Source organism: Pigmentiphaga sp. NML080357 (assembly GCF_002188465.1).
In the GTDB taxonomy this organism is placed as follows: domain Bacteria; phylum Pseudomonadota; class Gammaproteobacteria; order Burkholderiales; family Burkholderiaceae_B; genus Pigmentiphaga.
The window spans coordinates 1-113,952 of record NZ_NINW01000024.1 but is presented as its reverse complement, the minus strand read 5'-3'; the positions used below and the strand labels follow the sequence as shown (position 1 = coordinate 113,952).

Here is a 113,952-nt window from a genome sequence, read left to right as displayed (position 1 = left end):
GAGTGCCACCGACGCCGACATGCCGAAGGGCGCGATGTGCTCGAAATCGGCCATGGCGTCGTAAGGCAGCTGCTTGTAGAGACTGACGTTGGCGGCGTGCGTCGTATTGGTGCTCAGCTCCAGCGTGTAGCCGTCCGGAGCGGCGTCCTTGACGTAGCGGGTGCCGATAATGCCGTTGGCGCCGGCCCGGTTCTCGATGATGACCGGCTGCCTGGTCCGCTTCTGCAGGTATTCGCCGAAGACGCGTCCGACGATGTCGCTCGATCCTCCCGGCGCGAACGGCACGACGATCTTGACCAGCTTGTCGGGGTACGCGCCCTGGGCGAATGTCGCGGCCGGCATCGCCGCGCCCGCCGCCACTGCGGCGAACAGCCCTGCGAACCGCCGTACCCCGGGTAAGAACGACTTGAGCATGTCTGGTCTCCTCCTGAACGCTGCTCTGTGCGATGTCAGCTGTGCCGGGACGCGCCCTTGGCGGTCCGTCACGACAGTATAGGGAGGAGGACTGGCGTTAAAAACGCCGTTAGTTCCGTATCATGGAATTCTCAAGAGCGTTGTCGCGCCCGGATGCGCGTCCGTGTTCAAGCCGGCAGGTGCCGCGATCCCGACCCCCTGACGGCCAGCCGCCATTTTTCTTCCTGCTGTTCCTGCAGGCGGCCGCTTTCGTAGAGTCGCGTGATGAGGTCGGCTTCGTGCCGGAGCTTGTCGACCAGTCCGTGGAGATAAGCCCCTTTCATCCTTCCGGCCTCGGCCACCGCGCATAGCGAGGCAATGGGATAGCGCCGATCGTCGAAGACGGGAACCGCCACCCCGGCATTGCCCTTATAGGCGCGCATCGTGCGCCTGGCATAGCCATTGCGGCGAGTTTTCTCGATGGACCTGTCGATGTGCTCGAAGGTCAGCGTGTCCTCGGGATTGACCCGGCGCTGGTTGAAGGCGATGACCTCGGCGATCTCGCCCTGCGGCATGAACGCCAGCACGGCCAGGCTGAACGAACCGATCCCCAGCGGCCAGCGGTCGTTGACCTCGAGCAGCAGGGAACTCGTGTCCGCCGCAGCCACGTGCCGGTCGAGGCAGAGCATGTCATAGCCGCTGCGCACCCCGAGGTAGGCCGCGGCGCCGGTGGCGCCCGCCAGGCGCTCCAGCGAGGGCTTGGCCAGGGGTTTCAGGTCGAAGCAGCGCTGGACGGCGATGCCGAAGGCGAAGATGTCCGGCCCCAGTCGATAGTTGCGGGTCCCTCCGGGACGCTCCACCAGCCGCTCGTCCGCCATGGCGGCGAGCAGCCGGTGCACGGTAGCCTTGGGCAGGCCGGTCAAGGTGCTGATCTGCATCAGCGAGGCTCCCATGGAGCCGAAGGTGGACAGCGTGCGCAGCAACAGCGCGGCGCGAGCGGTGCTTTGCGCGCCTTCGGTACGGGAACCCGGATGGCCCAAGGCGTTCCTCCTTTCGATCGTTTACGCATATCGTCTCATGATATGGAATTCTGGTCGACATCCGGCGACTCATGGCGGCTCGCGCGTTGTTGCCCTTCTCCCGCAGTCCTACACTTCGTCGATCCACGACCAGGAGGCGAAAACCATGATTGGAAGTTCGGATCCGCGATGGACCGAAGGCTTTACGTCGCTGTCGAACACGCGGCTGCACTACGCGCACGCCGGCCAGGGCGATCCGCTCCTTCTGCTGCATAGCAACGGATGCTCGGCGTACGAGTTCCAGTTCGTCATCGAAGCGCTGGCCCGGCAGCATCGCGTCTACGCTATCGACCTGCCCGGCCAGGGCGACTCCGATCCCCTGACGGCGCACTGGACCTATCCCATGTACGCGCAGGCCGTGGTCGAGTTCATGGACCGGCACGACCTCTCCCGGGCGACCGTCCTGGGGACATCGATCGGCGGGGTCGTGTGCCTGGCCCTGGGGCAACACCATGCCGACCGCATGCGCGGGCTCTTGCTGGTCGAGACGCCCATCCGGGCGGCGCAGGCCTGGGCTGCGCGCTGGCTCGCTGTGGAAAGCAACTTCGCGCTTCCGGTGCAGCCCTTCGAGGCAGTCGCCTCGCGCATCCGCAACCTGACGCCGGAACTGCACCTGCGCTGGAACATCGACCGGAGCAAGGCCGGCGCGCATACCATGATGGACGCGATGTGGGCCGTGCGCGAGTACGACGCGCTCGCCGCCCTGGCGCAACTCGCGGTGCCGGCCTTCGCCCTCCTGGGATCGAACGGGCCGGTGGGGGACAGCAGGCAGGCGCTCGAGGCGAAACTGCCCGCAGGGCACATCGTGGTCATGGACAACTGCGGGCACTTCCCGATGATCGAAGAACCCGCCTCGTTCACCCAGCACGTCCAGCGCTTCATCGAGCGATTGTGAAAACCCGCCTCCAGGGATGCTAAAAAGGCATCATGGAGACAGCGCTGCACGGCATACGCGTCCTGGACCTCACCCACGTCCAGGCGGGACCGAGCGCGACCCAGCTGCTGGCCTGGCTGGGTGCGCAGGTCATCAAGATCGAGCCGCCCGAGGGAGACGTCACGCGGCGCCAGCTGCGGCATGCCGAAGACACGGACAGCCTGTACTTCGCCATGCTCAATTGCAACAAGCAGTCGGTGGTCATCGACCTGAAGACGTCCGCCGGCCGCGACGTGGCCCTGGAACTGGCCAAGCGCTGCGACATCCTGGTCGAGAATTTCGCCCCTGGCGTCATGGAACGGCTGGGCCTGGGGTGGGACACGCTTCATGCCGCGCACCCCGGCCTCATCCTCGGCTCGATCAAGGGATTCGGCAGCACCGGCCCGTATCGGGACCTCAAGGCCTACGAGAACATCGCCCAGGCGATGGGCGGGGCGATGAGCGTCACGGGCGGCCCGGATACCGGCCCCACCGTCAGCGGCGCCCAGGTCGGGGATTCGGGCACGGGGGTCCATCTGCTGGCCGGCCTCCTGGCCGCGCTGTACCAGCGGTCGCGCACCGGCAAGGGCCAGCGCGTCGAATGCGCGATGATGGACGCGGTCATGAACCTGTGCCGGGTCAAATGGCGCGATCATCAACGCCTGGCCACCGGCCCCTTGCCCGAATATCCCACGCCGGCCGAGGATCTCACTGCCGTTCCCCGCGCAGGCAATTACTCCGGCGGTGCGCTGCTGGGAAATGCGGTCCGCTGCAAGCCCGGGGGGCAGAACGATTATCTCTACATCGTCCTGCAGGATGCGTCATGGGAACCGCTGGCCCGCTTCATCGGCGGAGAGGAACTGGCCCGGCATCCGGACTATGCCTCGCCGCAGGCCCGGCGAGCCCATCAACAGGCGCTGTGGACCACGATCGAGTCGGTGACCCTGCGCCATGACAAGAGTGAGATGTTCGCAATCCTGACCGGCCTCGGCATCGCCTGCGGCCCGGTGCTCTCCACCGGGGACCTTGTGCGGGACTCCCACGTCAGGCACCGCGACATGTATGTGGAAATCGACGATCCCGAACGTGGCCGCTGGGCCAACGTCGGCATGCCGATCAAGCTGTCGGATTCCGCCGTGCCCGTCCGGCGCGCGCCTTACCTCGGCGAACACACCGACGCCGTGCTGCGCGACCTGGCCGGCCTGGACGACCCCGAGATCCAGGACCTGCGAGCAAGGGGAGCCATCCGCTAGCGGACCGGCTCCGGATATCTACTTTGGCGGCCCCCCGGTGGAATCCTGCCGTGTCGCTCCCCCGCCGCCGGGACCTTGTCCGCCGCCGGTAGTGGGCGCGCCGCCCTCGGTTCCCACGCCGGCTTCGCCTCCCGTGCCTCCCTGCTGCGTCCGCCGAAGCGGTCCGGAGGTTCCGCTGATGGCCTGCTGGCGCAACGCCCGCGCCTCGGCCGCCTGGGCAGCGGCACCGACGGGCACCGGCTGGCGCGAGAAGTACGCGGCCAGCGCGGCGATGTCTTCGCTGCTCAAGCGCTTGGCGATGATGCTCATCTGTCCCGAGGGATCGTTATTGCGGCTGCCGTTCTTGAATGCCTCGAGCGCGGCCGCCAGATAGCCGGCGTGCTGCCCGGCCAGCAGCGGATAGTCCGGCGCCTCGCCGACGCCGCCGGGACCGTGGCAGTTGGCGCAGCCCTGCACCATCAGCGTCTCGTCGCCCACCGTGGCTAGCGTGCGCCCGCGCTCGACATTGCCTGGCGCGTTGCCCGGCGCCTGGCCGCCGGATGCCGCTTCGGCGGGCGGCAGGCCGGCGTAGTAGACGGAGACCGCCGTGCGCTCTTCCGGACTCAGCGACTTGGCGATGGGCGACATGACCGGGTTGTCCCGGCCGCCCTGGGCATAGCTCAGGAGCTGCCGCGCCAGATACACCGACGACTGCCCCGCAAGACGGGGGAACCCGGCCGCCGCGTTGCCTTCTCCCTGCGCGCCGTGGCAGCTGGCGCAGGCGGCGACACCGCGCGCCGGAAACCCTTGCTGGGCCAGCGTGCGGCCGGCTTGCGCGCCGGTTGCCGGCGGATTGTTCTGCGCCTGCGCGGCGGCGGCCAGGCCGCACGCCGCGGCGAATCCGCCCACCCGCAAACAGGCAAATATCGATGGCTTCATGCGTGCACCAATGGCCCCGGGGAGCGAAGGTATTGTCTGACGATGGCATCGGCCGCCCAGTACGCCAGCGCCCCTACCGTGCCCGTGGGGTTGTACGAGGCGTTCTGCGGGAAGTTCGATGCGCCGATGACGAACAAATTGGGCAGGTCCCAGCTTTGCAGGTAGCGGTTGACCACGCTGGTGGAAGGATCGTCGCCCATGACGGTGCCTCCGGTGTTGTGCGTCGTCTGATACTGGGTAACCGTGTAGGGCCCCTTGCGCGGGCTGCCCACGACCTCCCGCCCGCCCATGGCCTTGCCGATCTCCAGCGCCCGCGCCGTCAGGTACTGGGACATCTTCAGGTCGTTTTCGTGGAAGTCGAAGGTCATCCGCAGCAGCGGCAGGCCCCATGCGTCCCGGTAAGTGGGATCGAGATCGAGATAGTTGCGCGTACAGGACACCGAGCTTCCATGGACGTTGAGCACGGCCGTGTGGTTGTAGTGCTTGATCACCGCCTTCTTCCAGTCCGAGCCCCAGGCCGGCGTGCCCGGCGGCGTCGGGTGGAATTCGATCGGCCGGCCATGGCTCATGACTTCGCCGATGTACGCGCCGCCCACGAAGCCGAGCGGCCCATGGTCGAAGTTGTCGCCGACGAAATCGGAGATGACCGTACCGCTCGCCCCGGACCGCATGAACGGATTGATGTTGATGTCCTGGCCGTAGAACACCTGGACGGCGCTCATGGTCTGGTAGGCGTAGTTGCGCCCCACCACCCCCTTGCCGGTCTGCGGGTCGTAGGGCGTCCCGATGCCGGACAAGAGCAGCATGCGCACGTTGTTGAGCGCGAACCCGCCGAGAATGACGAGATCCGCGGGCTGTTCGAACTCGCGCCCGGTTCCGTCCACGTATGTCGCGCCGGTCGCACGCTTGCCGGAGGCGTCCTTGTTGATGCGCAGCACCTGGCACCGCGTGCGCAACTCGAAGTTCTTGTCGTTGAGCAACACCGGCAGCAGGATGGTCTGCGGAGAGGACTTGGCGTAGTGCTCGCAGCCGTATCGTTCGCAGAAGCCGCAGAACATGCAGGTATTCAGGGTCATGCCCTCGGGATTGACGTAAGGCTGGCTCAGGTTCGCCGACGGCTGCGGATAAGGGTGGTGGCCCAGGCTCTCGGCCGCCTTGCGGAACATGGCGGAACCGTACGGTTCCTTCATGGGTGGCGTGGGATAGTCGCGGCTGCGGTTGTCCTCGAAGGGATTCCCGCCGGGAATCTTCCTGCCATTCAGATGTCCCGCCTTGCCGCTGATCCCGAGCAGGTATTCGAACCGGTCGTAGTAGGGCTCCAGGTCGGCCGCGCTCACGCCCCAGTCCTGGACCAGCAGGTCCCGCGCCATGAAGTTCGCGCCATAGCGCTCGGCCGTCAGGGTACGCATGCGCAGATCGCTGTCCTGGAAACGGTACGTCTGGCCGTTCCAATGGACAGCCGCGCCACCCAGCCCGGTGCCCGGCAGGAAACCTTCCCACCTGCGGATGGGCAGCGCGGTCTGGCCGGCATGGTTGCGAAAAGTCAGCGTTTCCTTGGTGTTGTCCTGCATCAGCGCCTTGCGCACCGAGTACCGCAGCTCATCGTGCATGTGCGGCCCTTGAAAGTCCGGTACCGTATGACGCGGCTCGCCGCGCTCCAGCCCCACCACCTTCAATCCCGCACGGGTAAGTTCGCGGCCCAGCATGGTTCCCACCAGTCCGACGCCGATGAGGACCGCATCCACGGGTTGCAGGCGAGTCGCCATGTCAGTTTCCTTTCTTGCCGGGAGCGCCGCCGGCCGCGCCCTGCCCGGCCCGAACGGCGTGAAGATGGATGACCCCGCGCCCGTTCTGCGCGAGGCTCATGGGCGGCCGGTCGAACGCCAGGCCATGCTGGTCCACGAGGTGGTAGTAGTTGGCGTAGGCGCCGGGAAAACCGATCATCTTCCACGACACCATGTCCTTGTTCCCGCCATACACCGGATCGCAGAAAAAACCCTCGATGGTGAGCGCCCACAAGGACTCGAAGAAAACCTCGGAAGGCACGCCGTCCAGGTCGCGCTTGCCTGCACGCATGGCTTCGAGGTAGGCGTCCTGCTGCTCGGGCGGCAGGCCCTCGAACTCCGGGGAACCGTAGCTGCGCCGCAGGTCCTCGCGCACCGCCTTCAGGCCATGACGGAACAGCTCTGCCGGCGTGAACGGCAGCTGGTAGCCCTGCTGGGGCGTACCGAGCTGCCAGGGGCCGCCGCGATACAGGCGCTCGCCGGCGCCCCATGCTCCGGCAAGCTGGTTATCGATATAGGCAGGCACGCCGGCCTCGATCGCGCCCGGGCCGGCTTCGTCCGCAGGTATCAGCCGCGCGACGGCTGCCTCCATGAAGGCAGCCTCGTCGGCATTGAAGAACAGGTACGGAGCCCGGCCGGAAGCCGCGGAGGGCGCGTGCGCATGCTGCTCGTGCGAGGCGGCGTGCGCCGCGTCCTGCCGGGCCTGCGCCGCGACGTCGCTGCCCGAGACCACCGCGGCGGCGCCCGCGGCCTTCAGGAACGTTCGACGAGATGCATCCATTCTTTTTCTCTCGCGATGAAGCGGCCGCGCCCTGGCCGGCACGGCCCGGGTTGATCTCTCTATTTGTCGGGTGCGCCCGCCAGGATCCAGTCCACCAGCGTCTTGACCTCGGCATCGTTGAGGCCGGCGTTCGGGGGCATGGGTACGGGTCCCCATACTCCGGAGCTGCCCTGCTTTATCTTGGTCGCCAGGTATTCGGGCGCCTTGGGGTCGTCCCGGTACTTGGCGGCCACGTCCTGGTAGGAAGGACCGACCAGCTTGGTGGCCGCCGCATGACAGGCGAGGCAGTTGTGCTGCTTGGCGAGCTGCTGCGGACTTGCAGGCGGAGCCTGGGCAACGGCACTGGCCGACGCCACACTCGCCGCCAAGGCGATGAAGAGGTATCTCACGCGGGCCCCCGATAAGGAAGAGAAAAACGGCGCGCCGGAACCGCGGCGCGGACCGTCCGGCCGTTCGCAAGACCCGTTCCCGCATGCCCCGGGGGCCAAGAACGCGATACCGGCGCCTATCCCGTGGTGGAGCACGCTTGCGGCATGACGTTTTTTTTACTTCCCGCGTGATCGTCTACTCATCCTCGCTCCGTCGCCGCTAGCGCGCGCTTGCTTGACCATCGCGCCTGCTGCATTCCTGGAGGGCTCGGGCACAGCCCTTGCATCGCCAAGGCGTCGAACCATCACGCGCGGGCCCGAGGAGAACAGCATGGACAGCCAGAAAGTCCCGCCAACGCTATGCGATCCGATCCTGATCGACGCGCTGCACGAGCGCACGCTCACGACGCCGGGATGGCCGCTGCAAACCGGCTACCAAGCCACGGATGCGCTCCTGGCCCACGTCCTGGACAACCACCGTTTCAACTCGTTGCTGTGGATGGAAGAAGACCAGGCGCGCCGCACCGACGTGCCGGACGCCGCGATCGCCGCCAACAAGCGGGCCATCGACCGCTACAACCAATGCCGGAACGATGCGGTCGAAGCCATGGACGACGTGATCCTGGAAGCGGTCTCGCGCCACTGTCCGGCGCCGTCCGAAGACGCGTGGGTCAACAGCGAGACAGCGGGGTCGCTGATCGACCGCCTGTCGATCGGCAGTCTGAAGGTCCACCACATGGCGAGGCAATGCCGCCGTCCCGACGCAGCGCCGGACCACCGGCAGCGCTGCGTCGCCAAGCTGGCTAGCCTCCGGGCGCAACGGGACCATCTTCGCCACTGCCTGCGGCTGTTGCTCGACGGCATGCGGACCGGGCGATGCACTTACCGGGCGCATCGCCAGTTCAAGATGTACAACGATCCCAGTCTCAACCCGTATCTTTACGGCACCGGCGCGCTGCAGGAGGCCTGACGATGACGCAGGTCGACGTGCTGATCCCCACCCGCGACCGCCCCGCCGCCCTCGCGGTTACCCTGTCGGCGTTGATCGGCCAGACGTTCGGCGACTTCCGGATCATGATCCTGGATCAGTCGGATGGCCAGGCGGGATTCGAGGCGGCTGAAGCGCAGGCCGTCATCCGTGTGCTGCGGGCGCGTGGACGCGAGGTCCTTGCCTCACGCAACCTTCCCCGGCGCGGCCTGGCCCAGCAGCGCCAAGCCCTGCTCGAGCAAGCCACCGCACCCTACGTCCTGTTTCTCGACGATGATGTCATCCTGGAACCCGGGGTACTCGATCGCATGGTCAACGCCCTGGCGCTGACACGATGCGGCTTCGTGGGAAGTGCGGTAATCGGCCTTTCCTATGCCAAGGACGTGCGTCCCCTGCAGCAACGGGTAGAGTTCTGGGAAGGAAACGCGGTCACGCCCGAGCGCGTCGTGCCCGGCTCGCCAGAGTGGGCGCGGCACCTCTTGCACAACGCGGCGAATCTTTGGCACGTCCAGAACGCACAGACCATTCCACCGGGCCGATGGCGCCTCTACAAGCTTGCCTGGGCAGGCGGCTGCGTGCTGTACGACCGGCTCAAGCTTATCGATTGCGGCGGTTTTTCCTTCTGGCGCGAGGTGCCGCCCGAACACTGCGGCGAGGACGTGCGCGCTCAGCTCGCGGTCATGGCTCGCCATGGTGGCTGCGGCATCATGCCTTCCGGCGCCTATCACCAGGAGTTGCCGACCACGGTGCCCAACAGGGAAGTCGACTTGCCGGTCTGGCGCGGGCTCGCGCCGCTCGGCGTAACGGCATCGGGCTGAGGCCGTGTCCGTTTCGTCGGCCGTCCCCGGAGTCGCGCGGATCGCCGTGCTGCGCGCCAATGCCATCGGCGATTTCGTGCTGACGCTGCCCGCCCTGGAAGCGGTGCGCAACGCCTACCCGCATGCGCATCTGGCATTGCTTGGCACCTCCTGGCACGCCTCCTTTCTTGCCGGACGGCCCGGCCCTGTCGACGAAACAATCTGCCTGCCGGCGATCCCGGGAGTGACAGCCCCCGCGAATGCCCCCCGCTGCGACCCCGCCGTGGCGCGTTTTCTCCATGACATGCGCGGCCGCCGATTCGACCTGGCCCTGCAACTGCACGGCGGCGGGGCCTATAGCAACCCGCTCGTGCTTGCGCTGGGCGCACGCGTAACGGCGGGATTCCGCGCGCCGGATGCCGCACCTCTCGACCGGAATTTTCCCTACATCCAGTCATCGGTGGATCTACACCCGCGCATCCATCTGCTGCTCGAATGCGCGGGCCTGGTCGGTGCGCGTGCCGTCCGCGCGGAACCGCGGATCTCGCTCACAGAGGCCGATGAGCGCGAACTGCAGGCACGGCTGCCCGACATCGGGGGTCGGCTGGCGGTGCTTCAGCCGGGCGCCCGCGACCCCCGGCGATGCTGGAGCGCCGCGCGGTTCGCCCAGGTCGGCGACGCCCTGGCGGCAAGCGGCATGCGCATACTCATTCATGGCGGCCCCGGAGAACAGGATCTCGCGCCAGGTACGGCAGACAATGCGCCGGCCCGCAATGGAAATCGCGGGGTTGCTGTCTCCCGGCGGCCTGTGCGCGTTGCTGGCCCGCTCGCAGATACTGGTCTCGAACGACACCGGCCCGGCCCACCTGGCGCGGGCCCTGGGCGTGCCCACGGTGACGATCTATTGGGTGGGCAACGTGCCGGCTTATGGTCCACCGTCGGTGCTGCGGCACCGCATCGCCGTTTCGTACCGCATCCACTGCCCGGTCTGCGGCGAGCACTGCATGGAGCACGACTGCGGCCATACCGCCTCGTTCGTCGACGACGTGAGCGCGGACGAGGTCATTACGCTTGCGCTGTCTCTGTGCGCCGCAGGGCCGGCGCCATCTCGAGCAAGGCCTCTGCCTGTTCCATGACCCGCCCTACGGTCGGCTTGTCCGATCCGCCCGCCACGCGATAAGGACCGTACGCCGGCGGCCCCCAGCGGACAGGATCGGTGGCGAAAAACACGACCACGCTCGGAACCCCCAGGGCGCTTGCCAGATGCGCCGCGCCGGTATCGTTGGAAACCAGCAGCCGGGCGTCCGCGATCAATGCCGCCAGCCCTCCCACGGATATGTCGCAGGCGGCGTTCCATGCGCGGGATCGCATATGGCGGGCGACCTCGAGCGCGATTGGCCGCTCCGAGGCCGAGCCGGTCAGCACCACGCGCAGCCCTCGAGCGGCGAGCGCATCGCCGACTGCCGCGAAATCGCGCGGCGCCCAGCGCTTGGCCGGATCCCTCGCTCCCGGATGCAGACAGGCATACGGCGCAGTCCGGCAATCGCCGAGCTCGGGGCGAGCATCCAGCTCGGCCCAGTCTTGCTCCATGAGCGGAAACTCGAGCCTGTCGTCGGCAGCGGAGAGGCCCAATCCCTGCTGCAGCAGGTAGAGATTGCGCTGGACCTCGTGCTTGCCGTGCGGGTAAGGCCACACCTGCACATGCGGATCGCCCTCGCAAACGCCTAGACCGAGCGTCGCGCAAGCACCCATGCGCCCGACGACAGTGTTGCTGGCCGGACCGCAGCCGTGCATCTGCAGGCACAGGTCGAAGCGTTGCGCGCGCATGCGCGCAAGAAACCCCTCGGGCTCCCCGGGCCCTGGAGCCGCCTCGGGCAAGCCGGGATAACCGGGAAAGGGGAAGAACCGGTCGAGGTAGCGCGCATAGCGCCGCTGGAAGGCCTCCGCCCACGGCAACCCGACCAAAGCGATGTCGGCATCGGGAAAACGGCGCCGCAGCGCCCGCAACGCCGGCACGGCACACAGCATGTCGCCCAGATTCAGGGCCCGGAAAACCGCAATGCGCTCGCGCATCGTTCAGCTCCTGCCGTAGGCGTCGCCATAGCGCACAATGTCGTCCTCGCCCAGGTAGGCGCCCGACTGCACCTCGATGACTTCGAGCGGTATCTTGCCCGGATTCTCCAGACTGTGAACCTCGCCCAGCGGGATGTAGGTGGACTGGTTCTCGGTCAGGAGATAATGCCTGCCGCCGCAACGCACGCGTGCCGTGCCGGACACGACCACCCAGTGTTCCGCGCGATGATGATGCATTTGCGTGGAAAGACTGGCGCCGGGTTTCACGGTGATGCGCTTGATCTGGTAGCGCGGCCCCTCGCAAAGGGAATCGTACGCGCCCCACGGCCGCTTCACTTCACGGTGATGCTCCAGTTCGCACCGATGCTGGCCGGCGAATTTCTCCACCAGCCTTTTCACTTCCTGCGCACGATTCTTGTGAGCGACAAGCACGGCGTCCGCAGTCTCGACCACGATGATGTCCTCCAGCCCGATGGAAGCCACCAGGCGGTGGGTCGAATGCACCAGGCAATTGTGCGTATCCTCGAGCAGCACGTCGCCGACTGCGGCATTGCCTTCGGCAGACTTGGGAACGGCGGCCCACACCGCGTCCCATGCGCCGACGTCGCTCCATGACACCGGCAACGGCACGACGGCGGCCCGGGCGGTGCCCTCCATGACCGCGTAGTCGAGAGAAATATCAGGACAAGCAGAAAATGCGCCGCGCGCCAGCCTGAACTGCGCGTCGTTGCCGTTGCCATCCGCCAAGGCCTGGCGTACCAGCGACAGCAACTCCGGCGCCCTCGCCTCGAACTCTCCAACGAGCACCGAAGCCTTGAAGACAAACATTCCGCTGTTCCAGTAATAGTTGCCGTCGCCCAGCAATTGGGCGGCGAGCGCAGGAGCCGGCTTCTCGACGAAACACCGGACCGGCCGGACTGTGCCATGCCCAGCCTCGCCATCGGCCTGAATGTATCCATAGCCCGCGGCCGGCCCGGTTGGCTCCACGCCGAACACCACGATCGCCCCTGCATCGGCGGCCTCGTGGGCCGCCGCGAAGCTTGCCTCCAAGGCATCGGAGTCGTCGATCAGTTGGTCCGACGGCATCACGAGCATGACCGGATCCTCGCCGTGCCGCATGGCCCGCAACGTGGCGGCGAGAATGGCCGGCGCGGTGTTGCGCTGGCATGGTTCCAGGATGACTTCGATATCCGGCATGCCCAGTTCACTGGCCTGCTCGTCGACAATGAAACGGTGGGCTTCATTGCAGACCAGCACCGGCGGATGCCCGCACGCGCGCCCCATGCGCAACAACGCGTGCTGCAGCAGACTGCGCTCATCGGTCAGGCGGATGAACTGCTTGGGCGCGAACTGGCGGGACAACGGCCATAGCCTCGAGCCGGATCCGCCGCACAGAATCACGCCGTGAAAATCGGATTGAATCATGAATGCCTCGGCAGGATGCCTGGCGGCGCCAGGCGCGGCGGCCCCAACGCAATTCCCATACCCATGGACCGGCGGTCGCGAAGGTAGCGCGTCCCCGGACGGCTAGGCTTCCACGTGCGGCCCAACGGACGGGCAAGACTTTCGACCGCCGAGCAACGACTTCCATGGGATAGGCACGCTGGTGAGTTGCCGGCATGTGCGCGGCGGGTACGGCGGTTGCTCGAGGAACGCGGACGGCGGCGCCCTGCCGTCCGGGAAACGCACATGCATGGGAGAAAGGCAATGGCCGAGACGACGACCGACCACCAGACCGTCCGCGAATGGGCCGAGCGCCACCAAGGCAAGCCCGCAGCCGTACGCAGCACCCACAAGGGAGGCGACGTCGGCATCGTGCGCATCATGTTCCCCGATGCGCCGAACTCGGAACACGATGCGCTGGTGGAAATCTCGTGGGACGAGTTCTTCGACGAGTTCGAAAAAAAGCAGCTGGCGCTCTTGTACGAACCCGACAGCATGTTCAGCAAGATGGTCAGCAGGGAAAACGCCGGGGGGCGCGGTCACTGAGCGGCCTGCGCGGCAGCCGCCCGGCCACGCGGCTCAGTGATGGCGCCAGTATCCCTGGAGGTCGTCGACCACCGGCATCGCCGCGAGCACGGCCAGCAGTACCGCCAGCGGCACGGTGGACACGAAGCCGAAATAGGAGAACGACAACGCCCCGCCCACACCCCCCACGAAGAACAGCCCCACCAGCATACCCAGCATCTTGAGCTTGCTGCGGTCGGCTCGGACGAAGTGCCCCGGCTCGGCCGCGGCAGACACGTTCCAATAGAACAGTTTGCCGAGCTCGATGCCGATGTCGGTCACCATTCCGGTCACGTGCGTGGTGCGGATCTCTGCTCGGGACATCTTGGTGATGATGGCGTTCTGCAGTCCCATGATGTAGCAGAGCAGCATGACCGTGGCCGGCACGGCCAGCCAGCGGAACTGCTCGAGGTTGCCGCCCAGCAGCCCGAAACACAGCAGCAGCAAGCCCTCTAGGAGCAGCGGCAGCGCGAACTCGCTGGCCAGCCGCGAACGTCGCCCGAAATTGATCAGCATGGCCGAGGTGGCCGCGCCCAGCACGAAGGATAGCAGCGCGGCCATTCCCTGCAGGAAGACGGCAACGGCGCCCAGGGCCAGGTGATCGGCCATCGACGACAGGATGCCGGACATGTGCGAGGTGTACTGCTGCACTGCCAGGAAACCGCCGGCGTTGACCGCGCCGGCGACGAAAGCCAGGTAGTAGGCAAGATGGCGGTTGGCCTGGGGGCTGCGCTCGACGGAAGTCAGCCTGCGTAGGTAGAACAGGGGCATGGTGAGGTGTTCCGATACGCCGGCACGATGCCACCATGGTTCATGCCGGACGGCTTGCCAAGCATAGAACTTTTCCGGCCGCCACGGACGAGTTCGCCGCGGCCGGCGCGCTTCGGCGCGGGCCCGCCTCAGGCGGACCGGCCCTTGGCGGCTTTCTTCGGCGCCTCGCCGCGCGGCGAGGCATCCCTGCCCAGCAACAGGTCGGCGCCGCTCATCCGCTCCATCCACGACAGGGCGTCGGCATACGACAGGAAATGGCGCAGGTATTCCGGCGCCACGTCATGCATCAGCATCAGCGATTGATGCACCAGATGCAGGGAGTTGAGCGGACCCGCATTCTCGGGCACGTTTTCCATTGCCTGCCTGAGCTCGCTGCCCACGCGCAGCCTGGCCCAGAGGTTCCTGAAATATTCCAGCACGTCCAGGTCGCCGCCGGCCTCGGCGGCCGCGCGGCTGGCGTCCAGGCGCGCCGCGAGTTCGGCCAGTCCGCCGCCGGATGACTGCCCCTGGTCGATCGCCGCGCCCTGCTCGCCTCCGTCCGCCAGGCCGCCGGCCTTCTCCACGTCCTGCTCGTACGCGGCAAGCAAGCGCGCCAGCCTTTCGTCCAGGATGCGCCGGGCTTCCCCGGTGTGGCCGGCCGCGCGCCGGGCCAATGCTTCGATGAAATGGAACCGCACCGGGTCGAGGCGATGCGCGCCCCGCTCGCGCCAGGCGTCCAGCATGGCCGCCGCGTCGGGTCCGTCCGGGCTATTCACGGGTTTGGGCGCCGGCATGAGAGGACCGGGGCATGGGCGCGATTTCCACGCGCCGGTTCCTGGAACGGCCCTCGGCGTCGGCGTTCGAGGCGACGGGCTGCTCGGAACCGAACGCCGCGGCAAACACCGACGACGAAGGAATGCCTTCGTCGATCAGGGCGCGCGTCACCGTCAGGGCGCGCTGGGCCGACAGCTCCCAGTTGTCGGCGAAGCGGCGGTTGCCTTCGCGTATCTGCCTGTCGTCGGTGAACCCGCTGACCATGATGATCTCGTCGCGGGCCTGGAGATAGGCGGCCAGCGGTCCGGCCAGGCTCTTGAGCAACTGCCGGCCCTCCGGCTGCAGGGCATCGGAGTTCAGGGCGAACAGGACGTTGCCGCTGATGCCGATACGCCCGTCGACCAGGGTCACCCGGCCAGCGGCCAGCGGTCCCGCCAGCGCATGTTCCAGCGCCTGCCGGCGCTGGGCCTCCACCTGCCGCCGCTTGACCTCTTCCTCCAGCTTGACCGACAGCTCCATCTGCGAGCCGATCACCCCTACGAGGATCAGCACGAAGGCCCCCAGCATCACCGACATCAGGTCGCCGAAGACGGCCCATACCGGCGAGGCCGGTTCCAGGTCGGATTCGATCTCGTTCGCCATTACGACGCGTCGCCCGCCGGCGCCCGTTGGACGTCGAGCTGCCGCAGCTCCTCGACGATCTGTTTCTGCGACATCATGCTCAGGTCGATCACGTCCTTGGCCTGGGCCACATAATAGGCAAGCTGCTCGTCGCTACGCGCAATGGCCTTGTCGAGCGCGCCCTCGATGCGCTGCAGGTGTTCCATGAGCTTGTCGTTGGATTCACTGAACAACTTGACGGCGTGGCCCAGGGCCTCGCCCAGGCTGGCCACCTCGGCGGCGCTGCCGGTAACGTGCGCCGCCACGGACTCCAGCCTGCCCGTCTCGGTGCCGACCCGTTCCGTAAAGCGCGCGCCCACGCGTTCGAGCATGTCCGCCGACGCGCCGACCAGCGCATCCACCGCCGCCCGCTGCTCGGTACTGGCATGGTTCACCGTGTCGAGCAGGCTGCCCACGGTTTGCAAAAGACGTTCGCGCTCTTCCAGCATGGCGTTGTCGCGCGCCATGCTGTCGGACAGCTTCTGCCGCAGCTCGGCAATGACCTCGGCCGCGGCACGCGGCGCTTCCGACGCCGTCTGCACCAGCCGCTCGATCTCGGCAATGGTGCCGCGGGCATAGGCCTGGGTCTCGGAGGAAATGTCGCCGGCAGCGCGCGCCAGCGTCTCGCAGACTTCCTGCTGCTGGCTGGCGATCCGCGCGCCGGCCTCCTGCCATTCGCGCTGGAGCGATCCGGCCATGGTCTCGAGGGCTCGCGTCCATTCCGCTTGCCGCGCCTCGTCGCGCGACGCCAGTTCGGTCCGCAGGTCGCCATGCGCCTGTCCCACGGTATCCAGCAACGAGACGGCATGCCGCTCGAACGTCGCCGCCGCACCTGCCAGCGCCTGCCGCGTGTCCTCCGACACTTGCCCGCTCACGTGCGCGTGCCGCTCGAGCGCCTCGTTCCAGGCGCCCGACACGCTTTGGACCGCGGTGTCTAGCTGGCCCGCCACGCTCTCGACCAGGTTCGCCGAACGCTGCTCGAAGGTCGCGGCGAAGCGATCGAACGATGTCCGCATCTCGCCCGCCAGGGCCTCGCTCGCCCGCCGATGTTCGCCCAGCGCCGTATTCCATGCGTCCGAGACCATGCCGGCCGTGGTGTCCAGGCGGGCGGCGATGCCTTCCAGCAGGCTGGACGATCGTTGTTCGAAACTTTGCGCGAACCGGTCGAAGGAAGCGCGGACGTCGCCGGCCAGCGCCTCGCTGGTGTGCTGGTGGCCGGCCAGCGCCGCGTTCCACGCTTCGGACACCGCTCCCGCCATGCTCTCCAGGCGCGCGGAGATGCCCTCCACCATGCCGGCCGAGCGCTGCTCGAAAGTTTCCGCGAACCGGTCGAACGCGGTGCGCAGGTCTTGCGAAAGCGCCTCGCTTGCGCGCTGGTGCCCGGCGAGCGCCGTCCCCCAATTCTCCGAAACCTTGTCCACGGTGGATTCCAGGCGGGCCGCCACGCCGTCGACCAGGCTGGCCGACTTCTGTTCGAACGTCTGGGCAAACCCCTCGAGGGTCGCGCGCAGGTCGCCGGCCAGCGACTGGCTGGCCTGCCGGTGCTCGCCCAGCGCGGCGCCCCAGGTATCGGCCACCGTGGCCGTGCTGGCCTCGATACGGCTGGACAGCGCATCCAACTGCCGCTGCACCGCTTCGGTAACGGTCTCGTGCAGCGCGGCCGTCTCGCGGGCCAGGCCCGCCATCGCCGTCTCGACCGCCGGCTGGATCGTGGCGCCCGCCACCCGCGCGCTCTCGGCCAGGCTTTCCTTCAGGCACGCCTCGACCGATCCGGCCAGGCGGCGGTACTCGGCCTCGACCTTCCCGTGGAAGCTCTCCTGGCCTGCCGCCAGACGCTCGCCCAGTGCCTGGTTGTGCTGCGCCACCGCCTCGGTCATGGCCTGCAGCCGGTCCACCAGCGCCGGCATCATGTCGGCCTGCCGCTGCAGCAGCTTGAAGGACTCCTCGCGCTGGTGGGTCAGTGAATAAGGACGCAGCGCGGTCGCGATGCGTGTATCGAGCATCTGTCCGGCCTGCAGCCGCTCGCGACGGCACAGCGCGGCAAGCAGCCCCAGCATCGCCGAAGCGGCCACGCCTGCCACCGACGTGCCGAAGGCAAAGCCCAGTCCCTTGACGGGCGCCGCCAGCGACGCCCGAATGGCCGCGAGGTCCGTTGCGCTCTCCAGCGCCACGCCGGTCCCTCTCAAGGTGGCGACCATGCCCAGGAACGTGCCCAGCATTCCCAGCAGCACCAGCAGCCCCGCCAGATAGGGCGTCAGCGCCGGCGCCGGCAAGCCCACCCGCTCGCCCTCCACGCGCAGCCGCACGGCGTTGCGCAGCGAAGGATGCAGCCGCTCCAGGAAGGCGCCCAGGCTCGGCGGCGCGGCATCCAGGTCGGCCACCGCCTTCGCCAGGGAGACGGTCGCTTCGTGGAAGCGCCGCAGCTCCAGGCCGCCCAGCACATAGAACGCGGCAATGAGCAGGATCACCGCCAGCGCCAGCAGGTTCGAGCCGACATAGCCGATGCCGACCCAGGCCACGGCGGCCAGGCCCACGAAGAAAACGACAAAAGGAAGATATCTGCTCATCGAGGCTCGGTCAGCTCACGCGAAGGGCCGCGAGCAGCCCTTCGACCGGTTGTAGTCGGAAGTCCAGTTCGGCCAGCAGGACGCCTTGCATGTCCTTGCGGAACGCGTCCAGCCAGGCCGGGGAGGCAGCGGCGCCCGGCGCGGGCGGACCCGCGTCCGGCGTGGCGGCGGCCGCCCGCGCGGCTCGCCGCAGGCGCCCGAAATGCCCCTCCAGCAGCGAAGGCACCGAGGCCAGCAGGTTGCGCTCTTGCGTGCCCAGCACCCGCTCCATGACGGCATCGACCGCCGCCAGCCGGGCCATCTCGGGCGACGCCGCCGCCAGCATCGTCCGCAATCGCCCCCGCAGCCCGGCGATGGCCGTCTCCATCATCTGTTGCTTGGCCATGTAGCGCTGGCCATAGCGGGAGTAATCCTCGCCGGCGTCCACGTCGCCGGATACGGCCACATCGCGCCGGGTGTTGCTCCGCACAGGGCGAAGCACCCTGTCCTGCTCAATGGACTGGGCCAGTTCGGCTCGCACCCGGGCGCACTCTTCTTCGGCGCCATCGGCGGCCGGCGCGCAGGCCGAGGCTGTCTTGGCGCTGCCGCTCAGCACCGCGGACAAGGCGATGGCGTCGGTCCAGCCGAGCCAAAGGCTCAGCCGGTCGGCAAGCGCCTGCCGGGGAGTGGGAACGTGGACGTCCCCCAGGCGGGCAAGCAGACGGACGAAGGCCGGGCCGCTGGCACCTGTGGGCCGGGACATGTGCACCATGAAACCGGGTGGAAACAAAACCCGGGAGTTTACACGCCCGGCCGGCCCGGGCCGCAGGTACATAGGCGGGAATAAAAGTGGTTACATCTCGGTTACCGAAGCCCTTCGGGGCGCGCCTGCCGGCGCGCAATTCCTGGCGGCCCTAGCCCAGGTACTTCCTTCGGATCGACCCGACGTGCGCCTCCATGGTCCGCACGGCCCCTTCGCGGTCGCCGCGCCGGATACAGTCCAGCAGGTCCTCCAGCTCGGCCACGTTGGCGCGCTCGGCAGCGTCGACCTTGGGCCGGAACCACAGCAGCATGGAACGATCGAGCAACAGCGCCGCGAATTCCGCCAGGGTGCGGTTGCCGGCGGTGTCGTACAGGAGGTGGTGGAAACGCCGGTCGACCTCCATGCCGCCCTGGTGGTCCTTCTGGCGATAGCGCTCCCAGCCCGTGGCCACCAGCGCCTGCAACTGTTCGACGATTTCGGGCCGCATGTTGTCCACTGCCAGGCCCGTCAGGAACGGTTCCACCAGTTGCCGCGCCGCGATCAGTTCCAGGAAGCCATCCAGGGTTTCCGCCTTGACCAGCATGCCCTTGCGCGGCAGGATCTCCACCAGCCCTTCGCGGGCCAGCCGGTGGGTAGCAAGATGGACCGGGCTGCGGCCCAGCCCCAGCCGCTCGCACAACTGCGCGACGTTGATATGCTCGCCCGGCCGCAGTTCGTGCGACAAGATCAGCTTCTTGACCGCCACATAGGCCTGTTCGCCCAGCGACAACGCGGAAACATCATGGCCGGCGCCGTCGCCGGCAGGGGAACGCGAGGTCTTCGAGGGTCTAGGCATGCGGCATGTTCAAGCGAAGCGAGTGCGCCCGCGATTGTAGCCTCGCAGGCGCAGCACCTATTCCGGCTTGAGCCCCGCCTTGTCCACTGCGACGCGATACAGCGCCGACTGCTGCTGCAGGAAACGGGCGAAATCCGCCGGCGCCGACGGTCTGGCCTCCATGCCTTGCTGCTGCAAGGTTTTCTGCACCTCGGCATCCTGCAACGCTTGCGCAAACAGCTGATGCAGCCGCTCCACGCGATCGCCTTCGACCCCGGCCCGGGTGAGCAGCCCCATCCAGGTCTCGGACGCGAAGCCCGCTAGTCCCGCCTCGGCGAAGGTCGGCACCCCGGGCAGCGCGGCGGAACGTTGCGATCCCGATACCGCCAGGGCCTTGACCTTGCCCGCGGCAATATGCGGCGCAACCACGCCGACGTCGCCCAGCGTGGCGTCCACCTCGCCTGCCAGCACCGCCATCGTTGCCGGCGCCGATCCCTTGTAAGGCACGTGGAGCATGTCCACGCCGGCGCGCTGCTTGAACAGCTCGAAGCCCAGGTGCCCCGAGGACCCGTTGCCGAACGACGAAAAGCTGGCCTTGCCCTGCTGCGCCCGCGCCCAATCGATGAATCCCTTCAGGTCGTTCGCCGGTACCCGGGACGAGACCACCAGCACATGCGGGTTGGACGCCAGTTGCGTCACCGGCTGGAAGTCCTTGCGCGTGTCGTAGGGCAGGCTCTTGATCAGATAAGGATTGATGACGAAGCTGGCCGCCATCATGAAGAGCGTGTGGCCATCGGCGGGCTTGCCCAGCAGCGCCTGCGCGCCGATAACGGTACTGCCGCCGGGCCGGTTCTCGACGACCACGGCAACCCCCGCTTCCCTGCCCACCGCCTGCGCCAGCGATCTCGCCAGGGCATCGGACGAACCGCCGGCCGCGTACGGCACGATCAGCGTCAGCGGTTGCGAAGGAAACTTCTGCGCCGCGGCCGCCGCGGACACCAGGCACAAACCCAAACCGAGCATGAACTTCTTCATGGGGACTCCCTGAATGAGGCACAAGAGAAATCGGCACGCCGCGCGGCCGATGGGAAACCGATGACCATGGGCTTCAGCCCCCGGCTCCCAGCCTCGCCTGCCCCTGGATCTCGACCAGGATCTCGGGCTTGGCCAGGCCTTTGACTTCCACCAGCGCGCAGGCCGGGAAATCGCCTGAAAAGAACTCGCGGCGCGCGCGCCAGACCCCCTGGTTGCCCGCCATCCGGGTCACAAACACTGTCAGCGTAACCACGTCGTCGATCTGTCCGCCCGCTGCCTCCACCAGATGCTTGATCTTGGTGAAGATGATCCGTGCCTGCTCGTATTCGTCGCTGCCCTCGATAGTGGTGCCATCGTTCGCGCGCGAGGTCAGCCCCGACAGGTAGAGGGTGTCGCCCACTTGCAGGCAGTTCGACCAAAGGCCCGGCTCGGCCTCCGCGACGTGAGGGGAAAGAATGCGCTGCTTACGGGTCATGGGTGCTCCTTGCACTGTGAAATATTAGTAATATTTCACAATCATATCCATGATCCGGTCGCTTGGCCAGCGGCGCTCGGGGAACTAAGGCCGCGCCGGTGACCTGGATGCCGTTCCACGCGGCCCGGAGCGCAGACGGGAGAGATAAAAAATGATCGTTATTTGAAAATGCGCAAAGTTTTGAAATCGTTTTGCGGCATTATTGAGGGCTATGCCACTCACTTGGGGGCATCGGGGGCGATCGCGCAACGCCCCTCCTGGGCGAAGGGGGAGTTTTTGGTCTTGACTCACATCGGGGCGTTGCCATGGACGCGCTCTGTTCGATGGCTCGTACTGGCCGCGGCCGCCATGGCCCTGGTCTCGTGCACGACGGCGTTGCCCGGCGCCGGCCCATCCGCTCCTCCAAAGCTGGCGGACATAGGCGTCCATGACATGCGGGCCGAGTTCCTCCACGCCTTCTGCGCACGGCTACCCAGCGAATCCGATTGCGCGGACATTCTGCTGCGCCTGCCCGGGGAGCCGGCGCATGCGGCGACGGCACTACCGGCCGTGCGCCACGCCTCCGGGCCCGATCCGGCGGCCTCCCTGGCGCGCCGATACCGGCTTGCCTTCGTACCCGGGCTGCTCGCGGGTTGCGCGGGCTCCATGGTGATGCCGTTCGCGGACACGGCGGACACGCTGCGCGCCGCCGGCTTCGATGCCCGGATCCTGTCCATCGAAGGCCGCGGCTCAACCGAGCACAACGCCGACCTGATTGCGCGCCAGCTCGCGGATGCGGGCCCCGACCCCCGCCCCTGGATCGTCTTCGGCTATTCCAAGGGCCTGCCCGACGTGCTGGAAACGCTCGTCCGCCACCCCGAGGTCACCCGCGGCATCGCGGCGATCGTCAGCTACGCCGGCGCCGCGGGCGGCAGCCGGCTGGCGGACGACGCGGGGAATTGGTCCAAGGCACTGCTGGAACACGTCCCCCTGCCCGGCTGCGATCGCGGCGACGGCTCGAGCATCCAGGCGTTGCGCCGCGACGTCCGGCATGCATGGTGGCAGGCTCATCACGCGCAGCTGCGGCTGCCGTTCTACTCCATCGTCGCCGCGGCGAAGGCCGACCGCGTATCCCGGCCGCTGCAAAGCTCATACGCCAAGCTGTCGCGAACGGACGGGCTCAACGACGGCCAGCTTGCCGCGGCCGACGCCCTGGTGCCGGGCAGCAGGCTGTTGGGCTACGTCAATGCCGATCACTGGGCGGTGGCGATCCCACTGTCCCGGCAACTTCCCGTCATCGGCGCCTTGTTCGTCGACGAAGTGCCGCGGGCCGACCTCGTACTGGCCGCCGTGCAAGTCATCTCCCATCACGCCCCTACGACGCCATGAGCAAGTTCATTACCCTTGACGCCCGATGGACGAATCGCGCGGCGGCCGCCTCGCGTACCCTGTTTGCCGCGATCGCCGTGTCCCTGCTCTCTGCCTGCACCGGCCTGACCTCTTCCCCGGGAAGCGTGCCCGCCACGGTATCTATGGATCCGGACCAGGCGGAAAAGAGCTACCTGGACCGCGCGAACCGCCAGGCCCTGACACGCGATCGAGTCACCGTCAGCGTCGCGGCCCTGCGCGACGACGAGAGCGCCGCCAGCTTCGGATTGCCCATGGCCGAACGCGGCGTGCAGCCCGTCTGGGTCAAGATCGAGAACCGCAGCGCGCTGCCGTACTGGTTCATGCCGGCGTTCATGGACCGCGACTTCTACTCGGCCCGCGAAGCCGCCTACCTCTTTCATTCCGGCGCCGGCGGCGCATCGGCCGCGCAGATCGAACGCAAGCTGACCGAACGCCAGATCAAGGTCCATGTCGCGCCCGGCCAGACCGTAAGCGGCTTCGTCTACACGAACCTCACGCGGGGCATCAAGCTGATCAACGTCGAGCTGCTGGGCGCCCGCCACGTGCTGCGCTTCGACTTCGCCCGGGAACAGCCCGGAGGCAACTTCGACTACCAGACCGTCGATCCGGAGCGGCTCTACCAGCCGGAGCGCCGCAAGCGGGTCGATCTGAGTTCGCTCGGCGCCGAACTGGAGAAGCTTCCTTGCTGCACCACCAATGCCAAGGGCACCGAACAAGGCGATCCGCTCAACCTGGTGATGGTCGGATCCGAGCATGATGTGCTGGTGGCGCTGGTCCGCGCAGGCTGGGATTTCACCGAGACCATCAATGCGTCCAGCGTCAGCCGCATGATCGGCGTGTTCGCCTTCGGCGGCGCCTACCGCACCTCGCCGGTCAGCGCGCTGCATTTCGACGGCCGCCAGCAGGACTTCTCCATGCAGCGTGCGCGCGCCAGCATCTCGCAGCGCAACCATCTGCGTCTCTGGCTGACGCCGCTGCAGGTGGGCGATGCGCCCGTCTGGATCGGCCAGATCAGCCGCGACATCGGCGTGAAGGTCACCACCCACTCCCCCACGTTGACGACGCACGTGATCGACCCCGACGTGGACGAAGCGCGCGACTACCTGCTGCAGGACATGCTGATGACCAGCAACGTGGCGCGCTGGGGCTACGCGGCCGGCGTGGGCCAGGCCAGCCAGGACCGTCCCCGCACCAATTTGGCCGCGGATCCATACTTCACCGATGGCCGGCGGCTGGTGCTCTTCGTGGCGCAAAGCCCGCGCGCCATGCAGGACGCCGAGTTCGTCCAATGGCATCCGGACGACTGCGATCCCGCCAAGCCGCGCGAAGCACGGAGCCATTGCGCCAGGTGAGCGGCTGGCCCCTCTGCGGGTAGAAGGCCCCGTCTGCGGGGCCGTTTCCATAGCCAACTTGTTGCCCTTCTTGCCATGGAATAGAATTAATAACGATTCTCATTAATCTATCCTAGCGGATCGCAAGATGCCCGCCACCTCCCCGCGCGAGGACGCCCTCGCGAACCTCTACGCCCGCCACCACGGCTGGCTGCAGGGCTGGCTGCGCCGCCGGCTGGGGTGCCGCTTCGATGCGGCGGACATCGCCCACGACACCTTCGTGCGCGTGCTCAAGGCATGCAACGCGGCAGAGATTCGCGAACCGCGCGACTACCTCGCCACCATCGCCAAAGGCCTGGTGGTGGACTTCTACCGGCGCGCCGCGCTGGAACGGGCTTACCTCAAAGTGCTCGCCGCCCTGCCCGAGGCGCACCAGCCCTCGGCCGAGGAACGCGCCCTGGTCCTGGAAGCGCTGGCTCAGGTCGACGCGATGCTGTCGGGCCTGCCGGCCAAGGTCAGGCAGGCGTTCATCATGTCCCAGCTGGAAGGGCTTACCTATGCGGAGATCGCCGCACAGCTGAACGTGACCGTACGCACGGTCAACAACTACATGGTAAAGGCACTCGAGCGCTGCTACCTGGCCCTGGCGGCCCGGGAACGCCTCGCGCCATGAACCGCGCACGCCAGGCGCCCCCCGTGGCCGGCGACGATCCCGTCGGGCGCGAAGCCATCGCGCGCTTCGCCCTGCTCTGTTCCGGCGCCGCGACGCCTGCGGACCGTGAAGCCGTACGGCGCTGGCGCATGGAGCGGCCCGAGCACGAGCGGGCCTGGCAGCGGCTGGAGAGCTTGCGGCAAACGCTGTCCGCTCTGCCCCACGACGTCGCCGCTCCCACTCTGCGCGCCGCTTCGGCCCGGCGCCGCGCGGTGCTCAAGAGCGTGGCCGCGCTGGCGGGAACCGGCGTCCTGGCCTATGGCTCCCACCGCATTGTCCCCTGGCGCGAATGGATTGCCGACTACCGGACGCCCACCGGCGGCTTCGACGAAATCGCACTGGCAGACGGCACTCGCATCGCTTTGGATACCGCCAGCGCCATCGACGTGCGTTATACCGGCACGCAGCGCCTGGTCCGCCTGCTGGCCGGCCAGATCCTCATCGCCACGGCACCGCACAACGCCTCCGAAGCACGTCCCTTCACCGTCCTCACGGATGACGGCGCAGCACGGCCGCTGGGGACGCACTTCACCGCCAGGAAACTGGCGGCGGGGACACGCATCGCTGTCTATGAAGGCAAGGTGGAGCTGCAGCCCGTCCGCAGCAACCGCAGTCTAATCGTGCCCACCGGACAGGCCGCCACCTTCAGCGCCGCGGGACTGGGCACGCTGCGGCCGGCGGACGAATCGGCGCTGGCCTGGCGTGAAGGCAGTGTCGCCGCGCTCGACTGGCGGCTGGAAGACCTGCTGGCCGAACTGGGCCGCTACCGCTCGGGCTACCTGGGCTGCGATCCGGCCGTCGCCGATATCCGGGTCTCGGGAACCTATCCCGTGCGCGACACCGACAAGGCGCTGGCCGTGCTGGCGCAATCATTTCCGATACGCATGCGCACGATGAGCCGCTATTGGGTCCGCGTCGAACCTCGCTAGATTTTTTTCATCTTTTCGCCGCTCGTTCGGCCCTGGGGTATTGCAACCGACTCTTTGCCCGAGGACCCGTCCATGCCCGGCCGCCATCTTGCCCGCGCCAGTCACCATCATCGCGCCTCTTTCCTGCCTGTCTCGCTGACGCTGCTCGCCGCCACGCTGTGCGTCGCCCTGCCCCCGGCCACGGCGGCGCAGGCCGTCGGCGCGGCCGAGACGGTCCGCCAGTTCGACGTCCCGGCCGGGCCGCTGGCGTCGGCGCTGAACCGCTACGCTACGCAGGCGCAGGTCGCCCTTTCCTTCAGCAGCCAACAGACCCAGGACCGCACCTCGCCCGGCGTGCACGGCGCCTACACCACCGCCGAGGGCTTTAGGCGCCTGCTCCAGGGCACCGGCCTCATGGCGGTGCGCAGCGGCGATGGCATGTACACCCTGCAGGCCGACCCGTCGCCCCAGGCGGCCGCGCAGCCCGCCGTCCTGCCTACCATCGCCGTCACGGCCGCCACCGCCAGCGGACCGTTCGGCGCCGAGCAAGGCTATATCGCGCGAGACAGCCTGGGCGCCACCAAGACGCTCTCGTCGCTGCGCGAAACGCCGCAATCGGTATCCGTCGTCACCCGCCAGCAGATGGAGGACCAGGGCGCGCAGACCATCTCGCAAACCTTGCGCTACACCGCCGGCGTCGTCCCCGAAGCCCGCCCCGGCCGCTACGACTATCCCAACATCCGCGGCTTCGGCACGCCCGGCGGCGCCGACGCCAACTTCATCGGCCTCATGGACGGCCTGCGCCTGCCCAAGGGCGTCTACTACATCGCGCCCTCCATCGACCCCTACATGCTCGAGCGCGTCGAGATCCTGCGCGGCCCGGCATCCGTGCTCTACGGCAGCGTCAACCCCGGCGGCGCGGTCAACCTCGTCAGCAGGCGCCCCACCACCGACACCACGCGCGAACTCGAGCTGCAATACGGCAGCTTCGACCGCAAGCAGCTCGCAGCCGACTTCGGCGGCGCGCTGAACGAAAGCGGCACCCTCTCCTACCGCCTCACCGGCGTGGCGCGCGACACCGGGACCCAGCTCGACTACGCCAAGGAAAAGCGTTTCTCGATCTCGCCCGCCATCAGCTGGAAACCGGACGCCGACACGCGTTTCACCCTGCTCGCCAACCTCCAGCACGACCCCGCCGCCGGCGCCTTCACCTACCTGCCCGCGCGCGGCACCGTCCATCCCTCTCCCTGGGGCCGCCTGCCCACCCGCTTCTACGAAGACGACCCCGGCTTCTCCCGCTCGGACCGCAAGCAGGCCTCCGTCGGCTACGAGTTCGAGCATCGCGTCGACGACACCTGGACCCTGAGGCAGAACCTGCGGTACATGCACGCCAAGTACGACTACCGCTCCGTCTTCCAGATGGGCTGGGACGGCGACCTTCCCCTGCTCAATCGCATGACCATCGACTCGCGCGAAAGCCTGGACGGCATCGCCATCGACAACCAGGCACAAGCCGCCTTCCAGGCCGGCGCATTCCGCCATACCGTCCTTACCGGTCTGGACTACCGCCACAACCGCGCCGACGCCCGACTGGGCTACGGCGCCGTGCCGCCGCTGAACGTGCTGGACCCGGTCTACCACCAGGCCATCGACCTGCCGGTCTACGACAACATCAGCAAACAAACCATGCGGCAACTGGGCCTGTATGCCCAGGACCAGATCCGCGTCGGCCGCTGGGCGGCGCTGATCGGCGTGCGCCACGACTGGACCAAGGCAGGCACCGACTCCGGCGCCCTGTCCTCCGGCGTCATCTCCCACACCCCGCAACGAGACGAAGCCACCAGCGTGCGCGCCGGCCTCGTCTACCTGTTCGACAACGGCATCGCGCCCTACGCCAACTACGCCACCTCGTTCGAACCCGTGCTGGGCACCGACTTCCACGGCCAGCCCTTCAAGCCCACCAAAGGCCGGCAATACGAGGCCGGCGTGAAGTACCAGCCCAACGGATTGAAGAGCTTCGTCACCGCGTCGGTCTTCGACATCACGCAGACCAACGTCAAGACCGCCGACCCCGATCCCGCCCACCCGTTCGCCAGCATCCAGACCGGCGAAGTGCGTTCGCGCGGACTCGAGCTGGAGGGCAAGCTCTCGCTGTCATCAAATCTTGCGCTGATGGCTTCGTATACCTTGCTGGACACCAAGAACACCCGCAGCACCACCGCGCAGGACAAATGGCCGTATGGCGTGCCCAGGCAACTGGCCTCGGGGTGGGTGGACTACACCTTCGGTGAAGGCGCGTTGGCGGGAATGGGATTCGGCGTGGGGGTGCGATATGTAGGCGCATCGTATGGGAACTCGGACAACACGCTGAAGGTGCCGGGATACGTGGTGCTGGACGCGGCGTTCCGGTATGACCTGATGCGGCTCGACCCGCGGCTGGCGGGCGCGCAGATCGCGATCAACGTGGCGAACCTGCTGGACAAGGAGTTCGTGGCGTCTTGCTGGGACGACAACTCTTGCTTTTATGGGCCGCGGAGAAATGTGGTGGCGAGTTTGAGGTACCGGTGGTGAGAGAAATGGCTTGATCCGGTGGGATCGCTACCGAACGGGGCATTAGTCATTCGGCGGCATAGCACGCACCTAGACAGCCACCCCGCACGCCGCCCGGATCTCATCCAGCAACGCCCGCACACTATCCGGCAACTGCGCCCCGGTTCGCGTCGTGATCCCGATCCGCCGTTGCAATCCATCGAGCGATACCGGCAGCATGCGCAGCTGACCCGCTTCGACCTCATACTGAAGCTGATGCGTGGACAGCACCGTCAGCATCCCGCCCGTCACGAGCATTCCCCTGACCAGCGCCAGGTCTCCGGTTTCCACGGCGGGAATGGGTACGGGTTCGCCATGGGCCGCGAAGAATGCGTTCAGCGATTCGCGCAGCGGCGTGCCGGGGCGCGAAAGCACCCAGGACTGGCCACGAAGATCGGCCAGCCGTAGGCGCTTGCGGTTTGCAAGCGGATGAGTCGTTGCCGCCATCACGCACAGCTCGTCGGTGAACAGCAGTTCATGGTGCAAGGCCTGGTCGCTCTCGGGGCGCAGCGCGCCGATGATGAAGTCGAGCTTGCCGCTCAAGAGGTCTGCGCATAGTTGCTCGTAGGGGCTTTCGCGGGCATGCACGCGCAGTTCGGGATGGGCGGCCCGCAGCGTGGCGATGGCTTGCGGCAGGAGGCGCGTGCGGGCCAGCGGCAGCGCGCCGACCGCGATCACGCCGGCCATGCTGCCTCCCAGCGCGGCCAGGTCCTGGCTCAGGTAGCGCAATTCCGCCAGGGCGCGATCAAAGCGCATCAGCCAGCGGGCGCCCAGGCTGCCCGGCACCATGCCGCGCGGCGTGCGCAGGAAAAGTTTTTCGCGCAAGGCGGCCTCGAGCCGGGCGATCGAGGCGCTGATCGCCGGCTGGGAAACGCCCAGGCGCCGAGCCACGGTGGGCATGTGGCCGGTCTCGGCCAGCATCGAGGCCACGGTCAGGCGGCGTTCGTCGAACAGGCTTTCGACGGCGGCCATGGTCCGGACGGCCGCCCGGCCGTTGCGCGCGGCCTCGTCGAGCACCTGCTCGAGTTCGTGCTCGATCCGGCAGAACCGGCCATAGGCGAGGCGGCCGGCGGGCGTGGGCAGCATGCCGCGTCCGCGGCGCTCGAACAAGGGCATGCCCAGGCGCCGCTCCAGTTGCGCGATGGCGCGGCTGAGCGCCGATGCCGTACGCAGCAGGGTTTCGGCCGACGGCCTGACGCCGCCGTCGCGCACGACGGCGGCCAGGACGCGCAATTCGCGCAGCGATAGCAGCGCTTGCGCAGGGTCCGCCTCGGAAACATCGATTTTCATACATGGATGATAAACAAAATCGAACGTTTTCCTCGCACAACTCAACCCGCATACATGGACGGTAGGCACAATCGTTCCATGCATCCGGGTAGAGGTGCCGATCCAGATAAGAGCACGACAACAGAGGAGACGAACGAATGAATGACCGTCCATGCCCGGCGCCGCGCCGGAAGTTCCTCAAACTGGCTGCCGCCGCTCCGCTTCTCGGAGGGTGGACGGGCGCTGCGCTGGCCGCCGCTTATCCGCAGCGGCCGCTGACTTTCGTCGTGCCTTTCGGTCCGGGCGGGAACGTCGACGGCGTGGGCAGGTTGATGGCCGCGGCAATGGGACCGCTCCTGGGGCAGACGATCGTCGTGGAAAACCGCGCCGGTGCGGGCGGCAGCCTGGGAGCATCGCTGGTTGCCCAGGCCGCGCCCGACGGTTATATGTTGATGGTGGGGTCCAACGGCCCGCTCACGGTGAATCCTTTCGTGCAGGCGAAGCTGGCCTACGACCCGCTGAAGGATTTCGCGCCGATCGGGTTGGTGGGCACGGTGGCGCACGTGCTGATCGCCAACAACGCGTTCGCCGCCAAGACGCTGCAGGACGCGGTCGCGCTTTCAAAGCGTCAGTTCGTCGGCTGCGCGTCGTCCGGCGTCGGCAGCGCCACCCATCTGACGCTGGCGCGCCTCAATGCGCAGACCGGCGCCCGGATCGAACACGTGCCGTTCCGCGGTGGCAATACCCTGGTGCCTGCGCTCCTGGGCGGCGACGTCCAGCTGGCGTCGATGGAGTTCTCGACCGCCCTGCCCTTGCACCAGTCGGGGCGGGCGCGCATCCTGGCTATCGCGGCGGCCCGGCGCAGCCCCTTGGCGCCGGACATTCCTACTTTCATGGAAAGCGGGGTGGCCGGCTTCACGGCGCAAAGCTACGTGGGCCTGCTCGCGCCGGCGCGCATCCCGGCCGACGTGCTGGCCAGGCTGGAGCAGGCGGCGAATGCGGCGCTGGATTCCGGCGAGCTGGCGGACAGGCTGCGCGGCCTGGGCCTGGACGTGGCCGATGCCGCCCAACGGCGGGGGCAAGGCTTTGCGGCTTTTCTGCGCGCGGAATACGAACGGTCGGGCGAGGCGGCGCGGTTGGCGGGCATCAAGCCCGAATGATGCGGCGGCACACAGGCGACGTCCGCAAGGCCACCCGCCGCCCGGTCCGGTTTTACGATTTCTGATGTAGACGATGATTTTGGCAAGAGAGGATCACATGAGCGTTACCCTGGGCATTATCGGATTCGGCGAGGTCGGCGGCATTTTTGGCCGGGGGCTGCGCGGCAAGGACGGCGTGGACGAGGTCTGCGCCTGGGACGTCAAGTTCGGCGCCGACGCCGGCGACGCAGCGCGCAAGGCCGCCGCCGACGACGGCATCGAGCCGGTCGACGGAATGGCAGCGCTCTGCCAGCGGGCCACGCTGCTGATCTCGGCCGTCACGGCGTCCAACACCCTGGCGGTAGCCGAGGAAGCCGCCCGCCACGTGCGTCCCGGCACGGTGTTTCTCGACCTGAACTCGGCATCGCCCGGCACCAAGCGCAATGCCGCCGCCGCGCTGGAAGCCGCGGGCGCGCATTACGTGGAAGCAGGCGTCATGACCTCCGTGCCGCCGTACGGCATCCGTGTCCCCATGCTGCTGGGCGGCCAGCGCGCGCAAAACCTGTCGGCCACGCTGACCGGCTGGGGCATGGACGCCAAGCCCGTCTCCGACGAACTGGGCGTGGCCTCTGCCATCAAGATGAGCCGTAGCATCATGATCAAGGGCCTGGAGGCCCTGGTGATCGAAAGCTACGCCACGGCGCGCCATTATGGCGTCGAGGCCCATGTGCTGCCGACCCTGCAGGAAACCTTTCCGCAGATCGACTGGGAGAAACAAGGTGCCTACTTCTTCAGCCGGGTGGTGAAACACGGCAAGCGTCGCGCCGAGGAAATGCGCGAGGCGGCACAGACCGTGCGCGAGGCCGGCTTCGAGCCTTTCATGGCCGGCGCGACAGCGGGCAAGCAGGACTGGGTGGCCGGCCTGGCGCGCGAGGGGCTGTTCGAAGGCATCGACGCCAAGTCGCCTTGGCAGGAGTACGCGGACCGGTTGATCAAGGCCGCCGGCAAGTAGGCCAAGGCCAGGGTCCCGGCTTCTCTACCGGCCGGAACCCCTGCCCTTCTATTTCCCCAAGGCGGCTTGCGGCGTATTCCTGAAGCTGATGGCCATCCGGTTGTAGGCGTTCATCAGGCTGATCGCAATGGTGAGATCCACGAGTTCCTTCTCGTCGAATACCGCCCTGGCCGCTTCGTAGGCCTCGTCGGGTACGCCGGTCTGCGCCACGCGAGTCACGGACTCCGCCCAGGCCAGGGCCGCCCGCTCGCGTTCGTCGAACAGATCGCCGGCCTCCTCCCAGGCCTGCAGCAGCGCCAGCTTCTCGATCCCCAGCCCTTTCTTCAGTAATTCCCGCGTATGCATGTCGAGGCAATACGCGCAATTGTTGATCTGCGAGACGCGCAGATAGACCAGGTCGACGAGCGTATGCGAAAGACCGCTTTTCGCGACGTAGCCATAGACGCCGCCAAGCGCCGCCACGCCGGCCGGCGCGATCTGGTTGTAGTCGAGACGTTTACCCATGCTTGTTACTCCTGGAGAATTCGAGTTGCAGGATCCGGCACCGGGCGCCCGTTTGCGGAAGGTCTTCCCGGCGCCCGGGGAACCAGGGTAGCGAGGACCAGGCCCACGGCGATCAATATCGCGCCCACGAGCCCGAGGTATCGGGGAGCGATGACGAGCAGCACGACGCCGCCCAGCATGCCCGAACATGCTACCCCTGCGTAGGTCGCGGTATTGTTGAGCGCCAGGGCCAGCGGCGCGGCCTGGGAGGCGAAGGCCACCAGCCGATGCTGTTGCGGCACCAGCAGCCCCCATCCGATCACACCCCAGATTACCAATGAAATCGTCGCGCTCCAGGCATGGCCGACCGTCCAGGGCAGCAGGCAGAAATTCACGATGGCAAGGCCCAGGCCCGCGACGATCACCTTGCGGCTGTCGAAGCGGTCGACCAGGCGGCCGGCCAGCATGTTTCCGGCCGTCGCGGCGACTCCCCACACGAGCAGCAATCCGGCAAGCTTCCGTTCGTCGCCCCCGGTGACCGGCTCGAGCACCGCGCCGGCATAGGTATAGACCATCAGGAATCCGCCGAAGGCAAACAGCGACGTAAGCAGGGTCATGGCGATGCGGACGTCTCCCAGCGGCGCCAATCTTTCCCGGAGCGTCACTCGCGGCGGCCGGGGCACGGAACGCAGCATCGTCCAGACGCCCGCCATCGAAACCGCGCCCAGGACGGCGACGAACCACAGTGTGGTCCTCCAGCTTCCCAGTCCCCCGATGAATGTCCCGATCGGGGCGCCCAGGGCGGTGGCCGTGGCCAGGCCAGCGGTCACCGTGGACAACGCCCGGCCGCGCCGGGCGGGCTCTCCGAGCAAGGCGCCCACGCCGAGCGCGGTGGGGACGAACATGGCTGCACCAAGGCCCGCCAGGGCGCGGCTGAAAAGCACGGTATTCAGATCCGTCGCCAGCGCGCTGATGACGTTGCCCGCGACGAATATGCCGAGCGCGGAAACCAGCAGGAGCTTGCGTGGCCATCCCCCCGCCACCGCGGCCATCACCGGCGCCATGACCGCGAAGGACAAGGCATAGACGGTGACCATCTGCCCGGCCAGGCCGATGGTCGTATCGAGCGATTCGGCAACGCCCCGAAGGATGCCGGCAACCACGAAGTTGTCCGTCCCTATCGCGAACATCCCGACCGCGAGCATGAGCAATCGACGATCCATATGAACGATCTTCCGCAGCGTTGAGTCGTGACGCGACTGAAAGGCGCCGGACGAAAGCCGCGAGCGCCTCCGATATCCCGGCCGCGGGGCCGGGAGGCGGCAACCTTGCCGCATGCGCAAAGGATAGAACTCCTTGCCGCTGTCTCAAACGTCGTAAATACTGGAGTTTTCGGACATGCCGGAGTCGAGCCATGCACCGCATAGGCTTCGTCGTATTTCCCGACTTCAATCTCCTGGGCTTCGCGGCCATCACCGTTTTTGAAACGGCGAATCTCGTCCTCGGCGAGCAGGCCTATGAAGTGACGCTGCTTTCGGAGTCGGGCGGCCTCGTGCCCGCCTCGGCGGGCTTCAAGGTCGAAACCCGGCCTTTCGACGACACCGCTTTCGATACGGTCATGTTCGGCTCCGGGATCGATACCGACTTCACCTCCCCCGGCCTCGCCGCGTTCGTCCGCCGTTCGCTCGAAACATCGAGGCGCATCGCGGCCCCTTGCACCGGCGCCTTCGTGCTCGCCGAGGCGGGTGTCCTTGACGGCCGGCGCGCAACGACCCATTGGCGCTTCGCTCGCGACCTGCAACGCCGCTATCCCAGGGTTGCCGTCGAGGAAGACCAGATTTTCATCGTCGACGGATCGATCTGGACTTCCGCGGGCATGACGGCCACCATCGACCTCGCCCTCGCCATGGTGGAGAACGACCACGGGCAGGAAGTATCGCGGACCGTCGCTCGCAGGCTGGTCGTCTATCACCGGCGCGCAGGCGGCCAGTCGCAGTTTTCCGTCCTGCTCGAACTCGAACCCAAGTCCGACCGCATCCAGAAAGCCATCGACTACGCCAAGGCCAATTTGCGCAAGGCGCTGTCCGTCGAAGACCTGGCCGAAGTCGCCGGCCTCAGTCCGCGCCAGTTCAGCCGGGCGTTCCGTGAGGAAACCGGTCAGTCGCCCGCCAAGTCCGTCGAGCACCTGCGCGTGGAAGCGGCAAGGCTGATGCTGGAACGGGGACGCCTGTCGCTGGACGTGATTGCCGCGGAAACCGGCTTCGGCGACCGGGAACGCATGAGGCGGGCATTCCTGAGGACGCTGGGCCAACCGCCCCAGGCGATTCGCCGCCAGGGGAGAACGCCGGCATCGCTGGCGCTGGACGCGCAATCCGGCTAGGGCGGCATCTCGCTCAACGCATCAAGCCGCGCTCACGCAATATGGCCTTGGTAATGCCGAGCCTGGCGGCAGCATGTTCGGGCTTGCGCATGTCCATGTTCAAGGCATAGAAGTAGACCTTCCCGCCCTGCTCCAGGTAGCCCACGAGCCAGCCGACCTGGTCCCCGGCGGCCTCCCCCAGGCGGGCCCAGCCGGTCTTGCCGCTGAGCCGGTAGGCGTCCGAACGTTCGAGCACGATGGCGTCCTTGACGATCTGCGTGGACCGCTGGGAAACGCCCAGCATGCCGGTATAGAAACGCTGGAGGAACTTCACTTGCTGAAGCGCCGATATGCGCAGGTCGCCCGTCAGCCAGAATTGGTCGATGCTGCCGCCGATATTCCGGTTGCCGTAGTCGAACCGGTCCACGTAGGCCTGCATGCGCTTGGCCCCGATCCTCCGGGCGAGCTCCTGGTAGAACCACACCACCGAGTTGGGCAGGGCCGTGGCCAGGGTCTGGTCCTGCGCCCATGCCTGCGGCCACCAGTCCTGCCGGGGGTTGCGGCGGCTGTCCCAGGGCAACGCGAAGTCGGGTCCGCTGGCCACGCCAGTCTCCAGCGCGATCGCGGAATTCGGGATCTTGTAGGTCGAGGCGGGCAGGAAGCCGGCCTCGGCACGCAGGGCATCGTGACAAACCAGAGCGCCCGTCTGTCCGTCGAGCAACACGAAGGTACCGCGGGCATCCGCCTGGGCGAAAGCCTTGGCCAGTGCGGGATCCTCCTTGCAGCTTGGCGCCGCCAGCGCCGGAGCGGCCGCGAGCAAGGTCACGCCGCAGGCCGCGGCGAGTTTGCGAAACAGTGTTGGAATAAGCATGGTGTATGCGAACTTTCAGAAGTGGTTGACTGAACGGGTTCGCCCTCCCCGGGTGAAGGCAGCGCAAGATTAAGCGGGCGGTCGCCCCGGGTAAAACGCGCGGCTGTAACCGGTGTAACCTGCCGCCTGGCGTGCCGCACCGGCCCGCCGATTCCTCCACCTCGTATTGCTTCCATGCCCAGGAACAAAGTCCGCATCGAGCTTCGCCCTCCTTGCCAGGTCGATGGACGCCCGGCGCGGTATCAATCCCTGTGGCTGCTCCTGCGCCTGTACTACGCCGACCGGCAACGCGCCGGCCCGGTGCCCGTATCGGCTCTGCTGGCCCGCTTTCCCGGCGCTGCCAAGCTTCGCATGATGGTCTCGCGCGCCTATGCGGATTACCGCGCCTGGGGCGTGTCCGTCGGTTGGGGCCGGCATGCGGACCGGGATCCCGCCTTGCTCGAACTCGCCGGGCGCAGCCGCGGACCGTTCTGGCTGGCTCCCGGGGAGGCGCAGCGGCTGGACATCCGGCTGGACGGCAAGCCGGTGGACCTTGCGCGGGTCTCGACGTTTCTCGGCGCCGAGTCCTTGCAGGACGGCGCCGGCGATCCGGTTGCCTATGTCATGCAGGACGTCACGTACTGGAATGAACTCACGCATGCCTTGCGCATGGCCAAGGACGGCATGGGTGCCTCCAGCGAGCGCGGCGTGGCCCAGCGCTTTCGCGTTGCGCACCGGGCCGCGAAGGACGATTTCCAGGCGGCCCTCTCCGTGCTCAAGGAAAGCCTGGCCTGGCGCCGACACGGGCAAGTGGAGCGCAGCGAGGATGCGCTTTTGCGCCTGCAGCCCTACCTGCATGCGAAGGACGACCGCCCGGCCCTACCCTCGTTTGCCGCGATGGCCGCCATCGCGCATGGCTGGAATCTTTATGCCCAGGGCGGCGTCCCGGCCGCGCAGGCCGAGCTTGCCCGCATCGGCGGCGACCTCGAACTGCAGCCGGTCATCCGCTATAACCCGCGCGTGCGCTTCGAATTCCTCAACCTGCGCGCCCTGCTATCCAAATCGGTGGCCATGGCGCTGCAAACCGTGCCGCTCGCCGAACGCGCCGAAGCCGCCACGCGCGCCATCCAGGATCTGTCCGGCGCCCTGCAGGCGGCCTACGAGGCCGACTCCATCGAGTCCGCGCAGGACGTCGCGGCCAACATCGGCTGGTCGCTCTGGCTGTTCTGGATCAACGGACTGCTGGACCCCGCGCGCCGGGACGCCGGCGGGGCCGTGCAATTGCAGGCGATCCGCTGGATCGGCCTGTCGGAATGGATCTGCGACCGCTTCGGCGTGGGCGGCGGCTCCGCCTGGAACACCGTATTCCTGCTCCGGATCGCGCGGGGAGGATGCGCCGCGAAGCGCCAGCCGGATCTGCGCAGCTTCCAGGCCGAGGCGCCGCTTTCCATCGGGCAGGTCGTCCAGGCCACGCAGCCCTATCATGCTCCCTTCTCCCCAGCCAAGGGCTATACCAGCTGGTCGAACGTCGCGCGCTTCACCCTCGAGGAGCACGACGCTGGCCATGCGCAGTACGGCCCCTTGCAAATGGCGAACCTGCTGCTCGAAACGGCCTGGTTCAGCGCCTACGAGAGCGGGCTCTGCGCCCAGGCCTATGAGGCGGTGGCGCGTCTGCGCAAGCTGATGCGAAGCCTGCGCCCGGACGAGCGGCGCTTCTTCGGCGAAAACTTGAAGTATCTGCCGGTGGAACTGGCCGCGGCCTGACGAAGGCCCCTTCCCGACCGCGATGCATCCGCTCCAGGACTCGGCAATGCTGTTGCCTGCAACAGACATTCACACAAAAACGAAACAAATAGAAATGAAAACAATTATCATTCGTTATCTTGCAAGAGGGGAATCCGGCCATCCCGCGCCCGGTTGACGATACGTCCCGCCGGCCGCCCGCTCCGGATCTTGCACTCCAGTTCCAGCAAAAGACAGATCATGACGAGGGAGAAAATGGCAGCCCGTCCCGTAGTGCCCGTTCGACTCAAGCGCCTCAGCCTGTGCATCGCCGCCGCCTTTCCGCTGTTCGCCTCGGCGCAGCAGGCGCCGGCCGTGCTGCCGGAAATCACCGTCAATGCGTCCCGGCAGGACGAGAACGCGCAAACCACCGAAGGCACGGGCTCCTACACCACGCTGGGCGTCTCCAGCACCGCTACCCCGCTGGGCCTGAGCCTGCGCGACACGCCCCAGTCCGTGACCGTGGTGACGCAGCAGCGCTTCGAGGACCAGGACCTGCTGACCATCACGGACGTCGTCAACAACACCACCGGCATCTCGGTGAACCAGTACGAAACCCACCGGGGCCAGTTCAATGCCCGCGGTTTCGACATCAATACGCTCATGATCGATGGCGTCCCGACCACCTGGCAGCAGCCGTGGAGCTCGGGCGAGATCTTCACCAGTCTGTCCATGTACGACCGCGTGGAAGTGGTGCGCGGCGCGACCGGGCTCACCACCGGCGCCGGCGACCCATCCGCGGCCATCAACATGGTGCGCAAGCGTGCCAGCAGCAAGGAATTCACGGGCAAGGCCGAGGTGAACCTGGGCAACTGGAACCAGCGCCGCGGGTTGGTCGATCTCTCCACGCCGGTCAACGAAGCCAAGACAGTGCGGATGCGCGTGGTGGGCGAGCATTCCGAACGCGACAGCTGGGTCGACCTCCTGAGCAATAAGAGCCAGACGCTCTTCGCCACGCTCGAGGCCGACCTGACCAGCAACACGCTGCTGACCGCGGGCGTGAGCTACCAGAAAAACAAGGCGCGCGGCCCGATGTGGGGTGGATTGCCGCTGTGGTACAGCGACGGCACGCCCACGAACTGGAGCCGGTCCAAGACCTCCTCCGCCGACTGGACCCGCTGGGACTCCACCTACCAGACGTACTTCACGTCGCTCGAGCACCGGTTCGACAACGACTGGAAAGTCCGGTTCAGCTACACCCGCGGCGAGCGCAAGGCCGATTCGCACCTGCTGTACCTGTCCGGCGCGCCGGACAGGGCCACCGGCCTGGGAATGACGACCTTCGCCGCGTCCTACGACGTGAAAACGACGCAGGACGACGTGGCCGTGCAAGCCGATGGTCCCTTCGAACTGCTGGGACGCAAGCACGAACTGGCCTTCGGCTACGTCTACTCCAGCCAGAAATTCAACGCGGACAGCCGCGCCGCGGATCCCGCGGGCGGCCTCGCGACGGACTTCAACGCCTGGGACGGCTCCTTTCCGGAACCGAGCTGGGGCGACCCCACCTTCTACGAGAACGGGCGCACCAAGCAGCAGGCGCTCTATGGCGTCGCGCGCTTCAACGTGACCGATCCGCTCAAGGTGATCGTCGGCGCCCGCGTGACGAACTACAAGAGGATGGGAGACGTTTCCTACAGCGGCTCCTACCAGCTCAAGAACCACGGCGAGGTCACGCCCTACGCCGGCGTGATCTACGACCTCAACGACAAGTACTCGCTGTACGCCAGCTACACGAACATCTTCCAGCCCCAGAACGCGCGCGACATCAACGGCCGCTACCTCGACCCGGTCGTCGGCAAGGCCATGGAAACCGGCATCAAGGGCGAATTCCTGGACGGCCGGGTGAACGCGTCCGCTTCCGTGTTCCACATCAAGCAGAGCAACCTGGCGCAGCAGACCACGGACACGGTGCCCGGCACCAATCCGCCCGAGACCGCCTACCGCGCCGTGGACGGAGCCACCAGCAAGGGCTTCGAACTCGAAGTCACGGGCGAAGTGGCGCCCAACTGGAACGTGGCCGCCGGCTACACCCATTTCCGTGCGAAGGACGCCGACGGCGCCGACGTAAACAGCCTGTATCCGCGCCGGCTGCTGCGGCTGTTTACCACCTACCGCCTGCCCGGCGCGTGGAGCGGCCTGACGGTGGGCGGCGGCGTGAACTGGCAAGGAAAAACCTACACCTACGCGCAGAACCCGCTCGGGGTGATCGAAAAGGTGGAGCAGAAGGACTACCCCCTGGTCAGCCTCATGGCGCGCTACGAGTTCACCAAGCAGCTGACCGGGCAGCTGAACATCAACAACCTGTTCGACAAGAAGTACTACGGCATGTTCTCGGCGTACAGCCAGCTCACCTATGGCGCGCCCCGCAACGTCACGGTGAGCTTGAAGTACAAGTTCTGAGCCGGCGCGCCGCCCTGCGGGCGGCGGCCACTGGCCCCGCTTGCTGGGCCTAGAACGCGTGCCGCAGCCCCGCCATCACCCCGGTCTGCCCCTGCCCTGCCTTGGGCGACCACGGCACGATGCTGCTGCTGGACACCGAGAACACCGATCCCGCCCCGCTGTTGCCCATGTGCGCAAGCATGACGTAAGCCGCGGTGCGCCGCGAGAAGTTGTAGCTCGCGCGCCCCACGAGCATCGTGCCCTTCGCCTGGTAGGCGTTGGCGATCATCCGCGAAGCTTGCGCATTCAGCGTCCAGGCGCCGATCGGATAGGTCGCGCCAAGGAAATACAGGTTGGTCGAGACGTCTGCGGCGCTGCCCTCGATGCGGCGATGTATCCAACCGGCGCCCAGCTTGACGTCGGCAATGTGCACGTAGCCATTGGCGATATAGCGCCGGTCGCGGCTGCCGGACGAGGCGATGGCGACGCCCGCCACGCCGGGGACCACCACCGCCGGCACCGCGCCGGTACCGCCGCGCTGCTCGTCGACGGCCGCGGCCACTCCCCAGCCTCCGCCGTCATATTTCAACAGGCCGGACCAACCCCTGCACGCCTGCGCATCGCCCGGCCGTTCGCCTCCGCAATTGCCGGCCGCCGCCGTGTCCCGCCCGAACGAATAGGTTGCGCCGACCGTCAGTCCGCCGAACTTGCCGCGGTAGGCCAGCGAGTTGTCGGCGCGCGCGTTGGGAATGTAGCTGTCGAAACTCGCCATGCTGAAGACCGACGGCCCGATCACGTCGGCATCCGCCAGCGACCAGGACAGCATCGTCGGCTGCCGGCCCAGCGTGAAGCTGCCCCACTGCCCTTCGACGCCCACCACCGCGATGCGCCCGAACAACCTGCCGGACTGTCCGGAAGCGCCGGTGTCGGCGAAGAAGCCGCTCTCCAGGTTGAAGATGCCCCGCAATCCGTTGCCCAGGTCTTCGCTGCCCCGCAGTCCCCACCGGGACGGCAATTGCCCGCCGGTCAACGTCGGCATCCGCATGCCCGATCCGCCATCCGCGCCGGCATGGGTGATGTACTCGATGCCCGTATCGATGGCGCCGTACAGCGTCACGTTGCCGGCGGGCGTCTGGGCCAGGCCGGGCAGTGAAACGAGGGCGAGCGCGAGCCCCCCTGAAAGTCTGAGCTTCATGGTCGTTCCTGAAGAAAGAAGGATATCGGGCAGGCCCGCCCGAAGGGGACTACGCTTGGTTGCGGTTCAGAAAAGCGCGGGCGGGTGTTCCGCCTCGACCTGCTCCCTGGCCAGTTTCTCCATCACGCGCCGTACCCGCACGAGGCCGAGATCGTGGGAATAGAGGTTCTCCTGGTTGCGCGCGTGACGCGCCAGGCTCTCGATCACGACGCGGTCCTGCTCCAGCACGTCCCAGTGCAGGCCCTCCAGGCGGTTGCGATAGAGAAAACGCCACACATTGCGCTCGAAGCCCCGCGATTTGCGTATGCGCCAGAAGTACACCTGGCAGTTCGCATCGTCCACGGGGGTGACGAAGCCCACGATGAAGAATTCGCCGCCGCCGTATTGCGGCCGATAAGGCACCGACAGGCGCATCCACATCGACGAGCCGTGGCCGAACTCCACCCAGTCGAAGTTCACCCCGCGCTGGCCGACCTTCTCGAAGATCATGCCGCGCTCGGTGGAGCGGATCGCCATTTCCGCCTTCTTGTCGCCTTCCGCCATCGAGTGCGAGTTCGAATGCAGGTAGGTGCCATGCATCAGATCCATCACGTTATCGATGGCATAGCGGTAATTGCACTTCCAGTTCTGCATGCACAGGAACCCGGAGTACTCCTCGCTCGTCATTTCCTCGGGCAGCGAGAACGACGTGGGCTCCTCCTGGCCGGCGGATCCGAACCACAGGAAAATGGCGCCGCCGTATTCCACCACCGGATACGACCGAAGACACTTCTTGCCCACCAGCTGGCTGGTTTCCAGCGCGGGCACGTCGACCACCTTGCCCTCGCCGTCGATTTCCACGCCGTGATACCAGCATGCGATCTTCTCGCCCAGGTTCCAGCCCAGCGACAAACGCGCGCCGCGATGGGGACAGCGATCCTCGACCGCGCGCACGACGCCGGCGCGGTCGCGCCACAACACGATGTTCTCGGAAAGGCGGGTGATGCCCAGCGGCGTATCCCGGACCATGTAGCTGGGCGTGACCGGATACCAGAGATTGCGCAGGCCGGTTTCCACGCGGGCCGCGGCGGCAAGCGCGAGGCGTTCTTCGGCGATGGGGTTCATGAATGGATTCCTATTGCGCCGGCACGAAGTCGTTCGTGAACAGATCGCCCAGCGGGACCGCGCGCGCGATGATGCCTTCGTTCAGGTAGAACTTCTGGAGCGTGGCGACACGCTCGGGGTCGATGGCGCCGAGCCTGGGCTGGCCCTGGTAGACCGTGGCGTTGTACAGCTTGAGGACGGATTCGACGTATTTCTCGCGGCCCTGGTAGCCGGGCACCGCCTTCACATAGTCCGAGGTCGCGGCCGCCGGATCGCGCACGATGTCCGCCAGGCCACGCAGCGTGGCCCGGACGAACTTCCGGATCAGTTCCGGATCCTTCTTGACGGTCTCGTCGGAAGCGAGGATGGCCTGTGCCATGCTCTTGAAGTAGCGGTCCGCGGGAATGACCTCGACCTTGACGCCCGCATCCTGCGCGCTGACCGTCCATTCCGGCACCGACGCCAGCGCGGGAATCTTCTGCTCCGCGAACAGTTGCCAGACCGAAGGGCCGCTGGCCTGGATGTCGACCGAGGACTTCGACAAGCCATTCGCCCGCAGGATGCCGAGCAGCGCATAGTAGGTCGTATCCGCATAGGACATCGCCCCGATGGTCTTGCCCTTCAGGCCGGGAATGCTTCCCGGCACCTCGGCGCGGTTGATGGCCAGGTGCATCAGCGACGCCCCGCCCAGCACGGCCACCGCCTTGACCGGTACGCCGTTGGGCCTGACGATGATGGGCGTATCGCCCACGCCGCCGCCGAGTGGCGCGTTGCCTGCCCCCACCTGCTTGGCAACGTCGGCGCCACCCTTGCCCACGACGAAACTGACCTTCAGTCCTTCTTCCGAGTAGTAGCCTTTCTGCTGCGCGATCATCCATGGCGCAAACGCGGGCAGGCTGGGCGGGGCCGGCAACAGATAGGTGACTTCCCGCAATTTTTCCGCCCCGGCCTGCGGCGACATCACGGCCAGGGTGGCAATACAGGCAACGGTTCTTGCAACGGACAGCAATTTCATGGCTGCTCCCATGGGTAGGCGCGGACGGCTCAATAGCCGAGGCGGGCCATCTCTTCTTCCAGGGCCTCGGCGCTCCAGCCTCGGCCGGACAGGCTCGCGACACCCGCCGCATTCAAGTGGTCGGCGAACTGCTGCGCGGTCCGCGCGCCGGCCAGGTAGGCGCCCTCGATCGCGTCGGCCAGCGCGTTCTCGTAGTCGGTAGGCTCCGACTCGCGGCTCTGCCAGCGAAGGTTCAGGCCTTCCCCAGGTGCCTCCACCATACCCAGGCCCGCGTGAGGACTGGGTTCGTTCGCCTTCCAGGTGGTCAGGCGGATATTGAATTGCTCGGGCATACCTTCCTCGCGATTAGTCCGTCCGCGCATGGAGCATTCATGCGCGGACCCGCCAAAAACGGCGCTGGCATTGGCTGTTCTCTATTCCTAAAACTAGGAATAGAGAACAGATTATCGACCGGCCAAACTCGTGTCAAGAAATTTCAGGCGAGGGAAAACACCAAAGATGCGGCGCCCGGATCAGCGTTTTTTCACGATGCCGTGCAAGATGAGCCGCGTGGCGAAATCGAGATAGTTCTCGGTCAGGTGCTTGCGCTCGCGCTCTTCGCTGAACAGGACCTTGAGCATGGGCTGGGCGTCCATGAAGAACGTGCAAAGTCCCAGGAAGGCGACATGAAGAAATCGCGGGTCGATCTTTTCAAGCGGCGGATCGCCCTCGCGGGCGACCAGCAAGGCCTCGCTCAGCGCCAGGCCCCGCGACGCCACGCCCTGCAGCGTATCGATGCGCTCGGGCGTATCGGCATGGCTGTAGATTTCATTGAGCACGAGCTGCAGGAAGCGCGGGTTGTCTTCCAGCGCCTCGATCAGCAGCACCAGGCGCTTGCGTATCCGCTCCTCCAGCGGCGCATCCTCGCCCAGCATCACCTGGCTCCGGGCCTGCACCTGGTCCATGAGATGCGTGGCCACGGCGCGCATCAGGCCTTGCTTATTGGTGAAGTAATACCGGATCAGGGCCGGGTCCACGCCCGCGGCCGTCGCGATTTCCAATACGCTCAGCTCCTGCGGCGTCTTGGTCTTCATCAGGGCGAGCGCGGCATCGACGATCGCGGCCTTGCCCACCATGGTCTTCTCGGTGGGATGGCCGGCGGAGCGCTTGATTCTTGGCTTTTTCCTGGGCGTGGTATCGGGCATGTGAGTCGTCGACGTAGGCTCGGCAACGCGCAGTGTACCGATTCCGCGCCGGCGCGGCGGGCGCTTGTCCGCGCTGGCGTCAGCGCTTCCAGGCGAAATGCACGGCCAGCCCGGCGAATACCGTTCCCATGAAATAGCGCTGCACTTTCAGCCAGGTCGCGTTGCGGGCAAAGAAACGCGCGACCGCGCCCGCCGCCAGGATCATCGCGCCGTTGACCGTCATGCTGACGCAGATCTGCACCGCCCCCAGAAGCAGGAACTGCCCCAGGACATGCCCACGCTCGACGTGCACGAACTGCGGCAGCAGCGAAAGATACAGCAGCGCAGTCTTGGGGTTCAGCAGGTTGGTGAGGAAGCCCATCGCGAACAGGGTCTTGACACCCTGCGGCGCCAATTGCCGCACCTCGAACGGCGATCGTCCGCCCGGACGGACCGCATTCCAAGCCAGGTAGAGGAAATACCCGACGCCGATGAAACGCAGGACGTCATAGGCCACCGGCACGGCGAACAATAGTGCCGACAGCCCTAGCGCCACCATCAGCAGATAGACGGTGAAAGCCAGCGCCACCCCACCCAGCGAGACGAAGCCGGCCTTGGAGCCCTGGGTCAGTGCCCGCGAAAGCAGGTAGACCATGTTGGGGCCGGGGACGAGCGCCATGCCCACGGCAACGAGGAAGAAGGCGATGAGGGTGTCGAACATGATGGACCGAAGAGGCCGCCAATGGAGAAGCGATAGCTTAGCCTGACCTAGGTTCGGCCTGGATAGCCGCTGCCGGTGCGGCCGGCTCGCCGCCGCGCAATACTGTATATTTATACAGTAATATAGTGCGATGGAACTGTTGACCAAGCTCGAGATCCTGGCGGACGCGGCCAAATACGATGCCTCCTGCGCCAGCAGCGGCGCGCCCAGGCGGGACTCGCGGGGCCGGCCCGGGCTGGGCGCCAGCACCGGCGCCGGCATCTGCCACAGCTTCACGCCGGACGGCCGCTGCGTATCGCTGCTGAAGATCCTGCTGACCAACTTCTGCCAGTACGATTGCCAGTATTGCGTGAACCGGCGCTCCAGCAACGTTCCCCGGGCGCGCTTCGCGCCGCGCGAAGTCGTCGACCTCACCCTGGATTTCTACCGCCGCAACTACATCGATGGCTTGTTCCTCAGCTCCGGCATCATCCGCGGCGCCGACTACACCATGGAGCAACTCATCGACGTGGCGCGCTCGCTGCGCGACGACCACCAGTTCCGCGGCTATATCCACCTCAAGACCATACCCGACGCCGATCCCCGGCTGATCGCGCTGGCCGGCCAGTACGCCGACCGGCTCAGCGTGAACATCGAACTGCCCACCGACGGCGGACTGCAGCGCCTGGCCCCCGAGAAAAGCGCGCACACCATCAAGCGCGCCATGGGCACGATCCGCCTGGCTCAGGAAGAAGCCTTGGAAGAAAAGCGCCCGCAGCGCCGTTCGCCGGCCGGACAAAGCACCCAGATGATCGTCGGCGCCGACAACTCCGACGACCGCGTCATCCTGCAAACCTCGCAAACGCTGTACGGCGCGTACAAGCTCAAGCGCGTGTACTACTCCGCCTTCAGCCCCATCCCCGACAGTCCCGCCGCCCTGCCCGCGCAAGCGCCGCCGCTACTGCGCGAACACCGTCTCTACCAGGCCGATTTCCTGCTGCGCGGTTATGGCTTCCGAGCCGAAGAACTGTTCCAGCAGGCCGGCAACCTGCCTCTGGACATCGACCCCAAGCTCGCCTGGGCCTTGGCGCATCGGGAATACTTTCCGCTCGATCTCAATCGCGCGCCGCAGCGGCTGGTCGTCCGCGTCCCCGGCATAGGCATGCGCAACGCCAAGCGCCTGATGGAACTACGGCGGATCCGCAGCATTCGCTACCAGGACCTGGTCCGCCTGCGCTGCGCGATGGACAAGGCCAGGCCCTTCATCGTCGTGCAGGACTACCGGCCGGGGCTGGCCGAGCCACCGTCTGATCAACTACGACAAGTGCTGGTCCGCGCGCCCGAGCAACTGGCGCTGCTCTGAAGATGGCGCAATGAACGACGCCGGTATCCATACGCTCGCGGTCAGCGGCGGCTACCAGGACTGGCGCTCGCAAGCATTGCGAGCGCTGGCGGCGGGCTGGCCGCCGGAGGCCGTCACCTGGACCGAGCATGTCGCGCCCCACCGGCCGGTGCCTGAAGAAGAAACGTCGCCGGGCGCGCCGCCGGCGGCTGCCAGCGGTCAAATGACGCTGGACTGCTTTGCCGCGTCGTCGGCCCCCGCCCATGTAGCCGAACCGGCGATGGGCTACGCGCGGTCGGACTCGCCGGTCCGCGTCTCCAAGGAACTTGCCGCCCTGCTCGGGGACGCGGCCCTCTACCGCTCGCCGCAGCGCTGGGCTTTCCTGTACCGCGTGCTGTGGCGCTGGCGACAAGGCGACCGCGCCGTCGCATCGGCCGCCGACGAAGACGGCTCCCGGCTGCATGCGATGGCCAAGTCCGTACGCCGCGCCAAGCACGACATGATTGCCTACGTCCGCTTCCAGCGGCGCGCTGGCGGCGGCCACCCCGAATACCTCGCCTGGTACGAACCCGAGCACGACGTGCTGGCCTATGCCGCCGAGCATTTCGCGCGGCGCATGGGCACCGCATCCTGGTGGATAGGCACGCCCCACGGCTCGGCCTTGTGGGACGGCCATGCCTTGCATCTATCCGACCGCCCCGCCGACGCCGCCGCCATGCCAGCCACTGCCGACCAGGTCGAACCCCTGTGGCTGTCCTACTACCGGAGCATCTTCAATCCCGCGCGGCTGAACGAGACCGCGCTGCGCAAGCACATGCCGGTGCGCTTCTGGAAAGGCCTGCCGGAAGGCCCGCTGATCCCCGCCATGATCGCCGATGCCCGCAACGGCGGGCGGCGCGTCGCGCAGGCCGGCGCGGTAGGCGTCATGCCCGGCAAGGCCGTCGCGGTGGACGCCGAAAGCGCGTATCCGCCCCGCGCGCTGTCCACCTCACTGGAACAATGCCGCCGCTGCGATCTCTGGCGCCACGCCACCCGGCCCGTGCCCGGCGCCGGCCCCGCCGCCGCGCGCCTCATGCTGATAGGCGAACAGCCGGGCGACTTGGAAGACCTCTCGGGCCAGGCCTTCGTCGGCCCGGCCGGCCAGATACTGGACGAAGCACTGCGCCGCGCCGGCGTAGCAAGGGATTCGGTCTACCTGACCAACGCGGTCAAGCACTTCAAATGGACCGCTCGCGGCAAACGACGCCTGCACAAGACGCCCGGGCAACGCGAGGTGGAAGCCTGCTCGCAATGGCTGCGGGAAGAAGTGGCGCAGGTGCGGCCGGCGGTGATCGTCACGCTGGGCGCCACCGCGCTCGGGGCCGTGCTCGGCCGCCAGGCAGCCATGCGCGCCCACATGGGCGCACCAGTCCGGCACGGCGGTGCATGGGTGCTTGCAACCTGGCATCCGTCCTACGCTTTGCGAGTGGACAGGCAAAGGTCACGAGAGGAGATCGTCGCGGCCATCGGCGCGACAATTGCAAGGGCGCAAGAATTGGCGGGGGCCGGGGGCCATGACCGCCCCCGCCTCGAACGCCGCGGACGTCTTGACGAAGCCTAGCCGCTATCCAAGCCGCTTGACGACCCGAGCCACCCGGGCGATCCCGCCGGTGCCGCTGGCCGCGCGCCCGACGAGGGCCGTCCCCGCGGCGGTCATCACCGCCCGCCAGACGGCCTTGCGGCTGCGCATGCCGGCCACCATGAGCAGCGCGCCCATGCCGAACACGATCAGGTGTTCGCCAGGAAAATCCGACCGGTTGGCATCGTATTCTTTCAATCGGGCCAAGCGGGATCCAGCGTTGTCTGCGGAGACGGCGACATCGTCCAGAGATCCAGTTTGCATGGAGCGCCCCAGGAAAAGAAGTTGCCGACGAGGCAGCAAATTGCGTACCCGCCGCCGGCACGGTCCTCACGGAGATTGCCCTGCGGCATTTCCATCATTTAAAGTAGCGCCGGGCAACTACGCATGGGGGATATCCATGTCTCTACGCTTCAAAAAAGCCGGTCTGGCCGTCCTGACGGCGCTCGTCCTGGGCGGGCCGCTGCTGCAAGGCTGCGCCTCAACCGCGGATCCGCGTCTGTCGGCCGCCGTGGACGACAAGCCCTTCTACGCCTGGTTCAACAACCTGACCAGCCAGGTCCAGGCGGATTCGAAGTACAAGCGCATTCCCCTCGACACGCCCGAGCAGTCCAGCGAATTCATGGGCTGGCTGCATGACGCCTACCGCCACCGTATCACCAAGCAGGAATTCGCCGAGCGCGTGCGCAACCGGTACCCCAATCACGAGTACGAAACCTCGTTCATCGTGTCGAGAATGCCGTAGCGCCACGCGCCCGCGGCGTTCAGCCGAAGTCCGCAGGCATGGCTGCCGCCTGCAGGTCTTCGACATGAACCATCAATTCACGAACCTGGCGGAGCATGGGATATTGATGAAGCACTCCGCGCCAACGGGTCGACTCCAGCAGATCATTCCAAACCGGCCGTAGCCCCAGCGGATCCGCCCGGTGCCGCTGCGCCAGCGCGCTGGCGAACGCCAGGCAGGGCTGCGCCGACAAGAGTTGCATCCGGCTGGCCGCACTGAGCAGGCGCGGCGCCGCTTCGGCGGGCGCATCGCAGCAATAGAGTACCGTTCGCGCCAGGCTCGTCTCGTCGGTCGACAGTGTGCGCAGTGATGCGCCGCGCAGCCGTACCTCCCCCTGCCGGGTTTCGAACGGGTAGACGGCGTTTTCCTCGGCGTGCGCGAGCAGGCGCAGGCCTCGCAGCAGCCGCGGCAAGTCGGTCGTCGCGGCGTCCACGGAGGCCTTGGCCTCTACCAGCAAGCAAACGTCCCAGGCGGGTGATGCATCGACCGTCCCGGCCTGCCGCAGCAGGACTGCATCCCATTCGGCCTTGGCGCGCTCGAGGCTGGCGGGTATCGAAGGCGGCACGCGCATCGAGGTCACCACGCGATAGGATGATTGCGCCCCCTCCTCCTCGTTGAGCCGGCTGGCCAATGCTTCGAGAGCCCGGGTGGCCGACGCCTCGACGGCCTTGCCGCGCCGGTGCGAAACAAGGCCGCGCGCGGCAGCCGTGGCGCTTCCCGAACGCGGGCCATGCCCGTCCCACAGCGATTGATACCGACGCACGAGTTCATCGGATGCGAGGGCGTCGAGCCGCCGTAGATGGTCCAATGCGGGAGCCTCCAGCAATCGCGCCGCATTGCGCGCCAACGATGAGTCGTTCGCCTCCCCCCGCACGGCGAGGCGCTGCAGGGCAACCCAAAGCTCGGACCAGCGCCCGCAAGAGGCGGCCGCATGCAGTTGCGCGAGGGCCTCGCGTTCTGGTCCAGCCGGCATGCGCTGCCGCTTGGCCGGATGAGCGATGGCATTGACCCCCGCATGGACCCGACGGCGGTCCCGGGCGGCATGGGCGGAGAGCGACGCGTACTCGCGCACGTGAGCATGCCGGTGCCTGAGCACCATGGCCTGGAAAGCCGGATCGCCGGATTCCGGCCGCATGGCTTCATGGATCAGGGCAGCCAGCGCCTGCAGGAAAACATGCTCGAGCGCCGCATCCGGCACCTCGCCTCGGGCCACCATTTCGCGACCCCGCTCGATCGCCATCGCGAGCGCCGTCGAGGGGCTGGCTTGCCGCTCGTGGACAAACGCTGTGGCATTCGCCGGCAGGAGATATCGACGGGCCACTGACCGCAGGGCCGCATCGAGCCGGGGAGGAGTGGACGGCAGGGACATGATGTCAATGGTACGTCGATTAGCCCTTGGCCCGGCTCCGCCGGTACGGCTGCGCCTCCTCGAACAGCCAGTCCCGGAATGCGCGGAGCCTGGGAAGACTCGCGGTTTCGGGTCTGTAGATGACGTAATAGGCCAGGACCGAAGCAAACCCGATTTCCGGGAACAGCCGGACCAGTCGGCCGGCGGCCAGGTCGTCGTGCGCCATGACGCTGTGGGCAAGCGCGATGCCATGCCCATCGATCGCCGCCTGCAACACAGTCGCCTCCGGAGGACGGTTCTCAGTCCGCGTTAATGCCTCGGCAGCCCGCGTCGGTACGATCGCCCCTACCATACAATCCTCCCGTGAATGCCGCCCTCTCTTCCAAGCAGCGAACCATGGCCGCCTCCCGCGCCCAATCCGCTCCATCCCGGTCCAGCGTCAAGTCGGCGGATCGCGTCCTCGACTTGCTGGAACTGCTGGCCAGCACGGGGCGCGCCATGACGCACGCCGAAATCTCGCGCCGCACGGGCATCCCCAAGAGCAGCCTGACCGCCCTGCTGCACAACCTCGTAGGCCGCGGCTACATCGAACAGTTGCAGGACAGCCAGCAGTTCCAGCTCGGGGAAGGCGCCTATGCGCTCGCACGGCGCGGCGCGCACAATCGCGACCTGCTTCGCGCCAGCGAACCGTGGCTGCAGCGACTCACCCGTGACACGGGAGAGTCGGCCGGGCTCAGCGTGCTGCGCAATGACATGGCCGAGCGCATCGCGTCCTCTCAATCGCCGAAGGCCGTGCTGTACTCCGTGCACGCCGGGGTCATGCAACCGCTCTATGCCAGTTCGGCGGGCAAGGTGCTGCTCGCGTGGTTGCCGCCTGCCGAACGCGAGGCCTATCTCCAGCGCGTCAAGCTGCAGCCGCGCACTGAGCAGACGATACGTTCAGCGGCGGTCCTGCGGCGGCAGTTGCATCAGATCCGGGAGGAAGGCGTGGCGTGGTCCTTCAGCGAGTTCACGGCCGGCATCGCGGGCCTGGCCGTTCCCGTCCTGGATGTCCATGGACGCGCGCTCGCCGCCGTGGGGCTGGCCATGCCGGCCAGCCGCCTGGAGGATGCGCGCAAGCAGAAACTGGTGAGGGTCCTGCGCCACGCCGCCGTGGAAATTGCCGCGGCCACGGCTCAGCCCGCGCCGCGCGGGGCGAAAAGTGTTCACATATGAGAACACTCTCTGGCGGTATCCGCTACTGAGCGCAACACTGGACGGCATGACAGGAAGCGCTCGCACAGGGCGCCCAGGAGACACGCATGCCGCCACCCGCCACCATCCAGGAAACCCTGAACACGCCCGTCGCGGGCCGCTATGACGTCCTCGTCGTCGGCGGCGGCGCCTCCGGTACCGTGGCCGCCATCGCCGCAGCGCGCACCGGCGCGCGCACGCTGCTGGTCGAACGCGGCGGCTGCCTGGGCGGTGCCGCCACCGCCAACCTCGTGGCCCAATGGGTCGCGTTCTTCCATGGCGAGACGCGCGTGGTGGGAGGCATCCCGTTCGAGCTGGCCGAGCGCGTGCAGGCCGCCGGCGGCTCGGACGGCTTCCACCGCTACGTGATGGGCGAGGCCGCCGGCACGCCGTTTCCGCTGCGCGTGCTTCCCTTCAACCCCGAGACGGTGAAATGGGTGCTCGACGGCACGGTGGACGAAGCCGGCGTGGAGGTGCTGCTGCACACGACCTTCGCGCGCGCGCTGGTGCAGAACGGCGCCATCGCGGGCGTGACGGTCGAGACGGTCCAGGGCCGCCTGGCCCTGCTCGCTCCCGTGGTGGTGGACGCGTCCGGCGACGCCCTGGTGTGCGCCAGCGCGGGCGTTCCCTCCAAGGACGACGGCGGCGAGCGCCAACCCTGCACGCTGTCCTTCCGCCTGTCGAACGTGGACGTGGCGCGCTTCAAGGCAGTGCCATCCGACCAGCGCCGCGCGCTGGTGCTCGGCGGCTTGCAGCGCGGCGAACTGTTCTGGGAAAGCCTGTCCTTCGTCAGCACCCCCGGCGGCACCGACGCCATCTGCCTGATGAGCCGCATCCAGGACATCGACGCGCTGGACGCCCGCGACGCCTCTCGCGCGGAACAGGAAGGCCGCCGGCAGATCGCCAGCATCGTCGGGTTCCTGCAGCGGGAGATACCCGGCTTCGAGAAAGCAGTCCTGGCTGATATCGCCGAACGCGTGGGCGTGCGCGAAACGCGCCGCATCGAGGGCCGGTACACGCTGAGCGAAGACGACATCATGCAGGCGCGCAGCTTCCAGGACTCCGTCGCCCTCGGCGCCGGCCCCATGGACCGCCATCAGCCGGGCGGCACCGGCATCCGGCTATATGCGCCGCCCGAGCCCTTCGAGATCCCGCTGCGCGCGCTGCTGCCCGTGGAGATGGAAGGCCTGCTGGTGTGCGGCCGCACATTGAGCGCGACCCGCGAGGCCATGGCCGGTGCACGCCACATGGCGACCTCCATGGCGATGGGGCAAGCGGTCGGCACGCTCGGCGCCATCGCTGCGGCCAGCGGCCGTAGCCCTTCGTGCGTTCCCGCCGCGCAAGTGCAGCAACGCCTGGCGCAAGCCCATGCCTTCTTCCGCCGCGAGCAGGTCGCCAGCCACGGCCAGCCCACCTGATTTCCCAGGAGACACCATGAAAAGAAAACTGCGCATCACCGCCAGCCTTGCCATGCTGGCCACCGCCACCGTGGCGGCCGCCCAGGATTGGCCCAGCCGCGCCACCACGGTGATCAACCCTTTCAGCGCCGGCACGACCACCGACACCGTGGCGCGCGTCGTGGCCGAGGGGTTGCAGAAGAAGTTCGATACGCCCTTCATCGTCGATTCCCGGCCCGGCGCCGGCGGCATGATAGGCACCACGCTGGTCGCCCGCGCGCACCCGGACGGCAGCACCTTCGGCGTCAGCATCGCCGGCCCGCTGGTCCACAACCCCCTGCTCTACAAGCGCATGGCCTACGACCCGGCCAAGGACCTCACGCCCTTGACGCTGGGCGTGCACCAGCCCTGCCTGTTGATCGCATCCCGGGAACTGGGCGTCAAGACGCTGCCCGAGCTCATCGACGTCCTGAAGAAGAATCCCGGCAAATACAACTACTCGTACGTGGGCAACGGCTCGCTGGGCCACCTGGTCATGACGCTGCTCGCCAACAAGAGCGGCACGCAGATCGTGCCGGTAATGTACGCCGGCGCGGTCCAGGCCACCACCGCCGTGATGACGAACGAGGTGCAGATGGGCTGCCTGCCCGCACAGGCCACCATGGCCCAGGTGCGCGGCGACAAGGTAGTGCCGATCGCGGTCTCCACCGCCGAGCGCGCAGCGCTGCTGCCCGAGGTGCCGGCCTTGCGCGAGTTCTACCCGGACATCGTCGGCAGCGCCTGGATGGGGTTCGTCGCACCCGGCGGCATGCCCGCCGCGCTGGCCGGACGCATCAGCGCCGCGATCGGCGAGGTGCTGCGCCAGCCCCAGGTAGTCGAACTGCTGCGCCAGCAGCTGATGGAGCCCGCGCCGGGCACACCCGCGCAATTCAAGGCCTTCATGCAGGAAGAACTGGCGCGCTGGAAACCGGTGATCGTCGACAACAAGATCACCGCCGAGTAGCGATAGGGAGAATGTGAGTTGAACAGCAGTAGCATCCAGCCCCTGGGCCGCACCGCCCGGGGCGTGCCGGTCATCGGGGAAGCGGACGTCGTCGTCATCGGCGCGGGGCCGGGCGGCTTCGCGGCGGCGCTGCGCGCGCGCCGCGAGGGTTGCAGCGTGATCATCGTCGAGAAATTCGACATGCCCGGCGGCGTCCATACCTCGGGGCTCCAGGGCGCCGCCAACACGGGCGTAGGCGGCATCCATACCGAGCTGATGGAGCGCTTCGCGGCGGCAGGCGCCATCTACACCGCCACCGAGAAGGAACTGCCCGACTGGGCCGGCAATGCGCTGTCCCACTACGACTACTACCTGGAGCCGGGCTCGCCCTTCCGCCGCGCCTCCTTCAATCCGGATGCCGCCGGCAACATCATGCTGCGCATGCTGGACGAGGCCGGCGTGCACGCCATCTACGGCGCCGCCTTCGTGGACGTCGAGATGCAGCCCGACGGCGGGCAACGCCGCATTACCCACGCCATCATCGAAACCGTTCAAGGCCGTCAGGCCATCCGCGGCCGAGTCTTCGTGGAAGGCAGCGGCACCGCCGAAGTCGTGGCGCGCGCCGGCGCCCCCTACGTGCGCGGCGGCGGACGCCAGCCCGAGACCGTGACCACGGACGCCCAGGCGCGCCCCATACCCGGCGGCCTGCTGTGGATCATGAGCGGCATCGATTTCGCGCGGACCGCCGCCTACCAGAAGCGCGAAAACGATCCGGCCCTGAGCAAGCTGATCAACGCGGCCCGCGCGGCCGGCGACATCCCGCCCGAACTGTATCGCCCACGCCTGGCCGACCAGGGCGTCTACGGCGATCACTACATCGGCCATCCGACCGTCGACATGAGCCCCATCCAGGGCCCGGGCACCTTCATCCTGTGGCAGAACGTGCCCTACGAATGGGCGCTGCACATGGACGAGGACACCGAACACGCCTCGCGCGCCAAGAAGGAACTGCGCCGGCTGATCGACGCCGAAGCCGTCTTCCTGCGCAAATACGTGCCGGGCTTCCAGGACGCCTTCATCTCCCATGTCGGCCGCTACGTGGGCGTGCGGGACGGCCGTCACCCCATCGGCGAATACGTCTTCTCCATCGACGACGCGCGCGAGCAAAGGCGCTTCCCCGACGCCGTGACGCGTCCCATGACCAAGACCTTCTTCTGGGACCAGTACGCGAAATACACCTTCGAGGTGCCCTACCGCTGCTTCCTGCCCAAGGAAGTCAACAACCTGCTGCTGACCGGCGCCTCGCTGTCCTTCACCTTCGAGACCATCTTCATGGTCATGCGCAACTTCCCCTGGTGCTGCCAGACCGGCGAAGTGGCCGGCCATGCCGCCGCGCGCGCCATCCGCGAAGGCGTGAACCCCAAGCAGCTTGGCTGGACCGAGCCGCTGGCCTTCTGATCCGCAAGGAGACACACGACATGAATGCTTCGGTCATCACCGAAACCCTGCGCACGCCCGTACTCGACGACTACGACGTGATCGTGGCCGGCGGCGGCGCATCCGGCCTGATCGCCGCGGTCGCGGCGGCCCGCAGCGGCGCCCGCGTGGCGCTGGTCGAGCGCGCCGGCTGCCTGGGCGGCACCGCCACCTCCGGCATGGTCGCGCAGTACATCGGCCTCTTCAACGGCACCGTGCGCTGCGTAGGCGGCATAGGCTTCGAACTCACGCAGCGCATCGAAGCCGCCGGCGGCAGCGAGGGCTTTCGCCGCTACACGCTGGCCGAGGCCAGCGCCACCCCCGTCACCATCACCAACTTTCCCTTCAACCCCGAAGTCGTCAAGATCGTCGCGGACGACATGGCGCGCGAAGCCGGCGTGAACGTGCTCCTGCACTCGCGCGTGGTGGGACCGCTGATGGAAGACGGCCGCGTGGCCGGCCTGCTGCTGGAAAACGTCTCCGGCCGTAGGGCACTGCGTTCCCGCATGCTGGTGGACGCCACCGGCGACTCCGTCATCGCCGCCGCGGCCGGCGTCCCCTGCGTCGGCGAAGAGCCCGAACTGCGCGACAAGCGCCAGCCCCTGACCCTGGTGTTCCGCATGTCCAACGTGGACGTACGCGCCTTCCGCGCCATCCCGCGCGAACGCAAGCGCGCCATTGCGCTGGACGGATTGCAGCGCGGACAGCTCGCCTGGGAAAGCCTGTCCTTCTGCAGCACGCCCGGCGACACCGACGCCATCTGCCTGATGAGCCGCATCCACGGCATCGACGCCCTGGACGGCGCGGAACTGACGCGGGCCGAGCAAACGGGCCGGCAACAGATCAAGAGCATCGTGCCCTTCCTGCGCGAGCACGTTCCGGGCTTCGAAAAATCCGTGCTCGCCGGCATCGCCGAACGCGTAGGCATACGCGAAACGCGCCGCATCGTCGGCCGCTACACCCTCACGACCGAAGACATCGTCGGCGGCAAGCGCTTTCCCGATGCCGTCGCCCTGGGCGCCGGCCCCATGGACCTGCACGAAGCCGGCGGCACCGGCGTCGACCTGTGGATGCCGCCCGCGCCCTTCGAGATCCCCCTGGCCTGCCTGCTGCCCCAGTCCATCGTAGGCATCGTCGTCACCGGCCGCGCCATCTCCGCCACGCGCGAGGCCAACGGCGGTGCCCGCCACATGGGCACCGCCATGTGCCTGGGCCATGCCGCCGGCGCCTACGCCGCCCTGGCGGCCAGCGGCCGGGCCACGCTGGAGAACCCCGCGATCGATACGCTGCGCCAGGTACTGCGCAGCCAGGGCGCCCTGATATCGGCCGACGAGGCGATGGTCCACGCGGATGAAAACGCGGTCGAGGCACGCCCGGCCTGAACAGATTGAAGCAGGAGACAAGCATGCAGGACATCACTCGACGCAAGACACTGGCCACGGCCGCGCTGATGGCCATCACGGCCGGCGCCGCCGCGCCCGCGCTGGCGCAGGACTATCCCAGCAAACCCATTCGCCTGATCGTACCCTTCCCCGCCGGCGGCCCGTCCGACACCACCGCGCGGTCCATTGCCGAAGGCCTGGGCAAGAAGCTGGGGCAACCCGTCGTCGTGGAAAACAAACCCGGCGCCGGCGCCATCATCGGCAGCGAATTCGTGCTGGGCCAGCCCGCCGACGGCCACACCCTGCTGATGGCCAGCAACGTCATCTCCACCGGCAAGTGGCTCTACCCCTCCATGAACTTCGAACCCGTGCGCGACTTCCGCGCCGTGGTCGGCGTCTTCCGCAGCCCGCACCAGGTGGCCGTGGCGCCGGATTTTCCGGGCAAAGGCATCCAGGACCTGATCGCGATGGCCAAGCGCGAAGGCGAACGGATGAACTATGGCTCGGGGGGCTCGGGCACCATGCCGCACCTGGGGGCGGAGCGGTTCAAGCAGGTTACCGGGGTGGAGATGCAGCATATTCCCTATCGCGGCTCGGCGCCGGCCAACGTTGCGCTGGTGGCGGGGGACGTGCCGGTTCACTTCGATATCGAGTTTTCGGTACAGCCGCTGTTGAAGTCAGGGCGATTGCGGTCGCTGGGAGTGACGGCGTTGAAGCGGTCGCCTCAGTTTCCGGATGTGCCCACGCTGGATGAACAGGGGATCAAGGGCTTCGAGTTGTACTCATGGTTCGGCATCGTGGCGCGTACCGGCACCCCGGACAACATCGTCGCCAAACTGAATCAGGCCATCAACCAGGTGATGGAGACGCCGGAATTCAAGCAGCGGCTGGCGGCGCTGGGAGCCGAGAAGCTCGGCGGACCGCCCGCCGCGTTCGAGAAGATGATCAAGGACGACTATCGACTCTGGGGCGAGGTGATCCAGAAAGCCAATATCAAGATCGAGTAGGCACACGGCATCAGGTATCGACGAAGCAGCGAGATGTCGCCATCATTCGCACCTGCTGCGTCGAATTGATCGACGGGGTGTGCAGCAGGCGCATGTCCATGAGAAAGACATCGCCTGCGCGCCCGGACATCTCGACGATCCCGATCCCCAGGTCGTCAAGCTGGCGCTCCAGATCCTCCGCCGTCCTCAATATCCGGCGCAACCGGGATGACGACACATCCGGCCGCGTATCGACACGATGGGAGCCCGCCAGTGCCAGCGTTCCCCCACCACCGCTGGCCACGTCGTCGAGCAGGAAGAATGCCTGTATCCCCGGCAAGCGGCCTGGCGGCTTCGCCGCCACGTCCACATGCCAGCTCAAACCTTGCAGCGTCCAGTCGCCTTGACGGGGCGGCGACAGCAGCAGTTCGACATCCTGGACCATGTTCGGCGCTCGTCCGGCCAGTCGCGTCACCTCGGCCAACAATTCCCGCGTGACCAGCGATTCATGCAGGCCGGGCAGCCTGACCAGTGAAGACAGCTTGGCGATCTGCTGGAAGACAGGCAGACCGCGCACCGAAGCAGGCATGCCCTTTCCCTCGGACACGCGTTTGAGTTCATCAAGTAGCTTCGGCCGGACCGCCATCATCCGCTTGCGCGGATGAAAGCCCTCCAACCGGACGTAGCCTTGATCGGCAAAGAAATCGGCTCGAGCGGGTTTCATTGGCAAGAATTCCTTGGAGGAACCGACGTCCGCATTCCCGCCACTCAATGCAGGTAAAGCGGCGTACCGCCCTGTGGCCATGCGCTGTCTATTCGACTGCTTCGAGGATACACATGGCATCGCCCTCCGCCCAGACCATTCATCTCGCCCCTCCAGGGCCGTGCCCGAATTGCGGGCGCGAGAGGATAGCTCACACCGTCGGCGAGAAAACCGCTCCCCGGCGAACATTCGCCAGTCCCCCGCAGCTCGTGATTTATATAGCGAATCTCCTGCTGATCGGACGGTCCGCTTGGGCATCGGCTGGCCGCGCAACTGGCGTGGACCACACTAGCGATGGAGTGGCGGCGAAGCTTGAGGCAGATTTCGCGGATAAGCCTCCAGGCAGAGATCCAGCACTTCGGCACGAAACCAGCAATGAGCCGGATCGTGATCGAGGCGCGGATGCCAGATTGCCGAGATATTGAAAGCGGGTATGGGCACGGGCAGTTCGAAGCACTGTAAGCCATTGTCCGCCGCGTAATCCGGCACAAAGGAGTTGCCGACGCATGAATGCGGGACAACGGCCAGCAAGTCCGAATGACGAGCCAGCTGCATGGCGCTCGTATAAGACGGCACCACCATCCGCACCTTCCGCCGCCTATTCGGCGGTTCAACGGTTGCGTCGATCGTACTTTCCGCTTCGCCGGTACGCGAAGTCATTACATGGTCGTATGCGGCCCATTGTTCTACGCTGATGCTCCGTTCACTCAGAAGCGGATGGCCGATGCGGCACACGCCGACATAGCTATCGCGGAAGAGCAAACGCGTACGTACCTCGGGGGCCGAGGTTTTGACGATGCCGATCTCCAGATCAATCGCGCCTTCCCTTAGCGGTTGAGCATTCCAGTCCGGCTTGGGGGCGAAGCGAAGCTGCACCCCGGGTGCCGCGCGGCGGATCCGGTCCATCAAAGCCGCGCCAAGCAGGTCGATAAAGCCTTCACCCACTCGCAGGGTGAAGCGTTGCTCCAGGGAGGCAATGTCGAACTGATGCTCGGTACGACTCAGTACCCCCTCTACTTCGCGGGTCAGCGCCGAGAGACGCTGGCTCAGCTGTTCTGCATATGGCGTGAGCACCAGCGTGCGCCCTGCCTGCAGCAACAGGCGATCGCCCGTAACCGCGCGCAGGCGAGTGAGCGTACGGCTCGTTGCAGAAACACTGAGCTTCAGTCGCCGGGCGGCCCCCGTGACGCTACGCTCACTCAGCAATGCATCCAGCGCGGGAAGGAGGTTGAGGTCGACGCGTGTCATGCGCCCAGCATAATCGAAAACCTTCCAGGTATGGCGTCGGGCGCAATCAAGAATTGCAGTCCAGGCGTCTGGTGCAAATTAGAGCCAGGTTCGACAATCCATGGCTTCAATAGTGCGAAAAGGAGAATCCCATGCCCCAAGCATCGGTTCACACCCCCACCGTCCTGCTCATCGGCGCCTCGCGCGGCCTCGGCCACGCCATGGCGGCCGAATTCCTGAAAAACGGCTGGCACGTCGTGGGCACAGTCCGCGCCGGTGGCGGCCGGACTCTCTTGCACGATTTGGCCGATGCGCATCCGGACCGGGTCGACATTGAAATGCTGGACATTACCCGACCCGAGCAGATCCGAGCCTTACACGAGCGCCTGTCCGGCCGGATGTTCGACATTCTGTTTGTCAATGCCGGGACGACCAATCCAGACCCGACTCAGACCATCGGTGAGGTCTCGACGGAGGATTTCGTGAATCTCATGATCACCAATGCACTTAGCCCGATGCGGGTGGTCGAGCGCTTGTCCGACCTTGTCACGCCGGCCGGGCTGATCGGGGTCATGTCATCCGGACAAGGCAGTATCGCCGACAACGAATCCGGCCAGCGGGAGGTTTACCGTGGCAGCAAGGCAGCCTTGAACCAATTCATGCGTAGCTTTGCCGCGCGTCAAGCGCAAACGCCACGGGCTATGCTGCTGATCGCGCCGGGTTGGGTGCGCACCGACCTGGGAGGCCCTGAGGGGAGATTGTCGATCGAGGAAAGTGTTCCCGGGGTTGTGAACGTGCTTCTGACCAAACTGGGCCATCCCGGCCTCGAATACCTCGACTATTGTGGTCGAACCGTTCGGTGGTGATCATGGCCGACTCATCAAGGCACCCGTTCCCCTGGCTGCCGCAAAAAACAAAAAAGGCCACACAAAGTGCGGCCTTTTTTTCAGACTACGACACCCCTACTTCTTCCTAACCGGCGGCAAATCCGTACAAACCCCTTCCGCCACCTCGGCCGCCATCCCGATCGACTCACCCAAGGTCGGATGCGGATGGATGGTCTTCCCGATATCCACCATATCCGCCCCCATCTCGATGGCCAGCGCGACTTCGCTGATGAGATCGCCGGCATTCGTGCCCACGATGCCGCCACCCACGATCCGGTGCGTCTCTTCGTCGAACAGCAGCTTGGTAAACCCTTCGTCGCGTCCATTGGCGATGGCGCGGCCCGAAGCAGCCCAGGGGAACATGCCCTTGGTGACCTTGCGGCCCTGCTTCTTGGCTTCGTCTTCGGTCAGGCCCACCCACGCGACTTCCGGATCCGTGTAAGCCACGGAGGGGATGACGGTGGCGTCGAAGTGGCTCTTCTGGCCGGCCGCGGCTTCGGCGGCCACGTGGCCTTCATGCACGGCCTTGTGGGCCAGCATGGGTTGGCCGACGATGTCGCCGATCGCATAGATGTGCGGCACGTTGGTGCGCATCTGGGAATCCACCGGGATGAACCCGCGATCGCCCACCTGCACGCCGGCCTTCTCGGCGCCGATTTTCTTGCCGTTGGGGCTGCGGCCGACGGCCTGCAGCACGAGGTCGTAGCGCTGGGGTTCCTTGGGGGCATTTTCGCCCTCGAAGGTGACGTAGATGCCGTCGGCCTTGGCCTCGATGCCCACCGTCTTGGTCTTCAACATGATGTTGTCGAAGCGGTGTTCGTTCATCTTCTGCCAGACCTTGACCAGGTCGCGGTCGGCGCCCTGCATCAGGCCGTCCATCATTTCGACGACGTCCAGTCTCGCGCCCAGGGTCGAATACACCGTGCCCATTTCCAGGCCGATGATGCCGCCGCCGATGATGAGCATTTTCTTGGGAATGCTCTTCAGGAGCAGCGCACCGGTGGAGTCGACGATGCGTTCGTCTTCCGGGGCGAAGGGCAGCTTCACGGACTGGCTGCCGGCGGCGATGATGGCGCTGGCGAATTGCAGGACTTGCTTGCCGTCCTTGGTTTCGACCTCGATGTGGTGAGGGTCGACGAAGGTGCCGACGCCGGTCACCACGGTCACCTTGCGGGCCTTGGCCATGCCGGCCAGGCCGCCGGTCAGCTTGCCGACGACGCTGTCCTTGAAGGCGCGCAGCTTGTCGAGGTCGATCTCGGGCTTGCCGAAGGTGATGCCGTGCTCGGCCATCTTGGCGGCTTCCTCGACCACGGCGGCGGTGTGCAGCAGGGCCTTGGAGGGGATGCAGCCGACGTTCAGGCAGACGCCCCCCAGGGTCGCATAGCGTTCGATCAGGGCCACTTTCAGGCCCAGGTCGGCGGCGCGGAAGGCGGCCGAGTAGCCGCCGGGGCCGGCGCCCAGGACCACGACGTCGAAGCTCTGGTCGGCCTTGCCGCCGAAGCTGCCGGCGGCCGGTGCGGCCTTGGGCAGCGGGACGGGGTCGGGATCGGGCTTGTCGGAAGTGGGCTCGCCCAGTTCGTGCATGGCCGAAGGAGCTGTCTCGAGCTTGCGCGATTCGGTGGTGGTGGGCGGGGGCGCGGCGGCGGGCTTGGCGTCCGCGCCGGCGGCCGCCTCGATCTCGACCAGTACCGAGCCTTCGCTGACCTTGTCGCCGACCTTGACCTTGATGGCCTTGACCACCCCGCCCTGCTCGGCCGGGATTTCCATGGAGGATTTGTCGGATTCGACGGTGATCAGGCTTTGTTCGGCCTTGATCGTGTCACCCACTGCCACCAGGATCTCGATGACTTCGACGTCCTTGAAGTCGCCGATGTCGGGTACCTTGAGTTCTATCGCCATCGTTGCTCCTTACAGCAGGATGCGGCGGTAGTCCGCCAGCACCGAGGCCAGGTAGGCGTTGAAGCGGGCGCCGGCGGCGCCGTCGATGACCCGGTGGTCGTACGACAGCGACAAGGGCAGCGTGAGCTGCGGCACGAATTGCTTGCCGTCCCATACGGGCTTCATATAGGAGCGGCTGACGCCCAGGATGGCCACTTCGGGCGCGTTGATGATGGGCGTGAAGTTGGTGCCGCCTATGCCGCCCAGCGACGAGATCGAGAAGCAGCCGCCCTGCATTTCGCCGGGCGAAAGCTTGCCGTCGCGCGCCTTCTTGGCGAGTTCGGCGGTTTCCTTGGCCAGGTCCAGGATGCCCTTCTTGTCGGCGTCGCGGATGACCGGCACCACCAGCCCGTTGGGCGTATCGGCGGCAAAGCCGATATGGAAGTACTTCTTCAGGATCAGGTTGTCGCCTTCGAGCGAGGCGTTGAACTCGGGGAATTTCTTCAGCGCCGAGACGACGGCCTTGATCAGGAAAGCGAGCATGGTGACCTTGATGCCGGCCTTCTCGTTTTCCTTGTTGAGCTGGACGCGGAAGGCTTCCAGGTCGGTGATGTCCGCATCCTCGTTGTTGGTGACGTGGGGGATCATCACCCAGTTGCGGTGCAGGTTGGCGCCGGAGATCTTCTTGATGCGCGACAGCGGCTTGGCTTCGATTTCGCCGAACTTGGAGAAGTCGACCTTGGGCCAGGGCAGCACGTCCAGGCCGCCGCCCGATGATGCGGCAGCGGCGGGCGCCGCGGCGCCGGCGCCGCCGGCCAGGGCCTGCTTGACGAAGTTACGCACGTCGTCGGGCGTGATGCGGCCCTTGGGCCCGGTGGCGGACACCTTGCTCAGGTCCACGCCCAGTTCGCGCGCGAACTTGCGTACGGAGGGAGAAGCATGGGCCTTGGCCGCATGGGATTCGGCCGCGGGCGCTGCCGGCACGGGCGGCTGGCGGGTCGCGGCGGGCGAGGGAGCCGCGGCAGCGGCCTGGGCCGCGGGCGCCTGGGCTGCCGGGGCGGCGGGAGCGCTCTCGGCCTTGGCCGGCGCGCTTGCGGCGGGAGCCGGCGCTGCGCCGGTCTTGAGCTTGACGAGCGGGCTGCCCTGCGAAACCTTGTCGCCGACCTTCACCAGCACTTCGAGCACCTCGCCGGCGGCTGAGGTCGGGATTTCCATGGAGGACTTGTCCGACTCGACCGTGATGAGGCTTTGCTCGGCCGAGACCTTGTCGCCCGCCTTGACCAGCACTTCGATGACTTCGACGTCCTTGAAGTCGCCGATGTCGGGCACGGCCACGGTCTCCTCGCCGCCGCCCTGGGCGGACGCGGCGGTGGGCTGAGGCGCTTCGCCCTTGGGCGCGGGGGCGGCTTCCTGCTTGGCGGCGGGCGCCTCGGCCTTGGCTGGCGCGGCTTCCTGCGTGGGCGCCTCGGCGCCGCCAGCGGCCTCGATCTCGACCAGCGGCGTGCCTTCGCTTACCTTGTCGCCGACCTTGACCTTGATGGCCTTGACCACCCCGCCTTGCGCGGCCGGGATCTCCATCGAGGACTTGTCGGACTCGACCGTGACCAGGCTCTGCTCGGCCTTGATCGTGTCGCCCACGGCCACCAGGACCTCGATCACTTCGACTTCGCTGAAATCACCGATGTCGGGGACTTTCAGCTCGCTCACATTACTCATTCTGTAGTCTCCAGAAAGCCGGACCCCCGCCGGACGCGTCCTGCCGCAGACAGGCGCGCGCCGGCCGGGCGGGCAAGACGGGGGCGCTGCCCTATCTTACCCATCCCGGCCGTCGATCACGCGTATTGAGGGTTGGCTTTCTCGGGGTTGATGCCGTACTTCTTGATGGCCTCGGCGACCTTCTTCATCGGGATCTTGCCTTCGTCGGCCAGCGCCTTCAGGGCGGACAGCGTGACGAAGTGGCGATCCACCTCGAAGTGCTCGCGCAGCTTGGCGCGGAAGTCGGAGCGGCCGAACCCGTCGGTGCCCAGCACGTTATAGGTGCGGCCCTTGGGGATGAACGGACGGATCTGGTCGGCGAAGGACTTCATGTAGTCGGTCGAGGCGACGATCGGGCCTTCGGTCTTTTCCAGCACTTCGGTCACGTAGGCCACCTGCGGCTTCTTCTCGGTGGGATGCAGCAGGTTGTGGCGCTCGGCGTCCAGGCCGTTGCGGCGCAGCTCGGTGAAGCTGGTCACGCTCCAGACGTCGGCGGCGACGCCCCAGTCTTTCTCGAGCAGCTCCTGGGCGGCGATGACCTCGCGCAGGATAGTGCCCGAGCCCATGAGCTGGACGCGGTGCTCGGCCTTGGCCTCGCTCTTCTTGAGCCGGTACATGCCGCGGATGATGCCCTCTTCGTCGCCGGCCTTCAGGCCCGGCTGGGCATAGTTCTCGTTCATGACCGTGATGTAGTAGAAGACGTTTTCCTGGTCTTCCACCATGCGCTTCAGGCCGTTCTGGATGATGACCGCCAGTTCGTGCGCGAAGGTCGGGTCGTACGACACGCAGTTGGGGATGGTGGCCGACATCAGGTGGCTGTGGCCGTCCTCGTGCTGCAGGCCCTCGCCGTTGAGCGTCGTGCGGCCGGCGGTGCCGCCCAGCATGAAGCCGCGGGCCTGCATGTCGCCGGCGGCCCAGGCCAGGTCGCCGATGCGCTGGAAGCCGAACATCGAGTAATAGATATAGAACGGCACCATGATGCGGTTGTTCGACGAGTAGGACGTCGCCGCGGCGATCCACGAGCTCATCGCGCCCGCTTCGTTGATGCCCTCTTCCAGTATCTGGCCGTCGGCCGCTTCGCGGTAGTACATGACCTGGGCCTTGTCCACGGGCACGTACTTCTGGCCTTCCGGCGCGTAGATGCCGATCTGGCGGAACATGCCTTCCATGCCGAAAGTGCGCGACTCGTCGGGCACGATGGGCACGACGCGCGGGCCGAGCGTCTTGTCGCGAAGCAGCTGCGTCAGGATGCGCACGAAGGCTTGCGTGGTCGAGATCTCGCGGCCTTCGGCGGTGGGGTCCAGCACGGCCTGGAAGGTCGACAGCGCGGGCACGGGCAGGTGCTCGTCGGCCTTCTGGCGGCGGTGCGGCAGGTAGCCGCCCAGGGCCTGGCGCCGCTCGTGCAGGTACTTCATCTCGGGCGCGTCGTCCGCGGGCTTGAAGTACGGCAGCTCTTCGAGCTTGTCGTCCGGCACCGGGATATTGAAGCGGTCGCGGTAGGCGCGGATGATGTCGTTGTCCAGCTTCTTCTGCTGGTGCGCGGGGTTGCGCGACTCGCCGGCGGCCCCCATGCCGTAGCCCTTGATGGTCTTGGCCAGGATGACGGTCGGGCGGCCCTCGCTTTTCTGCGCGGCGTCGAACGCGGCGTAGACCTTGTGCGGGTCATGGCCGCCGCGGTTCAGGCGCCAGATATCCTCGTCGCTCATGCGGCTGACCATCTCCAGCAGCTTGGGATGCTTGCCGAAGAATTTCTCGCGCACGAAGGCGCCGTCGTTGGCCTTGTAGGCCTGGTATTCGCCGTCGACGGTCTCTTCCATGATCTGGCGCAGGATGCCTTCCTTGTCGCGCGCCAGCAGCGGATCCCAGTAGCCGCCCCAGATCAGCTTGATGACGTTCCAGCCGCTGCCGCGGAATTCGCCTTCCAGTTCCTGGATGATCTTGCCGTTGCCGCGCACCGGGCCGTCCAGGCGCTGCAGGTTGCAGTTGATGACGAACACCAGGTTGTCCAGCTTTTCGCGCGAGGCCAGGCTGATGGCGCCCAGCGACTCGGGCTCGTCCATTTCGCCGTCGCCGCAGAACACCCAGACCTTGCGGTTGCTGGTGTCGGCGATGCCGCGGGCGTGCAGGTATTTCAGGAAGCGGGCCTGGTAGATGGCCATCAGGGGGCCCAGGCCCATCGAGACGGTCGGGAACTGCCAGAAGTCGGGCATCAGCTTCGGATGCGGGTAGGACGACAGGCCCTTGCCGTCGACTTCCTGGCGGAAATGGTTGAGCTGGTCTTCCGACAGGCGGCCTTCCAGGAAGGCGCGGGCGTAGACACCCGGCGAGGAATGGCCCTGGAAGTACACCAGGTCGCCGCCGCGGTTTTCGGTTTCGGCGTGCCAGAAGTGGTTCTGGCCGGTTTCGATCATGGTCGCCAGCGAGGCGAACGAGGCGATGTGGCCGCCCAGGTCGCCGCCGTCGGGCGGATGCAGGCGGTTGGCCTTGACCACCATCGCCATCGCGTTCCAGCGAATATAGGAGCGGATGCGGTTTTCCAGGTCCAGCTTGCCCGGATGCGCCGGCTCCATGTGCGGAGGAATGGTGTTGACGTAGGCGGTATTGGGGGAAAACGGGATGTAGGCACCGGAACGGCGGGCCAGGTCGATCAGGCGTTCCAGCAGGTAGTGCGCACGCTCAGGGCCTTCGCGGTCGAGAACCGCTTCCAGGGCGTCGAGCCATTCTTGGGTTTCCAGGGTATCTTCGTCGTTGGCCGCGGTTACACCGGCCCCGACCTGAGGAAGAGCGGACATGCCTGTCTCCTGAGTCTCTCTGACATCCGGACGGCTCGTAGCCATCCGAGGGTTTAGTCGCTGTTGGCGGCCTTCGCCTATGTAAAACTAGGGCCCTTCTGCAACTCCGGCGCGATTCTAGAAGGCAGGAAGCCTTCCATGCAATAAAAATTTCGCTTTACGATATCATTTACCACGATGTGAAATCTAACACGGATCCGGAATAAAAGCATTCTGCACTGCAATAAACCCGCGGATTCCCTTGCGCACGCATGTGCGTAAACTTTCTCCATGTCTACCGTTAATCCTTCTAATATTCCCGCCCCGTTCAAGGATCTGGGGCGCTTGCGCCGCCGCAGCTGGTACTGGCTGACACCGGCCATCGCGCTGGGGCTGTTCGTCTGCGTCATGGGTTCCATCCTGTGGTGGCTCGACGCGCGCGACGACGCCCAGCGCTACGGCACCCTGGTGCGCGACGTCGACTGGGCGCAGCAATCGATGCGCCTGCGCATGCTGGCCGCCCGCGACCGCATGGGCGCGCTGGGCCGCGACCTCGTGCGCACCAACATGACCGAGAGCCGATTCCTGGACGATGCGCGGGAACTGCTGGTGGAGCACCCCGAAATCATCCACGTGGCCTGGATCAATGCCGACCGCAAGGCGGTATGGGTGTCGACCCCGGACCGCCGCGCCGGCCAGAGTTTCCGGATGAGCGCGCCGGGCGCGGCGGAGCCGGAAGCCTTCCGCGCCTTCGAGATTGCCCGCGACGAGCATCGGCCGGCCTACTCCCGCCCCTACCGGGGGCAGTACAATGAGGTCTACCTGGACCTGTACGTGCCCGTCTTCCAGGACGACCGCTTCCTCGGCACGCTGGCCACCGTCTATTCGGTGGACGCCATGCTGCAGCACCTGATCCCGCAGGAAACGGCGCGCAAATACAAGGTATCCATCCTCGACGGCAACGAAATGCCGCTGGTGTCGTCATCCTCGCGCGCCGACAAGGGGGCGATCAATTCGTACGAAGTGCCGCTCGATCCTCCGGGCAACGGCATGACGCTGAGCGCCCGCGGCTACCGCACGCAGACCGACACCTCGCAGACCATGCTGGTGTGGGTGGTGGTGTCGCTGTCGGCGGTAATCATCTGGAGCCTGTTCGCGCTGTGGCGCCACACCCGCTTCCGCTCCCAGGCCGAACAGGCCCTGATCGCCGAGACCGCCTTCCGCCGCGCGATGGAAAACTCCATGCTGACCGGCATGCGGGTGCTGGACATGGAGGGTCGCATTACCTACGTGAACCCGGCCTTCTGCCGCATGATGGGGTGGGACGAGGCCGACCTGCTGGGCCGCACCCCCCCCTACCCCTACTGGCCGCAGGGCGACCATGCCGCCCAGTGGCGCAACACCGAGATGCTGCTGTCGGGCAACGCGCCCAGCAGCGGCTTCGAGATGGAGGCGCAGCGCCGCGACGGCTCGATCTTCTTCGCGCGGATGTACGTCTCGCCCCTGCTCGACCAGCGCGGCGTGCAGACCGGCTGGATGACCTCGATGACGGACATTACCGAGCCCAAGCGCATCCGCGAGGCCCTGGCCGCCGCCCACGAGCGCTTCATGACGGTCCTGGAGGGCCTGGACGACGCCATCTCGGTCACCGCCGAAACGCCCAAGGGCTCGGAGCTGCTGTTCGCCAACAAGACCTACCGGCGCGTGCTCGGCTCGCAGGCCACCGGCCACGATGAATTGTCGGCGGGCCGGCGTGGACGTTTCACCGATGAAGCGATCGAGGTCTATTCCTCGTCCACCCACCGCTGGTTCGAGGTGCGCCACCGCATGCTGCAATGGGTGGACGGGCGCCGGGTGCGGATGCAGGTCGCGCGCGACATCACCGAGCGCCGCGCCTCCGAAGAGGCCTCGCGCGCCCAGCAGGAGAAGATCCAGCTCACCAGCCGCCTGATCACCATGGGGGAAATGGCCTCGTCGCTCGCCCACGAATTGAACCAGCCACTTACCGCCATCAATAACTACAGCATGGGGGTCGTGGCGCTGGTGCGCTCGGGCGATACCGATCCCGCCAAATTGCTGCCGGCCCTGGAAAAAACCACCGCACAGGCCCAGCGTGCGGGTATGATCATCCGCCGCATACGCGAATTCGTGAAGCGTAGCGAACCCAAGCGCCAGCGGGTAAGCTTGCCCACGATCGTGGATAATGCGGTCGGTTTCGCCGGGATCGAGTCCCGGACCCGGCGGATCGACATCATTCAAAAAATACCCGAACAGTTGCCGGACGTTCTCGCCGATCCTATCCTCATCGAACAGGTGGTTTTGAACCTGCTCAAGAACGGCCTGGAGGCCATGCAGGATTCGGAGAAGCGGGAGCTGCTGGTGGAAGCGAACGTGCGCGACGACATGGTGGAAGTGGCGGTGACCGACAGCGGCCATGGGCTGGCCGATCCCGAACGGCTGTTCGAGCCTTTCTACAGCACCAAATCGGAAGGCATGGGCATGGGCCTGAATATTTGCCGCACGATCATCGAATTCCACCACGGCCGGCTGTGGGCCGAACCCAATCCCGCCGGAGGCACCATCTTCAGGTTCACGCTTCCGTGGGTACGTCCGATCCTGCCGACCGGACCGGCCCCAGAACTGGAATCCGCCCCCAAGGAGCTTACCTAATGAGCAATACGCCCCAATCCAGCACGGTCTTCATTGTCGACGACGACGAAGCCGTGCGCGATTCTCTCCGCTGGCTGCTGGAGGCCAACGGCTACCGGGTACGGGCCTATGAAAGCGCGGAACGCTTCCTGGCCGAATACGATCCCGAGGTGATAGGCGTCCTGATCGCCGACGTGCGGATGCCGGGCATGACGGGGCTGGAGCTCCAGGAACAATTGCTGGCCAAGAAGTCCACGCTGCCCATCGTGTTCGTGACGGGCCACGGCGACGTGCCCATGGCCGTCTCCACCATGAAGAAGGGAGCGGTCGATTTCCTCGAGAAACCCTTCAACGAGGCCGACCTGCGCCAGATCATCGCCAACATGCTGGAACAGGCCCACGCCCGCGCCGCCGACGAAGCCACCCGCCGCGGGCACGAGGCCCTGCTGGCGCGGCTGACGGTGCGCGAACAGCAGGTGCTCGAGCGCATCGTGGCGGGCCGGCTGAACAAGCAGATCGCCGACGACCTGGGCATCAGCATCAAGACCGTGGAGGCGCATCGCGCCAACATCATGGAAAAACTGCAGGTCACGACCGTGGCGGACCTGATGAAGGTGGCGCTGCATCATAGGCCCCAGGGGTAGCCCCCCTACGCCCTGACGGGCGCCCAGAATGGTGGGCCCCCAGCCGCTACGCGGCAGCCCCCCAAGGGGGCCGGGACCCGCGTTGGGGCGGCCCGGCAGGGAGGCCCACCCCCTACGCGCTTCGCGCGCGCCCTCAAGGGGGCGATGCGGGTGGACCGGCGGAGCCGGATCCACCCGCATCCTGGAGGTACTACCGGGCTGGCGGGGGATGGAGTTCTTGGCCCCTCTCTTCTCTTACTTGCCTGCCGATCCGATACCGAGGTAACTATGTATCTGCCGCCGCACTTCGAGCAGGACGATGTCGGCAAGATCCATGGACTGATCCGCGACTATCCGCTCGGCATCCTCGTCACGGCGGGGCCGGAGGGCGTGGATGCCAATCACCTGCCCTTTCTTCTCGATCCCGATCGCGGGCCTCAAGGCACGCTGCTCTGCCACGTGGCGCGGGCCAATCCCGTGTGGCGGGCGCTGGCCGGTTGCGGGGCGGAGAGCCTGGTCGTCTTCCAGGGGCCGGGCGCCTATGTGTCGCCCAGCCTCTACGAAACCAAGCGCACCGCCCACGAGGTCGTGCCGACGTACAACTACGCGGCGGTGCATGCCCGGGGCCGGGTCATCGTGCACGACGATCCCCGCTGGGTGGCCGGCGTGGTGGGCCGGTTGACGCGAATTTTCGAGCAGGGGCGCGACGATCCCTGGAAGATGAGCGATGCGCCGCCCGCCTTCATCGAGGAAAAGCTGTCGGCCATCGTGGGACTGGAGCTGCCCATCGCGCGGCTCGAGGCCAAATGGAAGATGAGCCAGAACCGCAACGCCGCGGATCGGCAAGGCGTTCTGGAAGGCCTGGACGCCTCCGCCCATCCTGCGGATCGCGCCGTGGCAGCCATGATGAAGGCAGAAGAAACGGGATCGGCTGGCTGAACATGCCGCGCAGCCCCTGCGCTAAAATGTCTAAGGCTTCCCGCCACCGTTTCTCCACCTATTCCCTACCGACCGCCATGCCCGCACGCCTCATCAACGGCAACGAACTTTCCAAGCAGATCCGCTCCGACATCGCCCGGCGCGCCGCCGAACTCACGCAGCAAGGCAAGCGCCCCGGCCTGGCGGTGATCCTGGTGGGGGACGATCCGGCCTCGCACGTGTACGTGCGCAACAAGGTCAAGGCGTGCCACGACGCGGGTTTCCACTCGGTGCTGGAAAAATACGAAGCGACGATGACCGAGGCCGAGCTGCTGGCCCGCATCGACCTGCTCAACCACGATCCGTCCATCCACGGCATCCTGGTCCAGATGCCGCTGCCCAAGCACATCGATCCGCACAAGGTCATCGAAGCCATTTCCACCCGCAAGGACGTGGACGGCTATTCCGTGCTCAGCGCCGGCGAGCTGATGGCCGGGCTCGAGGGTTTTCGCCCTTGCACGCCCTACGGCTGCATGAAGCTGATCGAAAGCACCGGCTACGACCTGCGCGGCAAGCATGCCGTGGTGATCGGGCGCAGCAATACCGTGGGCAAGCCCATGGCCTTGCTGCTGCTGCAGGCCAACGCCACGGTCACGATCTGCCATAGCGCCACCCCCGACCTCGCCCACCACACGCGGCAAGCCGACGTGGTCGTGGCCGCCGTGGGCCGCCGCAACACGCTCACCGGCGACATGGTCAAACCCGGCGCGGTGGTGATTGACGTCGGCATCAATCGCGACGAGGCCGGCAAGCTGTGCGGCGACGTCGACTTCGCCAGCGTGTCGGAAGTGGCGGGCTGGATCACTCCCGTGCCGGGCGGCGTCGGCCCCATGACCATCACGATGCTGCTGGCCAACACGCTGGAGTCGGCGGAAAGGTAGCCCAGGGGAGGCCCGCCCCCTAGCGGCCTGCGGCCGCTCCCCCTCAAGGGGCGGCGCTGGCGGACCGGCAAAGCCGGATCCGCGGCGCCCTGGGGTGCCGCCAGGCCGGCCTGGACGGCGTTTTTGCGTTCCTGTCTTCGGTCTTCCCCTGGTGTTTTCTTGTTTTGCCCCCATCTACGGGGCACAGTCAGTATTCAGGAGTTTTCCATGGTGCAAGCGTCCGCCTCCTCTTCCGCCGACCTGGCCGACAATCCGCTCATGGACCTGTCGGGCCTGGCCCGGTTCGATGCCATCCGCCCCGAGCACATCACCCCGGCGGTATCGGCGCTGCTGGAGCGGGCGCGGAAGGCCGTGGAAAAACTCGAGGCGGACCAGGCCGCGGACGCGCCGGCAACCTGGCAGAACGTGGTCGAGACGCTGGACGAAGGCACCGAGGGCCTGTCGCGCGCGTGGGGCGTGGTGGGCCACCTGAACGCCGTTGCCGACACGCCGGAATTGCGCGCCGCCTATGGCGAGAACCTGCCCCGGGTGACGGAATTCTGGGCGAGCCTGGGCCAGAACCAGGCCCTGTACGAGCGCTACAAGAAGCTGGCCGCGAGCGCCGAGTTCCAGCGCCAGACGCCGGCCCGCAAGAAGCTGATCGAGAACGAGCTGCGCGGCTTCCGCCTGGGCGGCGCGGAATTGCCCGAGGACAAGAAGCCTCGCTTCGCCGAGATCCAGGAACAGCAGGCCACGCTGTCCAAGTCTTTCTCCGACCACGTGCTCGACGCGACCAATACGTTCTCGCTCGTCGTGCGGGACGAATCCGGACTGGCCGGCCTGCCCGACGACGTGAAGGAAGCGGCGCGCGAAGCCGCCCGCAAGGCGGGCGAAGGCACGGACGCGGCGCCGGCCTGGAAGTTCACCCTGCACTTCCCCTCCTACTTCCCGGTCCTGCAGTATGCCGACAACCGCGCCTTGCGCGAAAAAATGTACAAGGCGCACGTCACACGCGCCTCGGAACTGGGCCCCGAGCACGGCCAGGGCAAGGCGGAATGGGACAACACCGCCATCATGCTGGACTTGCTGCGCCTGCGCCGCGAGGAAGCCGGCCTGCTGGGCTACGCCAACTATGGCGAGGTCTCGCTGGTGCCCAAGATGGCCGACACGCCGGAACAGGTGCAGAAGTTCCTGGCCGAGCTGGCCGAACGCGCCCATCCCTACGCCGAGCGCGATCTGCGCGAGCTGCGTGAATTCGCGGCCGCCGAGCTCGGCCTGGCTGAGCTCGAACCGTGGGACATCGCCTACGCCTCCGAAAAACTCCGCCAGGCGCGCTATGCCTTCTCGGAAAACGAGGTCAAGCAATATTTCCCCGAACCCAAGGTGCTGGCGGGCCTCTTCAAGGTCATCGAAACGCTGTTCTCGGTCCGCATCCGTCCCGACAGCGCTCCTGTCTGGCACCCGGACGTGCGTTTCTTCCGGGTCGAATCGGCCGCCGGCACGCTGGTCGCGCAGTTCTACCTGGACCTGTATGCGCGCGAAGGCAAGCGCGGGGGAGCGTGGATGGACGACGCCCGCACCCGCTACCGCCGCCCTTCCGGCGAACTCCAGACGCCGGTGGCCTACCTCGTCTGCAACTTCACGCCGCCCAGCGGCGGCAAACCCTCGCTGTTCACCCACGACGAGGTCATTACGCTGTTCCATGAATGCGGCCATGGCCTGCATCACATGCTGACGCAGATGGAAGACCTGGGCGTCTCCGGCATCAACGGCGTGGAGTGGGACGCGGTCGAGTTGCCCAGCCAGTTCATGGAGAACTTCTGCTGGGAATGGGCGGTGCTCCAGCAGATGACCGCCCACGCGGAAACCGGCGAACCGCTGCCGCGCGCCCTGTACGACAAGATGGTTGCCGCCAAGAACTTCCAGGGCGGCCTCATGACGCTGCGCCAGGTCGTGCTCGCCGCCACCGACATGCATTTGCATACCGATTACGATCCGGACGGCGGGCAAAGCGTGCTGGCGCTGTCGCGCGAGGTGAACGACCGCATGCACGTCCTGCCACAGCCGGAGGTCTCGCGCTGGATCAATACCTTCAGCCACATCTTCGCGGGTGGCTATTCGGCGGGCTACTACAGCTACAAGTGGGCGGAAGTCCTGTCGGCCGACGCCTATGCGGCGTTCGAAGACGCGGCCACGGAGGACACGCTACGCCCGGATGTTGGGGAACGCTTCTTGCGGGAGATCCTGCAAATGGGCGGCAGCCGGCCGGCGATCGAGTCGTTCCGGGCGTTCCGCGGGCGGGACCCCAGCATCGAGGCCCTGCTGCGTCATAGCGGCATGGCGGAGAAGGTCGCGTCCTGATCGCGCGCGATCAGCATCTTGACCGCGGCAAGGTCGTCCGAAAGCAGACGATCCAGGCTCGGTTTGCCGGGTAGTTCCAGGAGCGGGTGATAGCCGTAGACCCGCGCCAGCTCGCGCGCGACCGCGACGGTGACCAGCACGTTGCGGCGCGGCGCGCTGGCGTGGCCGGAAAACGGAAACCGGCTTTCCAGCGCGCCGATATCCCATCCGCCCGGCACGAAGATCCAGGTAACGTGACCATCGGCATCGATACCGCTGAGCACGAGTAATTCGGTAACGCCGCTGCTTTTTTGCATGATACGCAACCCTCGTTGGCACACGCGGCGCCTTTGCCAGTGATGCTTCTTGCAGGTGCCGCGCGTCATTTTGCTTTACACGCAAAATATACACCAAATACTTGCGTCCCACGCTTTGCGCACCAGGCAAGGCGTTCGGACAATGATGCCATGGACATAGGGTCGGCGATCAGGCAAACGCGAGAAAGGCTCGGGCTCAAGCTCGAGGCGATTGCCATGGAAGTCGGAACCGATGCGGGCAACCTGTCGCGCATCGAAACCGGCAAGCAGAAGCCTTCTATCGGCCGCCTGGAAAACATTGCCCGCGCCATGAATGTCGGCGTGACCGACCTCTACGCCTTAGTCGAAAATGTCCAGGTCGTGCGCGGGGGCGCGGAATTGCGCGACGGGGACGAGCTTCCCTATGGCGACGACCTGCGCCTGCTGCGGCGCAATTTCTCGTCGCTCGACGCCAGTCACCGCAAGCTGGCGATCGAATTCGTCAAACTGCTCAACCGGATGCAGCGGGAAGACAAGGCGTAGGGCGGGAGGAAAGCCCAGCCCACGCGCATTGCGAGCCCAGAATGGTGCCCCCCAGCCGCTATACGCGGCAGCCCCGCAAAAAGGGCGGGATCCGCCCTGGGGCAACCCGGCGCCGGGTCCCGAAGGAGCTACTTGCGGACCGGCGGAGCCGGATCCGCAGTGTCCTGGGTACGGAGATTAGCGCGTCCGGGAGGCGCGGGTCAGTTGCGAGATGTCGCGCACGGCGCCGCGGTCGGCCGAGGTGGCCATCATGCCGTAGGCTTGCAGCGCCTGCGACACCACGCGGCGGCGGTCGAGCGGGGTCCAGGCCTTGTCGCCGCGCGCTTCCATCGACTCGCGGCGCTTGGCCAGTTCGGCGGCATCCACCCGCAGGTTGATGGTGCGGTTGGGGATGTCGATCTCGATGATGTCGCCCTCTTCCACCAGCGCGATGGCGCCGCCCTCGGCGGCCTCCGGCGAGGCGTGCCCAATCACGAGGCCGGACGATCCGCCGGAGAAGCGGCCGTCGGTCAAGAGCGCGCAAGACTTGCCCAGGCCCTTGGACTTGATGTAGGAGGTGGGATAGAGCATCTCCTGCATGCCGGGACCGCCCTTGGGGCCTTCGTAGCGGATGATGACCACGTCGCCGGCATGGACGGTATCGCCCAGGATGCCGTCCACCGCGTCCTCCTGGCTCTCGAAGATGCGCGCCTTGCCGGTGAACTTGAGGATGCTTTCGTCCACGCCCGCCGTCTTCACGATGCAGCCGTTCTCGGCCAGGTTGCCGTACAGCACCGCCAGCCCGCCGTCCTGCGAATAGGCATGGGCCTTGTCGCGGATGCAGCCGGCGCTGCGGTCCAGGTCCAGCTTGTCGAAGCGCTTGTCCTGGCTGAAGGCCACTTGCGTGGGCACGCCGCCGGGCGCCGCGCGGAAGAAGGTATGCACCGCCTCGTCCTTGGTGACCGCGACGTCGTTGGCGGCGATCGCCTCGCCCAGCGTCTTGCTGTGGACCGTGGAGACCGAGGTATCGAGCAGCCCGGCGCGGTCGAGTTCGCCCAGGATCGCCATGATGCCGCCCGCGCGATGCACGTCCTCGATGTGATACTGCTGAGTGGCCGGCGCGACCTTGCACAGGCACGGCACGTGGCGCGAGATGCGGTCGATGTCGCTCATCGTGAAATCGACGCCGCCCTCTTGCGCGGCCGCCAGCAGGTGCAGCACGGTATTGGTCGAGCCGCCCATGGAAACGTCCAGCGACATCGCATTGATGAACGCCGCCTTGGTGGCGATGTTGCGCGGCAGGACCGAGGCGTCATCCTGTTCGTAATAGCGCTTGCACAGCTCCACGGCCAGGCGGCCGGCGCGCAGGAAGAGGTTCTTGCGGTCGGCATGGGTGGCCACCACCGTGCCGTTGCCGGGCAGCGACAGCCCCAGCGCCTCGGTCAGGCAGTTCATGGAGTTGGCGGTGAACATGCCGGAACACGATCCGCAAGTGGGACAGGCCGAGCGCTCGTAGTTCTCGACGTCTTCATCCGACACGGTGGGATCGCCGGCCTTGATCATGGCGTCGATCAGGTCCACCTTGATGATCTTCTGGCCGCCTACGTCCTGCGCGGGATGGTAGGCCTCGATGACCTTGCCGGCCTCCATCGGGCCACCCGACACGAACACAGCCGGGATGTTCAGCCGCATGGCGGCCATGAGCATCCCCGGGGTGATTTTGTCGCAGTTGGAGATGCAGACCATCGCGTCGGCGCAATGGGCGTTCACCATGTACTCGACCGAATCGGCGATCAGCTCGCGCGAGGGCAGCGAATACAGCATGCCGCCGTGGCCCATGGCGATGCCGTCGTCGACCGCGATAGTGTTGAACTCCTTGGCCACGCCGCCGGCGGCTTCGATCTCTCGGGCGACCATCTGGCCCAGGTCCTTCAGGTGCACGTGGCCCGGCACGAACTGGGTGAACGAGTTGACGACCGCGACGATCGGCTTGCCGAAATCGCCGTCCTTCATGCCGGTCGCGCGCCATAGTGCACGAGCCCCGGCCATGTTGCGACCATGGGTGGAGGTATGGGAACGGTATTGCGGCATGGTGGAACTCGCAAAGAGAATGACGTAACACTCTAGTATAGGGCGGAAAACCTCGAATCGCCCGGTCGGGTAACCGGCCGCCTCCCCCCGATGCGATCGGCCGACTTACCCTAATTAATAAAAATCATTATCATTCACAGCCATCTCACCCGCCCTTCAAGGTCCATGGCATGACAGCGATTACCCTCTGGCAACGATATCAGGCGCTCAAAGCCGAGCAGCCCAAGCTGCGCATCCGCGATGCCGCCGCCCAACTGGGCGCGAGCGAAGCCGAGCTGGTCGCCCAGGACCCGTCGGCGCGCCGCCTGCGCCCCGACTGGAACACGCTGCTCGGAGGGCTGAAGGCCGCCGGGCCGCTGCTGGCCCTCACGCGCAACGAGGCCGCCGTGCACGAGAAAACCGGCGCCTACGAGCATGTGCAGATCGAAGGCAGGATGGGCCTGGCGCTGAACCCCGACATCGACCTGCGCCTGTTCCTCTCGCAATGGCGGCACGCCTTCGCGGTCGGCGGCGAGCGGCCCAGCCTGCAGGTTTTCGACCAGCAGGGCGAGGCCGTGCACAAGATCTACGTGGTGGGGCAAACCGACCGCGTGGCGTTCGAGGCCCTGCTGTCCGCGCATGCCGACAAGGCCGAGCCCGTGGTCCCGCAGCCCCGCCCCGCGGCGGAACGCAAGCCTGACGAAGCCATCGACATCGCGGCGTTCCGCCAGGAATGGCGCGAGCTGCGCGACACCCACGAATTCTTCGGCTTGCTGCGTCGCCATGGAGTCGAACGCACGCAGGCGCTGCGACTGGCGCCGCCGGAGTTCGCGCAGGAGGTGGGTCTGGGCGCGGTGGATACGGTGCTGGGCTCGGCGTCGGAAACCGAGCTGCCCATCATGGTCTTCGTCGGCAATGCCGGCTGCGTGCAGATCCATACCGGTCCGGTGCACCGCATCGTCCTCATGGGACCTTGGCTCAACGTACTGGACGACGGCTTCAACCTGCACTTGCGCATGGACCTCTTCAAGCAAGCCTGGCTGGTGCGCAAACCCACCACCGACGGCATCGTGACCTCGCTCGAATGCTACGACGCCGAAGGCTCGCTGATCGTGCAGTTCTTCGGCGAACGCAAGCCCGGCAAACCGGAACTCGCGCGCTGGACCGCGCTGGCAGACAGCCTCGCCGCGATCGCGCCCGGGACCCCGCGTCCGCAGGCGCAGGCATGAGGATCGCCGCGACGTCCGCTTGCGCCGCGCTGCCGCTGTTGCTTGCCGCGTGCGCGGGACCTTCGGGCATGCAGGATGCTCAGGTGGCCGGGCTCGCGGCGGCGTTTCCGCGCCATGACGCCGTGCTGCTGGGCGAAGTGCACGACAACGCCGAAGGCCACCGCCTGCGATGGCAAGCCCTGGCTGAGGCAGTCCGCCACGGCTGGCGACCGGTCATCGCCATGGAGCAGTTCGATCGCGAAAGGCAGGCCGACCTGGACCGCGCCATGCGGACCTGCGCCGACGCCGACTGCGTCATCCGGGCCGCCACGCCCGCCGAGACCGGCTGGGACTGGGCGCACTACCGTCCCGTGCTGGAACTCGCGCTGCGGGAGAAACTGCCGCTCGTCGCCGCCAATCTGTCCCGCGCCGACGCCGGCAAAGTGGTCAGGCAAGGGCCGGCGACCGTCTTTCCGCCCGGCGAATTGCGCGCGCTCGGCCTGCTATCGCCGGCCCCCGAGCTGCTGGCTGCCCAGCGCCGGGAAGTCGCCGACGCCCACTGCGGCGCCCTGCCCGCCTCCATGCTCGACGGCATGGCCCGGGCGCAGACCGCGCGCGACGCGGTCATGGCGCAGGCGGTGGCCAAGGCCTCCCTTCCGAGCGGCACCGAACCTCGACGCCCTGTCGTCCTCCTTGCCGGCAACGGCCACGTCAGGCGCGACATCGGCGTGCCGCGCTGGCTGAAAGACGCATCGGTCCTGTCGGTAGGCATTACCGAGCAAGCCGCCAAGCCGGGCACCTACGATCGAGAGATCCTGGTTTCTCCCGCGCTGCGCGAAGATCCCTGCAAGGGAAGCCCACCCCCTGGGAGGCGCGCGTCACGTACGGGGGGCTGATCACTTCCAGACATCGCGCGCGATATCCACCGTCAGCCGCAACTTCGCCCACTGCTCTTCTTCCGCCAGGTTGTTGCCTTCCTCGGTGGACGCAAAGCCGCATTGCGGGCTCACGCACAGCTGCTCCAGCGCGACGTACTTCGCGGCCTCGTCGATGCGCTTCTTGACGTTGTCGGCGTTTTCGAGCTCGCCGGTCTTGGTGGTGACCAGGCCCAGCACGATGCGCTGCTTGCCCGGCTTGACGAAGCGCAGCGGCTCGAAACCGCCGGCACGCGCGCTGTCGTACTCGAGGAAGAAGCCGTCGATGCCGACCTTGCCGAACAAGGTTTCGGCCACAGGCTCGTAGCCGCCCTCGGAAATCCAGGTGGAGCGGAAGTTGCCGCGGCAGATGTGCATGGTGATCGTCATGTCGGCCGGACGGTCGGCGATCGCATGGTTGATCATGCGCGCATAGATGTCGGCGAGCCTGGAGGGGTCCTCGCCGCGGTCGCTGATCATCTTGCGCTGCTCTTCGGAGCACAGGTAGGCCCAGACCGTGTCATCCAGCTGCAGATAGCGGCAGCCGGCATCGGCGAAGCCCTTGACCACCTGGCGATAGGTCTCGGCCAGGTCGTCGAAGAACGGCTCCATCTCGGGATAGGTCTTCTTGTCGATGGCGCTGCGCCCGCCGCGGAAATGCAGCACGCTGGGGCTGGGGATCGTCATCTTGGGCACACGCGTGGTGGTGGCCTTCAGGAACTTGAAATGCTCGATCATCGGATGCGTGCCGGAGAAGCCCAGCTTGCCCGTGACCTTGATGCCGCGCGCCTTGGTCTGCACGCCGTTGAACTGTATCCCCTGGATGGACTCGTAGCCCTCCACGCCGTCGAGCCCTTCGAGGAAATCGAAGTGCCACCACGAACGGCGGAACTCGCCGTCGGTGATCGCCTGCAAGCCGATTTCCTCCTGCTTGGCGATGATCTTGCGGATTTCCTGGTCCTCGACCTGCTTGAGCGCGTCGGCGGAGATCTCGCCACGCTGGAATCGGGCCCGGGCTTCCTTGAGCGGCGCGGTGCGCAGCAGGCTGCCTACGGTATCCGCACGAAAAGGCGCAACATTGTCAGGCATTTTCTATCCCCTCGCGATTGGTGGACGGCGCGCCGGGCAATGCCTGGCGCGGACGCAGGGTAGTTTACTCATTTGCGGCGCCCTAAAATACCGTCGCGACGAGAGCCCCGGCCGCCGCCGGCTCGCTCCCCATACTCTTACGGAGACCCAGCCCATGCCAGCTCAACCGTCCTCCCCCATCCGCCTTTGCATAGCCGGCGAAGGCGCCATGGGATCGACGCATGCGCGCATTTTTTCCTCCATGCCGGGCGTCGAAATCGCCGCCCTGGCGATGGGCGACCCCGGACGCGGACGCCAGCTGGCCGCGCAATGGAACATACCCGACTGCAGCGACGACCTGGCGGCCACGCTCGCGCGTCCCGATATCGATGCGGTCGTGCTGGCCACGCCTTCCGGCCAGCATGCCGAACACGCCGAACTCGCGGCGCGCCTCGGCAAGCCCATGCTGATCGAGATTCCCGCGGCGCTGACCCTGGCCGATACCGAGCGCCTGGCGCAAGTCCAGGCCGAAACGGGCGTGCCCATGATGGTGGCGCACAGCCGCCGCTTCGCGCCGCCGCACACCTATTTGCGCGAACGCATCCAGAGCGGCGATTTCACGCTTCATCATCTCGTCTGCGAGACCTACTTCTTCCGCCGCAACAACCTGAACATGTTCGGCGAACCCCGCACCTGGGTCGACAGCCTCCTCTGGCATCACGCCTGCCACACCGTGGACCTGTTCTGCTGGCTGCTGGACGAATCGGAGTTCGACGTATGGGGCCAGCGCGGCCCGGACCATCCGCAGTTGGGCATCCCCATGGACCTGACGGTGGCGATGCGGTCCCGCAAGCGCGGCACGCTGCTGACCATGGCGATGTCGTTCAACAACAAGGGGCCGTTCGGCGGTTTCTACCGCTACATCGGCGAAGAGGAGACCTACCGCGCCTTCCGCGACGAGCTGACCGACAGCGACGGCAACACCGTCGAGATGCCAGGCGCCCAGCCGGCGTTCGAGGCGCAGGACGCGGAGTTCATCGCGGCCCTGCGCGAAGGCCGGCCGAGCCGCTGCGATATCGCTTCGGTCCTGCCCGCCATGCGGGCGCTGGACCGGATCGATGGCATCATGCGGGGCACGGTCTGACCGCACCCGCCCCGGCCACGCCTACGGGAAGAGATCCCCGCGGGCAAGCGGGCTCAGAACCACATGCGCACGCCGACCACGAAGCGCGTGTCGCCACGGCTCTCGCCATGGTCGCGCGCATAGTCCGCGGTCTTCCCATAGACCCGGTTCCAGGTCACGCCGAGGTACGGGGCGAATTCGCGCCGGATTTCGTAGCGCAGCCGGATTCCTACCTCGGTGCTCGAAAGCCCCCGGCCGATGCCCCGGCCCTCGTCGTTCTTTCCGAAGAAATTGACCTCCGCCGCGGGCTGCAGGATGAGCCGGTTCGTAATGAGGATGTCGTACTCGCCCTTGAGCCGGGCGGCCGTCTGCCCGTTCTCCCCGACGAAGGCGATCGCGCTGGCCTCGAAGTTGTAGAGCGCCAGCCCTTGTACGCCGAACGCCGCCCACGTCTGCGACGAACCGGGCTTGAAATCGTGGCGGACCCCGGCGACGAGATCCCACCAAGGACTGAGGGAATGTCCCCAAAGCGCCTGGATCTCCGCCTCGTGCAAGCTTCCGCCGAGGCGTTCGCCTTCGGAGCTGAACCATAGGCGGTCGATGTCGCCGCCGATCCATCCCTTGAAATCCCAGTTCAGCGCGCTGCCGTTGCGGGCGTCCTGCCATTCCAGCCTGTCCACGAGAAACAGGGAGTTGATCATCTTGTCGTGGACGGCGTGGCCGGCGGAGTCCAGGAAGGCCGCCTTCCGGTCGGCATCGGTCAACCGGGGAATCGGAGTCCGGCTTTCCACGGACGGGGCATGCGTGCCGTTGTGCCGGCCATGGTCCATGTCGTGCGTTTGGCCGTGCTGGCCATGGCCCATGCCGTGCTGCCCATGGTCCGTGTGGCCGTGGTCCATGCCCTCCATCCGGGAATGATCCATGGCCGGCATGCCTGCCGATGCGCCGTCGTTCGCCTGGGCCCGGGCCGGGGCTGCGGAAGCCAGCGCCGCGCCGACGAGTGCGGCAAGCGCCAGCGCTTTGGGATAAGTCGAGAAAATCATGGCCGGCACCTTACTCTTCCACCCGGATTTCACGGAACATGCCGGCTTCCATGTGATAAAGAAGATGGCAGTGATAGGCCCAGCGGCCGAGCGCGTCGGCGGTCACGCGGTAGCTGCGCCGGGACCCGGGCGGCATGTCGACGGTGTGTTTGCGGACCAGGAAATTGCCATGCTCATCCTCGAGATCGCTCCACATTCCGTGCAGGTGGATGGGGTGGGTCATCATGGTGTCGTTCACCAGGACGATCCTGACCCGCTCCCCGTACTTCAAGACCACGGGCTTGGCATCCGAGAACTTGATGCCGTCGAACGACCAGGCGAATTTCTCCATGTGCCCGGTCAAGTGCAGTTCGATGGTGCGGCCCGGCTCGCGTCCGTCGGGGTCCTCGAAAGCGCTGCGCAGGTCGGCATAGGTCAACACGCGGCGGCCGTTGTTCCGCAAGCCGATTCCCGGGTCATCCAGCTTCGGCACCGGAGTCGTCGTCTGCATGTCGACCAGGGGATTGTTCTCTTCCGAGGCAGGGTGGGACTGCATGTCGCCCGTTCCTCCGCTGGCCGCCTGTCCGTGTTCCATGCCCGCCAGGTGGCCATGGTCCACGCCATGCGCCGAACCGTGGTCCATGCCCATGTCCTCCATCGAAAGGACCGGGCGCGGGTCCGGTGCCGGCACGCCTGCCTGCAGCCCTTCACGCACGGCCAGGGTGCCGCGCGCGAATCCCGTACGGTCCATGGATTGGGCAAAGATGGTGTACGCGTCCTGCCCGGACGGCTCGACGATGACGTCGTAGGTTTCCGCGACGGCAATGCGGAATTCGTCCACCGCGACGGGCGCGACGTTCTGTCCGTCGGCAGCCACCACGGTCATCTTCAGGCCGGGAATCCGTACATCGAAATAGGTCATGGCCGATCCATTGATGAACCGCAGGCGGATGCGCTCTCCCGGCCGGAACAGTGCCGTCCAGCCGTCGTCCGGCGCATGCCCGTTCAGCAGGTAGGTATAGGTATGTCCGCTGACATCGGCGAGGTCGGTGGGGTTCATCCTCATTTCCGCCCACATCTTCCGGTCGGCGATCGTGGCGCGCCACCCCTTCTCGCTGACGTCCCTGATGAAGTCGCCGACGGTGCGCTTGTTGTAGTTGTAGTAATCGGACTGCTTCTTCAGCTTGCGCATGATCCGCATGGGATCCTCGTCCGTCCAGTCGGACAGCATCACCACGTAATCCCGGTCATAGGTGAAAGGCTCGGGATCTTCGGGGTCGATGATCAGCGGGCCGTATACGCCCGACTGCTCCTGGAAGCCGGAATGGCTGTGATACCAGTACGTGCCGCTCTGGCGGACCTTGAACGTGTAGACGTACATGCCGTCCGGGGCGATACCGTGGAAGCTCAGCCCCGGCACGCCGTCCATGTTCGCGGGCAGCAGGATGCCATGCCAGTGGATGGACGTGGCATCCCGCAACTTGTTCCGGACGCGAAGGGTGACGGTGTCGCCCTCTTTCCAGCGCAGCAGCGGACCGGGAATGCCGCCATTGACCGTCATGGCGGTGCGGGCGTTGCCGGTGAAATTCACCGGCGTCTCGCCGATGACCAGGTCGAATTCCGCGCCGGCCAGGACATGGGGGGCACCAGGGTCGGTCGATGCCCAGACGGGCGCTCGCCAAAGCCCCAGCCCTCCCAGCACGCCGCCTGCGGCAAGGGCGGTAACGAAGGTGCGTCTTGAAGTCTTGATCTGCATATCGTGTCGCCCCCTCAGGCACGTCCCTTCCAACGCCGCAGCAACAAGGCGTTGGAGACCACGCTCACGCTGCTCAAGGCCATGGCTGCGCCGGCGATGACCGGGCTGAGCAGGCCAAGGGCCGCGAGGGGAACGCCCACGACGTTGTACGCAAAGGCCCAGAACAGGTTCTGGCGGATCTTGGCGTAGGTGCGCCGCGAGATGTCGATGGCATCGCCCACCAGCGCGGGATTGCCCCGCATCAGCGTAACGCCCGCGGCATGCATGGCGACATCCGTGCCGGTGGACATGGCGATACCCACGTCGGCAGCCGCCAGCGCCGGTGCGTCGTTGATGCCGTCCCCGACCATGGCGACCACCTCGCCGCCGCGCCGCAGCTCGGCAATGACCTCGGCCTTGTGCTCGGGCAGCACTTCGGCCCGCACGTCGTCCACACCCAGCGCCTGGGCGACGGCTCGCGCCGCGCCGAGATTGTCGCCGGTCAGAAGGACACTGCGGATACCTTGTTCATGCAGGCTGCGCAGCGCGCCGGCCGCCGTGGGCTTGAGCGTATCGCCGAAGGCCAGCAGGCCGACCAGCGCCGGTGCGCCGTCCACCCGGGCTACCCACGACACGGTGCGTCCTTCGGCCTGGAGTTCCGCCGCGCGACCGGCCAGGGCTCCCGTGTCGACGCCGAGTTCCTGCATGAAGCGGCCGCTTCCCAGCCGCACGTCCTGGCCATCGACCGATGCAGCCATTCCGCGCCCCGCCACGGCGCGCACCTGCGAGGCCGCAGGCGTGGCGATGCCCTCGCGCAGGGCGGCTGCCATCACGGCCCGCGCCAGCGGATGCTCACTGCCGGACTGCAAGGCCGCGCTGAGCGCGAGCAGGTGGCGCCGGTCGCCCGTGGCCGCCTCCGCCGCCACCAGCTCGGGCCTGCCTTCGGTCAGGGTGCCGGTCTTGTCGAAAGCCACGACCTTGACGTCGTGCGCCACCTCCAGCGCCTCGGCGTCCTTGATCAGGATGCCGTGGCGCGCGGCCACGCCGGTGCCGGCCATGATGGCGGTGGGCGTGGCCAGTCCGAGCGCGCAAGGGCAGGCGATCACGAGTACGGCGACCGCGTTCAGGATGGCCGTTTCCCAGTCGCCGGTGGACACGCCCCAGGCCGCCAGCGTCAGCAGCGCCACGCCCACGATGACCGGGACGAACACCTCGCTGACGCGATCCACCAGGCGTTGTATGGGCGCCTTCTTGGCCTGCGCCGATTCGACCAGCCGCACGATACGCGCCAGCACCGATTCGGCGCCGACCGCGGTGGTGCGCACCGCCAGCAGGCCCTCGGCGTTGACCGAGCCTCCCGTGACCCGGTCGCCCTCGCGCTTCTCGACCGGCAGGCTTTCTCCTGTGATGAGCGACTCGTCCACCTGGCTCGAGCCTTCCACGATCTCGCCGTCCACCGGCACGCGCTCGCCCGGCCGCACGATGACCAGGTCGCCCGGCCGCACGGTCGATACGGGCACCTCGACTTCCCCGGACTCGCGGCGTACGCGCGCCACCTCGGGCCGCAACGCGTTGAGCGCGCGGATGGCCTCGGTCGTCTGGCGCTTGGCGCGCGACTCGAGCCATTTGCCTAGCAGCACCAGGGTGATGACCACCGCCGATGCCTCGAAATACAAGTGCGCCGCGCCGGTGTCGCCGTGCCGCAGCAACTGGTACAGGCTCAGCCCGTAGGCAGCGCTGGTTCCCAGGGCCACCAGCAGGTCCATGTTGCCGGCGCGGGCCTTGAGCGCCTTCCAGGCAGCCCGGTAGAAGCGCGCGCCCAGCCAGAATTGCACCGGCGTCGCGAGCGCCAGCTGCACCCAGCCGCCGGGCATCCAATGCACGCCGAACGGCATCAGCAGCATGGGGAGTACCATGGGCAGGGACAACGCGGCCGCGACGGCCACCGGCCACCATGCCGGCCAGCGCGAGGCAGTCGCCTTGGCCGGGGCCGCCGCGGGCCGGGCTTCATAGCCGGCCTTCGCCACGGCCGCCACCAGGTCGGCCATGTCCACCTTGGCCGCGAGCCCGATGCGCGCGGTCTCGGTCGCGAGATTCACCTCCGCCCGGGCCACGCCCGGCACCTTGGCCAGGGCCTTCTCCACCCTGGCCACGCAAGACGCGCAGGTCATGCCGTCCACGTGCAGGTCCACGGTGTCGACCGGCACCTCGTAGCCGGCCTTTTCCACGGCGGCGCGCAGCATGCCGGGCTCGACCGAGCCGTCCGCCTGCACCTCGGCCGTTTCGGTGGCCAGGTTCACGGTGGCGCGCTGCACCCCCGGCACCGTGCGCAAGGCCCGCTCTACGCGGCCCACGCACGAGGCGCAGGTCATGCCCTGGACGGGCAGCGACCAGGTGAACTCCGGACCGGCCGCCGCGGGGAGGGACTGCCTATTCATAGTTGCCTCTCGATACGGGAATCGTCATGCTTCCCAGTATCAAGCTTCCCATGATGGGAAAGTCAAGCCCCCCGGCGGTTCCGGCGTTGGATCAGGCGCCCTCCCCCGGCGCCGAGGCGGGCGCTGCGCCCAGCGGCTTGCCTCCGGGCCCGTCCATGAAGCTCTGCCAAGGTTCCGGCGCTTCCTGGCCGACGCCCGGCTTGGCATAGTCGCACACGCCGGCCGGGAACACCGCCCGCAGCCTCGACCACTGGTCGTTGCTGAACACGACGGCGAAATCGGTCCGGGACAGAGGTTTCAACTGGCATTTCATGATGTCGCTGGCCAGCCCTTCCCCTGCCGCGACACGCGTATCCCGGAATACCGGCCACTCGTCCACGCCCGGGCTGTAGACCGCGGCCGCGCCGGAGCCGGCCACGCTCGAGGCCGACGTCGGGTTGGCCCCCGTATTGCAGTAATCGGGATCGGTGCTCCATTGGCCCACGTCCGCGCGCCAGCAGGCGTCCACCGCGATCGCGGGCTTATTGGCGACGATCTTCTCGCGCAGCGTCTTGCCGGACTTGTCGGCTTCGACCCTGGTCAGCCATTCGTTCATCGCATCGAACCGGCGCGCGGCATAGTCCGGCGGCATGGACTTGTAGCGCCAGATGACATGGTTCGAGTAATCGCCGTGCTCGCGCAGGATGCGATTGCGGATCACGTAGCCGCGGAAATCGTAGTGCTCTTCCTGGACGTTGAAGCCGATGGACTGGATGATGGCCACCTCGCCCAGGTACCTGCCGTGCGCGACCCGCCCCGATCGGTGCGCAATCTCGGCGGCGCCCGGGTCCGCGGCCATGCGCGACGCCTGCCATTGGCCGTTGATGTCGTACCCGCCGATCTGCTCGTTCAGCATCACGAACTGCTCGGGCGAGATCTTGCCCTCGTTGACCGCCCGGAATCCGTACAGGATGCCGGTGTTGTCGATGGGCGACTTGGCATAGCCGGTCTGGTCCCGCGGCCCGAACACGGCGATGTTGAAATCCTGGAGCGTGCATCGGATGCCCGCAAGGTTGCTCGTGGACCAGACGTTCCAATGCGTGCCGCAGCCCGCCCCGCCCACGGTGGGATCCAGATAGAACGGCGTGCGCGAGGCCATGTTGACGTTCGCGGGACCTTCGCATACCTGGTCGTACACGTGGCCATTGACATGCGCCTTTTCCATGACGGTAAAAGCCGCGCCGGCAGTCCTGCGCGCATCGTAGAACCGCTTGAGCAAGCCGCAATCGGCGAACTCGCGGCCCGTCGTCCAGGTGTCCTGCCAACCGTCCCCGGGAAGAAGCCCCTGCAGCAGGCCGGGGTAGTTCGAGGCATGCAGATGCTGCTGGTGCGCGCCGCCGGAATTCCCGTCGGCCATCGTAAAGCGGATTTCGCCGTAGTTCTCGGTGATGTGTTCCTTGATCATCATCACGGTTTCGGCCGACGTGACGTCATTGCAATGGGTGCCGTACTGCGTCATCTCGGAGGACGCCACCATGAAGCCTCGGCTCAGGGCGACGTCGTCCAGCACGCTGCCCGGATTCCCCTGGGTGCGCCCGTATTCGCAACCGGACCCGAACTTCCAGTGCAGCTTCCCGTTCCACGAGGCCGGCCGGGCATAGGGCGTCCAGCCCTTCGCCGGATCGTCGGGATTGGCGAGATAGGCGATGTCGTACTTGCCGCGGTTGATCACGCCGCGTTCGATGCGCACGATATACGGCACGGTCTTGCCCTCGTCCGTGGTCGTGCGCGCGATCTGCTCGGGCGCGGGCGGACGGGCCGGATCATAGGCCGCGAACTGCCCGTTCACGGTGCGGTATTGATAGCGGAAGACCGGCGCCTTGATATTGCACTTGTCGTCGAGGGGATCGCCCAGGTCTGGATTGGCCGGCGTCGGGTTGGCGACCTTCGTCGTGCACTCCCAGTAGCCGACCTGGGCGCCGGAGATGAGCGGTCCGCCTATCGGGTGGTTCTTGATGGCAAGGTGAGCGGTGGCGCCGTCGCCCGACCTGGCCACGAGCTGGTTGCCTCCCTCCGCCAATCCTTCGACCAGGCCCATGTAGCGGCCGTTTGCCCGCACGGCGAACGCGCTGGTCACGTCGCGGCCGTTGAGCACCATCCTGACCTGCTCGAAGCGCGTGGGCGATGCGTCGGGGATTCTCACCTCGACCATGGCCTGCCCACCCGAGACCAGGTCGGCCCGATTCCCGAGCACCGAGATCTGCAATGCGGGCGCATCGGGAACCGAAGGACCGCCGTCCCCGGACGATCCGCCGTCGCCGCCGCAGCCGGCGAGCAGCGCGCCGATGGCCGTGCAGGCCAGTGTGTACGAAACCTTGTCCATGGGCTTGTCTCTCCTCATCTAAGCATTTTCATGTCACCCGTCAGGGCCGGATAGTAAGATTCGTCAATCATCGAGGGCATCGCTTTTTTTTGATGGAGTGATCGAGAATGCAGATAACCGACCAGAATCTCTCGACTCGCCAGGTCCGTGCATTCATCGCTCTTGCCGAGCACAAGAACTTCACCCGGGCCGCGCAGCAGTGCCATCTATCGCAGTCGGCCTTCAGCAGCCTGATACGAACGCTGGAAGACGCGCTCGGCGTGAGACTGTTCGACCGCGACACCCGCCGCGTGGAACTGACGCCCGAGGGCCGGTTGTTCCTGGGGGGAGCGACGCGGGTACTGGTCAGCCTGCGCGATGCCCTGGAGGATCTGGGGGAACACGCGGCAGGCAGGCGCGGCCGGGCCAGCGTGGCCGCCCTCCCCTCGCTGGCCGCCGGCTGGATGCCGGGAGTGCTCGCGGAGTTCCGCCGGGCCTATCCCGGCATCCAGGTCGACGTCGCCGATGTCCTGTCCGAAAGCTGTGTCGAGTTCGTCCGCAGCGGGCGCGCCGATTTCGCATTGGCCTCGATGCGTTCGGTAGGACCGGAGCTACAGGCCGAACCGTTCTGCCAGGACGGTTTCTACCTGGTCTGCCGCAAGGACCACCCGTTGTCTCGCCGCCGGCGGCTCACCCTTGCGGCCTTGAGCGGCGAGCCCTTCATCCATCTCGCGCAGGACAGCAGCGTCCGCCAGCACATCGAGGCGGCGATCCATCCGGCAACGATGAACGGCATCATGGAACTGGACCAATTGAGCACCGTCGCGGGCATGGTGCGGGCAGGCCTGGGCATCACCGTGGTGCCCGCGTTGACGCTGTTCCATTTCGACAGCCCGGACCTGTCCGCCCAGTTGATCGAAACGCCAGGGCTGGTGCGCGAGGTGTTCGTCATCCGGCGCCGCGACCGCAGCATGTCCATCGGCGCACAAGCCCTGCTCGATTTCATGCTGCACCGGCGGCCGCCGGTGGGAGACGGGCGCCGGACCCGGCGCAGATCGGCGTTAACCCCGGGCGACAGAGCGAATTAATCTGTTTTTTCAATCAGTCATCCCAAACAATCTATTTCCCGGGAAACTCCACACTCAATATCGTGTCGCCTCTACAGGCCGGAATCCGGGTCCGGCCTTTGATCTCCACGACAACGATTTGGTGCGCATGCATTCTTCTCCTCAGCCTTCTGCGCCGATTCTGCGTATCGGCTCGGGCGCGGGCTTCTCGGGAGACCGCTGGGACGCGGCGGTCCCGGTGGTCCGTACGCTACTGGCACACGACGGCCCGCGGGCCTTGATCTTCGAGACCCTGGCGGAACGGACCCTGGCGCTGGCGCAATTGCAGCGCAAGCAAAACCCCGAGGCGGGCTGGGAACCGTCGCTGGAGCGCTTCGTCGCGCCGATCCTCGCCGACTGCGTGCGCGGCGGGATTCCGATCGTCGGCAACTTCGGCGCCGCCCATCCCCATGGCGCGGCCAGGCGGCTCCAGCAACTGGCGGCCTCGCTCGGCCTGCCCTCCCTGCGCATCGCGGTCGTCACGGGGGACGATCTCCTGACGGCGCTCTCCCCCGAACGCATGTCCACGCTGCTTGCCCAATCCGCCATCGAACGGCCGCTGGTCAGCGCAAACGCCTACCTGGGAGCGCGCGAGATCGCCGCGGCGCTGCGCGCGGGCGCGCAAGTCGTCGTCACGGGACGGGTAGCAGACCCCGCACTGGCCCTCGGACCCATGCTGGCGCACTTCGGCTGGCCGGAAGACGACTGGGACCGCCTTGCCGCCGGAACCATGGCCGGGCATATCCTCGAATGCGGGGCCCAGGTGTGCGGCGGATACTTCGCCGACCCGGGGTTCAAGGATGTCCCCGATCTCGCGCACCTCGGCTTCCCCATCATCGAGATGCACGAAGACGGCCGCTTCGTCGTCACCAAGGCCGCCCGGACGGGCGGCTGCGTCGACCGCCGTACCGTCATCGAGCAATTGCTCTACGAAATCCATGATCCGGGCGCCTACCTGACGCCGGACGTGGTGGCGGACATCAACGAGGCACAGGTGCGCCAGACCGGACCGGATCGGGTCGAGATCACAAACGTGCGCGGGCATCCCCGGCCGGCCACCATCAAGGCCACGCTTTGCTACGAGGGACCATGGCTGGCCGAAGGCGAGATTTCCTATGCCGGTCCGAACGCCGCGGCGCGGGCGGCCCTCGCCGCCGAGGTGGTACGCGAGCGGTTGCGTGTGCTTGGGCTGGGTCACCTGAAGATCCGCGCCGACTTCATCGGGATTACCAGCGTGTTCGGCGACGACCAGGGCCGGTGGGCGGCCGCGATCGAGGTGCCCGCCTCGCGCGCGGAGGATCTGCGCCTGCGCATCGCGGCGGCGGCGGCTTCGCGGACGGAAGCGGAGCAAGTCACGCGCGAGGTACTGGCCCTGTACACCTGCGGCCCCGCCGGCGGCGGCGGGGTGCGCACTGCCGTCACCCCGCGCCTGGCCAGCGGCTCGTGCCTGGTGCCACGGGAATGGCTGGCTCCGGCCTGGGAGTTCGCGGCATGAGCGCCAGGACCGTTCCGCTTCATCAATTGGCCCATGCGCGCACGGGGGACAAGGGCGACCGCGCGTCCATCAGCGTCGTCGCCTACGACCCGGCGCACTGGCCCCTGCTGGTCGACCAGGTCACCGAGGCGCGCGTGGCCGGGCTCTTTGCCTCGCGCGCGCCGACGGCGGTCAGGCGGTACCTGCTGCCGCGCCTCGCGGCGATGAATTTCGTGCTGGACGATGTGCTCGACGGCGGCGTCAACGACTCGCTGAACCTCGACACGCACGGGAAGACGCTCTCCAGCCTGCTACTGACGCTTCCCATTTCTATCGACGATAAGGAGACACCATGAACACATACCGCCGCCGGCGCCTCGCCGTGCTTACCCTCGCGCTGCTGGGCACATCCGCCGGCAGCGCCCAGGCCTTTCCCGACAGGCCGATCACCTTCGTCGTCCCGTTCGCCGCCGCCAGCGCCACCGACCAGATCGCGCGGGCGATCGGGCAAGCCGTATCCGAGGCCACGGGGCAGCCGGTGGTGGTCGAGAACAAGCCCGGCGCCAACTCGTTCATCGGCGCGCAGGCCGTTGCCCGCGCCAAGAACGACGGCTATACGGTGTTGATCACGACCAACACGACGCATGCCGCCAACGAGCACCTGTTCAAGAAACTGCCCTACGACCCGGTCAAGGACTTCGAGCCGGTGACGCTGCTCGGCAAAGGCGGCCAGATCATGGTGGTGCCGCCCAGTCTCCCCGTCCGCGACGTAAAGGAATTCATCGCCTTGGCCAAGTCGCAGCCCGGCAAGCTTTCCTTCGGGTTCGGCAGCTCGTCCAGCCGGGTGGCGGGCGAACTCTTCAAACAGATGACCGAAACGGAGATCGTTCCCGTGCCCTATCGGAGCAATCCGATGGGCGTCACGGATCTGCTCGGCGGGCAGATCCAGGTCATGTGGACGGACATGACGACGGGGCTGCCGCAGGTCAAGAGCGGCAACCTGAAGGCCCTGGGCGTGACGACCGCCACCCGCAGCCCGCTTGCGCCGGACGTGCCGACCATCGCGGAGTCGGGCGTGCCCAATTATGAATCGACCTACTGGTTCGCGGCCTACGTGCCGGCCGGCACGCCCGACCCCATCGTGACCCGCCTCAACCAGCTCCTGACGACCGCCGCCAGTACGCCCACCGCAGCAAAATTCTACGGCCCGACGGGCACCGAGCGGGTGACCAGCACGCCCGACGAACTGCGCCGCTTCCAGGCCGCCGAATCGCGGAAATGGGCGCAGATCATCGCCAAGGCGGGCATCGAGAAGGAATGATGCGCGAGCGCCCGCCGCCTCAAAGCGGCGGCGGAAGCTCTTCCTCGCCGCTCCGCGGCGCCCCCGCCGGCAATTCGTTCAGCCTGGGAGCCGGCGGCAGTCCTGTTGCCGCCAGGATCTCTTTCTCGTCCAGCGTTTCCTTCTCCAGCAGCGCCCGCACCAGCGCATCGAGCTGCGCCCGGTGCTCGCGCAGCAGGCTGAGCGCGCGGTCGTGGCAGCCGTGGATGATCTTCTGCACTTCCACGTCAACCGCCCGGGCGGTTTCCTCGCTGTACGGCAGGCTGGCCCCGGCGCCTCCGCCCAGGTAGGGATTCTGCCGCGGCGCGAGCTGCACCATGCCTAGCTTGTCGCTCATGCCCCAGCGCATCACCATGTTGCGCGCCAGGTTGGTGGCCTGCTCGATGTCGCTTTCCGCCCCGGTGGTGCGCGTGCCGTAGACGACCTCCTCGGCCGCCCTGCCGCCCAGCATGCCGACGATGCGCGCCAGCAGATAGGCCTCGGGATAGTTGTAGCGGTCGGTCTGCGGCCGCTGGTAGGTCACGCCCAGCGCCTGCCCGCGCGGCACGATGGTGACCCGGTGCACGGGGTCCGCCCCCGGCACCAGCAGCCCCAGGATGGCGTGCCCGCCCTCGTGGTAGGCGATGCGTTCGCGATCCGCGTGGCTGAGGATGAGAGGCCGCTCGGGCCCCAGCACGATCTTCTCCAGCGCGTCGTTGAAGTCCTTCTGGTGCACCTCGTTCTGGTCGCGCCGCGCCGCCAGCAAGGCCGCCTCGTTCACCAGGTTCTTCAGGTCCGCGCCCGACAGGCCCGGCGTGGTCGAGGCCAGCTCCGCCAGGTCCACGTCCCCGGCCAGCGGCGTCTTGCGCGTATGGACCTTCAGGATGGCCTCGCGGCCGTTCTTGTCGGGCAGGTTGACCACCACCCGGCGGTCGAAGCGTCCGGGTCGCAGCAAGGCCTTGTCCAGCACGTCGGGCTGGTTGGTCGCGGCCAGGACGATGACGCCCTCCCGGCCCGAAAATCCGTCCATCTCGGTCAGGATCTGGTTCAGGGTCTGTTCCTGTTCGCTCGATCCGCCCAGGGCGACCTGCCCCCGGGCCCGGCCGATGGAATCGATCTCGTCGATGAAGATGATGGACGGCGCCTGTTCGCGCGCCTGCTTGAAAAGGTCCCTCACCCGGGCCGCGCCCACGCCCACGATCATCTCTACGAACTCGGCGGCGCTCATGGAGAAGAACGGCACGCCGGCCTCGCCGGCGACGGCCTTCGCCAGCAGCGTCTTGCCGGTCCCCGGCGCCCCGACCAGCAGCACGCCCTTGGGCGCCGACCCGCCCAGCCGCGTGTACTTGGCGGGGTTCTTCAGGAAATCCACCACCTCGACCAGTTCGCTCTCGGCCTCGTCGATGCCGGCCACGTCGTTGAAGGTGACCCGCTCGCCGCCTTCCAGGTCGTAGCGCCGGGCCTTGCTCTTGCCCAGGCCGAACATGCTCGCGCCCATGCCGCCCTGGCGCGCGGCGCGGCGATACAGCCAGACGTAGAAGGCGATGATGAAGATGGCAGGCCCGAATCCGAAGATGAGGGTGGTCAGCCAGCTGCTGGTCTGGATAGGTTGTGCGCTGATCTCCACCTTGTGGTCGATCAGGAATTTCTCGAAGCCCGGATCGACGAACACCGGCAGCGTGCTCTCGAAAGTGGTCGAGGTGCGCTGCTGCGGTGCCTGGGAGCCCGCGCGGGCCGGTGCCTCCGTGGTGGCGCGTGGCCAGGTCACGGCCTGCACGAAACGCCCCTCTATGCGCTCACCCTGGCTGTAGATGGCGGTGACGTTGCCTTTGGCGACCTCTTCCTTGAGAACCGTATAGGGAATGGTGACCGGCTCGTCCGCCCCCGTGGAAAGAATCCGGGCCACGAAATAGTTGACCAGCAGCACGATGAGAAAAATGAGCCACACCCTGCGCGGCGGCATGGCCGGGCTGCTGCCTGGACGGCCGCCCTGCCCCGGACGCCCGCCGCCTGGAAGGTTGGCTTTCTTCTGCTCCTGCTGGCTCGGCCATTTCATGGAATCTCCCGCTTCGAACCTGTGGTGTTTGCAGAACCCAAGCATACTCCCGGGCCGTGGCGCGCCAGGCGCCGCCCGTCCTTTTTGCCAGCCGGGGAAACAGCTCGTCACATTCGCGTCGCTGCCGCGCTGGCCGAAGACGGCGCCCTCACCCGCCTTCCGGCGCGGCAAGGCGCGTGGCCACGCGTTCGATGTTCTCGCGATGCGATGACAGCATCGCGAGCAGTTCGTCCTGGATGCCCGGCTCGCGCACGCGCGGCACGAGCGCCTGGAGCTTCTTCACCACCCACCCCTGCCCGCGATTGAGAAACGCCATGCGCTCCGGCAGGGATGCGATCGCCATGGCCTTGGCGTGGAAGGCACCGGTGCGCGCCGACGGCTTGGCGTCCAACGACTGGATGGCGGCGATCAGCATGCCGCACCACTTCACCTCGTCCCGCCGGATGGCCTCCATCAGCGCTCGCTCGCCCGGGTCCTGCAATTGGGCCGCGGTTTCCTCCGCCACGCGAGCGCCGGCTCTCTCGGCCTCGAGCAGTTCGTCCAGCGCCGCCACGAGCTCATCCCGTCCCAGGTAGCCCATGTAGGCGGCATCCGCTTGCTCCGCGTAGCAGACGGGAGACGCCCGCCCGGGAGGCGCTTGCGGCCCAGAGCCCTGTGCAGGCGCAACGCCCACCCTGTCGCCCGCCGCATCGCCGTCGGCCGAAGGCGATTCCCGTTCAGGCCTTGTTTGCATGATTCCTCCCGCATCCGTCCGATGTTCGATCAAAGCGCTCCCGGCCCCGCATCGCCGGGCTTGCGGATCAGCGTGACCAGCAGCGTCGTATCGGTCCGGGCCTGGACGGCGTGCGGCTCCTGCTCCGGCAACGCCACCAACTGTCCCACGCGCAGCGGACAAGCCCCGTGCGGGGTGGTCACGACGGCTTCGCCGGACAGGCACTGGATGGTCAGTTCGCCCGGCACGTGGTGTTGCGGCATTTCATCCCCGGCCGGCAGTACCAATTGCAGCAGTTGCAGGTGATCCGTCCGCAGCAGGCTGCTGCTGGCATGCGTGCCTCGCTGTTCGTCGCTGGCATGCAGATCGATCGCTTCCAATTGTCTTGCGTGTTTGAGAGCCATGGTCGCACCCAAGAGAGGAGAAATGGTCCCGTCCTGCCGCTGCGCGGAAGCGGCCGGCGTCGCTTGCCTTCTTTTATACGCCACTCCGGCGATGGCCGCATGGCCGCGCCGCCCGGATGCCCGCCAGCAAGAATCCGTCCCGGGGCGGCATCGCGGGCCGACCCGGCGCCCTTGTACGGCGGGACCTCCCCCTGCAAATTCAGGCATATCAGCTTTGACGCGAGCGCGGATAGCCCGCGCGCATCGCATTGCCTACAGTGCGCGTACATGGTGCCCGCGCCACGCGCGGGCGCGAGATCAACGATAACCGGCCACCGGGCGCTTCCGAAGCCCGCCGGACACGAGACAAGGAATCCCACGTGATCGATCAACGACGACGCGTCCTCACGCTTGGCGCCATGGCGCTCCCCCTGGCCACGGCCATGTTCCCGGCGCGCGCGGCCGACAAGTTCCCCTCGCGCCCCATCCGCATCATCGTGCCGTTGGCGCCGGGCGGCTCCGCGGACACGGTATGCCGCCTGCTTGGGAACGGCCTGGCCAAGATCCTGGGCCAGCCGATGATCGTCGAGAATCGCCCGGGCGCGGGCGGCCTGACCGGGCTGTCCGAAGTCGCCCGGTCGGCGCCCGACGGCTACACCCTGGGCTATTCGCTGGCCGGCGCGCTGACCGTGGCGCCGCATATCGCGCGCAAGATGCCCTACGATCCGTTCAAGGACCTGGTCCCGGTGTCGCAGGTCATCGGCGTACCCGAGATCATCGTCGTAAATCCCCGCACCGGCATCAAGACCCTGGGCGAACTGGTGTCCTACGCCAAGGCCAATCCGGGCAAGCTCAACTTCGGGTCTGCCGGCAACGCCACCATTCCCCACCTGGCCGGCGAACTGTTCAAGCGCGTGGCCGGGGTCGAGATGGTGCACGTGCCTTACCGCGGCTCGGGTCCGGCGCTCAACGATCTGTTGGCCGGCCAGGTCCAGGTCATGGTGTCGGACATCACGCTGGTACGCTCGCACATCGAAGCCGGTCGCCTTACCGGCCTGGCCGTGGCGGGTCCGCGCCGTATCGACCAGCTACCCAATTTGCCCACCACCGCCGAGGCTGGCGTGCCGGCCATGCAGGTTTCCAACTGGCACGGCCTGGTGGCGCCGGCTGGCCTGCCCCCGGCCCTGCTGGACGCGTTGCACCAGTCCATCGCAAAGGCCATGGCGCTGCCCGAAGTCAAGGAGCGCATCGATTCGGAAGGTGCGGAAATCGTGGCCAGCAGCTCCGCCGAATTCGGGGCCTTCCTGAAGAAGGAAAGCGACAAATGGGGCGGCCTGGTGAAGGAGCTGGGCATACAGTGGGACTGAACGTTCCCGGCCATGGGTCCGCCGGCTGCCGGGTCGAGGCCGGGCGCATCCGGGGTCGAGGCCGGGCGGGGTAGACGAGCGATTCGGTCCACACGAATCGAGGCTGCTATCATGCGCAAGGCGGCGGACATCCATCCGGCTGCCAAGCGCGCCTCGGCTTTGCAGCCAGCCCAGCGGATGGGGCGATGAATCCCCCGTTAGCCCGCATCCATACTAGAAATCGCCTCGCCCGATGAAGCTCGCCACCTGGAACATCAACTCCCTCAACGTGCGCCTGCCGCAGGTCATCGCCTATCTGCAGGCCAATCCGGTCGATGCCCTGTGCCTGCAGGAGCTCAAGCTTCCCGACGACAAGTTCCCCGTCGCGGCCCTGGAGGAAATCGGCTATCACGCCGTCTTCACCGGCCAGAAGACCTACAACGGGGTCGCCATCCTGACCCGCCAGCCGGTCAAGGACGTGGCCAAGAACATCGACGGGTTCGAGGACACCCAGCAGCGCGTCATCGCCGCCACGCTGGATACCCCGGCCGGCGAACTGCGCATCGTCAGCGCCTATTGCCCCAACGGCCAGTCGGTGGGAAGCGACAAATACGAATACAAGCTGAAATGGTTCGCCGCCTTCCGCGAAGGACTGCAGAAGGAACTGGCCCGCTATCCACGCCTGGCCGTGCTGGGCGACTACAACGTCGCGCCGGATGATCGCGACGTTCACGATCCGGCCAAGTGGGAAGGCAGCGTGCTGGTGTCGGAACCCGAGCGGGCCGCATTCCGTTCGCTGCTGGATGTCGGCCTGCACGACGCTTTCCGGCTGTTCGAACAGCCGCCCAAGTCCTTCAGCTGGTGGGACTACCGGCAGCTGGCGTTCCGCCGCAACGCCGGTCTGCGCATCGACCACATCCTGCTGTCGGATACCTTGAAGGCCGTATGCAGCGCTTGCGTGATCGAGCGCGAAATCCGCAAGAACGAGCAGCCCTCGGACCACGCGCCGGTAGTGGCGACGCTGGAGATCTAGGCCGCGCCGGCCAGCACCTCCTCGAACGGAGGAATGGCGCGCGCGAGTTCAGCCACGGTGAAGGCATCGACGGCAGTCAGGCGCGGGATCTCCGCCAGCACCCTGACCCTGCCGAACTGTTCGATGCCCAGGCGGTTGCCTGCAGAGGGCTCGCCGCTCATGACCACGCCGGCAACGGGAATGCCGCGCGCCCGCAGCGCCTCCAGCGACAACAACGTGTGATTGAGCGTGCCCAGCGTGCTCCGCGCCACCAGGATCACAGGCAGGCCCAGGCGGGCGATCAGGTCGATCATGGTGGAGCGGTCGTCGATCGGCACCAGCAGGCCGCCGGCGCCTTCGGCCACCAGTGGCGCCTCCGTAGAGGGAGCCGCGATATCCGCCACGTCCAGTCTCACGCCTTCCTCGCGGGCCGCGGCCCAGGGCGAGAGCGGCGCCTGCAGCACGGCGTGGGGCGCGTGGATGCGGGCCGGTGGCAGGCCGGCCAGCGTGGCGACCGTACCGGTGTCGTCCGGTTCGGTCGCCACGCCGGTCTGCAGCGGCTTCCAATAGTCTGCGTTCCAGGCGCGCGCCAGCACGGCCGATACCAGCGTCTTGCCGATGCCGGTGTCGGTGCCGGTCACGAACACGCCGCGCGGCGTGGCGCCCTTGTTCCAGGTTCCATAAGCCACATGGTAGGTCACGCTTGCCCCCTGCCTGTCGAAAGTACCCAGTATTCGTTTGAGCGCGGCGGGCGGCAAAGGCCGGTGGCCCGGTGCCGGCGCATCGGCGCCGATCGCCTTGAGGCCGCGCAGGAACTCGATGCCGTCTCGATGCCGCTGCACCCGCAATTCGGACGCCATCGAGCGGCGCAAACCTGGCAGCGACACGCCTATGCGCCCGGGCTGGGGATAGGTCCGCACCGCGGCGTCCAGGCCGTGCTGCGCGTGGGCCGCACGCCATTCGACGAAAGTATCGGCCGCCAGGGTCGCGACGGCCATCCATCCTCCCTCGTCCAGCAGCCTTCCCATGCGCGCCAGTCCGGCATCGAGATCGCCGAACCATTGCACCGCCATGCTCGAACAGACGAGATCGAACCTCCCCAAGCCCATGTCGGGGAATTCTCCGTCCATGACCCGAAAGCGGCTCTCCCCCGGCAAGACGAGCTCGCGGCGCGCCGTTTCCAGCATTTGCGGCGAAATGTCGGTCAAGGTCCATTGCGCCGGCCCGAGTCGTCGCGCCAACGCCGCGCTGAGGAATCCGGTGCCGCAGCCGATCTCCAGGATGCGGGGCCGTGGTGGCAGCGACAGGCGTGCGATGCGGGTGGCCAGTTCTTCGGCCACCTCGCGTTGCAGGGCCGCATGACTAGCGTAACGGCCGGCCGCGGCATCGAAGCGCCGGGCAATGGCCCCTTGGGACTCCCGCTCCCGGGTCATGCCGATGCCACCCCCGCGCTGGAGCCGGCCAATGCGTTGGCGAACGCCCGTATCCGCGCGGCGCACCATGCGGCGTGCGTGAGCGGCAGCAAATGGCCGCCGCCGGCGCACCAGCCGACGTCCTCGCCGAACGATGCCCGCGTCATCGTCGGCGCGACCACGGGATCGGCCTCGCCGGCCAGCACGCAGGCCGGCACCTGCCGGGCCGTCCAAGCGTCCCGCGCGTCCTCGTCGCGCAGGCGTCGCAAGTCCTCTGCGAGCGCCGCGCCATCGAGGCCGCTCGCCGGCGCTTGCGCGGGTGCGCCGCAACGCTTGCGAAAATCGTCCACCACGGCAGCCGGATCGGCGGCCAGGCGCATCAGCATGCGGTCGATCACGCGCACGGGGACCCCTTCGGGAAAATCCGCGGCCGCCGAAAAGCGCGTGAAACCGTTGATCAGTACCCACCCCCGGCATCCCGGGCCCGTTTCCGCAAGGCAGCGCATGGCGCCGAGCGAGTGGCCCACGGCCACATAGCTCTCCGGCAGGCACGGCATCGACGGGTGGCCGAAGTATCCCGCATCCACCACATGGATCGGCCAGTCGGCGAGCAGCTCGCGCACGGAATCCCACACCGACGCGTCGAAGCCCCAGCCGTGCAGCAGCACCAGCGGCAGGGGTCGTCCCATGGCGACACGGCCGTCGGACGCCGTCATGCCCTCGCCTCCGCCACGGCATCGATCAGCCGGACGACATCCTCCTCGCCATGCGCCGCGCTCAGCGCGATGCGCAGGCGGCTGGTGCCGGCCGGCACGGTGGGCGGACGGATCGCCACCGCGAGCAGGTCATGCGACCGCAAGCGGTCGCTCAGGGCGAGCGCCTCGCCGGCGTCGCCGACGATGGCGGGCACGATCTGGGTGGACGAAGCGCCGGTGCCGATGCCCAGCGTCGCCAATGCCCTGCGCAGTTCGTTCCCCAGTCGCGCCAGCCGTTGCCGTTCGGCGTCCATGCCGGGGACGAGATCGAGCGCGGCGTCGATCGCGGCGAGCACCGGCGGCGGCAGCGCGGTGGTGTAGATGAATCCCGAGCAGGCATTGAGCAGGTAATCGCACAGTTGCCGCGACCCTGCCACATAGGCCCCGAAGCTGCCCATGGCCTTGCTGAACGTGCCCATGGCCAGGTCCACCCGCCCGCGGCCCAGGCTCGCCAGCCCGGCGCCCCCGGGGCCGAGCACGCCCGTGGCATGGGCCTCGTCCAGGTACACGAAGGCGCCGTGGCGCTCGGCCAGTTCACACAATGCGGCCACGTCGGTGCGGTCGCCGTCCATGCTGAACACGCTCTCGGTGACGACGAGGCGCAGGCCCGGCTTGCCGACGCGTTCGGCCAGCAGCGAATCGAGGTGATCCAGGTCGTTGTGGCGATAGCGGATCTGGCGCACGCCGGCCGCCTGGCAGCCGTGGTGCAGGCTGGCATGGTTCAGGCGGTCGCAGAACACCATGGGCTCGCCCTGTCCGGAGGCCGCGCGCAGCAGCGCGGGCAACACGGCGGCGTTGGCCTGCCAGCCCGACGCGAACAGCAGCGCCGCCTCCGTGCCCTTGAAGCGCGCCAGCTTGGCTTCGATCGATTCGTGCAACGCGAGATTGCCCGACACCAGGCGCGATGCACGCGACCCCGCACCGTAGCGCGCGGTCCAGTCGGCCACGCGTTCGGCCAGCGCCGGATGGCGGGCCAGGCCAAGGTAATCGTTGCTGGAGAAATCGATCACTTCCCTGCCCTCGAACAACAGGCGTCCATCGCGCGCGCAGTCGGCGGTACGCAGACGCCGCCGCATCTGGCGCTGTTCCGCGCGGTCGAGTTCTTGGGCAAGCAGTGAATCGAGTATCGACATGAGCGTGGCGGTGCGCACCAGGCGCCCGCACCGTAGAATGGGGGCCATTGTAGTGGAACGCCAGGTCCGCACCCCCCGCGTGCCGGCGCAGGACGATCATGACTTTCTCCTCCCCCGCCTGGGCCGCCGACGGCGCCCGCCATGTATGGCTGCCCTATGCCCAGATGAAAACCGCCGCGCCGCCGCTGCCCGTCGTGCGCACGCATGGCAGCCGCATCGAACTGGCCGACGGCCGCAGCCTGGTGGACGGCGTGGCCTCGTGGTGGACCGCCTGCCACGGCTACAACCATCCGGCCATCGCGCAGGCCGTGCGTGCGCAGCTCGATGCGATGCCGCACGTGATGTTCGGCGGCCTTACCCACGAACCCGCGGCGCGGCTGGCGCAGCGCCTGTGCGCCCTGCTGGGCCCCGGCTTCGATCGTGTGTTCTATACGGACTCGGGCTCGGTGGCGGTCGAGGTGGCGATGAAGATGGCCGTGCAGTTCTGGCTCAACCGCGGCGAGCGCCAGCGCTCGCGCTTTCTGGCCTTCCGCGGCGGCTACCATGGGGATACCTTCGGCACCATGGCGGTCTGCGACCCGGAGGACGGCATGCACAGCCTGTTCCGCGGGCTCCTGACCCAGCACGTGATCGCGCCGCTGCCGCGCGACGACGCCTCGGAAGCCGAGCTGGAATCCCTATTGCGCCAGCACGCCCACGAGTTGGCCGGCATCCTGGTCGAGCCGCTGGTCCAGGGCGCCGGCGGCATGCTGATGCACCCGCCCGCGGTGCTGGCCCGGTTGCGCAGGCTGGCGGACCGGCACGGCCTGCTGCTGATCTACGACGAGATCTTCACCGGCTTCGGCCGCACCGGCACGATGTTCGCGTTCGAACAGGCCGGCGCGAGGCCCGACATCATCACGCTGTCCAAGGCTCTGACCGGCGGCACGCTGCCGCTTGCCGCCACCGTCGCCAGCCAGCGCGTGTTCGACGGTTTCTGGTCCGACGATCCCGGCCACGCCCTGATGCACGGCCCGACCTTCATGGGCAACGCCCTGGCCTGCGCCGCCGCCAATGCCTCGCTGGACCTGTTCGAACACGAGCCGCGCCTGCAGCAGGTGGCCGCCTTGTCCCGCGCGCTGGAAGCGGGCCTTGCGCCGTGCCGCGATCTACCCTGGGTGCGCGACGTGCGCGTGCTGGGCGCCATCGGCGCGGTCGAGCTCGAAGGCGCCTTCGACCGCGATGCCTTGCGGGCGCGGCTGGTCGAGGCCGGCGTCTGGGTGCGGCCGTTCGGCAACATCGTGTATCTGACCCCGGCCTTCACTATCGGCCAGGATGACCTGGCCTTCCTGCTTGCCGCCGTGACGCGCGTGGTAAGCGGCCTCGGCGCCACGCCTCATGATCGGTAACACACGCCCATGCGGTCCCGGCGCCGCAAAATGACTACTATAGGGAGACGAGCCCGCAGTCCTGCCTTCCAAGCCGATACGGATGCCGGATGACCACGCATAGCGATCCCACGAGCCCTACGCTGGGCAGCATGTTGCGCAAGCTGCTTGGCGGCCTCATCGCGCTGGGGGGCTTGCTGGTCCTCGCGCATGGCATGATCGCCGCGCTGTGGGACGGCCAGTCGCACGTGCAGGAAGCGCTGATCGGCGGTTCCATGGCGGCCGGCGCGACCGCCATGGGTACGCTCCCGGTGCTGTTCGCCCAGCGGCTTTCCGACCGCATGCAGGACACCTTGTTCGGCTTCGGCGCCGGCGTCATGCTGGCCGCCAGCGGTTTCTCCCTGGTGGTGCCCGGGCTGGCGGCGGCCAAGGCCCAGGGGGCCGGTCCGTGGGGAGCGGGGCTCACCGTGGGAGCCGCCATCCTGCTCGGCGCGGCGCTGCTGCTCATCATGGAGCGCTACCTGCCGCACGAGCACTTCATCAAGGGCGTGGAAGGCATGCCCAAGCACTCCGCGGTGCGCATACGCCGCACCTGGATGTTCATCTTCGCGATCGCGCTGCACAATCTGCCGGAGGGGCTGGCGATAGGCGTGGCTTATGCGGGTACGGACGTCCTGCGCGCCTCGGCGCTGACCACCGGCATCTCGATCCAGGACATACCCGAGGGCCTGGTGGTGGCGGTGGCGCTGGTCAGCATCGGCTACAGCCGCCTGACCTCGGTGGCGCTAGGCATCGCCAGCGGCCTGGTCGAACCCCTGGCCGCGGTGGTCGGCGCAGCCATCATCGGCTTTTCGAGCGTGCTGCTGCCCTGGGGCCTGGGTTTCGCGGCGGGCGCGATGCTGTTCGTGATCAGCCATGAGATCATTCCCGAATCCCACCGCAAAGGCCATGAAGTATTCGCGACCTGCGGACTCATGGTGGGCTTCGTGATCATGATGCTGCTGGACACGGCGCTGGGCTGACCCCGCAGCCGCCGGCGCCGCGCCCACGGACTTCAATCGTCCTCTTCGAGCCCCAGGTCCTGGATCTTGCGCGTAATGGTGTTGCGCCCGATCCCGAGCTTGAGCGCCGCCTCGATACGCCGCCCGCGCGTGGCGCGCAGCGCCGTGGTGATCAGCGTGCTTTCGAACTGGCGCGTCAGCGTCTGCATGATGTCCGGTTCGCCGCGCTGCAGCCGTTGCTCGACGTCGCTCTGCAGGCCGCTCAGCCAGAGGCTGGCGCGCTCGGCCACCGCCACGCCCCCGCTGCGCGCGGCGGCCTCGGCGGAGCCTTGCACCGCAGGCAGGCGCTCGCCCGCCGGCACCGCCGCCTCCGGCGCCGCCTCGCTTCCCACCGCGGCGTGGCTCTCGCGCGGCGCTTTCTCCAGCAGCTCAGGCGGCAGGTCCTGCACGTCCACGGTCTGCGCAGGCGCCATCACGGTCAGCCAATGGCAGATGTTCTCCAGTTGCCGCACGTTGCCGGGAAACGGAAACCGCGACAAGGCGGCCAACGCGGCCGGCGTGAAGCGCTTGGGTTCGACGCCCAGATCGCGTGCGCTGCGCGCGAGGAAGTGGCGCGCCAGCAGCGGGATGTCCTCTGCCCGCTCGCGCAGCGGCGGCAGCCGCAGGCGGATGACGTTGAGCCGATGGAACAGGTCTTCGCGGAACAGGCCCTGCTTGACGCGCTCTTCCAGCGGCTGGTGCGTCGCAGCGATCACGCGCACGTTGGCGTGCACGGGACTGTGCCCGCCAACCCGATAGAAGCTGCCATCCGACAGCACGCGCAATAGCCGGGTCTGCAATTCCGCCGGCATGTCGCCGATCTCATCCAGGAACAAGGTACCGCCGTCGGCCTGCTCGAACCGGCCGCGCCGCATGCTTTGCGCGCCGGTGAATGCGCCGCGCTCATGGCCGAACAGCTCCGACTCCAGCAGGTCGCGGGGAATGGCCGCGGTATTGATGGCCACGAAGGGGCCGGAAGCGCGGGCACTGTGGCGATGCAGTGCCCGCGCCACCAGCTCCTTGCCGCTGCCGGACTCGCCCGTGATCATTACGGTTACCTGCGACTGCGACAGGCGCCCGATGGCGCGGAAGACTTCCTGCATGGCCGGGGCCTGCCCCAGGATCTCGGGCGTTCCCACCAGCGTCTCGTCGGCCGAAGCCTCTTCGCGCAGGCTTTCCTCGACCGCGCGCCGGATCAGCTCCGTGGCGGTGTCGACGTCGAACGGCTTGGGCAGATACTCGAACGCGCCTCCCTGGAAGGCGGACACCGCGCTCTCGAGGTCGGAGTACGCGGTCATGACGATGACCGGCAGCGCCGGAAAGCGCCGCTTGACCGCCTGCAACAGCTCGATGCCCCCGGCGCCGGGCATGCGGATGTCGGTCACCAGGACCTGCGGCACGTCGTCGCCGAGCGCGTCCAGGGCCTCGCGCGCGGTGCCGAAACTGCGGCTGGGCAGGTTCTCGCGAGCCAAGGCTTTTTCGAGCACCCAGCGGATCGAACGGTCATCATCTACGATCCAGATCGGTTTCATCGCTGACTTCCTAGGAACGCTGGCAAAAGATACTCCATTCACTTCATGAGTTCAGGGCAGTGGCAGCAACAGCCGGAAATCGGTCAGGCCGGGCCGGCTGTCGCATTCGATCACACCCTCGTGCTGCTGCACGAAAGTCTGGGCCAAGGTCAATCCCAACCCGCTGCCTCCTTCACGTCCGGAAACCAGCGGGTGGAAGATCCGGTCCAGCAGTTCCGGGGGAATGCCTGGACCGTTGTCCATCACATGCAATTCCAATGCCAGCTTGAAGCGCTGCTTGGCCAGCGTGATCTGCCGAACCACTCGGGTGCGCAGCGTGATCTCGGCGTCGCCCGCGGCGATGCGCGCCGACAGGGCTTCCGCCGCGTTGCGCACGATGTTCAGCACGGCCTGGATCAGTTGCGCCTTGTCGCCCCGGAACTCGGGAATGGCGGCGTCGTAGTCGCGCACGATCTTGAGCCCGCTCGGGTATTCGGCCAGCACCAGCGAGCGCACGCGTTCGCACACCTCGTGGATGTTGACGTCGCCGACGATGCGCGGGGCCCGGTGCGGAACCAGCAGGCGGTCCACCAGCGTCTGCAGGCGGTCGGCTTCCTGGATGATGACCTGGGTGTACTCGATCAGCGCGGGTTCGGACAGCTCCGCTTCCAGCAACTGGGCCGCGCCGCGCAGCCCGCCCAGGGGATTCTTGATCTCGTGCGCCAGATTTCGCAGCAGTTCGCGATTGGCCTGCGCCTGTTCCAGCAGGCGCTCTTCGCGATCCACCTTCAATTGCTGCTCGATCTCGCGCAGCTCGATCAGCGCCGGCCATGGCTGCCCGTACAGCGCCACCACCGTGGCCGACACCTGCGTCGGCTCGCGTCCCAGGCGGTCGATCTCGAGTATCTGCCTCTTGTCGGCGAACTGCTGCGACTTGGCCTCTTCGAGCGACTGGCGCAGTTGCTCGCCGTCGCGGAACAGGTCGCATGCGCGCACTGCATAGAGCTGCCGTACCGATACCTCGAACAGGTCTTCGGCCGGCGCATTGGCATAGCGGATCAGGCCATCGTCGTCGATGACCAGGATGGCACTGGACAGCAGCTCGAACGCCGCGAAGGCATCGGCATCGTGGAACGGCGGATCGAAGGATGTATGGCTCATGAAAATGAAAACGGGGCGTTCTCGCGCCCCGTTTCTCGTTGCCGACGACTGACCCGGTCCGGATCAGAGGCCGTAGTACATATCGAACTCGAGCGGATGAGTCGTCGCGCGGAAGCGCGTGACTTCGTCCATCTTCAGGTTGATGTAGGCGTCGATCATGGCGTTGCTGAACACGCCGCCGCGGGTCAGGAACTCGCGGTCCTTGTCGAGCGCTTCCAGCGCCTGGTCGAGCGACGAGCACACGGTCGGGATCTTGGCGTCCTCTTCGGGCGGCAGATCGTACAGGTTCTTGTCGGCGGGATCGCCCGGGTGGATCTTGTTCATCACGCCGTCCAGGCCGGCCATCATCAGGGCCGAGAAAGCCAGGTACGGGTTGGCCAGCGGATCCGGGAAGCGCGTCTCGATACGGCGACCCTTCGGGTTGGCGACGTAAGGAATGCGGATCGAGGCCGAGCGGTTGCGAGCCGAGTAAGCCAGCTTGACCGGGGCTTCGAAGTGCGGGACCAGGCGCTTGTACGAGTTGGTGCCCGGATTGGTGATGGCGTTCAGCGCGCGGGCGTGCTTGATGATGCCGCCGATGTAGTACAGCGCGAACTCGGACAGGCCGGCGTAGCCGTTGCCCGCGAACAGGTTCTGGCCATCCTTCCAGATCGACTGGTGGACGTGCATGCCCGAGCCGTTGTCGCCGACCACGGGCTTGGGCATGAAGGTGGCCGTCTTGCCGTAGGCGGCGGCGACGTTCCAGATCGTGTACTTCATGATCTGGTTCCAGTCGGCGCGCTGCACCAGGGTCGAGAACTTGGTGCCGATTTCCAGCTGGCCCGGGCCCGCGACTTCGTGGTGATGCACTTCGACCGGCACGCCCTGCTGTTCGAGCAGCAGGCACATTTCCGAGCGCAGATCCTGGAACGAATCGGTAGGCGGAACGGGGAAATAGCCGCCCTTGACGGCCGGACGATGGGCCAGGTTGCCGCCGTCGTAGTCGATGCCGGTGGACCAGGAGGCCTCTTCCGACTTGATCTTGACGAAGCAGCCCGACATGTCGACGTTCCAGGTCACGCCGTCGAACACGAAGAACTCGGGCTCGGGACCGAAGTAGGCAGTGTCGCCCAGGCCCGAGGATTTCAGGTACGCCTCGGCGCGCTTGGCCAGCGAACGGGGATCGCGGTCGTAGCCTTTCATGTCGGAAGGCTCGACCACGTCGCAGGTCATGATCAGGGTGGATTCCTCGCGGAACGGATCCATGCGAGCGGTCGAGGGCTCGGGGATCAGCAGCATGTCGGACGCCTCAATGCCCTTCCAGCCGGCGATCGAAGAGCCGTCGAAGGCGTGGCCCGTCTCGAACTTGTCTTCGTCCACGGTGTGGGCCGGCACCGACACGTGCTGCTCCTTGCCGCGGGTATCGGTGAAACGGTAGTCAACGAACTTGACCTCGTTGTCCGCAATCATCTTGAGGACGTCTTTAGGCGTTGCCATTAGGGCTCCTGATAAGTCTCGTAATCGCCTCCGGCTCCCCCGGGGGCGCAGCGTTCTCGGCATGCACACAGCTCGACCTGGGTCGGGCTGAAGGGTTGCGCGTCAGAATAAGCAGGTTCCGTGCCAGAGCGGGACAAAACCGCCGCCCGCGTGCTTGTGCAGGACGGCGCGGAATTCTCGCATATTGGCACAGGAAGATGATTTCAATTTACGCACCACAACGGGTCGCCACAAGCGACGGTGATCCCCATCCTGGTGCATCGTACCGGCTTAGGCCCATTTTGCACCAATTTAGTGCAAACGTGCTGTGCGCTGGCGCGGCGCGCACTAGGCGGGGTCGCGGTTCACAGGAAAAGGCTCTGCAGGTCGTTCAGGAAGCGGCGGCCAAGGGGCGTGGGGCGGATCCGGGTGGGGTCTTCGTCCAGCAGTCCCCGTTCGACGGCGCGCGCAAGCGGCTTGGCGATCGTGGCGAGGTTCAAGCCCGTGCGTTCGGCGAAACTCGCGGCCGGCACGCCGTCGGTCAGCCGCAGCGCGTTGAGCATGAACTCGAACGGCAGCTCGTCCGGCCCGACCTGGCGCGACTCGGCCAGGTGGGAGGCGCCGGCCGCCGGCTCGAGCAAGGCATCCATCCACGATTGCGGATTGCGGACCCGTGCCTCGCGCAGGATGCGGTCGTGGAAGGACAGCTTGCCGTGCGCGCCGGGGCCGATGCCGAGGTAGTCGCCGAACTCCCAGTAATTCAGGTTGTGCCGGCAGCGGGCGCCGGGTTTGGCATAGGCAGACACCTCGTAATGGTCGTAGCCCGCGTCCGCCAGGCGCGCCTCGATACGGTCCTGCATCTCGAATGCGGTGTCGTCGTCGGGAAGCGCGGGCGGATACTTGGCGAAGACCGTGTTGGGTTCGAGCGTCAGGTGGTAGATCGACAGGTGCTCCGTGCCGAAGGCCAGCGCGGTCTCCACGTCATCCAGGCATCCTTCCGGCGTCTGGCCGGGCAGCGCGAACATCAGGTCGAGATTGACCCGCCTGACGTGGCGCTGCGCGATATCGATGGCTTCCCGGGCGGCGCGGCCGTCGTGGATGCGTCCCAGTGCCTTCAGGCTGCGGTCGTCGAAACTCTGGATGCCTAGCGAGATGCGGTTGACCCCGCTCGCCGCGTAATCGGCAAAGCGGCCGGCCTCGACTGTCCCGGGATTCGCTTCCATGGTGATCTCGGCATCGGGCAGCAGCGGCAGCCGGGAACGCAGCAACGCCAGCATCGCGTCCAGCGTGGCGGCCGACAGCAGGCTGGGCGTGCCGCCGCCTATGAATACCGAGATCACCTTGCGTCCCCATACCTGCGGCAGGCTCTGCTCGAGATCGGCGGTCAGCGCCTGCAGGTAGCGCTCCTCCGGCAATTCGTCGGGGGCGGCATGGGAATTGAAGTCGCAATACGGGCATTTGCGCACGCACCAGGGCACGTGCACGTAGACCGACAAAGGCGGCAGGCTCGTCAGCAGGCTGGGGCCGGGCGCGAACGGCATCGCCGCCTTGGGTGCCGGCGCGCCCTGCCCGGCCGGCCTGATGGCGATCGACCGGGGCATCAGAACGTATCCAGCTTGTCCATCAGCACCGCCAGCGCCTGGGCGCGGTGACTGAGGCGATTCTTCTCGTCGGGCGTCAGCTCGGCCGCTGTCCTGCCAAGGCTGGGCAGCAAGAAATGCGGGTCGTAGCCGAACCCGCCGCCGCCGCGCGGCTGCGGGACGATCTCGCCCCACCACAGGCCTTCGCCTATGAGCGGCTGCGGATCTTCCGCCGAGCGCACCAGCACCAGCGCCGCGTAGTAATAGGCCCGCCGGTCGGCGGCGCCGCGCAGCCGCTCGACCAGCAGCGCATTGTTGGCGGCATCGGACTTTTCGCCGCCATTGCGCGCCGCATAGCGCGCCGAATACACGCCGGGCTCGCCGCCCAGGGCCGTCACGCATACGCCCGAATCATCGGCCAGGGCAGGCAGGCCGGTCAGCCGGCTCGCGTGCCTGGCCTTGGCCAGCGCGTTTTCGATGAACGTGACGTGCGGCTCCTCGGCCTCCGGCACGCCCAGGCTGCCCTGCGGCACCAGCTCGAACCCGCGGGTAGCCAAGAGCGACGAGAACTCGCGCAGCTTGCCCGCATTGTTGGATGCCAGGACCAGTTTCCTCATTATCTTGCGCTCCGTTGCCAGGCGATCATCAGCGGCCCGGATACGGCTGCGCCAGGACCTCGCGCTGCAAGCGCACGAGATCGGCGATGCCCGCCTCGGCCAGTTCCAGCAGCGCATCCATTTCCTTGCGCGAGAACGGCACGCCCTCGGCAGTGCCCTGGACCTCGACGTAGGCGCCGCTGCCCGTCATCACGACGTTCATGTCGGTTTCGCACTGCGAATCCTCGGCGTAGTCCAGATCCAGCACGGGCTGGCCTTCGTAGATTCCGACCGAGATGGCGGCCACGTGGTCGCGAATGGGCGAGGCGGCCAGTTCGCCGCGCGCCATCAGCAGCGCCACGGCGTCGCTGGCGGCGACGAACGCGCCGGTGATACTGGCGGTGCGCGTGCCGCCGTCGGCCTGGATGACGTCGCAATCCAGGTGCAGCGTGCGCTCGCCCAGCTTGGCCAAGTCGAACACGGCACGCAGGCTGCGGCCGATCAGGCGCTGGATCTCCTGGGTGCGTCCGCTCTGCTTGCCCTTGGCGGCCTCGCGGCTGCCGCGGGTGTGCGTGGCGCGCGGCAGCATGCCGTACTCGGCCGTAACCCAACCCTGCCCCATGCCCTTGAGGAACGGCGGGACCTTGTCTTCCACGCTGGCCGTACAGATTACCTGCGTGTCGCCGAAGGTCACCAGCACCGACCCTTCCGCATAGCGCGTATAGCCGCGCTGCAGCGTGACGGGGCGAAGCGAGGCAGGGCCGCGGCCGGACGGCCGGGCAAACGAAGGGGGGGCAAGGCTCATGAAAAAACTCCAGATCGATAGGCGGGCCGGCAAAGCGGGCAGCCGCCGCGAAAACGAACGGGCCGCGCCGCGGCGGCCGGATGCGGACATTGTACGAGCAAGGCCCCAAGAACCACCGCCCCGTTTTATCATGCAGGCTCATGCCGACAAACGCACCGGCCGCGTCGCCGTGCCCGTCGGCCTCGCCCACGTCCTCACAGGCCTTTGCCATGATCCGTAGCATGACCGCATTCGGCGCCGCGCGCGCCGATACCGACCACGGTTCGGTATCCATCGAACTGCGCAGCGTCAACAGCCGCTTCCTCGATTTGCACTTCCGCGTGCCGGACGAGCTGCGCGCGCTCGAGACCCCGCTGCGCGAACTCCTGACCAAGGCCGTATCGCGCGGCAAGATCGAGGTACGCGCCACCATCCAGCGCCGCCTCGCCACCGACCCCGATTCCATCAACGTGGCCGCGCTCGAACAGGCTGCCTCGCTGTTCCGCAAGGTCCAGGCGGTGTTTCCCGACACCCAGGCGCCGCGACTGGCCGAATTGCTAGCCTGGCCCGGCGTGCAGGCCGCCGAGGAATCCGAAGACACCTGGCGCGAGGCCGCCTTGCGCGCCGCCGGCGAAGCCCTGGCGCAGATGCAGGAGGCCCGGGATCGCGAAGGCGAGCGCCTGGCCGCGATGATCGCCGATCGCGCGGAATCGGTCGCCGCCATCGTGGCCGAGGTCGAACAGCGCATGCCGCAGCTGGTGCAGGAATACCGCGAGCGGCTGGCGCGCAAGCTGCGCGACACGGTCGAGGCCGCCTTCCCCGGCGGCTTCCAGCACATCCGGGGCGAGGAGCTGTCGGAACGCCTGGCCCACGAGGCCACCCTGTTCGGGCTGCGCATCGACGTCGCCGAGGAACTGTCGCGCCTGCATTCGCACCTGGCCGAGCTCAAGCAACTGATCGGCAAGGGCGGCGGCAAGAAGGCCGACAAGGGCAGCGCCGGCAAGCGGCTCGACTTCCTGTTCCAGGAGATGAACCGCGAGGCCAACACGCTGGGGTCCAAGGCGGGCGGGCTGGAGGTCACGCGCGCGGCCATGGACCTGAAGCTGCTGATCGAGCAGATGCGGGAGCAGGCGCAGAACATCGAGTGAGCTTTAGGGACGAAGCGACAGGAGATCCGCCGTGCCGCCGCAACCCATGCCTTGCCCCGCCGCCACCGATGTCCAGGTCCGCGCCCACTCACTCGCCGCCCGCGCCACGGTTCCGGACGCCTTCGATACGCGGCTGTTCGCGCAATTGGTGGCGGCCCGCGAGGTGCGTGGCGAACTGCATTGGCTAGGCCTGGACGACACGCGGCTGCGCGCCCTGTACGCGCGCCGCTTCCCAGGCGAACCGCCGCCGTCTCTGACTATGCCGCCAAGGGAAACCGGTTTCACGCTCGGCCTGCACCGGCACCTTATCGCCCACCGCAATCCCGCCCTGTCTGCCGATGATGCCGACGACCTCGCCCGCATCATCGCCCATGCCTGTCTTCGCCCCGACCATTTGTGGAAGGACCTCGGCCTGGCCGGCCGCGAGGACGTCACCCAAGCCCTGCAGCGCTACTTCCCTGGTCTGCCCGAGCGCAATACCACTCATATGCGCTGGAAGAAATTCCTGGCCTACGACCTGGCCGCGGCGCGCGGCGAAGCGCCGGCGCCCGCGCCCGGCTGTCCCGGGTGCGAAGCGTATCGAGGGTGTTTCCCGCAAGGAAGTGACATACGGCGGTGGGCCTGAAGCTGCGTATTCCGCAGATGGCGCCAGTTCAAAGCGTCAACCGAGCGAATGCTCCCGCGCTCACGCGCTTCTAGCGGGAGCCTCGAGCGCAGGAAACGCTTCCGACCACATCGCCTTGATTTCACGCAGTCGGGCCGCGAACATCTCGGTAAAGCGGCGCGCCGCCAGCGTGGGCGGAAATCTCAAATCGTGCAGCAGGAACAGATCGAACTGCACGCGCGGATTCAGGATCGGATAGATGTAATACTCCCCCGTGGCAATCCGGTCCGCGACCGAATTCATCAGGCAGATCGCCCCCCAGTCCGAATGGCGGATGCTCTCGAGCGTCGCGACCATGCCGTCGATCTTTATGACCTTCTTGGCTGCCACCCGCCCGCTGGCAATGTGATTCTGCATCGTCGACCCGAGCAGGTGGCGCTCGGAGGGAATCACCAGCACCAGGTCGCGCATGAGCGCCAGGTCGCACGGCGCGAAGGTCGGGCCGTTGATCGGCTGGCTAGCCACGAGCACGAACTCATCGGTAAACCCGAGCTCACACGACAGACTGCTGTTGTCCAGAGGCATCGCTCCAAGTCCCAGGTCCAAGGCGCCCGCCTGGACCAGCTCGGTGATATTACGCGCGTAGCCCTCGGTGACGGAGATGTCCACACCGGGATACAAGGCGTAGAAATCCGCCAACACCCTGCCCAATACGTTCTTGCACATCGACGAAGTGACCCCGACCCTGAGCGATCCTGTTACCGCGTTGCCGGCAGCCAGATCCCGGATCTCCTGGCGCGCCGCCGAGAGGCTGCGCGCGATCGACACCGCCAGCTCGTAGAAGCGGCGACCCGCGACCGTGGGAACCAGCCCGCGCTGCCCTCGCTCGAACAGCGGCGTCCCGAGATCGTCTTCCAGATTGCGGATCTGCATACTCAGTGCCGACTGGACCACGTGCATGCGTTCGGCGGCCTTGGTGAAACTACCCTCTTCGAAAACGCTGATGAAGTAATGAATGGCCCTGGTCTGAATTTCCATGGGGCGCTGTCTCCTTGGGCACGTTACGGAAGGCGTGGGGAGCCGCCCGGCCGCTGCTATCAAATTCGCTGATCGAGCCCATCAATCGAAATCGTCACGCGCTGCGTGGATCGTTCATAGACTATCGCCACTCTTCTTCCCCGATAGCCACGCAGATATGAACACTCCCCCCATGAATATATTCGAAGCCGCAGTGCGCGATGAAACAGCGTTGCGCACTGCGCTGGAGGAAGCCGACGTGGTCCCCGCCGCGCTCGTGCTCGTGCACCTGACGGGCGACCTCGCGCTGCTAGGGCGTGTTCACACTAAATGAATTTGCTCGTATACTTCGGGTATGGAAATCACCGAAGCCCAATATCAGCAGATCGAGCACTGTTTGCCGCGACAGCGCGGCAACGTCAGCCTGACGAATCTGC

The 113,952-nt window shown here is 67.0% G+C and carries 98 protein-coding genes and 2 pseudogenes (1 of these 100 only partly in view); 46 read left to right on the top strand and 54 right to left on the bottom strand.

All coding sequences use genetic code 11. The features are described 5' to 3' along the window. Together CDO44_RS07795 and CDO44_RS07790 are read right to left on the bottom strand one after the other, a co-directional pair. Positions 1-414: the start of a tripartite tricarboxylate transporter substrate binding protein gene (locus CDO44_RS07795; protein WP_087779662.1), read on the bottom strand. 576 nt of this gene lie to the left of the window's left edge; only the first 414 of its 990 coding nucleotides appear in the window; the start codon lies at positions 412-414; its stop codon lies beyond the left edge, outside the window. 167 nt (positions 415-581) lie between these two features. After that, positions 582-1,433: an IclR family transcriptional regulator gene (locus CDO44_RS07790; protein ID WP_087779661.1), complete on the bottom strand. Its 852-nt coding sequence runs from the start codon at positions 1,431-1,433 to the stop codon at positions 582-584. A gap of 145 nt (positions 1,434-1,578) precedes the next feature. On the opposite strand from CDO44_RS07790, the gene CDO44_RS07785 reads away from it, so the two are divergent. Beyond that, entirely contained in the window at positions 1,579-2,367 is a 789-nt protein-coding gene (locus tag CDO44_RS07785; protein WP_158213221.1) for an alpha/beta fold hydrolase, read from the top strand. Between the two features lie 32 nt (positions 2,368-2,399). Beyond that, positions 2,400-3,638, top strand: a complete 1,239-nt coding sequence (frc, locus tag CDO44_RS07780) for a formyl-CoA transferase (RefSeq protein ID WP_087779660.1) — start codon at positions 2,400-2,402, stop codon at positions 3,636-3,638. A gap of 18 nt (positions 3,639-3,656) precedes the next feature. On the opposite strand, the gene CDO44_RS07775 is transcribed toward frc, so the two are convergent. Genes CDO44_RS07775 through CDO44_RS07760 form a run of 4 tightly spaced genes read right to left on the bottom strand, consistent with a single transcriptional unit; the run spans position 3,657 to position 7,510 of the window. Beyond that, positions 3,657-4,556 carry a cytochrome c gene (locus CDO44_RS07775; RefSeq protein ID WP_087779659.1) on the bottom strand — a complete coding sequence of 300 codons (900 nt, stop codon included), beginning with the start codon at positions 4,554-4,556 and terminating at the stop codon, positions 3,657-3,659. Beyond that, positions 4,553-6,322, bottom strand: coding sequence for a GMC family oxidoreductase (locus tag CDO44_RS07770; RefSeq protein ID WP_087779658.1), 1,770 nt, complete (start codon positions 6,320-6,322; stop codon positions 4,553-4,555). The genes CDO44_RS07775 and CDO44_RS07770 overlap by 4 nt, the downstream gene beginning before the upstream one ends. A 1-nt stretch (position 6,323) precedes the next feature. Next, complete coding sequence (locus tag CDO44_RS07765) at positions 6,324-7,121, bottom strand: gluconate 2-dehydrogenase subunit 3 family protein (RefSeq protein WP_087779657.1); 798 nt, start codon at positions 7,119-7,121, stop codon at positions 6,324-6,326. Positions 7,122-7,180: 59 nt separating this feature from the next. Then, the gene (locus tag CDO44_RS07760) at positions 7,181-7,510 is read right to left on the bottom strand and encodes a c-type cytochrome (protein WP_087779656.1); all 330 of its coding nucleotides are present in this window, start codon (positions 7,508-7,510) and stop codon (positions 7,181-7,183) included. A gap of 310 nt (positions 7,511-7,820) precedes the next feature. Here CDO44_RS07760 and CDO44_RS07755 point away from each other — a divergent pair, with 310 nt between their 5' ends. The 4 genes and pseudogenes from CDO44_RS07755 to CDO44_RS27845 all read left to right on the top strand — a co-directional run bounded on the left by CDO44_RS07755 (position 7,821) and on the right by CDO44_RS27845 (position 10,410). Continuing rightward, on the top strand, positions 7,821-8,459 hold the full coding sequence (locus tag CDO44_RS07755; protein WP_087779655.1) for a DUF4254 domain-containing protein: 639 nt from the start codon (positions 7,821-7,823) through the stop codon (positions 8,457-8,459). A gap of 2 nt (positions 8,460-8,461) precedes the next feature. Further along, on the top strand, positions 8,462-9,295 hold the full coding sequence (locus CDO44_RS07750) for a glycosyltransferase family 2 protein (RefSeq protein ID WP_087779654.1): 834 nt from the start codon (positions 8,462-8,464) through the stop codon (positions 9,293-9,295). 283 nt (positions 9,296-9,578) lie between these two features. Then, positions 9,579-9,950, top strand: a pseudogene (locus CDO44_RS28370) (glycosyltransferase family 9 protein); the annotation flags it as partial. Between the two features lie 82 nt (positions 9,951-10,032). Beyond that, the gene (locus CDO44_RS27845) at positions 10,033-10,410 is read left to right on the top strand and encodes a glycosyltransferase family 9 protein (RefSeq protein ID WP_198951322.1); all 378 of its coding nucleotides are present in this window, start codon (positions 10,033-10,035) and stop codon (positions 10,408-10,410) included. Here CDO44_RS27845 and CDO44_RS07740 read toward each other — a convergent pair. Both CDO44_RS07740 and CDO44_RS07735 read right to left on the bottom strand, forming a co-directional pair. Beyond that, positions 10,340-11,347, bottom strand: coding sequence for a glycosyltransferase family 9 protein (locus tag CDO44_RS07740; protein WP_087779653.1), 1,008 nt, complete (start codon positions 11,345-11,347; stop codon positions 10,340-10,342). The two genes, CDO44_RS27845 and CDO44_RS07740, sit on opposite strands and share 71 nt — an antisense overlap. Positions 11,348-11,350: 3 nt before the next feature. After that, entirely contained in the window at positions 11,351-12,772 is a 1,422-nt protein-coding gene (locus CDO44_RS07735; protein ID WP_087779652.1) for a mannose-1-phosphate guanylyltransferase/mannose-6-phosphate isomerase, read from the bottom strand. A gap of 282 nt (positions 12,773-13,054) precedes the next feature. On the opposite strand from CDO44_RS07735, the gene CDO44_RS07730 reads away from it, so the two are divergent. Beyond that, positions 13,055-13,336: a hypothetical protein gene (locus tag CDO44_RS07730; RefSeq protein ID WP_087779651.1), complete on the top strand. Its 282-nt coding sequence runs from the start codon at positions 13,055-13,057 to the stop codon at positions 13,334-13,336. Positions 13,337-13,369: 33 nt separating this feature from the next. On the opposite strand, the gene CDO44_RS07725 is transcribed toward CDO44_RS07730, so the two are convergent. From CDO44_RS07725 to CDO44_RS07690, 8 genes are all read right to left on the bottom strand, one after another. Next, entirely contained in the window at positions 13,370-14,125 is a 756-nt protein-coding gene (locus CDO44_RS07725) for a YoaK family protein (protein WP_087779650.1), read from the bottom strand. Positions 14,126-14,253: 128 nt separating this feature from the next. Beyond that, the gene (locus CDO44_RS07720; RefSeq protein WP_233146083.1) at positions 14,254-14,880 is read right to left on the bottom strand and encodes a DUF2894 domain-containing protein; all 627 of its coding nucleotides are present in this window, start codon (positions 14,878-14,880) and stop codon (positions 14,254-14,256) included. Next, a complete protein-coding gene (locus CDO44_RS07715; protein ID WP_087779649.1) occupies positions 14,873-15,520 on the bottom strand; it encodes an OmpA family protein in 648 nt (215 codons plus the stop codon). The genes CDO44_RS07720 and CDO44_RS07715 overlap by 8 nt, the downstream gene beginning before the upstream one ends. Then, positions 15,520-18,105 (bottom strand): DUF802 domain-containing protein, encoded by a 2,586-nt coding sequence (locus CDO44_RS07710; protein WP_087779648.1) that lies wholly within the window; start codon positions 18,103-18,105, stop codon positions 15,520-15,522. The genes CDO44_RS07715 and CDO44_RS07710 overlap by 1 nt, the downstream gene beginning before the upstream one ends. Positions 18,106-18,115: 10 nt before the next feature. Beyond that, a complete protein-coding gene (locus CDO44_RS07705) occupies positions 18,116-18,856 on the bottom strand; it encodes a DUF3348 domain-containing protein (RefSeq protein WP_087779647.1) in 741 nt (246 codons plus the stop codon). Positions 18,857-18,998: 142 nt separating this feature from the next. Continuing rightward, positions 18,999-19,682, bottom strand: a complete 684-nt coding sequence (locus tag CDO44_RS07700; protein ID WP_087779646.1) for a GntR family transcriptional regulator — start codon at positions 19,680-19,682, stop codon at positions 18,999-19,001. 57 nt (positions 19,683-19,739) lie between these two features. Next, the gene (locus CDO44_RS07695) at positions 19,740-20,696 is read right to left on the bottom strand and encodes a tripartite tricarboxylate transporter substrate binding protein (protein WP_087779645.1); all 957 of its coding nucleotides are present in this window, start codon (positions 20,694-20,696) and stop codon (positions 19,740-19,742) included. Positions 20,697-20,769: 73 nt separating this feature from the next. After that, a complete protein-coding gene (locus CDO44_RS07690; RefSeq protein ID WP_087779644.1) occupies positions 20,770-21,171 on the bottom strand; it encodes a RidA family protein in 402 nt (133 codons plus the stop codon). Between the two features lie 282 nt (positions 21,172-21,453). On the opposite strand from CDO44_RS07690, the gene CDO44_RS27840 reads away from it, so the two are divergent. From CDO44_RS27840 to CDO44_RS07665, 5 genes are all read left to right on the top strand, one after another. Next, the gene (locus CDO44_RS27840) at positions 21,454-22,539 is read left to right on the top strand and encodes a hypothetical protein (protein WP_198951321.1); all 1,086 of its coding nucleotides are present in this window, start codon (positions 21,454-21,456) and stop codon (positions 22,537-22,539) included. Next, positions 22,536-23,912 (top strand): LssY C-terminal domain-containing protein, encoded by a 1,377-nt coding sequence (locus CDO44_RS07680; RefSeq protein ID WP_087779643.1) that lies wholly within the window; start codon positions 22,536-22,538, stop codon positions 23,910-23,912. Before CDO44_RS27840 ends, CDO44_RS07680 begins: the two co-directional genes overlap by 4 nt. 127 nt (positions 23,913-24,039) lie before the next feature. Continuing rightward, on the top strand, positions 24,040-24,564 hold the full coding sequence (locus CDO44_RS07675; RefSeq protein ID WP_087779642.1) for a sigma-70 family RNA polymerase sigma factor: 525 nt from the start codon (positions 24,040-24,042) through the stop codon (positions 24,562-24,564). Beyond that, a complete protein-coding gene (locus CDO44_RS07670; RefSeq protein WP_087779641.1) occupies positions 24,561-25,532 on the top strand; it encodes a FecR domain-containing protein in 972 nt (323 codons plus the stop codon). Before CDO44_RS07675 ends, CDO44_RS07670 begins: the two co-directional genes overlap by 4 nt. A gap of 72 nt (positions 25,533-25,604) precedes the next feature. Further along, a complete protein-coding gene (locus CDO44_RS07665) occupies positions 25,605-28,082 on the top strand; it encodes a TonB-dependent siderophore receptor (protein WP_087779640.1) in 2,478 nt (825 codons plus the stop codon). 69 nt (positions 28,083-28,151) lie between these two features. On the opposite strand, the gene CDO44_RS07660 is transcribed toward CDO44_RS07665, so the two are convergent. After that, complete coding sequence (locus CDO44_RS07660; protein WP_087779639.1) at positions 28,152-29,390, bottom strand: LysR family transcriptional regulator; 1,239 nt, start codon at positions 29,388-29,390, stop codon at positions 28,152-28,154. A gap of 137 nt (positions 29,391-29,527) precedes the next feature. On the opposite strand from CDO44_RS07660, the gene CDO44_RS07655 reads away from it, so the two are divergent. Together CDO44_RS07655 and CDO44_RS07650 are read left to right on the top strand one after the other, a co-directional pair. Next, positions 29,528-30,529, top strand: coding sequence for a tripartite tricarboxylate transporter substrate binding protein (locus CDO44_RS07655; RefSeq protein WP_087779638.1), 1,002 nt, complete (start codon positions 29,528-29,530; stop codon positions 30,527-30,529). A 97-nt stretch (positions 30,530-30,626) separates the two neighbouring features. Further along, entirely contained in the window at positions 30,627-31,520 is an 894-nt protein-coding gene (locus CDO44_RS07650; protein ID WP_087779637.1) for an NAD(P)-dependent oxidoreductase, read from the top strand. A gap of 48 nt (positions 31,521-31,568) precedes the next feature. Here CDO44_RS07650 and CDO44_RS07645 read toward each other — a convergent pair whose 3' ends face one another. Together CDO44_RS07645 and CDO44_RS07640 are read right to left on the bottom strand one after the other, a co-directional pair. Further along, positions 31,569-32,024, bottom strand: coding sequence for a carboxymuconolactone decarboxylase family protein (locus CDO44_RS07645; protein WP_087779636.1), 456 nt, complete (start codon positions 32,022-32,024; stop codon positions 31,569-31,571). Positions 32,025-32,029: 5 nt separating this feature from the next. Further along, on the bottom strand, positions 32,030-33,226 hold the full coding sequence (locus tag CDO44_RS07640; protein ID WP_087779635.1) for an MFS transporter: 1,197 nt from the start codon (positions 33,224-33,226) through the stop codon (positions 32,030-32,032). Between the two features lie 191 nt (positions 33,227-33,417). Here CDO44_RS07640 and CDO44_RS07635 point away from each other — a divergent pair, with 191 nt between their 5' ends. After that, positions 33,418-34,383 (top strand): GlxA family transcriptional regulator, encoded by a 966-nt coding sequence (locus CDO44_RS07635; RefSeq protein ID WP_087779634.1) that lies wholly within the window; start codon positions 33,418-33,420, stop codon positions 34,381-34,383. A gap of 13 nt (positions 34,384-34,396) precedes the next feature. On the opposite strand, the gene CDO44_RS07630 is transcribed toward CDO44_RS07635, so the two are convergent. Then, the gene (locus tag CDO44_RS07630; protein ID WP_087779633.1) at positions 34,397-35,233 is read right to left on the bottom strand and encodes a penicillin-binding transpeptidase domain-containing protein; all 837 of its coding nucleotides are present in this window, start codon (positions 35,231-35,233) and stop codon (positions 34,397-34,399) included. A 174-nt stretch (positions 35,234-35,407) separates the two neighbouring features. On the opposite strand from CDO44_RS07630, the gene CDO44_RS07625 reads away from it, so the two are divergent. Both CDO44_RS07625 and fhuE read left to right on the top strand, forming a co-directional pair. After that, positions 35,408-36,976 carry a hypothetical protein gene (locus tag CDO44_RS07625; protein WP_087779632.1) on the top strand — a complete coding sequence of 523 codons (1,569 nt, stop codon included), beginning with the start codon at positions 35,408-35,410 and terminating at the stop codon, positions 36,974-36,976. A gap of 234 nt (positions 36,977-37,210) precedes the next feature. Further along, positions 37,211-39,394, top strand: a complete 2,184-nt coding sequence (gene fhuE / locus CDO44_RS07620; RefSeq protein ID WP_087779631.1) for a ferric-rhodotorulic acid/ferric-coprogen receptor FhuE — start codon at positions 37,211-37,213, stop codon at positions 39,392-39,394. 49 nt (positions 39,395-39,443) lie between these two features. Here fhuE and CDO44_RS07615 read toward each other — a convergent pair whose 3' ends face one another. The 6 genes from CDO44_RS07615 to CDO44_RS07590 all read right to left on the bottom strand — a co-directional run bounded on the left by CDO44_RS07615 (position 39,444) and on the right by CDO44_RS07590 (position 44,550). Beyond that, positions 39,444-40,568 (bottom strand): porin, encoded by a 1,125-nt coding sequence (locus tag CDO44_RS07615; protein ID WP_087779630.1) that lies wholly within the window; start codon positions 40,566-40,568, stop codon positions 39,444-39,446. A gap of 66 nt (positions 40,569-40,634) precedes the next feature. After that, a complete protein-coding gene (locus tag CDO44_RS07610) occupies positions 40,635-41,672 on the bottom strand; it encodes an aromatic ring-hydroxylating dioxygenase subunit alpha (RefSeq protein ID WP_087779629.1) in 1,038 nt (345 codons plus the stop codon). 10 nt (positions 41,673-41,682) lie between these two features. Beyond that, entirely contained in the window at positions 41,683-42,666 is a 984-nt protein-coding gene (locus CDO44_RS07605) for an ABC transporter substrate-binding protein (RefSeq protein WP_087779628.1), read from the bottom strand. 29 nt (positions 42,667-42,695) lie between these two features. Continuing rightward, entirely contained in the window at positions 42,696-43,028 is a 333-nt protein-coding gene (locus CDO44_RS07600; RefSeq protein ID WP_144389485.1) for a recombinase-like helix-turn-helix domain-containing protein, read from the bottom strand. A gap of 150 nt (positions 43,029-43,178) precedes the next feature. Continuing rightward, entirely contained in the window at positions 43,179-43,850 is a 672-nt protein-coding gene (locus CDO44_RS07595) for a TetR/AcrR family transcriptional regulator (protein ID WP_087779626.1), read from the bottom strand. A 79-nt stretch (positions 43,851-43,929) separates the two neighbouring features. Beyond that, positions 43,930-44,550 (bottom strand): LysE family translocator, encoded by a 621-nt coding sequence (locus CDO44_RS07590; RefSeq protein ID WP_087779625.1) that lies wholly within the window; start codon positions 44,548-44,550, stop codon positions 43,930-43,932. 130 nt (positions 44,551-44,680) lie between these two features. Between CDO44_RS07590 and CDO44_RS07585 the strand changes: the two genes are divergently transcribed. Together CDO44_RS07585 and CDO44_RS07580 are read left to right on the top strand one after the other, a co-directional pair. Continuing rightward, on the top strand, positions 44,681-45,892 hold the full coding sequence (locus CDO44_RS07585; protein ID WP_087779624.1) for a putative DNA modification/repair radical SAM protein: 1,212 nt from the start codon (positions 44,681-44,683) through the stop codon (positions 45,890-45,892). A 10-nt stretch (positions 45,893-45,902) separates the two neighbouring features. After that, positions 45,903-47,471 carry a UdgX family uracil-DNA binding protein gene (locus CDO44_RS07580; protein ID WP_087779623.1) on the top strand — a complete coding sequence of 523 codons (1,569 nt, stop codon included), beginning with the start codon at positions 45,903-45,905 and terminating at the stop codon, positions 47,469-47,471. Between the two features lie 3 nt (positions 47,472-47,474). Here CDO44_RS07580 and CDO44_RS07575 read toward each other — a convergent pair whose 3' ends face one another. Then, on the bottom strand, positions 47,475-47,696 hold the full coding sequence (locus CDO44_RS07575) for a hypothetical protein (protein WP_233146082.1): 222 nt from the start codon (positions 47,694-47,696) through the stop codon (positions 47,475-47,477). A 193-nt stretch (positions 47,697-47,889) separates the two neighbouring features. Here CDO44_RS07575 and CDO44_RS07570 point away from each other — a divergent pair, with 193 nt between their 5' ends. Further along, positions 47,890-48,234 (top strand): hypothetical protein, encoded by a 345-nt coding sequence (locus CDO44_RS07570; RefSeq protein WP_087779621.1) that lies wholly within the window; start codon positions 47,890-47,892, stop codon positions 48,232-48,234. Positions 48,235-48,253: 19 nt separating this feature from the next. On the opposite strand, the gene CDO44_RS07565 is transcribed toward CDO44_RS07570, so the two are convergent. Together CDO44_RS07565 and CDO44_RS07560 are read right to left on the bottom strand one after the other, a co-directional pair. Continuing rightward, a complete protein-coding gene (locus tag CDO44_RS07565) occupies positions 48,254-49,642 on the bottom strand; it encodes a 3-deoxy-D-arabino-heptulosonate 7-phosphate synthase (RefSeq protein ID WP_087779620.1) in 1,389 nt (462 codons plus the stop codon). Positions 49,643-49,661: 19 nt separating this feature from the next. Continuing rightward, a pseudogene (locus tag CDO44_RS07560) lies at positions 49,662-49,904 on the bottom strand (LysR substrate-binding domain-containing protein); the annotation flags it as partial. A 113-nt stretch (positions 49,905-50,017) separates the two neighbouring features. Between CDO44_RS07560 and CDO44_RS07555 the strand changes: the two are divergent. The 6 genes from CDO44_RS07555 to CDO44_RS07530 all read left to right on the top strand — a co-directional run bounded on the left by CDO44_RS07555 (position 50,018) and on the right by CDO44_RS07530 (position 57,098). Continuing rightward, complete coding sequence (locus CDO44_RS07555) at positions 50,018-50,836, top strand: IclR family transcriptional regulator (RefSeq protein ID WP_158213220.1); 819 nt, start codon at positions 50,018-50,020, stop codon at positions 50,834-50,836. 86 nt (positions 50,837-50,922) lie between these two features. Continuing rightward, complete coding sequence (locus CDO44_RS07550) at positions 50,923-52,272, top strand: FAD-dependent oxidoreductase (protein WP_087779618.1); 1,350 nt, start codon at positions 50,923-50,925, stop codon at positions 52,270-52,272. Between the two features lie 16 nt (positions 52,273-52,288). After that, positions 52,289-53,254 carry a tripartite tricarboxylate transporter substrate binding protein gene (locus tag CDO44_RS07545; RefSeq protein ID WP_158213219.1) on the top strand — a complete coding sequence of 322 codons (966 nt, stop codon included), beginning with the start codon at positions 52,289-52,291 and terminating at the stop codon, positions 53,252-53,254. Between the two features lie 18 nt (positions 53,255-53,272). Next, positions 53,273-54,691, top strand: coding sequence for an FAD-dependent oxidoreductase (locus tag CDO44_RS07540; protein ID WP_087779616.1), 1,419 nt, complete (start codon positions 53,273-53,275; stop codon positions 54,689-54,691). Between the two features lie 20 nt (positions 54,692-54,711). Further along, entirely contained in the window at positions 54,712-56,091 is a 1,380-nt protein-coding gene (locus CDO44_RS07535; RefSeq protein WP_087779615.1) for an FAD-dependent oxidoreductase, read from the top strand. Between the two features lie 23 nt (positions 56,092-56,114). Continuing rightward, on the top strand, positions 56,115-57,098 hold the full coding sequence (locus tag CDO44_RS07530) for a tripartite tricarboxylate transporter substrate binding protein (protein ID WP_087779614.1): 984 nt from the start codon (positions 56,115-56,117) through the stop codon (positions 57,096-57,098). 10 nt (positions 57,099-57,108) lie between these two features. On the opposite strand, the gene CDO44_RS07525 is transcribed toward CDO44_RS07530, so the two are convergent. Both CDO44_RS07525 and CDO44_RS07520 read right to left on the bottom strand, forming a co-directional pair. After that, the gene (locus CDO44_RS07525) at positions 57,109-57,801 is read right to left on the bottom strand and encodes a phytanoyl-CoA dioxygenase family protein (protein ID WP_087779613.1); all 693 of its coding nucleotides are present in this window, start codon (positions 57,799-57,801) and stop codon (positions 57,109-57,111) included. A 327-nt stretch (positions 57,802-58,128) separates the two neighbouring features. Further along, positions 58,129-59,088: a LysR family transcriptional regulator gene (locus CDO44_RS07520; RefSeq protein WP_087779612.1), complete on the bottom strand. Its 960-nt coding sequence runs from the start codon at positions 59,086-59,088 to the stop codon at positions 58,129-58,131. Between the two features lie 131 nt (positions 59,089-59,219). Here CDO44_RS07520 and CDO44_RS07515 point away from each other — a divergent pair, with 131 nt between their 5' ends. Continuing rightward, positions 59,220-59,933 (top strand): SDR family NAD(P)-dependent oxidoreductase, encoded by a 714-nt coding sequence (locus tag CDO44_RS07515; RefSeq protein WP_087779611.1) that lies wholly within the window; start codon positions 59,220-59,222, stop codon positions 59,931-59,933. Between the two features lie 96 nt (positions 59,934-60,029). On the opposite strand, the gene lpdA is transcribed toward CDO44_RS07515, so the two are convergent. From lpdA to aceE, 3 genes are all read right to left on the bottom strand, one after another. Then, a complete protein-coding gene (gene lpdA / locus CDO44_RS07510) occupies positions 60,030-61,853 on the bottom strand; it encodes a dihydrolipoyl dehydrogenase (RefSeq protein WP_087779610.1) in 1,824 nt (607 codons plus the stop codon). A gap of 9 nt (positions 61,854-61,862) precedes the next feature. Next, positions 61,863-63,548, bottom strand: coding sequence for a dihydrolipoyllysine-residue acetyltransferase (gene aceF / locus CDO44_RS07505; protein WP_087779609.1), 1,686 nt, complete (start codon positions 63,546-63,548; stop codon positions 61,863-61,865). Between the two features lie 116 nt (positions 63,549-63,664). Continuing rightward, positions 63,665-66,379, bottom strand: a complete 2,715-nt coding sequence (gene aceE, locus CDO44_RS07500; RefSeq protein ID WP_087779608.1) for a pyruvate dehydrogenase (acetyl-transferring), homodimeric type — start codon at positions 66,377-66,379, stop codon at positions 63,665-63,667. Between the two features lie 270 nt (positions 66,380-66,649). On the opposite strand from aceE, the gene CDO44_RS07495 reads away from it, so the two are divergent. The 5 genes from CDO44_RS07495 (at position 66,650) to CDO44_RS07475 (ending at position 73,829) form a co-directional block, all read left to right on the top strand. Continuing rightward, a complete protein-coding gene (locus CDO44_RS07495) occupies positions 66,650-69,028 on the top strand; it encodes a PAS domain S-box protein (protein WP_369824562.1) in 2,379 nt (792 codons plus the stop codon). After that, on the top strand, positions 69,028-69,651 hold the full coding sequence (locus CDO44_RS07490) for a response regulator transcription factor (RefSeq protein ID WP_087779607.1): 624 nt from the start codon (positions 69,028-69,030) through the stop codon (positions 69,649-69,651). Before CDO44_RS07495 ends, CDO44_RS07490 begins: the two co-directional genes overlap by 1 nt. 267 nt (positions 69,652-69,918) lie before the next feature. Continuing rightward, the gene (locus CDO44_RS07485) at positions 69,919-70,569 is read left to right on the top strand and encodes an FMN-binding negative transcriptional regulator (protein WP_087779606.1); all 651 of its coding nucleotides are present in this window, start codon (positions 69,919-69,921) and stop codon (positions 70,567-70,569) included. A 77-nt stretch (positions 70,570-70,646) separates the two neighbouring features. After that, a complete protein-coding gene (folD, locus tag CDO44_RS07480) occupies positions 70,647-71,489 on the top strand; it encodes a bifunctional methylenetetrahydrofolate dehydrogenase/methenyltetrahydrofolate cyclohydrolase FolD (RefSeq protein WP_087779605.1) in 843 nt (280 codons plus the stop codon). Between the two features lie 207 nt (positions 71,490-71,696). Next, on the top strand, positions 71,697-73,829 hold the full coding sequence (locus CDO44_RS07475; protein ID WP_087779604.1) for a M3 family metallopeptidase: 2,133 nt from the start codon (positions 71,697-71,699) through the stop codon (positions 73,827-73,829). Here CDO44_RS07475 and CDO44_RS07470 read toward each other — a convergent pair. Then, entirely contained in the window at positions 73,796-74,194 is a 399-nt protein-coding gene (locus CDO44_RS07470) for a hypothetical protein (RefSeq protein WP_144389483.1), read from the bottom strand. The genes CDO44_RS07475 and CDO44_RS07470 overlap by 34 nt on opposite strands. Here CDO44_RS07470 and CDO44_RS07465 point away from each other — a divergent pair. Further along, a complete protein-coding gene (locus CDO44_RS07465) occupies positions 74,168-74,647 on the top strand; it encodes a helix-turn-helix domain-containing protein (protein WP_369824581.1) in 480 nt (159 codons plus the stop codon). The two genes, CDO44_RS07470 and CDO44_RS07465, sit on opposite strands and share 27 nt — an antisense overlap. A gap of 177 nt (positions 74,648-74,824) precedes the next feature. Here the strand turns inward: CDO44_RS07465 and ilvD are convergent, their stop codons facing one another. Further along, a complete protein-coding gene (gene ilvD / locus CDO44_RS07460) occupies positions 74,825-76,717 on the bottom strand; it encodes a dihydroxy-acid dehydratase (RefSeq protein WP_087779601.1) in 1,893 nt (630 codons plus the stop codon). Positions 76,718-76,887: 170 nt separating this feature from the next. On the opposite strand from ilvD, the gene CDO44_RS07455 reads away from it, so the two are divergent. Together CDO44_RS07455 and CDO44_RS07450 are read left to right on the top strand one after the other, a co-directional pair. Further along, the gene (locus tag CDO44_RS07455) at positions 76,888-77,925 is read left to right on the top strand and encodes a hemin-degrading factor (protein WP_087779600.1); all 1,038 of its coding nucleotides are present in this window, start codon (positions 76,888-76,890) and stop codon (positions 77,923-77,925) included. Next, entirely contained in the window at positions 77,922-78,800 is an 879-nt protein-coding gene (locus CDO44_RS07450; RefSeq protein WP_198951320.1) for a ChaN family lipoprotein, read from the top strand. Before CDO44_RS07455 ends, CDO44_RS07450 begins: the two co-directional genes overlap by 4 nt. On the opposite strand, the gene CDO44_RS07445 is transcribed toward CDO44_RS07450, so the two are convergent. Next, on the bottom strand, positions 78,801-79,907 hold the full coding sequence (locus tag CDO44_RS07445) for a cobalamin-independent methionine synthase II family protein (RefSeq protein WP_087779599.1): 1,107 nt from the start codon (positions 79,905-79,907) through the stop codon (positions 78,801-78,803). A gap of 154 nt (positions 79,908-80,061) precedes the next feature. On the opposite strand from CDO44_RS07445, the gene CDO44_RS07440 reads away from it, so the two are divergent. Beyond that, positions 80,062-81,030 carry a Gfo/Idh/MocA family oxidoreductase gene (locus tag CDO44_RS07440; RefSeq protein ID WP_087779598.1) on the top strand — a complete coding sequence of 323 codons (969 nt, stop codon included), beginning with the start codon at positions 80,062-80,064 and terminating at the stop codon, positions 81,028-81,030. Positions 81,031-81,083: 53 nt separating this feature from the next. On the opposite strand, the gene CDO44_RS07435 is transcribed toward CDO44_RS07440, so the two are convergent. From CDO44_RS07435 to CDO44_RS07420, 4 genes are all read right to left on the bottom strand, one after another. Beyond that, complete coding sequence (locus tag CDO44_RS07435) at positions 81,084-82,052, bottom strand: copper resistance protein B (protein WP_087779872.1); 969 nt, start codon at positions 82,050-82,052, stop codon at positions 81,084-81,086. Between the two features lie 10 nt (positions 82,053-82,062). Beyond that, the gene (locus CDO44_RS07430; RefSeq protein WP_087779597.1) at positions 82,063-83,787 is read right to left on the bottom strand and encodes a copper resistance system multicopper oxidase; all 1,725 of its coding nucleotides are present in this window, start codon (positions 83,785-83,787) and stop codon (positions 82,063-82,065) included. 14 nt (positions 83,788-83,801) lie between these two features. Further along, positions 83,802-86,204, bottom strand: coding sequence for a heavy metal translocating P-type ATPase (locus tag CDO44_RS07425; RefSeq protein ID WP_087779596.1), 2,403 nt, complete (start codon positions 86,202-86,204; stop codon positions 83,802-83,804). A gap of 91 nt (positions 86,205-86,295) precedes the next feature. Further along, complete coding sequence (locus tag CDO44_RS07420) at positions 86,296-88,566, bottom strand: DUF6351 family protein (protein WP_198951319.1); 2,271 nt, start codon at positions 88,564-88,566, stop codon at positions 86,296-86,298. Positions 88,567-88,673: 107 nt separating this feature from the next. Between CDO44_RS07420 and CDO44_RS07415 the strand changes: the two genes are divergently transcribed. From CDO44_RS07415 to CDO44_RS07400, 4 genes are all read left to right on the top strand, one after another. After that, the gene (locus tag CDO44_RS07415) at positions 88,674-89,633 is read left to right on the top strand and encodes a LysR family transcriptional regulator (protein ID WP_087779595.1); all 960 of its coding nucleotides are present in this window, start codon (positions 88,674-88,676) and stop codon (positions 89,631-89,633) included. A 127-nt stretch (positions 89,634-89,760) separates the two neighbouring features. Next, on the top strand, positions 89,761-91,146 hold the full coding sequence (locus CDO44_RS07410) for an acyclic terpene utilization AtuA family protein (protein ID WP_087779870.1): 1,386 nt from the start codon (positions 89,761-89,763) through the stop codon (positions 91,144-91,146). Then, complete coding sequence (locus CDO44_RS07405) at positions 91,143-91,481, top strand: hypothetical protein (protein WP_087779594.1); 339 nt, start codon at positions 91,143-91,145, stop codon at positions 91,479-91,481. The genes CDO44_RS07410 and CDO44_RS07405 overlap by 4 nt, the downstream gene beginning before the upstream one ends. Further along, positions 91,478-92,446, top strand: coding sequence for a tripartite tricarboxylate transporter substrate binding protein (locus tag CDO44_RS07400; protein WP_087779593.1), 969 nt, complete (start codon positions 91,478-91,480; stop codon positions 92,444-92,446). The genes CDO44_RS07405 and CDO44_RS07400 overlap by 4 nt, the downstream gene beginning before the upstream one ends. A 19-nt stretch (positions 92,447-92,465) precedes the next feature. On the opposite strand, the gene ftsH is transcribed toward CDO44_RS07400, so the two are convergent. The 3 genes from ftsH to CDO44_RS07385 all read right to left on the bottom strand — a co-directional run bounded on the left by ftsH (position 92,466) and on the right by CDO44_RS07385 (position 95,615). Next, positions 92,466-94,499, bottom strand: coding sequence for an ATP-dependent zinc metalloprotease FtsH (gene ftsH, locus CDO44_RS07395; protein WP_233146080.1), 2,034 nt, complete (start codon positions 94,497-94,499; stop codon positions 92,466-92,468). A gap of 148 nt (positions 94,500-94,647) precedes the next feature. Beyond that, entirely contained in the window at positions 94,648-95,232 is a 585-nt protein-coding gene (locus CDO44_RS07390; protein ID WP_233146079.1) for a DUF6306 domain-containing protein, read from the bottom strand. A 29-nt stretch (positions 95,233-95,261) separates the two neighbouring features. Beyond that, positions 95,262-95,615 (bottom strand): cupin domain-containing protein, encoded by a 354-nt coding sequence (locus CDO44_RS07385; RefSeq protein ID WP_087779590.1) that lies wholly within the window; start codon positions 95,613-95,615, stop codon positions 95,262-95,264. 359 nt (positions 95,616-95,974) lie between these two features. Between CDO44_RS07385 and CDO44_RS07380 the strand changes: the two genes are divergently transcribed. After that, positions 95,975-96,961 carry a tripartite tricarboxylate transporter substrate binding protein gene (locus tag CDO44_RS07380; RefSeq protein ID WP_087779589.1) on the top strand — a complete coding sequence of 329 codons (987 nt, stop codon included), beginning with the start codon at positions 95,975-95,977 and terminating at the stop codon, positions 96,959-96,961. A 232-nt stretch (positions 96,962-97,193) separates the two neighbouring features. After that, entirely contained in the window at positions 97,194-97,973 is a 780-nt protein-coding gene (xth, locus tag CDO44_RS07375) for an exodeoxyribonuclease III (protein ID WP_087779588.1), read from the top strand. Here the strand turns inward: xth and bioD are convergent. From bioD to bioF, 3 genes are read right to left on the bottom strand one after another with little or no spacing between them, the layout of a single operon-like run. Then, the gene (bioD, locus tag CDO44_RS07370; RefSeq protein WP_087779587.1) at positions 97,970-99,385 is read right to left on the bottom strand and encodes a dethiobiotin synthase; all 1,416 of its coding nucleotides are present in this window, start codon (positions 99,383-99,385) and stop codon (positions 97,970-97,972) included. The two genes, xth and bioD, sit on opposite strands and share 4 nt — an antisense overlap. Next, on the bottom strand, positions 99,382-100,080 hold the full coding sequence (locus CDO44_RS07365; RefSeq protein ID WP_233146078.1) for an alpha/beta fold hydrolase: 699 nt from the start codon (positions 100,078-100,080) through the stop codon (positions 99,382-99,384). The genes bioD and CDO44_RS07365 overlap by 4 nt, the downstream gene beginning before the upstream one ends. Next, positions 100,077-101,252 carry an 8-amino-7-oxononanoate synthase gene (gene bioF, locus CDO44_RS07360; RefSeq protein WP_087779868.1) on the bottom strand — a complete coding sequence of 392 codons (1,176 nt, stop codon included), beginning with the start codon at positions 101,250-101,252 and terminating at the stop codon, positions 100,077-100,079. The genes CDO44_RS07365 and bioF overlap by 4 nt, the downstream gene beginning before the upstream one ends. Before the next feature lie 98 nt (positions 101,253-101,350). On the opposite strand from bioF, the gene CDO44_RS07355 reads away from it, so the two are divergent. Together CDO44_RS07355 and CDO44_RS07350 are read left to right on the top strand one after the other, a co-directional pair. Next, a complete protein-coding gene (locus tag CDO44_RS07355) occupies positions 101,351-102,640 on the top strand; it encodes an adenosylmethionine--8-amino-7-oxononanoate transaminase (RefSeq protein ID WP_087779586.1) in 1,290 nt (429 codons plus the stop codon). Between the two features lie 131 nt (positions 102,641-102,771). After that, positions 102,772-103,641: a ZIP family metal transporter gene (locus tag CDO44_RS07350; RefSeq protein WP_087779867.1), complete on the top strand. Its 870-nt coding sequence runs from the start codon at positions 102,772-102,774 to the stop codon at positions 103,639-103,641. Between the two features lie 32 nt (positions 103,642-103,673). Here the strand turns inward: CDO44_RS07350 and ntrC are convergent, their stop codons facing one another. The 6 genes from ntrC to rph all read right to left on the bottom strand — a co-directional run bounded on the left by ntrC (position 103,674) and on the right by rph (position 110,767). Continuing rightward, a complete protein-coding gene (ntrC, locus tag CDO44_RS07345; protein ID WP_087779585.1) occupies positions 103,674-105,191 on the bottom strand; it encodes a nitrogen regulation protein NR(I) in 1,518 nt (505 codons plus the stop codon). Between the two features lie 51 nt (positions 105,192-105,242). Next, the gene (gene glnL / locus CDO44_RS07340) at positions 105,243-106,331 is read right to left on the bottom strand and encodes a nitrogen regulation protein NR(II) (protein ID WP_087779584.1); all 1,089 of its coding nucleotides are present in this window, start codon (positions 106,329-106,331) and stop codon (positions 105,243-105,245) included. A gap of 63 nt (positions 106,332-106,394) precedes the next feature. Continuing rightward, positions 106,395-107,807 (bottom strand): type I glutamate--ammonia ligase, encoded by a 1,413-nt coding sequence (gene glnA, locus CDO44_RS07335; RefSeq protein ID WP_087779583.1) that lies wholly within the window; start codon positions 107,805-107,807, stop codon positions 106,395-106,397. A gap of 344 nt (positions 107,808-108,151) precedes the next feature. Beyond that, entirely contained in the window at positions 108,152-109,387 is a 1,236-nt protein-coding gene (gene hemW, locus CDO44_RS07330; protein WP_087779582.1) for a radical SAM family heme chaperone HemW, read from the bottom strand. Continuing rightward, on the bottom strand, positions 109,387-109,983 hold the full coding sequence (rdgB, locus tag CDO44_RS07325; RefSeq protein ID WP_087779581.1) for an RdgB/HAM1 family non-canonical purine NTP pyrophosphatase: 597 nt from the start codon (positions 109,981-109,983) through the stop codon (positions 109,387-109,389). The genes hemW and rdgB overlap by 1 nt, the downstream gene beginning before the upstream one ends. Before the next feature lie 28 nt (positions 109,984-110,011). Next, positions 110,012-110,767 (bottom strand): ribonuclease PH, encoded by a 756-nt coding sequence (gene rph, locus CDO44_RS07320; RefSeq protein WP_087779580.1) that lies wholly within the window; start codon positions 110,765-110,767, stop codon positions 110,012-110,014. A gap of 209 nt (positions 110,768-110,976) precedes the next feature. Here rph and CDO44_RS07315 point away from each other — a divergent pair, with 209 nt between their 5' ends. Both CDO44_RS07315 and CDO44_RS07310 read left to right on the top strand, forming a co-directional pair. Then, positions 110,977-111,894 carry a YicC/YloC family endoribonuclease gene (locus tag CDO44_RS07315; protein ID WP_087779579.1) on the top strand — a complete coding sequence of 306 codons (918 nt, stop codon included), beginning with the start codon at positions 110,977-110,979 and terminating at the stop codon, positions 111,892-111,894. Between the two features lie 46 nt (positions 111,895-111,940). After that, positions 111,941-112,519, top strand: a complete 579-nt coding sequence (locus CDO44_RS07310; protein WP_087779578.1) for a nitrogen fixation protein NifQ — start codon at positions 111,941-111,943, stop codon at positions 112,517-112,519. Between the two features lie 60 nt (positions 112,520-112,579). Here CDO44_RS07310 and CDO44_RS07305 read toward each other — a convergent pair whose 3' ends face one another. Beyond that, the gene (locus tag CDO44_RS07305; protein WP_087779577.1) at positions 112,580-113,536 is read right to left on the bottom strand and encodes a LysR family transcriptional regulator; all 957 of its coding nucleotides are present in this window, start codon (positions 113,534-113,536) and stop codon (positions 112,580-112,582) included. Positions 113,537-113,952 lie beyond the last annotated feature (416 nt).

Bases quoted from the DNA above. Each gene is read 5' to 3' on its own strand.
- CDO44_RS07785 (WP_158213221.1), top strand. From the start codon at position 1,579: ATGATTGGAAGTTCGGATCCGCGATGGACCGAAGGCTTTACGTCGCTG.
- frc (WP_087779660.1), top strand. From the start codon at position 2,400: ATGGAGACAGCGCTGCACGGCATACGCGTCCTGGACCTCACCCACGTC.
- CDO44_RS07775 (WP_087779659.1), bottom strand. From the start codon at position 4,556: ATGAAGCCATCGATATTTGCCTGTTTGCGGGTGGGCGGATTCGCCGCG.
- CDO44_RS07770 (WP_087779658.1), bottom strand. From the start codon at position 6,322: ATGGCGACTCGCCTGCAACCCGTGGATGCGGTCCTCATCGGCGTCGGA.
- CDO44_RS07765 (WP_087779657.1), bottom strand. From the start codon at position 7,121: ATGGATGCATCTCGTCGAACGTTCCTGAAGGCCGCGGGCGCCGCCGCG.
- CDO44_RS07755 (WP_087779655.1), top strand. From the start codon at position 7,821: ATGGACAGCCAGAAAGTCCCGCCAACGCTATGCGATCCGATCCTGATC.
- CDO44_RS07750 (WP_087779654.1), top strand. From the start codon at position 8,462: ATGACGCAGGTCGACGTGCTGATCCCCACCCGCGACCGCCCCGCCGCC.
- CDO44_RS27845 (WP_198951322.1), top strand. From the start codon at position 10,033: ATGCGCCGGCCCGCAATGGAAATCGCGGGGTTGCTGTCTCCCGGCGGC.
- CDO44_RS07740 (WP_087779653.1), bottom strand. From the start codon at position 11,347: ATGCGCGAGCGCATTGCGGTTTTCCGGGCCCTGAATCTGGGCGACATG.
- CDO44_RS07735 (WP_087779652.1), bottom strand. From the start codon at position 12,772: ATGATTCAATCCGATTTTCACGGCGTGATTCTGTGCGGCGGATCCGGC.
- CDO44_RS07730 (WP_087779651.1), top strand. From the start codon at position 13,055: ATGGCCGAGACGACGACCGACCACCAGACCGTCCGCGAATGGGCCGAG.
- CDO44_RS07725 (WP_087779650.1), bottom strand. From the start codon at position 14,125: ATGCCCCTGTTCTACCTACGCAGGCTGACTTCCGTCGAGCGCAGCCCC.
- CDO44_RS07715 (WP_087779649.1), bottom strand. From the start codon at position 15,520: ATGGCGAACGAGATCGAATCCGACCTGGAACCGGCCTCGCCGGTATGG.
- CDO44_RS07710 (WP_087779648.1), bottom strand. From the start codon at position 18,105: ATGAGCAGATATCTTCCTTTTGTCGTTTTCTTCGTGGGCCTGGCCGCC.
- CDO44_RS07705 (WP_087779647.1), bottom strand. From the start codon at position 18,856: ATGGTGCACATGTCCCGGCCCACAGGTGCCAGCGGCCCGGCCTTCGTC.
- CDO44_RS07700 (WP_087779646.1), bottom strand. From the start codon at position 19,682: ATGCCTAGACCCTCGAAGACCTCGCGTTCCCCTGCCGGCGACGGCGCC.
- CDO44_RS07695 (WP_087779645.1), bottom strand. From the start codon at position 20,696: ATGAAGAAGTTCATGCTCGGTTTGGGTTTGTGCCTGGTGTCCGCGGCG.
- CDO44_RS07690 (WP_087779644.1), bottom strand. From the start codon at position 21,171: ATGACCCGTAAGCAGCGCATTCTTTCCCCTCACGTCGCGGAGGCCGAG.
- CDO44_RS07680 (WP_087779643.1), top strand. From the start codon at position 22,536: ATGAGCAAGTTCATTACCCTTGACGCCCGATGGACGAATCGCGCGGCG.
- CDO44_RS07675 (WP_087779642.1), top strand. From the start codon at position 24,040: ATGCCCGCCACCTCCCCGCGCGAGGACGCCCTCGCGAACCTCTACGCC.
- CDO44_RS07670 (WP_087779641.1), top strand. From the start codon at position 24,561: ATGAACCGCGCACGCCAGGCGCCCCCCGTGGCCGGCGACGATCCCGTC.
- CDO44_RS07665 (WP_087779640.1), top strand. From the start codon at position 25,605: ATGCCCGGCCGCCATCTTGCCCGCGCCAGTCACCATCATCGCGCCTCT.
- CDO44_RS07660 (WP_087779639.1), bottom strand. From the start codon at position 29,390: ATGAAAATCGATGTTTCCGAGGCGGACCCTGCGCAAGCGCTGCTATCG.
- CDO44_RS07655 (WP_087779638.1), top strand. From the start codon at position 29,528: ATGAATGACCGTCCATGCCCGGCGCCGCGCCGGAAGTTCCTCAAACTG.
- CDO44_RS07650 (WP_087779637.1), top strand. From the start codon at position 30,627: ATGAGCGTTACCCTGGGCATTATCGGATTCGGCGAGGTCGGCGGCATT.
- CDO44_RS07645 (WP_087779636.1), bottom strand. From the start codon at position 32,024: ATGGGTAAACGTCTCGACTACAACCAGATCGCGCCGGCCGGCGTGGCG.
- CDO44_RS07640 (WP_087779635.1), bottom strand. From the start codon at position 33,226: ATGGATCGTCGATTGCTCATGCTCGCGGTCGGGATGTTCGCGATAGGG.
- CDO44_RS07635 (WP_087779634.1), top strand. From the start codon at position 33,418: ATGCACCGCATAGGCTTCGTCGTATTTCCCGACTTCAATCTCCTGGGC.
- CDO44_RS07630 (WP_087779633.1), bottom strand. From the start codon at position 35,233: ATGCTTATTCCAACACTGTTTCGCAAACTCGCCGCGGCCTGCGGCGTG.
- CDO44_RS07625 (WP_087779632.1), top strand. From the start codon at position 35,408: ATGCCCAGGAACAAAGTCCGCATCGAGCTTCGCCCTCCTTGCCAGGTC.
- fhuE (WP_087779631.1), top strand. From the start codon at position 37,211: ATGGCAGCCCGTCCCGTAGTGCCCGTTCGACTCAAGCGCCTCAGCCTG.
- CDO44_RS07615 (WP_087779630.1), bottom strand. From the start codon at position 40,568: ATGAAGCTCAGACTTTCAGGGGGGCTCGCGCTCGCCCTCGTTTCACTG.
- CDO44_RS07610 (WP_087779629.1), bottom strand. From the start codon at position 41,672: ATGAACCCCATCGCCGAAGAACGCCTCGCGCTTGCCGCCGCGGCCCGC.
- CDO44_RS07605 (WP_087779628.1), bottom strand. From the start codon at position 42,666: ATGAAATTGCTGTCCGTTGCAAGAACCGTTGCCTGTATTGCCACCCTG.
- CDO44_RS07600 (WP_144389485.1), bottom strand. From the start codon at position 43,028: ATGCGCGGACGGACTAATCGCGAGGAAGGTATGCCCGAGCAATTCAAT.
- CDO44_RS07595 (WP_087779626.1), bottom strand. From the start codon at position 43,850: ATGCCCGATACCACGCCCAGGAAAAAGCCAAGAATCAAGCGCTCCGCC.
- CDO44_RS07590 (WP_087779625.1), bottom strand. From the start codon at position 44,550: ATGTTCGACACCCTCATCGCCTTCTTCCTCGTTGCCGTGGGCATGGCG.
- CDO44_RS07585 (WP_087779624.1), top strand. From the start codon at position 44,681: ATGGAACTGTTGACCAAGCTCGAGATCCTGGCGGACGCGGCCAAATAC.
- CDO44_RS07580 (WP_087779623.1), top strand. From the start codon at position 45,903: ATGAACGACGCCGGTATCCATACGCTCGCGGTCAGCGGCGGCTACCAG.
- CDO44_RS07570 (WP_087779621.1), top strand. From the start codon at position 47,890: ATGTCTCTACGCTTCAAAAAAGCCGGTCTGGCCGTCCTGACGGCGCTC.
- CDO44_RS07565 (WP_087779620.1), bottom strand. From the start codon at position 49,642: ATGTCCCTGCCGTCCACTCCTCCCCGGCTCGATGCGGCCCTGCGGTCA.
- CDO44_RS07555 (WP_158213220.1), top strand. From the start codon at position 50,018: ATGGCCGCCTCCCGCGCCCAATCCGCTCCATCCCGGTCCAGCGTCAAG.
- CDO44_RS07550 (WP_087779618.1), top strand. From the start codon at position 50,923: ATGCCGCCACCCGCCACCATCCAGGAAACCCTGAACACGCCCGTCGCG.
- CDO44_RS07545 (WP_158213219.1), top strand. From the start codon at position 52,289: ATGAAAAGAAAACTGCGCATCACCGCCAGCCTTGCCATGCTGGCCACC.
- CDO44_RS07535 (WP_087779615.1), top strand. From the start codon at position 54,712: ATGAATGCTTCGGTCATCACCGAAACCCTGCGCACGCCCGTACTCGAC.
- CDO44_RS07530 (WP_087779614.1), top strand. From the start codon at position 56,115: ATGCAGGACATCACTCGACGCAAGACACTGGCCACGGCCGCGCTGATG.
- CDO44_RS07525 (WP_087779613.1), bottom strand. From the start codon at position 57,801: ATGAAACCCGCTCGAGCCGATTTCTTTGCCGATCAAGGCTACGTCCGG.
- CDO44_RS07520 (WP_087779612.1), bottom strand. From the start codon at position 59,088: ATGACACGCGTCGACCTCAACCTCCTTCCCGCGCTGGATGCATTGCTG.
- CDO44_RS07515 (WP_087779611.1), top strand. From the start codon at position 59,220: ATGCCCCAAGCATCGGTTCACACCCCCACCGTCCTGCTCATCGGCGCC.
- lpdA (WP_087779610.1), bottom strand. From the start codon at position 61,853: ATGGCGATAGAACTCAAGGTACCCGACATCGGCGACTTCAAGGACGTC.
- aceF (WP_087779609.1), bottom strand. From the start codon at position 63,548: ATGAGTAATGTGAGCGAGCTGAAAGTCCCCGACATCGGTGATTTCAGC.
- aceE (WP_087779608.1), bottom strand. From the start codon at position 66,379: ATGTCCGCTCTTCCTCAGGTCGGGGCCGGTGTAACCGCGGCCAACGAC.
- CDO44_RS07495 (WP_369824562.1), top strand. From the start codon at position 66,650: ATGTCTACCGTTAATCCTTCTAATATTCCCGCCCCGTTCAAGGATCTG.
- CDO44_RS07490 (WP_087779607.1), top strand. From the start codon at position 69,028: ATGAGCAATACGCCCCAATCCAGCACGGTCTTCATTGTCGACGACGAC.
- CDO44_RS07485 (WP_087779606.1), top strand. From the start codon at position 69,919: ATGTATCTGCCGCCGCACTTCGAGCAGGACGATGTCGGCAAGATCCAT.
- folD (WP_087779605.1), top strand. From the start codon at position 70,647: ATGCCCGCACGCCTCATCAACGGCAACGAACTTTCCAAGCAGATCCGC.
- CDO44_RS07475 (WP_087779604.1), top strand. From the start codon at position 71,697: ATGGTGCAAGCGTCCGCCTCCTCTTCCGCCGACCTGGCCGACAATCCG.
- CDO44_RS07465 (WP_369824581.1), top strand. From the start codon at position 74,168: ATGCTTCTTGCAGGTGCCGCGCGTCATTTTGCTTTACACGCAAAATAT.
- CDO44_RS07470 (WP_144389483.1), bottom strand. From the start codon at position 74,194: ATGACGCGCGGCACCTGCAAGAAGCATCACTGGCAAAGGCGCCGCGTG.
- ilvD (WP_087779601.1), bottom strand. From the start codon at position 76,717: ATGCCGCAATACCGTTCCCATACCTCCACCCATGGTCGCAACATGGCC.
- CDO44_RS07455 (WP_087779600.1), top strand. From the start codon at position 76,888: ATGACAGCGATTACCCTCTGGCAACGATATCAGGCGCTCAAAGCCGAG.
- CDO44_RS07450 (WP_198951320.1), top strand. From the start codon at position 77,922: ATGAGGATCGCCGCGACGTCCGCTTGCGCCGCGCTGCCGCTGTTGCTT.
- CDO44_RS07445 (WP_087779599.1), bottom strand. From the start codon at position 79,907: ATGCCTGACAATGTTGCGCCTTTTCGTGCGGATACCGTAGGCAGCCTG.
- CDO44_RS07440 (WP_087779598.1), top strand. From the start codon at position 80,062: ATGCCAGCTCAACCGTCCTCCCCCATCCGCCTTTGCATAGCCGGCGAA.
- CDO44_RS07435 (WP_087779872.1), bottom strand. From the start codon at position 82,052: ATGATTTTCTCGACTTATCCCAAAGCGCTGGCGCTTGCCGCACTCGTC.
- CDO44_RS07430 (WP_087779597.1), bottom strand. From the start codon at position 83,787: ATGCAGATCAAGACTTCAAGACGCACCTTCGTTACCGCCCTTGCCGCA.
- CDO44_RS07425 (WP_087779596.1), bottom strand. From the start codon at position 86,204: ATGAATAGGCAGTCCCTCCCCGCGGCGGCCGGTCCGGAGTTCACCTGG.
- CDO44_RS07420 (WP_198951319.1), bottom strand. From the start codon at position 88,566: ATGGACAAGGTTTCGTACACACTGGCCTGCACGGCCATCGGCGCGCTG.
- CDO44_RS07415 (WP_087779595.1), top strand. From the start codon at position 88,674: ATGCAGATAACCGACCAGAATCTCTCGACTCGCCAGGTCCGTGCATTC.
- CDO44_RS07410 (WP_087779870.1), top strand. From the start codon at position 89,761: ATGCATTCTTCTCCTCAGCCTTCTGCGCCGATTCTGCGTATCGGCTCG.
- CDO44_RS07405 (WP_087779594.1), top strand. From the start codon at position 91,143: ATGAGCGCCAGGACCGTTCCGCTTCATCAATTGGCCCATGCGCGCACG.
- CDO44_RS07400 (WP_087779593.1), top strand. From the start codon at position 91,478: ATGAACACATACCGCCGCCGGCGCCTCGCCGTGCTTACCCTCGCGCTG.
- ftsH (WP_233146080.1), bottom strand. From the start codon at position 94,499: ATGAAATGGCCGAGCCAGCAGGAGCAGAAGAAAGCCAACCTTCCAGGC.
- CDO44_RS07390 (WP_233146079.1), bottom strand. From the start codon at position 95,232: ATGCAAACAAGGCCTGAACGGGAATCGCCTTCGGCCGACGGCGATGCG.
- CDO44_RS07385 (WP_087779590.1), bottom strand. From the start codon at position 95,615: ATGGCTCTCAAACACGCAAGACAATTGGAAGCGATCGATCTGCATGCC.
- xth (WP_087779588.1), top strand. From the start codon at position 97,194: ATGAAGCTCGCCACCTGGAACATCAACTCCCTCAACGTGCGCCTGCCG.
- bioD (WP_087779587.1), bottom strand. From the start codon at position 99,385: ATGACCCGGGAGCGGGAGTCCCAAGGGGCCATTGCCCGGCGCTTCGAT.
- CDO44_RS07365 (WP_233146078.1), bottom strand. From the start codon at position 100,080: ATGACGGCGTCCGACGGCCGTGTCGCCATGGGACGACCCCTGCCGCTG.
- bioF (WP_087779868.1), bottom strand. From the start codon at position 101,252: ATGTCGATACTCGATTCACTGCTTGCCCAAGAACTCGACCGCGCGGAA.
- CDO44_RS07355 (WP_087779586.1), top strand. From the start codon at position 101,351: ATGACTTTCTCCTCCCCCGCCTGGGCCGCCGACGGCGCCCGCCATGTA.
- CDO44_RS07350 (WP_087779867.1), top strand. From the start codon at position 102,772: ATGTTGCGCAAGCTGCTTGGCGGCCTCATCGCGCTGGGGGGCTTGCTG.
- ntrC (WP_087779585.1), bottom strand. From the start codon at position 105,191: ATGAAACCGATCTGGATCGTAGATGATGACCGTTCGATCCGCTGGGTG.
- glnL (WP_087779584.1), bottom strand. From the start codon at position 106,331: ATGAGCCATACATCCTTCGATCCGCCGTTCCACGATGCCGATGCCTTC.
- glnA (WP_087779583.1), bottom strand. From the start codon at position 107,807: ATGGCAACGCCTAAAGACGTCCTCAAGATGATTGCGGACAACGAGGTC.
- hemW (WP_087779582.1), bottom strand. From the start codon at position 109,387: ATGCCCCGGTCGATCGCCATCAGGCCGGCCGGGCAGGGCGCGCCGGCA.
- rdgB (WP_087779581.1), bottom strand. From the start codon at position 109,983: ATGAGGAAACTGGTCCTGGCATCCAACAATGCGGGCAAGCTGCGCGAG.
- rph (WP_087779580.1), bottom strand. From the start codon at position 110,767: ATGAGCCTTGCCCCCCCTTCGTTTGCCCGGCCGTCCGGCCGCGGCCCT.
- CDO44_RS07315 (WP_087779579.1), top strand. From the start codon at position 110,977: ATGATCCGTAGCATGACCGCATTCGGCGCCGCGCGCGCCGATACCGAC.
- CDO44_RS07310 (WP_087779578.1), top strand. From the start codon at position 111,941: ATGCCTTGCCCCGCCGCCACCGATGTCCAGGTCCGCGCCCACTCACTC.
- CDO44_RS07305 (WP_087779577.1), bottom strand. From the start codon at position 113,536: ATGGAAATTCAGACCAGGGCCATTCATTACTTCATCAGCGTTTTCGAA.